The 108830-nt window shown below is 59.8% G+C and carries 120 protein-coding genes and 25 tRNA genes (1 of these 145 running past the window's edge); 76 read left to right on the top strand and 69 right to left on the bottom strand.

Annotated elements, in window-relative coordinates; translation table 11 throughout:
• Positions 1-1399: 1399 nt before the first annotated feature.
• The 13 genes from FHT76_RS06150 to FHT76_RS06090 all read right to left on the bottom strand — a co-directional run bounded on the left by FHT76_RS06150 (position 1400) and on the right by FHT76_RS06090 (position 9382).
• Positions 1400-1711 (bottom strand): hypothetical protein, encoded by a 312-nt coding sequence (locus tag FHT76_RS06150; RefSeq protein ID WP_259184894.1) that lies wholly within the window; start codon positions 1709-1711, stop codon positions 1400-1402.
• A 14-nt stretch (positions 1712-1725) separates the two neighbouring features.
• On the bottom strand, positions 1726-1869 hold the full coding sequence (locus FHT76_RS06145; protein WP_259184893.1) for a hypothetical protein: 144 nt from the start codon (positions 1867-1869) through the stop codon (positions 1726-1728).
• A gap of 111 nt (positions 1870-1980) precedes the next feature.
• The gene (locus FHT76_RS06140; RefSeq protein ID WP_259184892.1) at positions 1981-2367 is read right to left on the bottom strand and encodes a hypothetical protein; all 387 of its coding nucleotides are present in this window, start codon (positions 2365-2367) and stop codon (positions 1981-1983) included.
• A gap of 44 nt (positions 2368-2411) precedes the next feature.
• A complete protein-coding gene (locus FHT76_RS06135; protein WP_259184891.1) occupies positions 2412-2825 on the bottom strand; it encodes a DUF433 domain-containing protein in 414 nt (137 codons plus the stop codon).
• 10 nt (positions 2826-2835) lie between these two features.
• The gene (locus FHT76_RS06130) at positions 2836-3015 is read right to left on the bottom strand and encodes a hypothetical protein (RefSeq protein WP_259184890.1); all 180 of its coding nucleotides are present in this window, start codon (positions 3013-3015) and stop codon (positions 2836-2838) included.
• 160 nt (positions 3016-3175) lie between these two features.
• A complete protein-coding gene (locus FHT76_RS06125; RefSeq protein ID WP_259184889.1) occupies positions 3176-4210 on the bottom strand; it encodes a hypothetical protein in 1035 nt (344 codons plus the stop codon).
• Between the two features lie 60 nt (positions 4211-4270).
• Positions 4271-5377 carry an aKG-HExxH-type peptide beta-hydroxylase gene (locus FHT76_RS06120; protein ID WP_259184888.1) on the bottom strand — a complete coding sequence of 369 codons (1107 nt, stop codon included), beginning with the start codon at positions 5375-5377 and terminating at the stop codon, positions 4271-4273.
• Positions 5378-5398: 21 nt separating this feature from the next.
• On the bottom strand, positions 5399-5521 hold the full coding sequence (locus FHT76_RS06115) for a hypothetical protein (RefSeq protein WP_259184887.1): 123 nt from the start codon (positions 5519-5521) through the stop codon (positions 5399-5401).
• A 139-nt stretch (positions 5522-5660) separates the two neighbouring features.
• Entirely contained in the window at positions 5661-6686 is a 1026-nt protein-coding gene (locus FHT76_RS06110) for a hypothetical protein (RefSeq protein WP_259184886.1), read from the bottom strand.
• A gap of 72 nt (positions 6687-6758) precedes the next feature.
• Positions 6759-7457: a M15 family metallopeptidase gene (locus FHT76_RS06105; protein WP_259184885.1), complete on the bottom strand. Its 699-nt coding sequence runs from the start codon at positions 7455-7457 to the stop codon at positions 6759-6761.
• A gap of 1 nt (position 7458) precedes the next feature.
• Positions 7459-8070 carry an SH3 domain-containing protein gene (locus tag FHT76_RS06100; RefSeq protein WP_259184884.1) on the bottom strand — a complete coding sequence of 204 codons (612 nt, stop codon included), beginning with the start codon at positions 8068-8070 and terminating at the stop codon, positions 7459-7461.
• Between the two features lie 94 nt (positions 8071-8164).
• Positions 8165-8872, bottom strand: coding sequence for a hypothetical protein (locus tag FHT76_RS06095; protein WP_259184883.1), 708 nt, complete (start codon positions 8870-8872; stop codon positions 8165-8167).
• A 99-nt stretch (positions 8873-8971) separates the two neighbouring features.
• Positions 8972-9382 (bottom strand): hypothetical protein, encoded by a 411-nt coding sequence (locus tag FHT76_RS06090; protein WP_259184882.1) that lies wholly within the window; start codon positions 9380-9382, stop codon positions 8972-8974.
• A 117-nt stretch (positions 9383-9499) separates the two neighbouring features.
• Between FHT76_RS06090 and FHT76_RS06085 the strand changes: the two genes are divergently transcribed.
• The 3 genes from FHT76_RS06085 to FHT76_RS06075 all read left to right on the top strand — a co-directional run bounded on the left by FHT76_RS06085 (position 9500) and on the right by FHT76_RS06075 (position 11265).
• Entirely contained in the window at positions 9500-9694 is a 195-nt protein-coding gene (locus FHT76_RS06085; protein WP_259184881.1) for a hypothetical protein, read from the top strand.
• A gap of 131 nt (positions 9695-9825) precedes the next feature.
• A complete protein-coding gene (locus FHT76_RS06080) occupies positions 9826-10809 on the top strand; it encodes a hypothetical protein (RefSeq protein ID WP_259184880.1) in 984 nt (327 codons plus the stop codon).
• 99 nt (positions 10810-10908) lie between these two features.
• Positions 10909-11265, top strand: a complete 357-nt coding sequence (locus FHT76_RS06075; protein WP_259184879.1) for a hypothetical protein — start codon at positions 10909-10911, stop codon at positions 11263-11265.
• On the opposite strand, the gene FHT76_RS06070 is transcribed toward FHT76_RS06075, so the two are convergent.
• Genes FHT76_RS06070 through FHT76_RS06050 form a run of 5 tightly spaced genes read right to left on the bottom strand, consistent with a single transcriptional unit; the run spans position 11266 to position 16268 of the window.
• Positions 11266-12420: a hypothetical protein gene (locus FHT76_RS06070; RefSeq protein WP_259184878.1), complete on the bottom strand. Its 1155-nt coding sequence runs from the start codon at positions 12418-12420 to the stop codon at positions 11266-11268.
• Positions 12417-13559, bottom strand: a complete 1143-nt coding sequence (locus FHT76_RS06065; RefSeq protein WP_259184877.1) for a hypothetical protein — start codon at positions 13557-13559, stop codon at positions 12417-12419. Before FHT76_RS06065 ends, FHT76_RS06070 begins: the two co-directional genes overlap by 4 nt.
• The gene (locus tag FHT76_RS06060) at positions 13556-14677 is read right to left on the bottom strand and encodes a hypothetical protein (RefSeq protein ID WP_259184876.1); all 1122 of its coding nucleotides are present in this window, start codon (positions 14675-14677) and stop codon (positions 13556-13558) included. The genes FHT76_RS06065 and FHT76_RS06060 overlap by 4 nt, the downstream gene beginning before the upstream one ends.
• A complete protein-coding gene (locus tag FHT76_RS06055) occupies positions 14674-15732 on the bottom strand; it encodes a hypothetical protein (RefSeq protein WP_259184874.1) in 1059 nt (352 codons plus the stop codon). Before FHT76_RS06055 ends, FHT76_RS06060 begins: the two co-directional genes overlap by 4 nt.
• A gap of 2 nt (positions 15733-15734) precedes the next feature.
• A complete protein-coding gene (locus FHT76_RS06050) occupies positions 15735-16268 on the bottom strand; it encodes a hypothetical protein (RefSeq protein ID WP_259184872.1) in 534 nt (177 codons plus the stop codon).
• 121 nt (positions 16269-16389) lie between these two features.
• Between FHT76_RS06050 and FHT76_RS06045 the strand changes: the two genes are divergently transcribed.
• The 6 genes from FHT76_RS06045 (at position 16390) to FHT76_RS06020 (ending at position 22235) form a co-directional block, all read left to right on the top strand.
• A complete protein-coding gene (locus tag FHT76_RS06045) occupies positions 16390-17586 on the top strand; it encodes a hypothetical protein (protein ID WP_259184871.1) in 1197 nt (398 codons plus the stop codon).
• Positions 17583-18785, top strand: a complete 1203-nt coding sequence (locus tag FHT76_RS06040; protein ID WP_259184869.1) for a hypothetical protein — start codon at positions 17583-17585, stop codon at positions 18783-18785. Before FHT76_RS06045 ends, FHT76_RS06040 begins: the two co-directional genes overlap by 4 nt.
• A gap of 63 nt (positions 18786-18848) precedes the next feature.
• Positions 18849-19298 carry a hypothetical protein gene (locus FHT76_RS06035; protein WP_259184868.1) on the top strand — a complete coding sequence of 150 codons (450 nt, stop codon included), beginning with the start codon at positions 18849-18851 and terminating at the stop codon, positions 19296-19298.
• Positions 19299-19303: 5 nt separating this feature from the next.
• A complete protein-coding gene (locus FHT76_RS06030) occupies positions 19304-19927 on the top strand; it encodes a GIY-YIG nuclease family protein (protein WP_259184866.1) in 624 nt (207 codons plus the stop codon).
• 44 nt (positions 19928-19971) lie between these two features.
• Positions 19972-21663, top strand: a complete 1692-nt coding sequence (locus FHT76_RS06025) for a pentapeptide repeat-containing protein (RefSeq protein ID WP_259184864.1) — start codon at positions 19972-19974, stop codon at positions 21661-21663.
• Between the two features lie 176 nt (positions 21664-21839).
• The gene (locus FHT76_RS06020) at positions 21840-22235 is read left to right on the top strand and encodes a hypothetical protein (protein ID WP_259184862.1); all 396 of its coding nucleotides are present in this window, start codon (positions 21840-21842) and stop codon (positions 22233-22235) included.
• 3 nt (positions 22236-22238) lie between these two features.
• Here FHT76_RS06020 and FHT76_RS06015 read toward each other — a convergent pair whose 3' ends face one another.
• The 3 genes from FHT76_RS06015 to FHT76_RS06005 all read right to left on the bottom strand — a co-directional run bounded on the left by FHT76_RS06015 (position 22239) and on the right by FHT76_RS06005 (position 24138).
• A complete protein-coding gene (locus FHT76_RS06015) occupies positions 22239-22637 on the bottom strand; it encodes a hypothetical protein (protein ID WP_259184860.1) in 399 nt (132 codons plus the stop codon).
• 52 nt (positions 22638-22689) lie between these two features.
• Positions 22690-23334 (bottom strand): hypothetical protein, encoded by a 645-nt coding sequence (locus FHT76_RS06010; RefSeq protein WP_259184859.1) that lies wholly within the window; start codon positions 23332-23334, stop codon positions 22690-22692.
• A gap of 105 nt (positions 23335-23439) precedes the next feature.
• Positions 23440-24138: a Bax inhibitor-1/YccA family protein gene (locus FHT76_RS06005; RefSeq protein ID WP_259184858.1), complete on the bottom strand. Its 699-nt coding sequence runs from the start codon at positions 24136-24138 to the stop codon at positions 23440-23442.
• Positions 24139-24416: 278 nt separating this feature from the next.
• Here FHT76_RS06005 and FHT76_RS06000 point away from each other — a divergent pair, with 278 nt between their 5' ends.
• Positions 24417-25112: a hypothetical protein gene (locus tag FHT76_RS06000; RefSeq protein ID WP_259184857.1), complete on the top strand. Its 696-nt coding sequence runs from the start codon at positions 24417-24419 to the stop codon at positions 25110-25112.
• On the opposite strand, the gene FHT76_RS05995 is transcribed toward FHT76_RS06000, so the two are convergent.
• Positions 25109-26044 (bottom strand): DnaJ C-terminal domain-containing protein, encoded by a 936-nt coding sequence (locus FHT76_RS05995; protein WP_259184856.1) that lies wholly within the window; start codon positions 26042-26044, stop codon positions 25109-25111. The two genes, FHT76_RS06000 and FHT76_RS05995, sit on opposite strands and share 4 nt — an antisense overlap.
• Positions 26045-26123: 79 nt before the next feature.
• Between FHT76_RS05995 and FHT76_RS05990 the strand changes: the two genes are divergently transcribed.
• Positions 26124-26834: a thioredoxin domain-containing protein gene (locus FHT76_RS05990; protein WP_259184855.1), complete on the top strand. Its 711-nt coding sequence runs from the start codon at positions 26124-26126 to the stop codon at positions 26832-26834.
• Between the two features lie 130 nt (positions 26835-26964).
• On the opposite strand, the gene FHT76_RS05985 is transcribed toward FHT76_RS05990, so the two are convergent.
• A complete protein-coding gene (locus FHT76_RS05985) occupies positions 26965-27987 on the bottom strand; it encodes a DUF3329 domain-containing protein (protein ID WP_259184853.1) in 1023 nt (340 codons plus the stop codon).
• Between the two features lie 209 nt (positions 27988-28196).
• Between FHT76_RS05985 and FHT76_RS05980 the strand changes: the two genes are divergently transcribed.
• Positions 28197-30584 carry an AAA family ATPase gene (locus tag FHT76_RS05980; protein ID WP_259184851.1) on the top strand — a complete coding sequence of 796 codons (2388 nt, stop codon included), beginning with the start codon at positions 28197-28199 and terminating at the stop codon, positions 30582-30584.
• Positions 30585-30669: 85 nt separating this feature from the next.
• Here the strand turns inward: FHT76_RS05980 and FHT76_RS05975 are convergent, their stop codons facing one another.
• Positions 30670-31464 (bottom strand): hypothetical protein, encoded by a 795-nt coding sequence (locus tag FHT76_RS05975; RefSeq protein ID WP_259184850.1) that lies wholly within the window; start codon positions 31462-31464, stop codon positions 30670-30672.
• A gap of 79 nt (positions 31465-31543) precedes the next feature.
• On the opposite strand from FHT76_RS05975, the gene FHT76_RS05970 reads away from it, so the two are divergent.
• Positions 31544-32320 (top strand): metallophosphoesterase, encoded by a 777-nt coding sequence (locus FHT76_RS05970; RefSeq protein ID WP_259184849.1) that lies wholly within the window; start codon positions 31544-31546, stop codon positions 32318-32320.
• Here FHT76_RS05970 and FHT76_RS05965 read toward each other — a convergent pair.
• On the bottom strand, positions 32283-33056 hold the full coding sequence (locus FHT76_RS05965; protein ID WP_259184848.1) for a hypothetical protein: 774 nt from the start codon (positions 33054-33056) through the stop codon (positions 32283-32285). The genes FHT76_RS05970 and FHT76_RS05965 overlap by 38 nt on opposite strands.
• Positions 33057-33216: 160 nt before the next feature.
• Here FHT76_RS05965 and FHT76_RS05960 point away from each other — a divergent pair, with 160 nt between their 5' ends.
• Positions 33217-34152, top strand: a complete 936-nt coding sequence (locus tag FHT76_RS05960; protein ID WP_259184847.1) for a 5'-nucleotidase — start codon at positions 33217-33219, stop codon at positions 34150-34152.
• 78 nt (positions 34153-34230) lie between these two features.
• Here the strand turns inward: FHT76_RS05960 and FHT76_RS05955 are convergent, their stop codons facing one another.
• Positions 34231-35337: a hypothetical protein gene (locus FHT76_RS05955; RefSeq protein WP_259184846.1), complete on the bottom strand. Its 1107-nt coding sequence runs from the start codon at positions 35335-35337 to the stop codon at positions 34231-34233.
• Between the two features lie 161 nt (positions 35338-35498).
• Between FHT76_RS05955 and FHT76_RS05950 the strand changes: the two genes are divergently transcribed.
• Genes FHT76_RS05950 through FHT76_RS05940 form a run of 3 tightly spaced genes read left to right on the top strand, consistent with a single transcriptional unit; the run spans position 35499 to position 36833 of the window.
• Complete coding sequence (locus FHT76_RS05950) at positions 35499-35969, top strand: invasion associated locus B family protein (RefSeq protein WP_259184845.1); 471 nt, start codon at positions 35499-35501, stop codon at positions 35967-35969.
• A gap of 3 nt (positions 35970-35972) precedes the next feature.
• The gene (locus tag FHT76_RS05945) at positions 35973-36446 is read left to right on the top strand and encodes a SprT-like domain-containing protein (protein ID WP_259184843.1); all 474 of its coding nucleotides are present in this window, start codon (positions 35973-35975) and stop codon (positions 36444-36446) included.
• A gap of 42 nt (positions 36447-36488) precedes the next feature.
• A complete protein-coding gene (locus tag FHT76_RS05940; RefSeq protein WP_259184841.1) occupies positions 36489-36833 on the top strand; it encodes an SLOG family protein in 345 nt (114 codons plus the stop codon).
• 1 nt (position 36834) lies between these two features.
• Here the strand turns inward: FHT76_RS05940 and FHT76_RS05935 are convergent, their stop codons facing one another.
• From FHT76_RS05935 to FHT76_RS05905, 7 genes are all read right to left on the bottom strand, one after another.
• Entirely contained in the window at positions 36835-37905 is a 1071-nt protein-coding gene (locus FHT76_RS05935; RefSeq protein ID WP_259184840.1) for a hypothetical protein, read from the bottom strand.
• Between the two features lie 306 nt (positions 37906-38211).
• Positions 38212-38895, bottom strand: a complete 684-nt coding sequence (locus FHT76_RS05930; RefSeq protein WP_259184839.1) for a DsbA family protein — start codon at positions 38893-38895, stop codon at positions 38212-38214.
• Between the two features lie 418 nt (positions 38896-39313).
• Positions 39314-40132 (bottom strand): RNA ligase family protein, encoded by an 819-nt coding sequence (locus tag FHT76_RS05925; protein WP_259184838.1) that lies wholly within the window; start codon positions 40130-40132, stop codon positions 39314-39316.
• A gap of 6 nt (positions 40133-40138) precedes the next feature.
• Positions 40139-40573, bottom strand: coding sequence for an RNase H family protein (locus tag FHT76_RS05920; RefSeq protein ID WP_259184837.1), 435 nt, complete (start codon positions 40571-40573; stop codon positions 40139-40141).
• On the bottom strand, positions 40566-41618 hold the full coding sequence (recA, locus tag FHT76_RS05915; protein WP_259185554.1) for a recombinase RecA: 1053 nt from the start codon (positions 41616-41618) through the stop codon (positions 40566-40568). The genes FHT76_RS05920 and recA overlap by 8 nt, the downstream gene beginning before the upstream one ends.
• 141 nt (positions 41619-41759) lie before the next feature.
• Positions 41760-43037, bottom strand: a complete 1278-nt coding sequence (locus FHT76_RS05910; protein ID WP_259184836.1) for a hypothetical protein — start codon at positions 43035-43037, stop codon at positions 41760-41762.
• 48 nt (positions 43038-43085) lie between these two features.
• Complete coding sequence (locus FHT76_RS05905) at positions 43086-43448, bottom strand: hypothetical protein (protein WP_259184835.1); 363 nt, start codon at positions 43446-43448, stop codon at positions 43086-43088.
• Positions 43449-43608: 160 nt separating this feature from the next.
• On the opposite strand from FHT76_RS05905, the gene FHT76_RS05900 reads away from it, so the two are divergent.
• The 3 genes from FHT76_RS05900 to FHT76_RS05890 all read left to right on the top strand — a co-directional run bounded on the left by FHT76_RS05900 (position 43609) and on the right by FHT76_RS05890 (position 45852).
• Positions 43609-44646 (top strand): hypothetical protein, encoded by a 1038-nt coding sequence (locus tag FHT76_RS05900; RefSeq protein WP_259184834.1) that lies wholly within the window; start codon positions 43609-43611, stop codon positions 44644-44646.
• Positions 44647-44797: 151 nt separating this feature from the next.
• Positions 44798-44923 (top strand): hypothetical protein, encoded by a 126-nt coding sequence (locus tag FHT76_RS05895; protein WP_259184833.1) that lies wholly within the window; start codon positions 44798-44800, stop codon positions 44921-44923.
• A 65-nt stretch (positions 44924-44988) separates the two neighbouring features.
• A complete protein-coding gene (locus FHT76_RS05890; protein ID WP_259184832.1) occupies positions 44989-45852 on the top strand; it encodes a hypothetical protein in 864 nt (287 codons plus the stop codon).
• Here the strand turns inward: FHT76_RS05890 and FHT76_RS05885 are convergent.
• Complete coding sequence (locus FHT76_RS05885; RefSeq protein ID WP_259184831.1) at positions 45849-46619, bottom strand: hypothetical protein; 771 nt, start codon at positions 46617-46619, stop codon at positions 45849-45851. The genes FHT76_RS05890 and FHT76_RS05885 overlap by 4 nt on opposite strands.
• Positions 46620-46770: 151 nt before the next feature.
• Between FHT76_RS05885 and FHT76_RS05880 the strand changes: the two genes are divergently transcribed.
• Both FHT76_RS05880 and FHT76_RS05875 read left to right on the top strand, forming a co-directional pair.
• Entirely contained in the window at positions 46771-47718 is a 948-nt protein-coding gene (locus FHT76_RS05880) for a tRNA(His) guanylyltransferase Thg1 family protein (protein ID WP_259184830.1), read from the top strand.
• 13 nt (positions 47719-47731) lie between these two features.
• Positions 47732-49777, top strand: a complete 2046-nt coding sequence (locus FHT76_RS05875) for an ATP-dependent helicase (protein ID WP_259184829.1) — start codon at positions 47732-47734, stop codon at positions 49775-49777.
• Between the two features lie 76 nt (positions 49778-49853).
• Here FHT76_RS05875 and FHT76_RS05870 read toward each other — a convergent pair whose 3' ends face one another.
• From FHT76_RS05870 to FHT76_RS05855, 4 genes are all read right to left on the bottom strand, one after another.
• The gene (locus FHT76_RS05870) at positions 49854-50840 is read right to left on the bottom strand and encodes a hypothetical protein (RefSeq protein ID WP_259184828.1); all 987 of its coding nucleotides are present in this window, start codon (positions 50838-50840) and stop codon (positions 49854-49856) included.
• A gap of 146 nt (positions 50841-50986) precedes the next feature.
• On the bottom strand, positions 50987-51247 hold the full coding sequence (locus FHT76_RS05865) for a DUF4236 domain-containing protein (protein WP_259184827.1): 261 nt from the start codon (positions 51245-51247) through the stop codon (positions 50987-50989).
• Between the two features lie 72 nt (positions 51248-51319).
• On the bottom strand, positions 51320-52099 hold the full coding sequence (locus tag FHT76_RS05860; protein ID WP_259184826.1) for a hypothetical protein: 780 nt from the start codon (positions 52097-52099) through the stop codon (positions 51320-51322).
• Positions 52086-52427, bottom strand: a complete 342-nt coding sequence (locus FHT76_RS05855; RefSeq protein WP_259184825.1) for an ADP-ribosylation/crystallin J1 — start codon at positions 52425-52427, stop codon at positions 52086-52088. Before FHT76_RS05855 ends, FHT76_RS05860 begins: the two co-directional genes overlap by 14 nt.
• A gap of 172 nt (positions 52428-52599) precedes the next feature.
• Here FHT76_RS05855 and acpP point away from each other — a divergent pair, with 172 nt between their 5' ends.
• From acpP to FHT76_RS05830, 5 genes are all read left to right on the top strand, one after another.
• The gene (gene acpP, locus FHT76_RS05850) at positions 52600-52836 is read left to right on the top strand and encodes an acyl carrier protein (protein ID WP_259184824.1); all 237 of its coding nucleotides are present in this window, start codon (positions 52600-52602) and stop codon (positions 52834-52836) included.
• Positions 52837-52974: 138 nt separating this feature from the next.
• Complete coding sequence (locus FHT76_RS05845) at positions 52975-53403, top strand: winged helix DNA-binding protein (RefSeq protein WP_259184823.1); 429 nt, start codon at positions 52975-52977, stop codon at positions 53401-53403.
• Between the two features lie 2 nt (positions 53404-53405).
• Complete coding sequence (gene mutL / locus FHT76_RS05840) at positions 53406-55043, top strand: DNA mismatch repair endonuclease MutL (protein ID WP_259184822.1); 1638 nt, start codon at positions 53406-53408, stop codon at positions 55041-55043.
• 99 nt (positions 55044-55142) lie between these two features.
• Complete coding sequence (locus tag FHT76_RS05835) at positions 55143-56180, top strand: hypothetical protein (protein ID WP_259184821.1); 1038 nt, start codon at positions 55143-55145, stop codon at positions 56178-56180.
• A 189-nt stretch (positions 56181-56369) separates the two neighbouring features.
• The gene (locus FHT76_RS05830) at positions 56370-57434 is read left to right on the top strand and encodes a hypothetical protein (RefSeq protein ID WP_259184819.1); all 1065 of its coding nucleotides are present in this window, start codon (positions 56370-56372) and stop codon (positions 57432-57434) included.
• A gap of 10 nt (positions 57435-57444) precedes the next feature.
• Here the strand turns inward: FHT76_RS05830 and FHT76_RS05825 are convergent, their stop codons facing one another.
• The 5 genes from FHT76_RS05825 to FHT76_RS05805 all read right to left on the bottom strand — a co-directional run bounded on the left by FHT76_RS05825 (position 57445) and on the right by FHT76_RS05805 (position 61307).
• On the bottom strand, positions 57445-58587 hold the full coding sequence (locus FHT76_RS05825) for a hypothetical protein (protein ID WP_259184818.1): 1143 nt from the start codon (positions 58585-58587) through the stop codon (positions 57445-57447).
• 100 nt (positions 58588-58687) lie between these two features.
• Positions 58688-59416: a hypothetical protein gene (locus FHT76_RS05820; RefSeq protein WP_259184817.1), complete on the bottom strand. Its 729-nt coding sequence runs from the start codon at positions 59414-59416 to the stop codon at positions 58688-58690.
• Between the two features lie 71 nt (positions 59417-59487).
• Complete coding sequence (locus tag FHT76_RS05815; protein WP_259184816.1) at positions 59488-59769, bottom strand: hypothetical protein; 282 nt, start codon at positions 59767-59769, stop codon at positions 59488-59490.
• Positions 59770-59891: 122 nt separating this feature from the next.
• A complete protein-coding gene (locus FHT76_RS05810; RefSeq protein WP_259184815.1) occupies positions 59892-60437 on the bottom strand; it encodes a ProQ/FinO family protein in 546 nt (181 codons plus the stop codon).
• Between the two features lie 360 nt (positions 60438-60797).
• On the bottom strand, positions 60798-61307 hold the full coding sequence (locus FHT76_RS05805; protein ID WP_259184814.1) for a hypothetical protein: 510 nt from the start codon (positions 61305-61307) through the stop codon (positions 60798-60800).
• A 203-nt stretch (positions 61308-61510) separates the two neighbouring features.
• On the opposite strand from FHT76_RS05805, the gene FHT76_RS05800 reads away from it, so the two are divergent.
• Positions 61511-61750, top strand: a complete 240-nt coding sequence (locus tag FHT76_RS05800) for a hypothetical protein (RefSeq protein WP_259184813.1) — start codon at positions 61511-61513, stop codon at positions 61748-61750.
• An 18-nt stretch (positions 61751-61768) separates the two neighbouring features.
• Here the strand turns inward: FHT76_RS05800 and FHT76_RS05795 are convergent, their stop codons facing one another.
• Positions 61769-62392 (bottom strand): hypothetical protein, encoded by a 624-nt coding sequence (locus FHT76_RS05795; protein ID WP_259184812.1) that lies wholly within the window; start codon positions 62390-62392, stop codon positions 61769-61771.
• A 133-nt stretch (positions 62393-62525) separates the two neighbouring features.
• On the opposite strand from FHT76_RS05795, the gene FHT76_RS05790 reads away from it, so the two are divergent.
• From FHT76_RS05790 to FHT76_RS05770, 5 genes are all read left to right on the top strand, one after another.
• A complete protein-coding gene (locus FHT76_RS05790; protein WP_259184811.1) occupies positions 62526-63086 on the top strand; it encodes a hypothetical protein in 561 nt (186 codons plus the stop codon).
• A gap of 173 nt (positions 63087-63259) precedes the next feature.
• Entirely contained in the window at positions 63260-63832 is a 573-nt protein-coding gene (locus FHT76_RS05785) for a hypothetical protein (protein ID WP_259184810.1), read from the top strand.
• A gap of 179 nt (positions 63833-64011) precedes the next feature.
• A complete protein-coding gene (locus FHT76_RS05780; RefSeq protein ID WP_259184809.1) occupies positions 64012-64530 on the top strand; it encodes a hypothetical protein in 519 nt (172 codons plus the stop codon).
• On the top strand, positions 64523-65101 hold the full coding sequence (locus tag FHT76_RS05775) for a hypothetical protein (protein ID WP_259184808.1): 579 nt from the start codon (positions 64523-64525) through the stop codon (positions 65099-65101). The genes FHT76_RS05780 and FHT76_RS05775 overlap by 8 nt, the downstream gene beginning before the upstream one ends.
• Before the next feature lie 29 nt (positions 65102-65130).
• Entirely contained in the window at positions 65131-65403 is a 273-nt protein-coding gene (locus tag FHT76_RS05770) for a hypothetical protein (RefSeq protein ID WP_405049495.1), read from the top strand.
• Positions 65404-65580: 177 nt separating this feature from the next.
• Here the strand turns inward: FHT76_RS05770 and FHT76_RS05765 are convergent.
• The 4 genes from FHT76_RS05765 to FHT76_RS05750 form a co-directional block, all read right to left on the bottom strand.
• Positions 65581-65656: transfer RNA gene (locus tag FHT76_RS05765), tRNA-Lys, on the bottom strand.
• Between the two features lie 5 nt (positions 65657-65661).
• Positions 65662-65737, bottom strand: a tRNA-Lys gene (locus FHT76_RS05760).
• Between the two features lie 6 nt (positions 65738-65743).
• A tRNA-Lys gene (locus FHT76_RS05755) sits at positions 65744-65819 on the bottom strand.
• A 299-nt stretch (positions 65820-66118) separates the two neighbouring features.
• Entirely contained in the window at positions 66119-66658 is a 540-nt protein-coding gene (locus tag FHT76_RS05750) for an RNA polymerase sigma factor (RefSeq protein WP_259184807.1), read from the bottom strand.
• Positions 66659-66971: 313 nt separating this feature from the next.
• Here FHT76_RS05750 and FHT76_RS05745 point away from each other — a divergent pair, with 313 nt between their 5' ends.
• From FHT76_RS05745 to FHT76_RS05725, 5 genes are all read left to right on the top strand, one after another.
• Positions 66972-67541 carry a hypothetical protein gene (locus tag FHT76_RS05745; protein WP_259184805.1) on the top strand — a complete coding sequence of 190 codons (570 nt, stop codon included), beginning with the start codon at positions 66972-66974 and terminating at the stop codon, positions 67539-67541.
• A 16-nt stretch (positions 67542-67557) separates the two neighbouring features.
• Positions 67558-69756, top strand: a complete 2199-nt coding sequence (locus tag FHT76_RS05740) for a penicillin-binding protein 1A (RefSeq protein WP_259184804.1) — start codon at positions 67558-67560, stop codon at positions 69754-69756.
• Complete coding sequence (locus FHT76_RS05735) at positions 69746-70027, top strand: hypothetical protein (RefSeq protein ID WP_259184802.1); 282 nt, start codon at positions 69746-69748, stop codon at positions 70025-70027. Before FHT76_RS05740 ends, FHT76_RS05735 begins: the two co-directional genes overlap by 11 nt.
• A gap of 111 nt (positions 70028-70138) precedes the next feature.
• Positions 70139-70894 carry a sigma-70 family RNA polymerase sigma factor gene (locus FHT76_RS05730; RefSeq protein WP_259184801.1) on the top strand — a complete coding sequence of 252 codons (756 nt, stop codon included), beginning with the start codon at positions 70139-70141 and terminating at the stop codon, positions 70892-70894.
• Positions 70895-70958: 64 nt separating this feature from the next.
• The gene (locus FHT76_RS05725) at positions 70959-71366 is read left to right on the top strand and encodes a hypothetical protein (protein ID WP_259184800.1); all 408 of its coding nucleotides are present in this window, start codon (positions 70959-70961) and stop codon (positions 71364-71366) included.
• A 22-nt stretch (positions 71367-71388) separates the two neighbouring features.
• On the opposite strand, the gene FHT76_RS05720 is transcribed toward FHT76_RS05725, so the two are convergent.
• Genes FHT76_RS05720 through thyA form a run of 5 tightly spaced genes read right to left on the bottom strand, consistent with a single transcriptional unit; the run spans position 71389 to position 74200 of the window.
• On the bottom strand, positions 71389-71796 hold the full coding sequence (locus tag FHT76_RS05720) for a hypothetical protein (RefSeq protein WP_259184799.1): 408 nt from the start codon (positions 71794-71796) through the stop codon (positions 71389-71391).
• Positions 71793-72248, bottom strand: coding sequence for a hypothetical protein (locus tag FHT76_RS05715; protein ID WP_259184798.1), 456 nt, complete (start codon positions 72246-72248; stop codon positions 71793-71795). Before FHT76_RS05715 ends, FHT76_RS05720 begins: the two co-directional genes overlap by 4 nt.
• A 7-nt stretch (positions 72249-72255) precedes the next feature.
• The gene (dut, locus tag FHT76_RS05710; protein ID WP_259184797.1) at positions 72256-72777 is read right to left on the bottom strand and encodes a dUTP diphosphatase; all 522 of its coding nucleotides are present in this window, start codon (positions 72775-72777) and stop codon (positions 72256-72258) included.
• Positions 72774-73229 carry a dihydrofolate reductase gene (locus FHT76_RS05705; protein WP_259184796.1) on the bottom strand — a complete coding sequence of 152 codons (456 nt, stop codon included), beginning with the start codon at positions 73227-73229 and terminating at the stop codon, positions 72774-72776. The genes dut and FHT76_RS05705 overlap by 4 nt, the downstream gene beginning before the upstream one ends.
• Entirely contained in the window at positions 73226-74200 is a 975-nt protein-coding gene (gene thyA / locus FHT76_RS05700) for a thymidylate synthase (RefSeq protein ID WP_405049501.1), read from the bottom strand. Before thyA ends, FHT76_RS05705 begins: the two co-directional genes overlap by 4 nt.
• 228 nt (positions 74201-74428) lie before the next feature.
• Here thyA and FHT76_RS05695 point away from each other — a divergent pair, with 228 nt between their 5' ends.
• The 3 genes from FHT76_RS05695 to FHT76_RS05685 all read left to right on the top strand — a co-directional run bounded on the left by FHT76_RS05695 (position 74429) and on the right by FHT76_RS05685 (position 80396).
• Positions 74429-76810: an RNA ligase gene (locus tag FHT76_RS05695; protein WP_259184795.1), complete on the top strand. Its 2382-nt coding sequence runs from the start codon at positions 74429-74431 to the stop codon at positions 76808-76810.
• Between the two features lie 141 nt (positions 76811-76951).
• On the top strand, positions 76952-78349 hold the full coding sequence (locus FHT76_RS05690; RefSeq protein WP_259184794.1) for a hypothetical protein: 1398 nt from the start codon (positions 76952-76954) through the stop codon (positions 78347-78349).
• Between the two features lie 64 nt (positions 78350-78413).
• Positions 78414-80396: a DUF4139 domain-containing protein gene (locus FHT76_RS05685; protein WP_259184791.1), complete on the top strand. Its 1983-nt coding sequence runs from the start codon at positions 78414-78416 to the stop codon at positions 80394-80396.
• A gap of 45 nt (positions 80397-80441) precedes the next feature.
• On the opposite strand, the gene FHT76_RS05680 is transcribed toward FHT76_RS05685, so the two are convergent.
• The 8 genes from FHT76_RS05680 to FHT76_RS05645 all read right to left on the bottom strand — a co-directional run bounded on the left by FHT76_RS05680 (position 80442) and on the right by FHT76_RS05645 (position 86073).
• Positions 80442-80942 (bottom strand): hypothetical protein, encoded by a 501-nt coding sequence (locus tag FHT76_RS05680; protein ID WP_259184790.1) that lies wholly within the window; start codon positions 80940-80942, stop codon positions 80442-80444.
• Between the two features lie 46 nt (positions 80943-80988).
• The gene (locus tag FHT76_RS05675; RefSeq protein ID WP_259184789.1) at positions 80989-81300 is read right to left on the bottom strand and encodes a hypothetical protein; all 312 of its coding nucleotides are present in this window, start codon (positions 81298-81300) and stop codon (positions 80989-80991) included.
• Between the two features lie 118 nt (positions 81301-81418).
• Complete coding sequence (locus tag FHT76_RS05670; protein ID WP_259184788.1) at positions 81419-83101, bottom strand: hypothetical protein; 1683 nt, start codon at positions 83099-83101, stop codon at positions 81419-81421.
• Positions 83102-83328: 227 nt separating this feature from the next.
• Positions 83329-83622 (bottom strand): hypothetical protein, encoded by a 294-nt coding sequence (locus FHT76_RS05665; protein WP_259184787.1) that lies wholly within the window; start codon positions 83620-83622, stop codon positions 83329-83331.
• The gene (locus FHT76_RS05660; protein ID WP_259184786.1) at positions 83619-84146 is read right to left on the bottom strand and encodes a hypothetical protein; all 528 of its coding nucleotides are present in this window, start codon (positions 84144-84146) and stop codon (positions 83619-83621) included. The genes FHT76_RS05665 and FHT76_RS05660 overlap by 4 nt, the downstream gene beginning before the upstream one ends.
• Before the next feature lie 76 nt (positions 84147-84222).
• Positions 84223-84573 (bottom strand): hypothetical protein, encoded by a 351-nt coding sequence (locus FHT76_RS05655; RefSeq protein WP_259184785.1) that lies wholly within the window; start codon positions 84571-84573, stop codon positions 84223-84225.
• A gap of 16 nt (positions 84574-84589) precedes the next feature.
• A complete protein-coding gene (locus FHT76_RS05650) occupies positions 84590-84862 on the bottom strand; it encodes a hypothetical protein (RefSeq protein WP_259184783.1) in 273 nt (90 codons plus the stop codon).
• The gene (locus FHT76_RS05645) at positions 84859-86073 is read right to left on the bottom strand and encodes a CCA tRNA nucleotidyltransferase (RefSeq protein ID WP_259184782.1); all 1215 of its coding nucleotides are present in this window, start codon (positions 86071-86073) and stop codon (positions 84859-84861) included. The genes FHT76_RS05650 and FHT76_RS05645 overlap by 4 nt, the downstream gene beginning before the upstream one ends.
• 325 nt (positions 86074-86398) lie before the next feature.
• On the opposite strand from FHT76_RS05645, the gene FHT76_RS05640 reads away from it, so the two are divergent.
• The gene (locus FHT76_RS05640) at positions 86399-86524 is read left to right on the top strand and encodes a hypothetical protein (RefSeq protein WP_259184780.1); all 126 of its coding nucleotides are present in this window, start codon (positions 86399-86401) and stop codon (positions 86522-86524) included.
• Here FHT76_RS05640 and FHT76_RS05635 read toward each other — a convergent pair.
• Complete coding sequence (locus FHT76_RS05635; RefSeq protein WP_259184778.1) at positions 86521-86682, bottom strand: hypothetical protein; 162 nt, start codon at positions 86680-86682, stop codon at positions 86521-86523. The two genes, FHT76_RS05640 and FHT76_RS05635, sit on opposite strands and share 4 nt — an antisense overlap.
• On the opposite strand from FHT76_RS05635, the gene FHT76_RS05630 reads away from it, so the two are divergent.
• The 6 genes from FHT76_RS05630 to FHT76_RS05605 all read left to right on the top strand — a co-directional run bounded on the left by FHT76_RS05630 (position 86683) and on the right by FHT76_RS05605 (position 87840).
• A tRNA-Glu gene (locus FHT76_RS05630) sits at positions 86683-86757 on the top strand.
• 5 nt (positions 86758-86762) lie between these two features.
• Positions 86763-86837: transfer RNA gene (locus FHT76_RS05625), tRNA-Asn, on the top strand.
• Between the two features lie 47 nt (positions 86838-86884).
• A tRNA-Asp gene (locus tag FHT76_RS05620) sits at positions 86885-86961 on the top strand.
• Between the two features lie 18 nt (positions 86962-86979).
• A tRNA-Glu gene (locus FHT76_RS05615) sits at positions 86980-87054 on the top strand.
• 26 nt (positions 87055-87080) lie between these two features.
• Positions 87081-87156, top strand: a tRNA-Asp gene (locus FHT76_RS05610).
• A 93-nt stretch (positions 87157-87249) separates the two neighbouring features.
• Positions 87250-87840: a hypothetical protein gene (locus FHT76_RS05605; protein ID WP_259184777.1), complete on the top strand. Its 591-nt coding sequence runs from the start codon at positions 87250-87252 to the stop codon at positions 87838-87840.
• 43 nt (positions 87841-87883) lie between these two features.
• Here FHT76_RS05605 and FHT76_RS05600 read toward each other — a convergent pair whose 3' ends face one another.
• Entirely contained in the window at positions 87884-88156 is a 273-nt protein-coding gene (locus FHT76_RS05600; protein ID WP_259184776.1) for a hypothetical protein, read from the bottom strand.
• Positions 88157-88205: 49 nt separating this feature from the next.
• On the opposite strand from FHT76_RS05600, the gene FHT76_RS05595 reads away from it, so the two are divergent.
• The 5 genes from FHT76_RS05595 (at position 88206) to FHT76_RS05575 (ending at position 94188) form a co-directional block, all read left to right on the top strand.
• The gene (locus FHT76_RS05595) at positions 88206-90500 is read left to right on the top strand and encodes a DotA/TraY family protein (RefSeq protein ID WP_259184775.1); all 2295 of its coding nucleotides are present in this window, start codon (positions 88206-88208) and stop codon (positions 90498-90500) included.
• A gap of 141 nt (positions 90501-90641) precedes the next feature.
• Positions 90642-90944 (top strand): hypothetical protein, encoded by a 303-nt coding sequence (locus FHT76_RS05590; RefSeq protein ID WP_259184774.1) that lies wholly within the window; start codon positions 90642-90644, stop codon positions 90942-90944.
• A gap of 4 nt (positions 90945-90948) precedes the next feature.
• Complete coding sequence (locus tag FHT76_RS05585; protein WP_259184773.1) at positions 90949-92919, top strand: AAA family ATPase; 1971 nt, start codon at positions 90949-90951, stop codon at positions 92917-92919.
• On the top strand, positions 92912-93940 hold the full coding sequence (locus tag FHT76_RS05580; RefSeq protein ID WP_259184772.1) for a metallophosphoesterase: 1029 nt from the start codon (positions 92912-92914) through the stop codon (positions 93938-93940). Before FHT76_RS05585 ends, FHT76_RS05580 begins: the two co-directional genes overlap by 8 nt.
• A complete protein-coding gene (locus tag FHT76_RS05575; RefSeq protein ID WP_259184771.1) occupies positions 93937-94188 on the top strand; it encodes a hypothetical protein in 252 nt (83 codons plus the stop codon). Before FHT76_RS05580 ends, FHT76_RS05575 begins: the two co-directional genes overlap by 4 nt.
• 12 nt (positions 94189-94200) lie before the next feature.
• Here FHT76_RS05575 and FHT76_RS05570 read toward each other — a convergent pair whose 3' ends face one another.
• Together FHT76_RS05570 and FHT76_RS05565 are read right to left on the bottom strand one after the other, a co-directional pair.
• Complete coding sequence (locus FHT76_RS05570; RefSeq protein ID WP_259184770.1) at positions 94201-94500, bottom strand: hypothetical protein; 300 nt, start codon at positions 94498-94500, stop codon at positions 94201-94203.
• A gap of 105 nt (positions 94501-94605) precedes the next feature.
• The gene (locus FHT76_RS05565; protein WP_259184768.1) at positions 94606-95391 is read right to left on the bottom strand and encodes an N-acyl amino acid synthase FeeM domain-containing protein; all 786 of its coding nucleotides are present in this window, start codon (positions 95389-95391) and stop codon (positions 94606-94608) included.
• Between the two features lie 729 nt (positions 95392-96120).
• Between FHT76_RS05565 and FHT76_RS05560 the strand changes: the two genes are divergently transcribed.
• The 17 genes from FHT76_RS05560 to FHT76_RS05480 all read left to right on the top strand — a co-directional run bounded on the left by FHT76_RS05560 (position 96121) and on the right by FHT76_RS05480 (position 100658).
• Positions 96121-96196: transfer RNA gene (locus FHT76_RS05560), tRNA-Ala, on the top strand.
• A gap of 23 nt (positions 96197-96219) precedes the next feature.
• Positions 96220-96296: transfer RNA gene (locus FHT76_RS05555), tRNA-Asn, on the top strand.
• A gap of 121 nt (positions 96297-96417) precedes the next feature.
• Positions 96418-96492: transfer RNA gene (locus FHT76_RS05550), tRNA-Asn, on the top strand.
• 137 nt (positions 96493-96629) lie between these two features.
• Positions 96630-96704 (top strand) — tRNA-Val (locus FHT76_RS05545).
• 28 nt (positions 96705-96732) lie between these two features.
• Positions 96733-96808 (top strand) — tRNA-Ala (locus FHT76_RS05540).
• A gap of 360 nt (positions 96809-97168) precedes the next feature.
• Positions 97169-97243 (top strand) — tRNA-Gly (locus tag FHT76_RS05535).
• A gap of 279 nt (positions 97244-97522) precedes the next feature.
• Positions 97523-97598: transfer RNA gene (locus FHT76_RS05530), tRNA-Gly, on the top strand.
• Positions 97599-97782: 184 nt separating this feature from the next.
• A tRNA-Met gene (locus FHT76_RS05525) sits at positions 97783-97855 on the top strand.
• A 464-nt stretch (positions 97856-98319) separates the two neighbouring features.
• Positions 98320-98392 (top strand) — tRNA-Ala (locus FHT76_RS05520).
• Between the two features lie 204 nt (positions 98393-98596).
• Positions 98597-98673 (top strand) — tRNA-Met (locus tag FHT76_RS05515).
• Positions 98674-99235: 562 nt separating this feature from the next.
• Positions 99236-99306, top strand: a tRNA-Thr gene (locus FHT76_RS05510).
• A gap of 346 nt (positions 99307-99652) precedes the next feature.
• A tRNA-Ala gene (locus FHT76_RS05505) sits at positions 99653-99728 on the top strand.
• Between the two features lie 255 nt (positions 99729-99983).
• A tRNA-Ile gene (locus FHT76_RS05500) sits at positions 99984-100058 on the top strand.
• 41 nt (positions 100059-100099) lie between these two features.
• A tRNA-Val gene (locus tag FHT76_RS05495) sits at positions 100100-100174 on the top strand.
• A 46-nt stretch (positions 100175-100220) separates the two neighbouring features.
• A tRNA-Ile gene (locus FHT76_RS05490) sits at positions 100221-100296 on the top strand.
• A 173-nt stretch (positions 100297-100469) separates the two neighbouring features.
• Positions 100470-100546 (top strand) — tRNA-Met (locus FHT76_RS05485).
• Between the two features lie 37 nt (positions 100547-100583).
• Positions 100584-100658 (top strand) — tRNA-Thr (locus FHT76_RS05480).
• A gap of 149 nt (positions 100659-100807) precedes the next feature.
• Here FHT76_RS05480 and FHT76_RS05475 read toward each other — a convergent pair.
• Both FHT76_RS05475 and FHT76_RS05470 read right to left on the bottom strand, forming a co-directional pair.
• Positions 100808-102202 carry a hypothetical protein gene (locus FHT76_RS05475; protein WP_259184767.1) on the bottom strand — a complete coding sequence of 465 codons (1395 nt, stop codon included), beginning with the start codon at positions 102200-102202 and terminating at the stop codon, positions 100808-100810.
• A 104-nt stretch (positions 102203-102306) separates the two neighbouring features.
• Entirely contained in the window at positions 102307-102474 is a 168-nt protein-coding gene (locus tag FHT76_RS05470) for a hypothetical protein (protein WP_259184766.1), read from the bottom strand.
• A gap of 139 nt (positions 102475-102613) precedes the next feature.
• Between FHT76_RS05470 and FHT76_RS05465 the strand changes: the two genes are divergently transcribed.
• From FHT76_RS05465 to FHT76_RS05450, 4 genes are all read left to right on the top strand, one after another.
• Positions 102614-103114, top strand: coding sequence for a hypothetical protein (locus FHT76_RS05465; protein WP_259184765.1), 501 nt, complete (start codon positions 102614-102616; stop codon positions 103112-103114).
• A gap of 96 nt (positions 103115-103210) precedes the next feature.
• Positions 103211-103768: a hypothetical protein gene (locus FHT76_RS05460; protein WP_259184764.1), complete on the top strand. Its 558-nt coding sequence runs from the start codon at positions 103211-103213 to the stop codon at positions 103766-103768.
• A gap of 4 nt (positions 103769-103772) precedes the next feature.
• A complete protein-coding gene (locus FHT76_RS05455) occupies positions 103773-104099 on the top strand; it encodes a hypothetical protein (RefSeq protein WP_259184762.1) in 327 nt (108 codons plus the stop codon).
• A gap of 190 nt (positions 104100-104289) precedes the next feature.
• Positions 104290-104961 carry a hypothetical protein gene (locus FHT76_RS05450; protein ID WP_259184761.1) on the top strand — a complete coding sequence of 224 codons (672 nt, stop codon included), beginning with the start codon at positions 104290-104292 and terminating at the stop codon, positions 104959-104961.
• A 42-nt stretch (positions 104962-105003) separates the two neighbouring features.
• Here FHT76_RS05450 and FHT76_RS05445 read toward each other — a convergent pair whose 3' ends face one another.
• Entirely contained in the window at positions 105004-105939 is a 936-nt protein-coding gene (locus FHT76_RS05445) for an HD-GYP domain-containing protein (protein ID WP_259184760.1), read from the bottom strand.
• 74 nt (positions 105940-106013) lie between these two features.
• Entirely contained in the window at positions 106014-106808 is a 795-nt protein-coding gene (locus FHT76_RS05440; RefSeq protein WP_259184759.1) for a MucR family transcriptional regulator, read from the bottom strand.
• Between the two features lie 146 nt (positions 106809-106954).
• Between FHT76_RS05440 and FHT76_RS05435 the strand changes: the two genes are divergently transcribed.
• Together FHT76_RS05435 and FHT76_RS05430 are read left to right on the top strand one after the other, a co-directional pair.
• Positions 106955-107962, top strand: coding sequence for an ATPase, T2SS/T4P/T4SS family (locus FHT76_RS05435; RefSeq protein WP_259184758.1), 1008 nt, complete (start codon positions 106955-106957; stop codon positions 107960-107962).
• Between the two features lie 334 nt (positions 107963-108296).
• Positions 108297-108830, top strand: partial view of an HNH endonuclease gene (locus FHT76_RS05430; protein WP_259184757.1) — the 5' portion only. The gene runs 42 nt beyond the window's last position; the window shows 534 of its 576 coding nt (coding positions 1-534); the start codon lies at positions 108297-108299; its stop codon lies off the right edge, out of view.

The following is a 108830-nucleotide window of genomic DNA, read 5'->3' as shown; positions in this document are numbered from 1 at the left end:
CAGCTTCTCACATTTGGCGGGCGAGCTCCTCACATTTGCTCGAGCCGCTCCTCACATTTCATCGAGATAAACGAGCCAAATCAGCCCACTAGCTCAGTAATGCTTCGGATGGAGCCTTCTCTGGTGCTCCTCACATTTGAACGACGAGCTACGCACATTTCATCAGGAAACGTTACCTCGACACCAGGTTAGAGGTCTTTTGGATGGGATGGTCTCTCTCGCGCCCGCAGCACCCATTCCGGACGGATGTGAAGTTTGTGGCACCCAATCCGCATTGATGTGAAGTCTATTCCGGATGGAAATCGACTGCTGGTGAAAATTTGCGAAGAAAATCAACGCGAGTCATTCCGGGCAGATTTGACGCTCAATAATTTCTCCAGCGCCACATACGTTTGGACAATCTCCAGGATTTTTGGACTCTACGCCTCATTTGACTGGATTCAGCCGCGATAGATGACGAATCTCAATGCATGGCTGGGTTATGACACGATACTGTCACCGCATACGGTATCGCCATGTCCAGGCACTTGTGTCCAGAATCGGCCTCTGCGTTGACAATGTCGGCAGATAGATCAACTCTTTTCAGAGCGGGCAAGATTCCCCTCGCTCTCAAAACATAAAGTGGGAACTGCGCATGCACCCGTCGTGGTCTTCCTTTAAGCGGAGAATAGCGGCTGACCGTAGAGCAGGCGGTCCTTCCAATTTAGCGCTTCGTCCTTGCTGTTAGGCTAGTCGAGGTAAATCAGCGCCTACGGACCTCGTCTGGCGACGGGTAGGTCGCGATCCCCTCGACATTCTAAAACGGGGCCATTCTGTGAAAGCGCCGAGTGGTTTTCCCGGGATGTGCGGTCATGAACATCTTGATCCTCCAATTTTCTTCGAAGACACCGGACGTCCGTAGCCGGCGTTACATCGCCGTTACATTTTAATAACTGCCAGAATCGATTAGAGTCCTCGCAGATACTCGGTAGGTTTTGCGAGGATGTAATCGCACTGCGAGAGGTCGTTCTTCGAAGTTTCCTCGAAGATGTTTCCCGTTTTAAGGTAATTGTCGTCCCCCAGACGTATGAGGTGATCCGGCCTTGAGGTGCGAAGTTATGAGGCACGGAGTCGAAGTTTGAGGGGGTCGGCGGTCGAAAGTCAAAAACGGAAACAGTGCTTGTTAATCCAGAGGTATCTGGCGAGGCTCAATCGAATTTTGCAGACAATGTCTGCAAAATCTTCTGCAAGTAGCCTATGAGGGCTCGAGGCGTCGTGGGGACACACGCTGTCCTAAGTATGCATCCCCAGACTGTTTAGACTCTTCCGGCGTCTCGCAACCGAGCTTCGCTTCATCGCAATGTCGCCACCGGCCGAGTAATGTCGATGGTAAGGGAATAATTGTCTTCCCGTCCAGCGACTAAGGCCCCTGCTTCCCGTATTCGGCCGACAGAATTGCCTCGATGTCTTCGTCGTCCAGCTCGGAAATATGGGCTGCCTGTCTGACCGAGATGAGATTAGCGCGATCCGGGAGAAAAGGCAGTATTTCCCCGGCAACGGTCGCTCCTCGCTCGAATTTGGGGTCGCTGTGTTCGACCTGAACGGAAAGCACGCCGACTCGGTCGGTTTCAACGACAGCGCCGGCAAAGCCAGCCTCCACAATGGCATCGGACAACGTGGCGGCGTCCCAAGAACCGGGAGAGACGTCGAATGCCAGTTCGAAGAGTGCCATCGAAAGGGTTCCTCCTATTCGGCGATCCATCGGGCGAGGCGATCACGGGCCGTCTGGTCAACCTCGGTGGCAATGCCTTCTTCAACGAGGAAGGCCTCAAACGACGAGCCAATAGGGGATTTCGAGGCCTTTTTTTCGGTGGTTTTCTTCGAACTCATCGGTGTCATCCTGTTCTTTTGTGTAAGGAACGCTTTTTGTCTCGCGGACCGCAAGGATAATCTGGGCATGGCAATAAGGGGCGGCAAACCGTCAAAGCACGCGGCGCGAATTCACCATGCGGCTTCACCAGCGGGAACAAGATCGTCGGGGATCGGGCCGAACCGTTCCTCGACATCCTTCCTAATCGCCTGCTTCCATGCATCGAGGTTGTCGGTATCGTCGGGGACACCCACCGAGGGCGATGCGGCTACCGCCTGCAGGTGGTTGCGGACCGCGAGCTCTCTGTGGATTTCGCCGTCTTCTCCCGTATAAGCCATTTCGCATGCTGTGCATTCCGTCACGGCGACGATCGCGCTCAGGATCACGCCGTCCTGACCGTAGGAGAACTTTTGTAGATCGAACCGTTCATGGGCGGCATGCGCTCCGCAGATTTCGCAGACTACGGTCTTGCTTGCGTCCAATGTCTCGTCGCCACGTGTGGTGATGCCGGTGTTCATGTCGTTGTTGTCCTCAACAGATTGGGTCGGCGGTCAGCCGTTGACTATCTGGAATTCGTCCAGTGGCCAAAAGCTTCCTCTAAAAGCGCATCGAGAGTTTCGAAGTAGTGCGGGTCGTAATCTGGCCCGAGCTTTTCGGCGCGTTGCCGATCGACCGGGATGAAGTCCTCGTCGGCCGCTGTCAGAACGTCGTCGAACACGCCCATTGATACGAGATCGCCCAACGCCCGCTTCATGGAGCGGTTCGGATAGCTGCCATCGGCGGCCGCGAGAGGAGCGGCCGAGATGGCATCCTCGACCTGCTGCCTTGTGAGCGAAGGATAATCTTCGAGGATGTCTTCGACGGACATCGAAGGAGAGAGCGCCGCGATCTGGTGCAGGGGTGTCGATGTGCCTGGAATCAGTAGCCGGTCGCTCATATGGTCGGGTAGTGCTCCGCCTGTCGGATTTGTGAGCATCCAGACGTCTTCATACGTAGACGTAGACGTTCTTCTCGTCGTCCCACTTTCGGGTTGGAGACCCTTCGACATCGACACGCTCTGCATTGCCGTTGTCGGCACGGGAACGATCACGCAACGAAGGAAGACCATGCTCGCCGTAGGCGGTCATCTGTCGAGTCGTCTTGAGGATCGCTTCGAGTGTCAGCATGTCGAGACTAGATGCGCGTCTGAATCGAGACGGGAGAGGGAAGGTTTGGCTTTTTCGGAAAAATGGGCCGCATATCAATGCTCCTTGAGTTTGCTTCAGCAGAATGATGGGCTCCACCTCCGACATGCGCAAGATGCCGGCTGGCGCTCTAAGAGAACGATCATGGTGTCAACCTAGATCGAGCGACCGACTGCGCGGCGAGATCGACGCTGATCGGCACGTCGTCGAGATATTCGATGGCACGGTGCAGGGAGACGGTCGACAACCCTGTTTTGGCCCACTCGCCGAGCCGATCCGTGACGAATTCGAGCTTCTGGTCGATATCGCGCATAGCAAGGTAAGCTTCCAGGAAGTCTCGGTCGTGTGTCGAGTAGAAAGCACGGGCATTGTCGGTGAGGAAAGCCAGGACGTGAAAATCGGCTGCGACCCGTAGACTATCTGTCGCCGAAATGGATTCCGGTAGATGGATCGTGGGTTCTGCGCCGTGTGCCACATTTACATCCGCCATGGTCGGGCTAAGAGAGGCCAGATCGTCCTGCATGCCCAGTGGAATAGGCTTGGTGCGTACGGTAACGTGCATTTTCTGGTCACGGTTTTCGAACGCATCAACTACGAGGCCCCTGGAAATCGGTTTGTTTCCATCCGCATCGCCACGCTCAATGATCAACTTGAAGACTGGTTGGTCGCAACGCTGATAAAGCAGCCCGCCGACGGAAATGAAATCGAGGCCAAGGGCGGTGCGCTTGGCATCCTTTCGATGAGAGCAGTCGATATCCGGAAATTGTTTCTCAGGGTCGCCTTCTACGACAGTAAACCGTCGTTTGCTTCCGGTTGGGGGTGAAAAGCCAAGAAGCCGGTTGAATTCGCCGGACGGCGCTTTTGCCAGGAAATCGTCGGTCAGCAGCTGAGGCGAAGGGTCGCCCTTCGTCCAGTCGAGCACTGTTACCCAGTGCCGACCCTCGTGGTAGACGGTGTGTTGCCCGCCTGCCTCGTCTCTGGCCCACATGGCTTGACGGCCGTTGTAGCCGAATTCGTCAGGGACTTTCCAACTAACGGCGATCGGCGCGAATTGCGGATCGACCTCGACGATCGAGATTTCAGTCATTTCCGCCAGCGTATAGCTAAGACGATTGGTTCTGCCTGGCATGGTGCCGTAGGCAGAGTAGCTAACCGGGAATAGAACTGTTCTGACCATCTGAGCACCTCGTCGATGCCAGACGATATGGGATGGTGTAGCGTTAGACAAACGGCAGAACTAGGAAGTAGTGTCTGGGAGAAAGCAGACCGAACATGCCAGCCAATCCGACACAGACGTCAAGAAGCGGCATGTTCGGTCGTTGCCCCTACTCGGCGGCGGAAAGCTCACGGACGGAAGCAGAACGGAGAACAGGAGCGATGTAGTCCAGAAGTATTTCCCTGCCGTCGACGTGATGAAGGGCAGTTCAGACATCGGCCCGACGGTTTTGAGCGCTCTTGCGGTCAGGCCGTCGACATATTCCCTCTTGCCAGGGCCAAGGTGGCCAGACCTCTCAAGGGTTTCGTAGAACTGCTTGATCCTGGCCACAACGAACAGCGCATGAAAAACGCCGAAAGCCGGCCGCAGGTCCTTGCGGATCGGCGCTTCGAACATCGGCTTGAGTGCCAGCTCGTCGTTGTCGAACAGCTTGTCCTCGAAAGCAACGCATTCCAGGACCTGATGAGATGCCTCGTGAATCAACTCTTCGGCCCAGTCGATCTCGGTCCAGGACCGTTCCGGACAGAAATAAACCATTCCGTAGTGGTAGGTGCTGGACGACCCCCTGAACGACGCGTCGCGCGTCAGAGAGATGTATCGGACGAAATTGACGATATCGTTGTAGTGACCGGGGCATGTCTGCTTGACGACTTCCAGGCCGCGCGCGATTTGGTCGGCGTAGTATGCGAAATCTGGGTCGGTATCCAGGAGGAGGGTCGCCGAAAGGCAGTCCTCACGCCTCGATCCTTTGCCCTTGATCCGCAATCCGCGCAACACGAGGTCGGTATTGGGTTCCGTCTTTACCAGTCTAATCGGAGTCCCAGAGATTTCGGCACAGCGCTGATCGAAATCGGCGATGGCTCCGATCGTGCGTTCCCGGATGCTGGCTGCGATCTCATGTTTGAAGTCGTCTGAATTTACTTCGCACAGGTATGCCAGAACGAAAGGGTGGGTGTATGCGTCGACCCATGCATCGAGGTCGAGGTTGTCGAATTCGGCGGCCAACTCGGCAATCCTTGCCGAAGAGGTGTCTTGCTTCAGGAGGGCGGCGCACGAGGACGCCATATCCGCTCGCCAAGCGAGCGGATCGACAAAGCCCCCGTCTTCGAAACTTCCGAACGGGTCCATCTATGAAATCTCCTGGGTAGATCAGGAACTCATGATGGGGAGGCCAGTGCAGCTTTTACGCTTGATGGCCGTGTTCTTGACGTTGACTTCCTTGACTTCCTTGCGCTTCGCGAAGGTTTCAAGGGCGCTCTTTGTCTTCTTCATCCAAATTCCCTCCAGGTTGGTATCCGAATCAAACGGAAACTTGGTTTGGTTTCCGCGCTCGCAAGTTGTAAAGTATAAGTATGATCTATGCCAGCCGAGTTGAAGTAACATTTTTGGTGTAATTCGGATGTCGTAGACTCTACCAGGGGGCTGGACCAGACGAAGCTTGCTGCGGCGACAGCGTGATCGATATGCCTTCCAATGCCTCTATCGCACGCCGGATCGGTGACGCCGAACTGCCCATGTAGGCCCACTCCCGATCACCGCGCAGCAGGTGATCCAATTTGTCTTCCGGGGTTTTGTTGTGGAAATAGAACTCCAGATAAGCGTGATTCCTGTAGTTGGCCTGGAATTCCTGGATCAGGTAGTCTGCTTCCAGCTCGAGGTCGTAATCCGTCGACATGCTGTCGAGAAGGTGAACCAAGGGCCATTCTACGTCTCCGCCTGCTCCAACGGCCGAAAATGGATCGGTGGAGCCACAGCGTCGTATCACCTCCTCGCGCATCGATAGCGGAAGCGGAGTGATGCGTGTCTTATCGAGAGGTCGTCTTTCGCCGTTCCAAACGGTATCAACGACTGGAATGTGCCTTATCCGGCCGGAGGAAACCTCGACAGGGACAAGCTTGAAGCAAGGCTGCTCGCAACGGACATAAAGGACATCGTCAACCGATATGAATTCCAGGCCTTTGGCCCTTGGGATGGCATACCACCTGCCGCTTTCGTCGATGTCGTCAAAGCGGTCGCGCGGTTCGGCCGTAACGAGTTCGATTTTGCGCTGTTTTGTCTCCACGACAAATCCAAGGCTGCCGTTGAAGCGGCCTGTATGGGCGCTGGCGGCAAATTCGGAGGCCGAAATCGGAACAACGGGAGCGTCGATGTAACGCTGTTCGGAGAGAACCCGTAGCCAATGACGGCCGTCAAAAAACCGCGTGTGTTGCTGTCTCTCGGTGTCGAACGCCCACATGTGGCTCTGTTCCCACGGCGTGATCCTGCTGTCTTTGACCACCGGAACCTTCCAGCTCACGGCGACGGGCGCATCCTCAGGGGAGACATCGGTGATGGAGGCCTCCACCGCTTCCGCGAAAAGATAGGTCCGCGCCTGCTGGCGGCCGTGCAGGCGACCCGAGATTCTGTAGGTAACCGGGAAAAGGATGGTGCGGGTCATTTGGCTTGTTCCTGATCGATGTCCAACGCTACTGGCAGGCGGTGCCACCGACAAATTTCCAGGCGCTCCGATCTACCGAACGTCCTTGTAGAAGTGCTGATAATCTTTCATCGACGACCAGTCGCCGCCCCATTTCCATCCGCGCTTGGCAAAAGCCCTCGTGACCCCATCGTCAGCGACGATCAAACCGGGCATGCGGTTCGATCGCTCGCTCTCCCCGTCGAAACGGGTTCCAGCCGGAGGTCGGACGGTGCCGCGCCAGATGAACGGGTTCAGGATGGGATTGACGTCCACCGCCAGACCTCTTGAGTGCATGGAGAAGGCCGAGCTTTCGGGAACGACGCGACAATTGAATGCGCTGGTGTTATTGGCCGCCATCGAGGCATCGTCATCTCCGCCGAAGTCCTCGATCAGCCTGATACTGTTGATCGGGTACTTCTGCCTGTGGAGGTCTTCGAAAATCGCCACCACCTCATTCGCGACATCGCGATGGACGACCATCCGGCCAGATTTTTCCTTCGCGTCGAAGCCGATATACGGGATTGTCAACAACACTAGCTCGGAGCGAGCGGGACACTTGCAGCGCCCGCGGCGGCAACCAGGTAAATCGGCATGCCAGGAAACTCCCTGCATCGACTTCCATAGATCGTCTGGTATCGGTGACACTTGCGAGGGACGCAGGACGTCGTCGGCGTGCAAAACTGGGGGCAGAGACACGAGTGTGGTGACGATGACCGCCATGATCGGCTTGAGCATTCGAGCGGGCGTCACGTCAGCACCGGAGAAATTTTCTGAAAACCCACCCTTCGGCATCGCCGTAGACCTTCGCCCACGGTCGGCCACGGCTATCGCGGTCGATACGCGAGATCACGACGGAAGCCCCATCGTTCAGTGTGGTCAGTATGTTGCCGTTCGGCCCGTCTCGCACGTTCGTCGGCGTGTCCGTGGGGTCGGCGACGATACACCTGGTCACGGTCGGCTTTGGGGGCTGCACTGGCGGAAGTCTCGCGACCGATGGGGCCGGTGGCTGTGCTGGCGTCTGCGCGGCCGGCATGTTGACCGGGTTCCTAAACCCGGTGATCAACACCCGGCTACCAGCGACCATTTTGGTTTTGGATTGCCTCGCGGATGTCACGCTCGCGAAGATGCGGCACATGTTCTCGCTTACCGAATGGTCGAACCCCACGCAGCCGGAACGGGACGAGCAGATGCTGCGGCACTCCTCGGCCGACTTTGGAAGCTGGGCTGCGACCACGCCTGAAAGCTCGGCGTCGGGATAGAGATACAGGCCGCTTTGGCTCGAGACGTCCTCTGCGACCGCGGTGCCGATAGATAGGACTAAAACCGCGAGGCCCGTGGCCATCGCGCCGCGGAAGATTTTCAATATACCTTCGACCACGTTCACACCTTCGAGACACGGCAATCGCCGGGATAATGCAGATTGTTCCCCGACGATGTCAAACGGAGCGATTTCCGGTTTACGCTTCGAGGAGATCGCGGAAAGACACCAGTTTTTTCGAAGCGGCGGCCCGCAGTCCGATAACGCGCCCGTTTGCGGTCTTCACAGCCTTGGTATCCATCGTGACGTGGTCCAAATGATACAGAGCCGTTTCGATTCCTTTGCCGCGCTTTACCCCGACCACAGCGTTTCTCTTCGATCCTGTGGCGACGACGAAGCCCTCGGCAGCCCTATACGCGGCCACCTGGATGTTCAGAAGCTTTCCGTCGAGTATGGCGTGTAGGTCGACGCCGTCCGCCAAAGCGCGGGTGTCGCCTTCCCTGCGATAGGCGGTGACACCGCCTTCCATCTCGATAAGGCTTGCGATGAGCTTCACCGCCGAAGGGAGTTCAGCCGCATGATCCCCTTCTGGTCCGCGACAATCGGCGCGTGGAACGCTCGATAGCGGACTAGGGCCACGGCCGGTGAGCATCCAGTAGGCGTCGACCCCGAGGATTTGGCAAAGGCAATTGACTGCATCTCGACGTGGCATCGAAGACCCGTTCAACCAACGCCTGACCGTCTCCAGGGAGGCGGTCAGGCCTCTCGCAGCCAGCTTCTCGGCAAACCATCTGAGACGGCCTTCGTTGGGAAGAGGAACCTGCGGGTTGGAATCGGCGGCGGAGAGAAGACGTTTGGCGAAGGCGGCGTTCGGGGCGCATTCGTAAGTCTTGAACGGGGTGGCCATGTCGCGTCTCCTGTTTGAATGGGCGAGAACATAGGCATACCGAAAATCAGTTCGCAAGCGCCGTCAGAAGCCTGGGACGCATCGGGACGTATAAGAGCGTTAGAAAGGCTTGGGACCGGTAGGGGCGGCTGTCTCAGGAGCGATTTTCGGCTTTGGTCCGAAGGCTTCAAGCATGTTTACCACGATGTCCTTGAACGTCCTGCCGTGTATGTTGCCGTATCCATATGACCCGTTCGGGTTGACGCGGATGTCCTTTCGCTGCTGATTGCCGATCAGGATGTAGATTTCGTCGTACTTCACATGGAGATCGGCGCTCGACATGGGCCGGCCCTGTGTCAGCGAGCGGATGTGCGCGCGCATAAGGTCATTGCCGCCCGCGCGACGTTGGCCGGAGTGCACGTAAAGCTCAAACGGGACCCCGTCGTCCGTCTCGCCAGAATACGTTCCGCGCATCCGTTCATGGGTGTTGGGAAGCGTGTCGATGGTGATTGGTTGTCCGCGGTGGCGCATGGTCGGGTCCTTTTGCAGTCGAGAGACAATGCGGGAGTTGGGCGCGAGGATCAAGCCTGGCATTTGCGTCGGGGTTCGCCGGCGACGACAATCGGCCGATGGAGAGGAAGGCTAGTCATGGAAACCGAACACAAAGCGAGCGGTGGCGACATCCAGCCGATAGAAGATGAGTTCACGATATCGCAACTCAGTTGGTTGCGCCCGAGCGGATGGGGCAACTTCATCCCTATCGAAGAACTGACAGACGACGAACTAGCCGAGAGTGCGGCTAGCCTTCGGAAGCCGAAAGAGCGGTCCGAGCCTATGACATGACCTACGCTTGTCCTGGCGCTGACGGAAACGAAGTCATTAATTGTGTTCATGATGCCTTGCGGACGGACAAAATCTGAAGACATCATGTTGCCATTGGCCGTAATTCCGGCCGGTTTCACTATGGATCGAACATGGCAACAATCGCTGATCTCGCGACCCTGTCCACGACGGGCGTGCAATGCGCGGAGCTGACGACACTTCAGGTCGCCGCCGGCTTCGTGACCTGGCTTAACGTGCTGAAGGTATTCGCGCTCGTTCTTGGCGCGACCTGCTTCATGTTCCTCTTCGGCCGCTTCGCGAAGTACTTCATCGCTCTCTTCACGATCGTACCCGCCGCCGCCTACGAAGTCCTCGGCTTCGCACTGGCTGTCGGCCTGCTCGGCGGCGCGCATTTCGCCGATCCGTCGCTCACCACCTGGATGATCGTCCCCGGCGGTCTCCTCTTCGGCGGCATGATCCTCCTGTCGGCGAAACTTCGCGAAATCGAAGGCAGCAAGACCAACTTCATGCTGACCCTGACGGCCGTTTGGGGCGCTGCCGCCGTCTTCTACGGCAATGAAGTCGCGGGCTTCGGTACCGTCATGGCGTTCATGGGATTCATGGGCTTCAGCGTTTTCGTGACACCGCTCGCCTACTGCATCGGCTTCGACGACGATAAAGCGATCAACCGCGCTGGCGGCGCTGGCCTTTTCATCTGCGGCATCCTCGTTCTCGAGCGCTGGTTCACGCCGGGCGTGGCACAGCTCGACGTGTTCCGCACGGGCATGCAGTGGCTTGGTCCTTTCGTCTTCGCGCTGTCACTGCTCGTGGGGTCGAACCGGTGGCTCATCGACGTCAAGAAGCAGAGCTATATCGGCATGCAGGTGATGACGGCCGCGGCCCTCTTCGCGATGTTGTCGGCAGGATCGGTCCTTCAGATCGACGCCATGCTGAACGTCGGAACGGCCTTCCTGATCCTTTTCATCATCGAAAAGCCGATGGAAGTCCGTCACAGCAGCCTGACGCACCTCGCGTTCACCGGGCTGGTGATGTCCCTCATCGTCGGCTACGGGGTCTACTTCGCCCAGACCAATCCGCAGATCGCCGCGGAATGGCTGCCGATCCTCGCACGGTAAAAACGCTGGGGATTACGGCGGGCCGATTCGGCCCGCCGTCGAAAAACTCGGGCGATTCCGGTAGAATCAGTGCTTCGCGTGTTTATTGGAATTCATGCAATGGCAGTCAGGCTTTCCGAAAAAGACATGGTGGCTCTCGAGCGGATGTTCGTTGATGCCAAAGGCAGGGGCTTCAAGCCAGCCAGTATGAGAGCGGCGCTGATAGCGCGCGCCTTGAAGGCCGGATGGCTACGCAAGGCGGACGGTGATTTCTTCTATCACCGCGAGCGGGCAAGCCACCTGATTTTCACCGACAACGGCAAGATCAACCTTCTAAAGCGGATGGCCGAGCGCCATTCGATGGATATGGACGACGCCCATCACCTCGTCCGTACAGGCAACTTCCACATGGCGGAGACCGCCGTCAGAAGCCCGCGCAAGGGCGAGCCTGACGGCGGTGTGCAGACGGGCTTCTGATCAGCCGAACTTTCGCGGCTTTGGCGCGACGGACGCCGAGATCGGGCGGTTCTCCCACATGCCTCGTGCGTAGTCGATGTCCTCGTCCGAGACGTAGACCTCGTGGTCCACCTTTGGAATGCAAGGAACGCAGGCGACCATCGCCTCGAACTTTTCTTCCAGTTCCGCCGGAACACCGTCAACCAGCGGATCAACGGATTGGACGAGGTCGCGGAGGTCGGCGTAGGCGTTGAGGGTCGTTTTGTTCGCCTTCGAAAACGTCTCGCGCTTGCCGAGCCAGATTTCCACGTTGGCGACGAGTTTGCACGCGATCCGGTGATATTCCATCTCCTCCAGCGGGAAGCGGATTTCGCCTTCGTCCACGACCTCGATCAGGCTAAGGTTCGGAGCTGGGCGGCCGACGGACTGTCGAACGTCATCCACGCGATTGGCGGGAAAGAAGCGGGCATGAGCGTCGACATACGAGCTCGGCCTGCTGCTGCCGGTCCAAAGCGCCGAATCCCAAGCCCGGACATCGACGTGTCGCTCGCTCGGCTTGTGAAGGTAGAGCGGTTCCCCGCAACCGGTGTGGACGCGCCCGTCCACGAACAGGACATCCGAGAGCCCATCACGGAAACGGCGCTTGGCTTCTTCGATCTGCTCGAGTCCTTCATCCGTGTGCTTCACGGCATGGGCGTCTTTGAGAAAGGCTTTCGTTTTTTGAATGCCGTCGAGAAAGTGGAGCCGATTCTTCCGCGCGTGTTCGTAGAGGTGGTCGGGCCACACCATTCGCGCGCTTCGCGTTTGAACGGCCGTCAGCATCTCCTCTCTAAAAACACTCGACCGTCCAGGTCGGAAGAACGGATCGGTCTGCATCCTCTTCACGAGTTCCTTCGCGTCGAGAACGACGTCCTGATAGAACGAGTCACCATGGATCAGGATATTCTGTCGCCCGGACGCTGGATCGCCATACCGCTCAAAGAACCCGGCATTGCTGCCTTCTGTCGCTTTAGGGATAGTGAACGCCACCGAGGTATCAGAGCTGCCAACGGATTTGAACGAAACGTCGCAGTCGACGATTGACAGGCACATCTTCTTGAAGCGGCTTCCCGGTGGAACGCCCTCGGCAAGCACCAGAAGCGGGACCGTTGCGGTGAAATGGCTAACCTTGGTCATAGCGAATTTCTCGTGGTCACGGCGATCTCGTCGCCGATGTCGATGTTCCTGTTTTCCAGGACTTCAACGAGCTCGTCTGCGAAACGAAGCAGGTTGTGCTGGTTGTTGTGCGGGTTCGACAGGTCCTTCTGGATTCGGAGGGCCGCTTCCTCGTAGCGGGCGAGGCCGGTCGCCGTCTTGAGTTCCAGAAGACCCTCATCGAGGTCGACGAAACAGCGCAGGGTCGACCGCGCCGTTTGTCCGATCTCAACACGCAGGAAACCGTCCACGAGCCGCGAATGGAGCTGGTGGATTCGACCGCGAAGATGAGCCGCCTCGTCGAACGCCATGATGTGCGTTATGACAGGCCTCGCGTTCTTGTTGCGCGCGTCTGCGGCAGGGGCATTGTACCGGAATTTGTTGAATTCGGCGGCATGGGACAAAGCCACGTCGATTTCGTTGAGACCGAAGGCTTTTCTTCCGTTCCAGTCGATCCTGCGATGGTGCTGTTCGTGCTCGTGGTCGGTCGTCACGCGAACCAAGGCGACATGGTAGCTTTCCCCGGCCGTTGTGCGATTCGCGTTGACCGTACCCTTCATGATCCAGAGCCTTGGCTCAAGGCACTTCCGGTAAAGACGGTCACCGACGACGATCAACGGCGAGGCCTTCTTGATCAGCTGGCGAAGTTTGTAGTCCCTGTTCGATTTTTTGATGTCGTCGAACATGTAATGGCCGTCGTTGCGACATGCCTCGACTTGCTTCTTCGCCTTGGAATCGAAGCCATAAGGACCCAAAACGGGACACTCGCCATGCGTCTCGATGCGGCGGATGAGATCATCGAACTTCAGGGGTCCATAAGCTCCGAAGGGCGCAGCCCAACGGTTCTCGGCCTCGTTAAGAGCCACCCAATGGCTGTTCTCGAAGTGGACGGTGTGAGCGGAGCCGTCGACACTATGAGACCCCCACTCGGCCGCCGCATATTGGTCGATGCGTAGAAAATCGGGGAGCCGGTCATCCCAGGAAACCGCCACAGGGGCATCTTCCGGCGAGACGACACGCAGGTCCATTTCGGCAATTTCCCATACGTCGTATGTGCCGTTGCGTTGGCGGCCTTCGCGCCTGCCCTCGACTTCGTATTTGAACGGAACGTTGACGATCATGGATTGGGACCTCTCGAAACCTGCGGCATGAAGAGAGGACGCTCGTCTAGCGATGCCATGACCTTCTCCGTATGCCTATCCATCCATGTTCCATTCCAGGCTGCGTGTAACAAGGGGACGAGGTCTTCGACGCGCCCGAACGCATCGACATCGCCCTTGTCGTGGTCGGCGATGGCGGCTTTCAATTGGGCGTGGAGACGAGCGCATTCGAGATTGTGGTCGAGGCGCTCGGTCCGTTCGCATTCCTCGACGAAAAGACGCATGTCGTTGAGCGCCTGGAACGATCGGTAATCCAGATGCGTCAGGAGGTCGGGTCTGAAAATGCTCGGCCGGCGAACCTCGTTGAAGGCGACCCCGGTGGTCTTGTCCACGCCGAAAGACGCTTCGAACCCGGCCTCGGGCGCGGCAGCCATGGCCTCGTCGAAATCCGACAGCGGGAACAGGCGGTGCGGCGTATGCTCCGTCCGCCACTGGATTTCCTTGGGATCGGTGATGACGCGGATGAGAAGGGAGCACTTCGCTTCCTTGTCGAGAACCGCGCAGTCCGAAAGCTCGAGCATCGGCTCGGCGCAGCGGATGTAGACCGTGTCGTCGACGATGAGGACGTTGTTCGGGATGCCGCGCTGAAGCTTGGAAACGATCGACTGATAGGTCTTGTGTTCTTCGCTCCAGCTTTGGAGCAGGTCGATGTAATCCTCGAGGTTCTGTACCACAGGCTTTCCCTTGCCGACGGTGGGCAGCGGAGCGGACGACAGAAGAAGATTGTGTGTCGGACGCTCGAACATCTCGGCGAACGTCCCCGCATCGTAGACACGGGAGGCCGGTTCTCCTTCGACGACGTCGACATGCATCGCCTGTCGCCAGAAAGCGCCGTCATAGTGGCGGACGTTCTGCTGGCCGTCGGCGGGATAGGTTCCCCAGTCCTTGCGGCTCGTCCTGAGCGAAAGCCGTTCGTCGAAGGCAGCGTCCCAGGCGGCGACCAGTGGAGCGTCTTCCGACGTCACGTCCCTCAGGCGCAGGTTGAATTCCTGCCAGAACACATGGCGGCGGACGCCGGGGTTCTGAGCGCCGACGCGCCTGCCGTTGATGGCGACGGGAATGGTGGCACCGATGATCATGGGCGCGGCGGTCCTGAAGAAGCCGGGGCGAACGGCACTTCTAGTCGACGGGAGGCAATGGAGTCCGCGAGTTGCGTCAGCGACTCGTGGTCTTCGTATGAATGTCCCCAAGCTTCGACGCACTGTCTGAGCGCCATTTCGAGCTGCTCGAGGCGTTCCTCGCCATGGGGAAGCGCCACCGCTCGGCGGACCGCGACGTAGGATTCGAGCTGGTCGAGTGTCGGGTTCCCGAGACGAAGCTCCTTGACGGACTGCACGAAGTTCATGACCTTGGTGTCGGCGGCCTCGTGAAGGAGCGCGTCCTCGTTGACGCTGTCCCACAGATGGATTTCCGGGCGGCGCGTGGCGTCGATCGCGGTGACCGCGGGCAGCGAGAACAGGTGCTTGGCCGTCATCGCCTCGTCGAAGGCGGAAACCGGATAGACGTCGTCAGGGGTGCGGGCGAATGCGCGGATGATCTGCGGCTGGCTTGTGACGATCCTGATGAACTTGGGAATCCTCGAGCCGGATTCTGTTTGACAAGGCACTATCGTCGGCTCGGCACATCTGACATAGACTTCGTCGCCGACGATTAGAAGCCGCTCGAGTCCTTCCCTCGCTGCCCTGATCACGGAACCGCGCTGTGTGCTGATGAGGGTGCCGAACCGATCTTCCGGTTCACCGACCGGGGGCTTTTTCGGGATGGCCGGAGAATGGCCGTAGTGATTTCCGAGAAACGAGTGATAAGGGTTCTGGGACGAAGCGAGACCGCATAGTTTCTCGACGTTCACCGCCGGACTTCCCCCTGGCGATCCATCCAGTTCGCCGTCGAGAAGCGGCCTCCAGTGCGAACCTGCGTGCCAGCGCGTATGGGCATCCGCACCTGTTTGATAGGCTCCCCAGAAAGCGGCCTGCGAGGGGTCAGGCGTGTCGTTCCAGCTGATTGCGACCGGTGCGTCCGCTTCGCTCGCTTCCGCTACCTCGAGGTCGACGATCTCGTGGACGCGGGTCTTCTGCCGCCGTCCGCCTGCGGTGATATGTTCGAGCCCGTATTCGATGAGGACCGGGATTTCCATGATCAAGGCCTCGGGATGACGGGATTCGCGTGGGCAGCGTACTCGGCCTCGTACTTTCGGCGGTCGGCTTTGACCAACTCGATCGCGGATGCTTCGACGGTCATGTTGTTAAGGATCGTGACGCCCGGGTGCTGCGAGCGGATGCGTTCGAACAGAGCTTCGTCTGGGAGCCTGCCGTTATAGCCACTTGTATAGACCTCGTTGCCGTCGATGAACGTCGCCTTCGTCTTGATCATCCGCTTGATGATCGCGGCCGCCTCGTGCAAGGAAAGCAGCGTGTTGACCGCCGTGTCGAACATCTCGAGCTCGGAATCGACCAGGAACACGTCGGCGGCCATCTCCGCCTCGACCCTCGCGATGTCGACATTGTTGTATGGCGGGTAGGGATGAACGCGGTGGCATCCTCCTCGGCCGTCGTTCGATACAAACGCGAATTTCTTGCCATCGACGTAAAGGTCAAGCGAGAAGTTGGTCGTCTCTTCGGACATCCGATCGTTCACCGACACCTTCTTGATTTCGTACTTTCCATACTTCACGACGGCTCTCCTATTATGTTCCCGGTAGCTAAAGCCGGTCAGCCGCATGTGTCAAAGCCGGAGGATGGTTTGATGCGGCGAAAGAGGTCATGTTGCAAAGATGACAGCGGCAGGAAGCACCATGAAAATCACCATCCCCGTCCCGGTTACCTTCACGACCGACGCCCCGAGATACGGGACGAGAACGGCGTTGACCTTCGTGCCGACGGATTTCGACATCGCGGAGGCGACGCAAGACGATGCACCCGTTGCCGCCACCCGCTTCCGACAGCTAGACACGATGCACAGTTCATACCGCGTTCATGAAGGAAGTTTGTACGGCACGCTCCTTCGGAACGACGGCCACCGTTTCGCTGCCGATATCGAATACGAGATCACCAGGCACGTCGCCAAGCGGACAATTGGCGAAATGGCGGACCTGCGGATCGACGATCTCCACCCCAAGGACGCGAAGGAACTGATGGCGCGCGTCGGTTCGAGCAGCCTCAATCCCAGGGATGACTATGAGGACTATCGGCGCATCGTGGACGAGCGGATGAAGAGCAGTCGGATGGCCGCACTCGCTGTCCAGAGCCCCGACTTCGAAGCCAGGCGCGAGCAGGCGGTCGCGTTCGCGTCTGACGAGGCTTCCAGGCTGTTGATGGTAGACGGCGTGCGTTACACGAAAAACCGCGGCATCGCGATCGCGGTGAACACCGACTACAACAGGCAGGTCAAGGTTTCGGAAACAGAAATGTGGAACGGGTGGATGTGGACGCAGAGGCCCGAGGACGCCAACTGGACGACGGAGGACATGAGGACCCACTACTTTGCCTACGGCGACCGCGACGAGGCGCTCGCCTTCGCGCAGGAGATCGGTTCGAAGCTAGGCCGCAGGGTGCATGTAGACAGCGACAGCGACATTGCTGCCTTCATCCCTGCCGAGGCATTTCCAAAGCAGAACATGCGATGGGCGGAGTTGGTTCGGTCGGCGACTATGGTGGCGCATTACACAGGCGTCGAGGTGGCAAGACGCATCCGAAATCAGGAAAGCTCCATCTTCACAGACGACCGCTCGCTGCGCTACGCCTTCGACAAGCTGATGGAGGCGCTGGACGATACCGACGCCTTCGGAGAGCCGCATGATCGGTTGGAGGTCTCCGCCCGCGCCCTGCTCGACCTCGTTAGGAAGGACGCCCGAGCGATAAACGACAAATACCGCAATCTCGTCGAGAAACGGGAGGCTGTCTTTGACCATCTCGATGTCTCCCTTGCGAGATGGGACGACAGGCCGCTTGAAATCGAGGTCTCCTACAGGCAACCGGGGATGATCCGATGAAAATCATCGTACCCGTGATCTTCCACGCACCAGTGACCGTTTCGAGCGGACCGAGGTCGATCCTTACTTTTGTCGAAGTGGCGATACCGTTCAGGCGGCTATCGGAAGAGGATGCACCGTTGGCGATCTCGCGGACTGTCAACCACGATGTCGTGCGAAACTTCCGCGTTTACGACGGGACGCTGTACGCGGCAACCACCAGATTGAGTGAGTTTCGATCCGAGAGTGACCAAATTCTGGAGTCCGTCTCCTCGATAGAGCGGAACTTGGCAAGGGAAGCGGCGGCGGAACTTCAAAAAGTGGGTCTCGCCAAAGTGTTCCCACGAGACGCCATCGACATGCTACAGCGCGCATCAAGAATCAATGGCTACCCGGAGCGAGTGCAAGATCGACGGGTAGCTTACAGGAAGGCCGCGACAGAGAAGTCAGAGAACACCAGAATGAGAAACCTAGTCTCCGCGAGTTCGGATTTCGACGCTATGTGCTCTGCTTGGATAGACAAGGCGCAAGAATTCGCCAGCGATCACATCCTTGTGGGTGGCACGGTTTTCGATAGTTCGACGGGTTTGATCATCCGTGTCGAGCGCGACGACGATCACGTCGAGGTTGGGGAGTGGGACCTCCACAGGCATGAGTGGACAGCACCTCTCGGAAAGCTGGACTTTCCGATAATCCGCCCCAGAACGCATTATTTCGCCGCCGAGGCATGGGTCGAGGCCATGGAATTCGCTCAGGACATCGCCGAGAAGGCGGGTGTCTCTGTCGAGATGAGGAATCCTGCCGAATATCTGCTCCCGCACGACAGGCTGCCGGGGGTAGACATGCGCTATCCGGAACTTGTAAGGGCCGCGAAAAATGTCGCGTTCGCGGTTGGCACCGAAATCACGAGACGACTGAAGAACCAGGAGCTAGCCGTCTTCGACGACGACTCGACCATTCGGTACGCCTTCGACCGCCTCCACGATGTCATCCGCACGGTTGATCCGTTTGGCGCGCCCGATAGCAGAGTGGAAACGGCGCTCGTCGAGCTGCTCGAGGCCCTGCGCGACGATCCCGCCAAAACCAAAGCCGTCTATCGAAACATGCTGGACCACCACTCGGAGATTCTCGACCACGCCGACACCGTATTGCGGCTCTGGGACGAGCGGCCGATGGATATCGATATCACCAAAGCGCAGGCACCGGGGATGCGCCAATAGGTGAACGCCTTGTCACATGCCGAATGCGACGCTTACATCGATAGAACGAACGGAGTGACTGAAATGGCCGAGACCTACGACTGGACGAGAAGCTGCACGGGAAGCCGAGAAGACAAGAACCTGTTCCACAAGGTCGCCAAGAACCGCCTCAAGGCGCTGGCAAAGGACCTGGGCCTGGCCGCCGGAAGCTTCGAAATCCGCTCCAACATGGGTGGCAATGCCGTGAGCGGAGAAATCAGCCTGCAGCATGAGGACTTCCGCATCGAGGCGTCGTCGCCAGGTCCCCGTCAGGAGCGCGGCCTGATGATGCATACCTGCGCCAACAGACAGAACGAATCCCGCTTTGCCGGCCAGAACCATTTCGCTCCCTTGACGTGGCTGGACGAAAAGGACCGGCCCAAGCTCAAGAAGCTGGTCACTCAGGTCATGGAACAGAAGCTCGGCTTCAATGCCGACCTCAATCCCGATCCAGGCTACAACCCGCACCTGTCCACGCCGCGCTTTTCGAAGTAACCACCGTGAGACCTGCAAACGGACAAGCTGGCTTCGTCTACCTCCTCAGCAATCCATCCATGCCGGGCATGGTGAAAATCGGCAGGACGTCGCGCGATCCCGTGCGACGCGCCAGCGAGTTGACGGCGGCAAGCGGCGTTCCGACGCCATTCACGATCGAAGGCTATGTCAGGTCGCCGGACGCGGCCCGCACCGAAGCCGCCGTCCACCGCCTGATCGGCGAAAACAGGGTGAATTCCCGACGGGAATTCTTCAGGATCGAGCCTGCAAGGGCGCTGTCCATCATCCGCCGGGTCGCCATCAACGAGCGCCTTGTCCTGCGCAAACCCAAGAGAAAGCGCGGATCGTTGCTGTCGATTGCCCATCTTTTCGCGGTCTTCGTCTATTTCAACGTCGCCCTTGTGATCGGGGGCTTCGACCACTCCATCCTCTGGAAAACCGCCGCCGCCAACGCGTGCATGGCGCTCCTCGTTCCGTCGAAGCTCTGGAACAGGTTGATGGCGTCGTTCCACCGCCGTCCTATGGCGAGCCACGTCGCCGTTTCCACTACGGTCTTCCTGCTCGTCGGTCTCGCACAACATGTCGTCGCCCCGTTTGCCGCGCACATCGCGGGAACTGCCGGCCTGTAGACTTGCGTGGCGTTGGGGCACAATCGGGTCATGGAGAAAAAATCATGACACCGAGAAAAGCAGCCAATCTGAAGCAGATTTTCGATATCGACGGAAAACTGCTTTACGAAGGCCGGGCATCGTCGATCAAGGCACTCGTCGAGCAATGCGCGAAGGCCGGGAAAAGCCTCAAGAGGGCGAACCTCAAGCACCTGGACCTCATGCACCTCAACCTGTCGCGAGCCGATTTTTCAGGCGCGTGCCTCGACGGCGCGAAGCTGCGCGGCAGCAGGTTGGAACACACGATCTTCACGGGAGCTTCCATGCGCGGCGTGGCCGCTTCGGGCACGGACGCGATTTCGGCCGTGTTCGCGGACGTGGACTTTTCGCCATATGAGGTGCAGAGGGCATATGACGACGGCCGGGTGAACACGGACGGCTCGCCGCAGTATCGCACCGTCACCATGACCTCCGATTTCGTCGGCGCTCAGATGACCTGCGCGCGTTTCGACGGCGCTAAAATCCACGAAGTGGATTTCAAGGACGCCGCCATTTCTTCGAGCAGCTATGTCGGCGCGAACATCCGTAAAAGCAGCTTCAAGGACACCTATCTGCACAACGCCGATTGGGCGGACGCCAAGATCGTCGGCAACTCCTTCGACGGCGCGAACATGACACCGCGCATGAACGTCGATGCGGAACATCTGCCGGACCGGACACGCAACGCGACCATCGTCGGGAATTCCTATACGGGAACCGAGTTCGGCAGCTGCAACCGCGGCTTCGTGCGCGACGCCTTCGCCGTCGGAAAGATCAGGCTCGCGACGCTGGGTCTGGTGACGAGCGGGCTGTTCGTCGCCACCGCCGCCATCCCGTTCGACCTCGAAAGCACGATGAACGCGACGCTCGGCAAGACCGCGACGTTCATCCTGGCGGCATCCGCGCTCACCTGGATCAAGACTCCCGTCGAGGACTGGTTCAAAGAAAAAGCCATCGACATCATCGCGGGGACATCCGTGAAGGTCCGATCCACGATCTCGGAAATGTGGAAGCGCGGCAAATCGATCGGCAGCCTCGCCGTCGCCCTGATGAGCCGCGGACACGCCGACCATGTCGAGCTGATCCTCAAGAAGCGGCATGGGGGCTTCTTCGAGCGGTTCTCCGCCGCCGCCAAGGGAGAGTACGACGTGGTCGTCTGCGACCGGGAACACCTCGCCGAGGCGCTCTCGCGTATCTCGGAAATGATGAACGGCCGCACGGGCCACAAGCACTCGGTGATCCTCGTCCGCATGGGCGACGGAGGAACCGACGTCCCGCGCGCTCTGGTCGTCAACGGCGACGGCGGTCTTGAGGCGTTGTGGGACGAGAACGGCGACGGCGTCATCGTCCACAAGGCGTGGGACGACGCCAAAATCCCGCTGGGCGAACCGGGACTGGTCGGTCCGCAGCGGTTCCTCGGGCCATTCAACACCCACATCTCCGTGGTCAACAAGTTCATGACGGCGATCCTCGCCGAGCATGGGCTTGCCGACTTCAAGGTCAGGCACGAAACGCACCTCATCCGCCAGGGCCTCGACGGATCGATCGTCGTCACCAGGCAGAAGGACGGACGGCTGGACAACCTCGGCGCGCCGACGGTGATCGCGCCCGACAACACGAAGCTCTATTTCAGGAACTCGGTCGCCAACGACGCGAGCGGACAACGCATCCGCAGGGAAGAGCCGCAACCCGCAGGCGCTCCGTTCGCTCCTCGGTGAATGCGCGCGGGCCGAAGTCGCAAATTAAAGAGTTGACGACCTCGGCTACCGATTTCCAAGTCCAGCATTATGTCGTCAACATTTGACTTCCGAAGTCTTGTGTTCTATATCTGACCCACATTGAAATCTTGTGCGGAGCGGCTCCGGAAACTCTCGGAGACGCAAGGATGTTAGTGATGACAATAGCCCCAGAGCCGAAGATCGCACCGAGCCGGAAAAACAAGACGCAACTCGCGGCGCATCTCGAGCCAAGTATAGTCGAACGAATGAAGATTTTCGCGAGGAAACGGCAACTCTCCATCACGGAAGTCATTGCCATGTCGGTCAACGAAGCGGTCTCCGTCCATGGCGTGGGTCCTTTGCTCCAGGTGTCGCGCGAGCGTCTCGTCCACCGGGTAAGATCGCCGTCCCAAGTCAGGACGGATGGACCGGAATGCAGGGCCGGGACAAAGCGCGTAGCGGCTTTTTTCAACAAGGCCGAAGTCGAGCGCTTGCGGGCTTTCTCCAAGGAAAAGGCAATTCCGCAAGAGCATTTGATAGCCGACGGCCTGGCGCGTTTGTTGGCTGCCTGACCGTCAGATCGACGGGGCCGGAGAAGCGCTCTCGGTTTTCGGCTTGGGATGCTCGAGATGAGGGTTGCCAACGGCGATGAGAGCGCTGAGCGGCTCGTATCCGTACTTCGCCTTGATGTCCCCGATTTGGACGACTTCCCAGCCCTTTCCAAGCGGATGCGGCCTCAGTTCGTCCTGAGACTTCAGGAAAGCGTCAGCGTCTTCCTCTGAATGGAAGAATTCGGAGCAATCGGGCCATGGCGTCGTCAGCGCGAATTCGCCGATGGCCGGGCGACGTGTCCCGAGAAACGCGATGTGCTGGCGGCCGCTATTGTCCGGCTTGATACCGTTCCAGTGCGCGCAGACGTAGTATTGCGAGAATTCTTCGTAGAACGGGTCTACCTCGGGCGGCCATTTCGTCATTGTCATCTCCGTGTTCGTTCTAAGGTTGGTGGCGAACACGGCATGCGACAAACTATCCGCACACTTTTCCGAGACGCGCGTAGTTCTCGGGCGTGTCGAGCGCGAGGTTCTTGAAGCGGGCCGTCGCATAAAGGCCGCCCGTGATCTTGTTGACGATCTCCTTGATGCCGGCGTCAATCACCGCGTTGGCGGAATCGGCCGTCGGACCGATCGCGCCGCCCTGTGTGAGTTGCTGCTTCAGAGCCGTGCCGATCCACTTGCGGCCGGCCTCCAACGTGTCCTGTGCGATCCTAAGATGCTGGTATTCGTGCTTCCTCACCTCGTTGTACATGCAGCTGCCTTCCGGCAGAGAACGGGCCAGGTAAATCGTCGGCGGTGCGAGGAAGCCGAACTTGACCGTCACGGAGTCGACCGTCGAACACCAGCTGCCGTCCTCGCGTTTTTGCGACAGGTATTCGGTGGAGTACGAGGCCGTGTAGTCGACCTTGGTCAGGCCCTGCGTCACATAGCCGGGGAGCGACCGATCCGACAGCATGGCGCTTAATGCCCTGGTATCGCGGGAATGGTCGAGGACTTCGCGGGGCGCGTCGATGTCGATTTTGAGATGGAAGGGACGGGACGGGCAATCCTCAGCCGCAAGCGAGGCCATGGGAGCGATGGAGAGAAGCATCGCGGCGAGGATGATGGGCTTGGGCATTGGACTTCCTGTCGGTTCCTGAAAAGGATGACAGCGATTGCGGCCGGCCGAAACGGAAGAGGGCGGCACAGTGGCCGCCCTCACTGTCCTGTGTCTCGCCAGGCCTTAGTCGCGGCCGAAGGAGACGAAGAAGTTGAAGAGGTTGACGATGTTCAGGTACAGGCCGAGAGCCGACGAGTACCTCGCGTATTCGAGGTCGTCCTTGCCGAGGCCGGCGTAGTACATGTCCTTGAGCTTCTGGGTGTCGTAGGCGGTGAAGCCGGAAAAGACGAGGACGCCGATCACGGAGATCGCGAAATCAAGGGCCGCGGAGCCGAGGAACAGGTTGACGACCATGGCGATGATGACACCGATCAGACCCATGAGCAGGAAGTTGCCCCAGCCGGACAGGCTACGCTTGGTCGTGTAACCCCAAAGCGACATGGCACCGAAGGTGAAGCCGGTGATGGCCAGTGCCTGGACGATGGTGTGCGCAGGAAGGCTAATGGCGACAAGGGAGAGGCCGAAGCCCTGAAGGGCGACGAACGCCCAGTAGATGCCGCGCATTGCACCGACGCTGGTCACGCGGAGGAAGGCGGTGCCGAGAAGAAGAACCAGCGGGGCCCAGAGGCCGATGTGGCCGAGGGTCGTCAGGCCTTCGTCGCCGACGACGAGCGAGCGCAACGAGGTGAAGCCTATGATCCAGGCCGTCAGGGCCGAAACGGCGAGGCCGCCGGCGATGAGACCGTAGGTCTTCGTCATGTGGTCGCGTAGACCCGTGTCGAATTCCTGCTGGCCGTAGGTCGAATTCAAATTCTGCTGCATCCCGTCCACTCCTTGTTGGGCGTTTGGATAGTTCCAATATAGCGACGGTTGCAACAAGTTTCCAGAAGTGGGGTTTAGATTTCCTTAATCGGGGTCTTGGTTTTTACCGATGATGCCGCCCCAGCCTTCGCGTGCGGTACGCAATTCTTTTGCCATTCTAAACCTCGTAGCGTTATTTTCCTCTATTGTAAGACGCCGGCCGTGTTTTTGGTAGCCGTCGCTTGTCGCCTGCTGCGTGCCGCGTGATCATGGAGCCACAGAAAACATTGGCGATTTTCATGACGACAGCTTTTGACCGCTTTTCCCTCAAATGGTCCCCCTACATGATCAAGGTCTCGGTCGGCCTCAGCGCGGTGGTAATGGGGGCGGCGTCGCTCAACTACGCCTTCGACAAAGCGATCGAGTTGACTTCGCCGGAGATCGTGCAGGACCGCGCCTATTTCGAACCGGGCGACGCAGACGTAGCCCAAAACGTGTTTACGAGGACGACCCACCTGGAAGTGGGAATAGCAGCCATAGAACGGAAGATGCTGGCCGCTTCCGACGAAGGAAAGCTGGAGTTGGCAAACGAGATCGACACCTGGTTTGAGGCATGGGTGCTGGCCGAAGGATGGAACACCGAGCATCGCTATGACCGGACCGTATTGCGGGCATCCGGAGGACCGGGTCCTCTGTCGGCCGTGATCGCCCAGGTGAACGGGAAGAAAGAGCACCTCATGAAGGCGGCCCTCGATCTCAAGTCCCTGACTGTCGCGTTCGCGCTGCAAGATGGCGAACTGGCGAAAAAGGCGCTCGACTCGATGAGGGAGCGGGATTCCCTCGACCAGACCGGAACAGAAGCGCGCGCCAACCAGGACCGGGAACTGGACCGCCGTATCGCCGAGTTCGCCGAGACGGCGCAAGAAAATCTCTCCGAGAAGGCGACATGGATCGGACAGAAGAAGCTGAGCGGCCTCTCGCGGGTCCTGCCTTAAACGCCGGCTGAAGCGGCATGCTTCAACGCCAGCATCGCTTCCCGCACTCCCGGGTTCGATAGCTTCAGGGGTCTTGTCTTGACGATGACGACGAGGTCGCCTTTCGCTTCGGTGTAGTGCAATCCACGGCCTTTTACCCGGAAGCGCCCGCCGTGCGGTGTTTCGGGCGGAACCGCCAGGCGCAAAACCTCTCCGGACGGCAATGGCACGTCGACGGTGGTGCCGAGAACGGCGTCATAGATGTCCACCGCCACCGACGTCTCGACGTCGTCGCCCGCTATCCTGAAATTGGGGTCCTTCACCACTACGGTGATCTCGACGTCTCCGACGACGTTCTCGCGTCTGTTGTTCGCGCCGCCTGGAATGACCAGATGCTCGCCCGAACGGGTGCCTGGAGGGATGTCGACGGCGCACTCGTCCATGTGGACGGTGCCGAAGCCTGCGCATTCATGGCAGATGAACCAAGTCACCCTTCCGGTGCCGGCGCAGTCCGAGCATTCGACCTTGAGGCGGATCAGCGCGGAATTGCGGTTGTGCCTGACCCCTGTCCCGAGACAGGCGGTGCATTCCACGGGACCTGGAGACGGAACGCGACCTGAACCGGAACAGCAGGAGCAAGGTCCCGATATGCCCTCGACGGACTTTCGGCATCCCGTCATCGCCTCGTGCACGGTCAGGAACACGTTCCGCCGCAACGTGATGACGGTCGGCGCGCTCGCCCGTTGCATGGGCCGCTTCCTCGGCTGAGCGGCGGCGTCCAGATCGTCCAGAAGCTGCTTGTGCGCTTCGCTCAGTACATGGAAGCGCGCGGCCGCGTCCGGGTCATTCGGGTTGAGGTCGGGGTGGCACTTCTTGGCAAGCTGGCGGTAGGCCGCCGTGACTTCGTCTTTCGTTGCGTTGAAGGGGACGCCGAGGACAGTGAATGGGTTCATGCTGGTGTCCGGGAGATTGACATGGATTGCATCGGATGCATTAAGTGAAGTCTTCAATTAAGCAAACAAGGAAACGGCAGTGAAGGCTGTATCAAAGGCGCTGATCCTCGCAACGATGTTAATCCCGTCGGCCGTATGCGCGCAACAGCCGAGGCTGTCGGACGAAGACCGCAAGGCGGTCGTGGACGAGGTCATCGAACACTTCAGGAAGAACCCGGGAGAACTGCTCGGTGCCGTCGCGGCGCAAAAGGCCCAGGCTCCCGCCGCGCCCTCCGTCGAGGCCTTCGCCGGTTCCGCGGTCGACCCCTGGTACGGCCGCGCCGACGCGGCGATCTCGATCATGGTCTTCTCGGATTACGGTTGCTCGACCTGCAACGAGGTCGAGAAGATGCTCGACAATATCGCCGCGACCCGCGGCGACGTGAAGATCGTCCACCGCGACTACCCCGTCAGCGGCGAGGACGCGGTGGCGGCTTCCCTCGACGTCATCCAGGCCTTCAACAGCAAGCCTCAGGGAGACTGGATGAAGCTCCGCCAGCAGCTTATGTCTAAAGGCGTCGCGCCCGAATACCGCATCGAGGCGTTGCGCGCCGCTGGCATCGAGCAGAGCGGCGAGACGAGCGCCGGCGTGAAGCTGACGCTCCTGAAGAACCGCGAGCTCGCCAGGCGGGCCGGGGTCAAGACGCTTCCGGCCGTCATCGTGATGAAGGGCGACGGCGTCGTGCCGATCTCCGGCGACGTGACGGTCGAGGGCGTCAACGAGGCGATCCGGCTCCTGTCTTCGAATTGATGGCCGGAGGCCAGTCCCTCCGGCATTCTCGGTAGAGACTGGCGGAAGCGTCGGATCGGCAGTTGGCCAACAAAAAGCCCGCCGCGGATGGAAATCCACGGCGGGCTTTTTGTATTCTAGCGGACGGCTGCTATTCGGTCGCGCCGAACGGATGGCTCCACGAAATGAAGCCGAGAACGGAGACCAGGAGGAGTGAGAGGCCGACCGCGCCGACCGAGATCGGATCGAGCGTCCAGCCGATCAGGGACGAGGCCAGCAGCGAACCGCCCGTGACGGCTCCGGTGATGAGGGCGAAGACGGAGGCTTTCTGCGCGAGAAGCAGAGACGCGACCGCCGCGGCGAAGCAGGTCGTCAGCATCAAAAGCGCGTCGGTGTACTTGAGGAGCGCCAGCCCGTTCAGGAAAACCGAGTGCTGCTGGATGATCAGGCCGAGCGACATCACGGCCATGGAGCCGAGGACGATCTTGGTGCTTGTCGACGGAGGGTCGAGACGGCTGTAGTGGCGCAGCGAGTAGTAAAGCAGGCCGATGACGAGGAGCGGGGCGAGCCAGCCGACCGCCAGACCGAGAAGCCCGGCCGGAGCGGTGTTCTCGCGCTCGAACGACGTGGTCAGGACGAAGGGCGCGGCGGAGGTGCGCAGGTCGGCGATGGCCGTCGCCATTTCCTTCCAGCGCGTCATGAGATTCGGGCTGTCGGGCGCGATGTAGGATGCCTTGACCAGGCAGTTCTCGGCGAGCCGGATGAACATGTGGCCTTCAAGCGATTTGCCGACGTTCGGGAGCGTGGTGGATTCGACGATGCGCCATGCGAGCGGCTCGTAGGGGAAGAAGGATGTCTCGACGGTTCGATGCTCGTTCTGCGCGACGACGGCCTGCGCGCCGAGTTCCTTCTCGTACTGGGCCATGTATTCAGTCTTGGAGAGGCCGACCGAAGGTGCTGGCGTGTCCACGGCGAAGTTGGCGATGATCCTCGGATCGTCCTTGTGGCGCAACGTGATCGAGCTTGGGGTCTTCTCGTAGACGTCGAGCGAACCAGTCAGGTACGGCGATGTCTGGATGATGCGGTCGAGCGGAACGTTGCAGGCGGGTACGGCGCTGGCGATGCCAGGCGAGATGAAGGTTAGCATGGCGGCCACCGCCAGGATTGCGCGCATCAAAATTCCTCCGAATGGCGTTTGAAAATGATAGACCCGAAAATTTCCCCAAGTCGAGGCTTGCATACGAGTTCTTGAATTAAAGAGTTGAAGATTGAATTAAGGTCAGGCATTTTGTTCCGCGTCCGGGTGGTCTGGAGCGAAATTCCGGGGCACGATAGCAGTTGAGTTCTTCAATTAAATCCAAACTTCATGGAGCAGCAGCCGGGATGTCCGACACGCTTTCGCCAACCAAAAATCCGCCAGCATCCATGGACCTGTTCGCCGGAATGAACGATCTGGGCAAGGCGGCGCTCGAGCCGGATTTCCTTCAGGGCCTCGAAGGCCCACCGCCGGCCGTGCAGCAGGAGCCGAAGGTTCCCGCGGTCGAAACCGACACGGAAGAGGTTTCCGCCAAGATCACCCACCGTATCTTCCCCAAGCAGTTCGTGGGCGACGACGATTTCGCTGTCTACGCGGTCGAGTTCGACACCGCGAAGCTGTCGGGCGACTCCCGCCTCAAGGCCCGGTTCTCGGGCAAGATCACTTTCGCCGGGCATTACCGTCCGGAGAAGGGCGAGAAGGTCGTCGCCCAGGGCAAATGGGTCACCTACAAGGGCGAGTCGTCCTTCAAGGCGCTGATCATGTATCCAGAAATCCCGAAGGGCGCGGAAGGTGCCGTGACCTACCTCAAGATCGCCAAGATCGAGGGTGTCGGCAAAGCCACGATCGAAAAGCTGCTCAAGAAGTACGGGGACCGGTTGCCGGAGGTCATGGAAGACGCCGACGAGATGGCGACGACCATCAAGCGCGTGCTCGCCGACCGTATCGCCGCGGCCTTCACCAGCCTGATCGGCCAGCCGAAACTGGTGACCTTCCTCGCCGAGTTCGGCCTGCGCGAGTCCCTGATCCAGAAGATCATCAAGCGCTTCGGTGCGGCCTCGATGAAAATCGTCGACGAGAATCCGTGGCGGCTTGCCGAATCCATCGACGGCATCGGATTCAACAAGTCGGACATGATCGGCCGCAAGGCCGGTCTCGACCCCAAGTGCGAGCCGCGCCTCAAGGCCGGCATCCGCTACACGTTGAACCTCAAGACCAACCAGCAGGGTCACTGCGGCCTGACGCGCGAGTTCCTCGTCAAGGAATCCGACGAAGTCCTTCAGGTAGGAGCCGAGACCATCGCGCCGATGATCGACGCCGTTATCGCGGACCGCGACGCGATTTTCGACGAGGACGTGGGCCTCATCTATCCGTCCGGTCTGCACAAGGCGGAGCGTTCGCTCGCCGACCGGCTGCGCACGATCATGGCCAAGGGCGACATCACGCCCGAGGGTGCCGCCAGGGATGCCGTGGAGGCGGCGATCGAGCTCTTGGGCGTCAAGCGGGACGAGAGCCAGGTGGAAGCCGCTCTCATGGCGGTCATGAACCCGATCGCGATCATCACGGGTGGCCCGGGCACCGGCAAGTCGACGACGCAGCGCATCATCGTCGCCGCCCTCGAGAAGCTCGGAAAGTCCGTGGTTCTCGCGGCACCCACCGGCCGCGCCGCGAAACGCCTCGCCGAAGTCACGGGCAAGGAAGCTTCGACCTGCCACCGCCTGCTGAGCTTCTCAGCCGAGAAGGGCGACTTCCTGTTCGACCGCACCAATCCGTTTCCCCAGAACCGCTTCATCGTCGACGAGTTCTCGATGATCGACGTCCGCCTCGGCTCGTCCTTCCTCGACGCCATCAAGGACAGGGCCGGCATCACCATCGTCGGCGACGTCGACCAGCTCCCGTCGGTCGGCGCTGGACAGGTCCTAAAGGACATGATCGACAGCGGCGCGATCCCCGTGGCGCGTCTGCGCACCATCCACCGTCAGTCGGGAGACAGCGGGATCGTCGTCGCCGCCCAGCGCATCAACACCGGAAACCTTCCGATCGAGCAGGGCGAGAAGCTCGACGGCTTCTACATGAAGGGCGGCTTCTCGCAGTTCGACGACGATGACGACATGGTCCGCGACGTCGTGGATTTCATGTCGCGCAGACTTCCGAACTCCGGCTTCAATCCGGTGGACGACATCCAGGTGCTGGCAAGCCAGAAGAAGGGCCCGACCGGGGTCGAGAACCTCAACGCCATGCTGAAGGCCGCCCTCAATCCGGGAACGCCTGCGAACACCGTCGTGTTCAAGAGCGGCGGCGGCGAAGTTCGCTATTCGGTCGGCGACCGCATCATGCACACCCGCAACGACTACGTGAAGAAAGTCTACAACGGCGAAGTCGGGATCGTCGTCGACACGGGCGTGCGCCAGCGCGAGGACGGCAAGCAGGAAGCCTACATCAAGGCGGACTACTCGGGCCATTTCGCCTACTACGCTCAGGACGATTCCGGCGACATCACCATGGCGTGGGCCTCGACCGTTCATAAGTCGCAGGGCTGCGAATTCCCTGTCGTGATCTTCGTCTGCCCGTCGGCGCACCGCCGGATGCTGAACAGGAACCTGTTCTACACTGCCGTCACCCGCGCCAAGAAGGTCTGCATCGTCATCGGCAACGACAGCGCCGTCCAGCACGCCGTGAAAACAGAAGACCTCGACAAGCGAGGCACGGGCCTGGCGAAGCGTCTAGCGGCCTGACGGCTGGTTCTCGCAACATCGAAGTCCAATGAAAAAGGGAGGGCCGCAAAAGCCCTCCCTTTCGTCTGGCCGATGCCGCAAGTGGTCAGAGATACCACGAGGAAACGATCTTCCCGAGCCTGATAGACACGCGGGTTGCCGCTGCCTCGGCCAGCCGGAACGTTTCCTGCGCCGCCGCCCTCTCGCCGTCGGTCGCGTCGTCGCCGGGGACGAGGGTCGCGCCGATGTGGGTGTAGACGGCCTTGACCCCGTCCTCGATGCGGCTGAGGTCCTCGCCGATCAGGCCGTCGTCGTCGAAGCTGTGGGAATACGACTGCGCCTCGAGATAGCACTTTCGCATCTCCTCGACGTTGGCGGCCGCCTGCAAGGCCCTCCAGCGCGTCCATGCGAAGTCTTTCATCTTGTCTCGGTTTCCCGCGAACTGGGTGCGGACGTCGTGGGACATCATTGAAACGGCGAGCGAGGCCTGATTGTCCATGCATCCGGCAAGCGTGACCGAAACGGGAGGTTCTTCGGTCGCCTTGTTCCAGGCGGCCATGCCGACAACCGTGATCGCGCAGGCGACGACTGCGGAGCCCACGAACGTTCGCAGCGCGCTCCAGACGCGCTGACTGCGGGTAGGGCCGTCGATCAGCGCCCATAGCTCGGCAGGCTGCCGTTTGGTCATTTCCGCCACCTTCTCCACTGTCCGCTCGCAGACCTCGTGCCAGTCGTCCCACCTCGTGGCGTCGACCGGAATGCACATTTGCCTGCGCGGGTATTCGGGGTGGGTGAAAAGAAGCTCGCCACGGGTTTCCTCGATCCGGCGATCGATAACCCATCCTTCCGAAACGAGGAATTCCCGTAGCCGGGCGGGGCGCGAAGTGTTAATGACAGACAATGGAAGCTCCTTGGAAGACCCGGTGTGACGCGGCGAAACCCATCATAGTTTCCGGACAATGACATTGAAAGCGCGACGCATGAGAATTCTGGACTTCAAGGAAAGCCCCGACACGATCGAATACGCCATCGGCGACGTTCACGGATACCGCGAGCATCTCGAGACGGCGCTTCGTTGGATCGCGATGGACAGTGCCGAGCGCGGCATGCGGGCGCGTGTCCATCTGCTGGGCGACTACGTCGACCGAGGGCCAGATTCCAGGGGCGTCATCGAATTGCTGATGGACGGTCCTTCCGACGACCATGTCGAATGGCTGCCGCTCAGGGGCAACCACGACCACGTATTCGCCTCCGTCTGCCGCGACCCTAAGCACGAACTGGCAAGGGAGTGGTGGGAGCATGGCGGCCAGCAGACGTTGATGTCGTATGGATGGCATCCGTTGCACGATGGCATGCCCAAGGACATCGGCAGCTGGGTACCCAAGGTCCATGCCGATTTCCTGCTGTCGTTGCCGGTCGGACATGTCGTCGGCAACCGTCTGTACGCGCACGCGGGCGTACGGCCGGGGAGGGAGCTGATCGACCAGACCGACCGCGACCTTATGTGGATCAGGAACGAGTTCCTCAAGCACAAGGGCGACTACGGCTTCGTCGTCGTGCACGGGCATTCGCCGGAAGCGGAGAACCCGATGGATCACGGAAACCGGATCGCGATGGACGGCGGCTGCTTCTATACAGGGAACCTCGCCACTGCTGCCTTCGACCCAGGCGTCAATACGCCCAGGTTCCATATCAGCAAAGGCATGTCGGTCTTGCCGCTCACAGTCCTGGCTTCGGGCCCGCTGCCGTCGCCGTGAACTGGCGGCGAGGCGGATCGCAGATGCGACGTAGCGCCGCTCGGGCCATTGATCCTGCTCTGGTGTAGGCGGCGTCACGGTCGTCGGATAGCCTGGTGGCAGCCTTCTTCAGCCCCAGATTGGTCGCCGACCACGTCTTGGCCTCGGCGATGACTTGCGGAGAAATCTTCACGCCTGCGGCATGCGCCGCCTCGATATGCTTTGCCGCGTTTGCCAGCGGCCTGGCGGCCTCCACCTGGACCATGAGGTCGAGCGTCGCCTTCCTGAATTCAAGGTAGGAATGCAAAGCCGTCCAGTAGTCCCTCAGAAAAGACGCGGTGATCGGCTGGACCGTCGATTCCGGGACGACGTAGCAACGCGCGTGTTCCACGATGATCTCGCCGATGGCCGCGGCAATCTGCTCGTGCGCGTCATGATCGGTTGTGGCGATAACGACGCCTTCCCAGGGAAGAAGGGTCGGACCTCTCACGACCACGGCCGATCTGTCGATGCTTCGGATGAGGTCAAGGTCAAGCAAGGTTTCCAGGTCGTCGGTCCTCCAAGCCGCTTCTTCGTCGAGTCTCGCGCCAGAAATCCAGAGATAGACCGCATAACAATCCAATGGAATGTCCGTCACCTCGCGATCGGACCGAAAAATCATATCCACGACCCCCTGTTCGCGCGCCTCTTGCAGGATGTCCAGGCGAAGTCGCTTGAGCGATTGAGTCTCGTCGGCTCTGGAAGTGTCGGCGGACATGTGGGGTATCCTTTTTTTAGCTGGGTCGTGACCGTTTAACCACAAGGCTTGTCAATCGACAACTATTTAAAGACGTCGATTGCGCTTGGCGCGCTATTTTGTTGACGCGAAGTCCATCATTAAATAGAGTTTGCGCGAATTCGAAACGCAAGTGGTGTCCATGAAAACCCTCACAGTCGCCGTATCGGCAAGAGCCTTGTTCGATCTCGAGGAAGCAAACGCCCTTTTTCTCGAAAAGGGACCGGAAGCGTTCGTGGCCCACATGCGCGAGACGCAGGACATCCCGCTCGCGCCGGGCGTCGCGTTTCCGCTCATCAAGGGCCTGCTGAACCTCAACACGCTGTCCGACCGCAGGGAACCGTTGATCGATGTCGTCATGGTGACGAGCTTCTCCAACTCGGCCGGCATCCGCATCCTGCGGTCCATCAATCACCATCAGCTGCCGACGCTGAGATCGAGCTTCATCACTGGCAACAAGCCGACAGTGGAATACCTCGACGCGCTCGGTGTCGACCTTCTTCTGTCGAAGTCTCCAGACGACGCGCAGGCAGCTATCCGCAGCGGGATCGCCGCGGCCGTCATGTACGACCTGCCGAAATCGGAGGATTTCGACGGCGATTTCCAGATCAGGATCGCTTTCGACGGCGATGCCGTTCTTTTCTCCGACGAGTCCGAGCGCATCTACAAGGCTCGGAAGCTGCCGGGGTTCCTGGAGAACGAAAAGGTCAACGCGAACATCCCGCTTGCCGACGGCCCGTTCGCCAAGGTGTTCAGGATCATCAACGACCTGCAGCAGTGCCTGATCAACGGCCGCAAGCCGTTCCGTATCGCGCTGGTCACGGCGCGGGGCGGCGACGCCCGCGAACGGGTCATCCGGACATTCGATTCATGGGGGATCGACGTGGACGAGGCCCACTATCTCTCGGGCTGGCCAAAGGCGGGCATCCTCAAGGCGTTCCGCCCTCACATCTTCTTCGACGACCAGGACGCCCACGTCGGGCCGGCATCGGAAGTCGTTCCCTCAGGCCTCGTCCCGTGGGCCAATCCGCTTGAGGAAGACGCAACCGTTGCGGTCGCCGAGGCGGCCGTTCATTGATCGTCTCCGAAGACGGAGATAGCCAGACGCGAAAACGGGGCCAATTGGCCCCGTTTTAATTTTCCGGATGTCGAGCGCTTAGAAGCGCGGCGCGCGCGGCGCAAGGAAGGACGGGACCGAGGCCTGCGGAGGAGCCGAAAGTTCTTCCTGCGACGGAACCGGGCGGGCGACCGGCTGCGGTGCCTGGCGGACAGGTTCGGGACGCGAGAACGGCTTCGAAGTGGCTGCCTGCTGCTGGAGCGGCGGGCGGTTGGCGAACGGCGTCGCCGTCTGGAATGCCGGACCCTTCTGCTGGGGAGCGGAAGACTGGAGAACAGGTTCGACCGGGGTGTCGTCGAGCACGTCGTCTGCCGGGGCGGCGTCGATCATGATCGCGTCTTCCTCGGCGACGTTTTCGGACGCTTCCGCTGCAGCGGATGTCGGGCCGAGAACCTCGTCGTCGGCACCGAAGTCCGCCGTCGGCTCTTCAGCCGATTCCGGCGCGCCGAAGCCTGCCGTTTCTTCCGGGGTTGCCTCGACCGTCTCGGTGTGTTCCTCGGGATTGCTCTGAGCGACTTCGGACGCTTCCGGGGATTCCGGGGCGTCCCTCAGCCGGTCCTCGCGGGCGAAGTGCGCGGCGGCCAGAGCTTCCGGATCGGCGTCGACGTGCGCGCTCGAGCCGAATTCCTTGTCGTCGGCTTCGTTGTCGGCCAGAAACGACTCGAGGTCGAGCGGAACGCCGGCGTAGTTGGCGACGAATTGCGCGACGGCCTCGTAGGCGAGCGCGAGCTGTCCGCTGTTGCGAAGCTTCTCTGCCTTGCGGAGCGCCTGGGTTGCGTCGTTGCGAAGGCGGGCGGCCTCGAGAGCGATGCCATCCAGGATGTTGAATGCGGAGGCGTGTTCGGTCTCCTTGGCGACGAAGCTGCGCTGCTTTTCTTCCTTGCCGTCCTTGACGAAGGTCCGGGTCTGCCATTCGCCGTTGAGGGTGACGACAAACCGTTTGGAGGAAACAACCTCGTTCTCCGAGAGCATCGCGGCGATCTTGGCGTTGAAGGCGAGTGCGACGCTGCCGTAGAACCTGGCGCGCGCGTAACGTCCGTTGGTGTCGTTGCCCCAGATGGTCGTGTGCGCCACCTGTTCGTTCGGGCGCTGCGAGTGCGGCGAAAAGCCCGTATGGTGTCCCTGAATCTCCATGGTCAGTTTCATGGCGACGTTTCCCGTTAATTTAAAGATTTCCTGTCTTCAAGATACAGCCGACCAAGCAAGACACCAACGATGTCTCTAATTTACGGTTCCACTTGCGCCGCCGAAGTCCTCGCTTTAGCCTTTAACTTAGGAATTTCCGTGGATAACAGGACAAGAGAAACATGAGGAACCACATTCTCGCGGCTGCCGTCGCGCTGGTCGCGCTGCCGGGTCTCGCAAACGCCGCCGAAGTCTTCGACAACTGGACCGTAGAGAACGCCAACGGCCGTTGTACCGCATGGACGAAGCCGGTCAACGTCGACGGTGAACAGCGCGACGGCGCTTACCTTTCGATCGTCAATGTTCCGGGTGAAGGCGTCAAGAATTCGGTGGCCTTCGTTTACGGGAAGACCGGTGCCGGCAAGGCGCAGGCGTCCGCCACTGTCGACAGCAAGACATTCGAGCTTCTCACCTTCGACACGGCGGCGTTCGCAGCCAGCGGCAGCCCGGAAGCAGAGCTGATCGCGGCGATGCGCCGTGGCTCCGATGCGGCGGTGAACTGGACCGAGGCCGACGGCTCGATCTCGAAGGACAGCTACTCGCTCAAGGGGTTCACGTCGGCGCGTGCCAAGATCGAAGCGGATTGCCGCTAACCGATGGCCGATCAAGCCGCACGCCGACTGTACCACTGGGAAGAGGCGTTCGTCGAACCCAGGCAGTCGGCTGCGGACAGGTTGCTGACCAGTGACCAGTGCCGGGACTACGTGTTCCGTGCCTGCGCAGCGACCGGAACCAGACTGCCCACGATCAAATTCTCCAAGGCCAGCCATTCGCCCTGCAAGGCCGACATGGCCAATTGGCAGATCATCATCGCCGAGTGGGGGTATTCCGCCGTCACGGTACTCCACGAAGCGGCCCACCTCGCGACTTACGAAGCCGTCAGTCGCGGGGAAAACGGTCACGGTCCGTCATTCGCCAGGATGGCCATCGAGTTCTACTCGGGATTCCTCGGCATGAGCCGTGACTACCTCCTGCAGAGCGCTGCCAGATGCGGCGTCCTCGTCGGACCTCCGGTCTCCACCATTTCCCTTCCCTCAAACGCCAGCCCTTTTTCGGACCTCGAGTTTTAGCGTGCCGTCGGTGTGACCCGGTCGCGCGACCAGAGACATGCCATGACCGCGAAACTGAAGATCGCCGTTATCGGAAGCCGAACCTTCCGCGACGACAAACTGTTGGCCAAGACACTGACCGAACGCGATCCGGGTGCGGTGATCAGCGGCGGTGCAAAAGGTGCCGACCACCTGGCCGAGCGCTGGGCGAGGCGCAACGGGGTGGAGACGCTTATCTTCCACCCCGACCGCAAGAAATACCGACACCCGTACCATCATCGGAACCGTCTGATCGTGGAAGCCTGCGACATGCTGATCGCTTTCTGGGACGGTCGCTCTTCGGGAACCAAGTACACGATCGAGTACGCCCGTCGCATGGGCAAGCCTGTGACGGTCGTCCGCTTCTGATTCAGCCCTCGCCGGAATCCCACGGGACATCGATACCGATCGCCTCGACCTTCCAGATGTCGCGCTTGGCCATCTGGCGGAGCAGGTCTTCCAGACCGCTGCGGTCGCGGCCGACCCTGAGACGCAATCCTTCGCTGCGGACAAGTCTGTCGCCTTCGGATTCCTGGTACCAGAAAGACGACTTGCCGTCGGTGGTCGCGAAGGAGAGCATCGACCCCTTGGCGTAGACCGCGAATCGGTTGAAGGGCGTCTTGCTGATGAAATCGTCGACCTTCTGCCACAGTCCACGGTGGGCAAACATCATATGCGTGAGGATTTCGGCCTGGCAGTCGGAATGGTACGGGAACTCGACCGCGTCTTCGAGGTCACCCTCGAGCCACGCGATCATCGCGCGCCACATCGCGGACAAGACGAGAAGGTGGGCTTCCTCCTCCATGAAGTAGGCTTCCTTCGTCATTCCCGGCACGAACGGAGAGCCGCTCAGCTTCACGATGTCCTGGAACTGCATGAACGTCCCGACGGACAGATAAGCTCTCGCCGCTCCCTGTGCCACGCTCTCGGGAAGGCGACGCGGCGCGACGGCCTCGGTTTCGGCGTCTAGCCGATGCCATGTCGTCCAATAGGTCGAGAACGGCTCCGATTTGTAGCGCGCGTGTGCCTTGTGCTCGTCGGTACAGGCCGCCTTGTCTTTCGGCCAGCCGCCTGGCGGGCAGCGGTCTGGAAGGTAGTAGAGGAGGTCGTCGGCGCTCCTGGGATTCCGGGCGCGCATGGTGAGCATGGAATCGACGCCATCGAGCATCTCGCCCCATAGATCGGCGAGGCATGCCATCACGAAGGCTTTCTGTACGCCATAGCGCTCGATGAGGCCGGCATCGACATGGATGCCTTCGAGATCGCGTTCCTGCTCGTAGCTGTCGAACCACTGCCACAGGCGGTCTCCTTCGAAGAAAACGTCGGTGGCGTCGGCGGCAGCTGCGATCATGCCCAAAGACGGGATGACCGGAACATGGAGGAACTGGCTTGTCGGAGATTTGAGCGCGCGCTCGCGCAGGGACTGGTAGTCGGTTGGCATGGGATGGTCCTTGTTGCTGTTTCCTGAAGGGCGGAAGGGCAATGAGGACTGGCGGACCGCGCTGGCGGTGGTCCGTGATATTTGAACTGAAGCTATCGGCGACTGCCGAACGGACGGCCCGTATGGCAGGGCTAGATCATGAAGGTTTCGAACGGGTCCATCTGGCTTCTCCTGTGACTTGATAAGTGTGCCTCTCGGCGCGCTGTAGGTAAATCCGCAAAACGCGGAATGGCCGGAAATAGATTGGGGCGGCCGCCGCCTTTCGGAATGTGGACCGCCCCTTCAACGCCTGTGGGGGCGCAGGCGTTATTTGGAGGTCTTGGAGTCCAGGTGCTTCTGGATGATCTCGCCCATCTTCTCGGCCGTGTTGGCACCACGGACATGTTCGCCGTCGATGATGAAGTACGGCGTGGAGTTGACGCCGTTCTGGCTGGCGTCGAGCATCGCCTTGAGGGACTTCTGGGCGAACTCCTTGCGGTTCATGCATTCGATCAGGCTGTCCTTGGCGTCCTTGCCTTCCGCGAAGGTGAAGTCCTTGCCGTACTTGTCCTGGAGGACAGTCACCAGGCCTTCCGGGTTCTGCGCCCACTTGTCGACGTTCTTGAAGAACAGCTTTACGCTGTCGTAGCGCTTGTCGGCCGGCATGCACTGCACGGTGAGAGCGGCAGCCAGAGCGGACTGGTCAAGCGGGAAGTGGCGGTAGACGAGCTTGGCCTTGCCGGTGTCGATCCAGTTCTTCTGGACGGCGTCGGCCGCCAGCTCCTGGTAGGCCTTGCAGTGGGGGCAGGTCAGCGAAGCGTATTCGTAGATGGTGATCGGAGCCTTGGGGTCGCCGACGACGATGTCGTAGCTCTCGCCCGTGTCCGCGTCGGTGTAGGCGGTCGGCGGGTTCCACGTGTTCGGAGCGGCGGCATCCTCGGCGAAGGACGGCGCGGTGGCGGCGAGAAGGAGGGCGGCTGCGGCGAGCGCCGTCTTGAATTTCGTGATCATGGGAGGTCCATAAAGTTGACGATGACTCAAGCGTCACCCGAATCCTCAGACGCGGCAAGACCCGGAGAAAATTATTGACGTCACGACACCGTGAAGTGCTAAATTTGGCCTTGGCCCAGGAGTTCGGCATGTCGATTTTGAAAGACCTCGCTCGCGTGTTTCGTCGCAACGAAACAAAGAAATGCGCTCGACCTCCGGCGGGGGAAGCGTACGAAAGGTTACGGGCGAAATCCAAAAGCCCCAAGGCCGCGCAAACACTCGTGAAAGAAGTGCTCGCCGACGCTCACGCGCTCATAGCTGCAAGAAAGAGGTCCGAGGACGATTTCAACGATGTCGTGGCAAGGATCAGGGTGCGCGACCTCGCGCGCAAAATCAGCAAGGATTTCAAGAACAGGACCATTTAGTCGGTGTCATCGGGCTACGGAATGAAGGTCGAGACGCTCGGAACAGGCTCCGATGCCCGATCCTGGACGACGTTCGGGACGAGCGGCATGTCCTTCCAATGACGGCCACCGTCGACGATCGCGCTCACGAAATCCGGCCGCACCCATTTGAACCGGAGTACGACCTCGCCGTTCTCCTCGACCTTGCCGTAGACGCCTTCCGCCAAATCCGTTCCATCAAGACGGCCAAGAAACGCATCAGGAGACTGGCCGACCCGAGAAGCGGCAAGGCCTGCCGACTGACGCCATGTCGGCGACTTGAACGCCGAGGGGCCGACAAGTTTCGAGGGATGCTGGATCGCTCCAGCCGATCCAGCGGCGATCACTCGGACGCTATGGATAGCCTGGACGGCCGACAGAAGCTCCTGACGGGAAGTCGTGTCGAGGAAACGGCCATCCCGCATGTCTAGGATATCGAATTCGAGAAAGTGGCAGGGCAGGATGTCGTAGAAAATCCGGTGCGCCGCGAACAGCCATTCTCCGTAGACGCGGTATCTGGTCTCGAAGCGGTCGAAGAACGCGTCGGCGTTCATCTCGAACCAGTCCTTGAACTTGTCGAACTGCTTCTCGGCCCCACCCCGCGAGGAGAGATCGAGCGGTGATCCGCGATACCGCAGAACGGGTTCCAGATCGTCGTCGAATTCGAAGCTCCTCTCCGAACCGTCCATCTTTTCCTCGAGAACCACATGCCGATGCGAAAGGTCGGACCATGCCAACCGCTCGCGCGACGAGGACGAGGTTCCGAGTCCGGAGCCATCGAGATGCATGGTGCGGGGATATCGGACGTCGGGCATGGGAGATCAGGCTATGCCAGCGGCTTCGGCCTGAGCGAGCATCGACGCACGTGCTTGATGCGGGACGTCGTCGCCAGCGGCGACTTCCTGCCACGAGACGAAGCGCTTGCCGCATTCCTCAACGAGGCGCGACCATAGTTCTTCATGCTCTCCACCGCCGGGATTCCATCCTTCCGAGAGGATGCCGACCAGATCGAGAACGAATTTGGAATCGGTGAAGACCGTTGCCGTCACATCGCGTGGAACGCGCGTCAGTCCCATGAAGACGGCGGTCAGCTCCATGGCGTGATCGGTGGAGAGGTCGTCTCCGCCCGACACGATGGCATGCTCGAGGCCGGTCGATCCGTGGATCACGACCGAAGCCCAGCCTCCCGGGCCGGGAGAACGGTTGCCCGCGCTCCCCGCCCAGACGGCGTATTGCGACCGGTGAGGGTCATTCATCCGGCGAACTCGCGTCGGCGTCGGACTCAGGCGAACCTGCGAGAAGAGTTTCGCTGATCACGCCTGCTTCGGCCCGCAGCTTGCCTTCGATCACGTTGGCGATCTCTGGGTTTTCGCGCAGAAACTCCTTCGCCTTTTCGCGGCCCTGACCAAGGCGCTGGCTGTCGTACGAGAACCAGGCACCGGACTTTTCTACGATGCCGGCCTTGACGCCGAGATCGACGAGCTCGCCGACCTTGGAAACGCCTTCGCCATACAGGATGTCGAACTCGGTCTGCTTGAAGGGGGGAGCCATCTTGTTCTTGACGACCTTGACGCGTGTCTGGTTGCCGATGACTTCTTCCTTCTCCTTCAGCGCGCCGATACGGCGGATGTCGAGGCGAACGGATGCGTAGAACTTGAGAGCGTTGCCGCCCGTCGTCGTTTCCGGATTGCCGAACATCACGCCGATCTTCATGCGAAGCTGGTTGATGAAGATCACCATGCAGTTGGTGCGGCTGATGTTGCCGGTCAGCTTGCGGAGTGCCTGGCTCATCAGACGTGCCTGGAGACCCGGCAGGCTGTCGCCCATCTCGCCTTCGATTTCAGCCTTGGGCGTCAACGCCGCGACCGAGTCGACCACAAGAACGTCGATGGCACCGGAGCGGACCAGAGTGTCGGTGATTTCGAGAGCCTGTTCACCTGTGTCTGGCTGCGAGATCAGCAGCTCGGGGAGGTTGACGCCGAGCTTACGGGCGTAGACCGGGTCCAGGGCGTGCTCCGCATCAACGAACGCACAGGTGCCGCCCTTCTTCTGGCATTCTGCGATGACCTGGAGCGCAAGCGTTGTTTTGCCAGAACTCTCGGGTCCGTAGATTTCGACGATACGACCATGAGGAAGACCACCGATGCCAAGCGCGATGTCGAGGCCAAGAGAGCCTGTGGAGGTCGTGTCCACTTCGAGCTTCGTATCTTCGCCGAGGCGCATGACGGAACCCTTGCCATGTGCGCGTTCGATCTGCGAGAGGGCGGCTTCGAGAGCCTTGAGCTTGTCGCTGCCGCCAATCTTGGCGTCTGTTGCTACTGCGGGTTTGGCCACGTTGGGTATTGCCTCCGGAGGTTAATTCATGACTTCAATGAGAGGGAAATAATGTTGACATCGCAAGAAGTCAATCATCATTCCCATCATTGTGTCATGAATTTCGCCTTAGGCAAATCCAAACGACGGGTTCTGGCCAAATTCCTGTTCCAGAGTCTTGGTACGCGGAATTTCGCGGGGAATTTCGCGATGATCCTTGTCGTAGTGATTTACATGACCCCGGTCACCGACCGTGGTGTAGCCGACCAGCTTGCCGTCCGCCCCGAAACGCTCGTACTCGCCGTAGGGCAGGCAGTTGATGGCCGACAGGGCTTCGGTGTTCGCCGCCCTGTCCCATGCGATCATCTGGCCGCTGCGGTTCATCTTGATGACGATGTCGAGATCGGCTTCCGCGCCACCGAAGCCGAAGGAGCTGTCGGCAACCGGGGCGATGTCCTTTTCGGCACGCAGGAACAGCCTGTTGAAGTCCTCGCGGGAAACCCGCTCGGCAGCGACGGCCGCCGTCCTCGGGCTGGCCGCGCGGGCCGCGAGTTCCGTGTAGTGTTCGATCAGGCCGCCGCCGAACTTTTCCGACAGTTTCGCGTGGTCGAGGCTAGGATGGACGTCTTCGGCCTTCAGGGACTTCGATCGTGCCAGGATGGGCATGCCGATCACGGGCTTGCCTGTTCCGTCGTTGCTCTTGGGAACGATCAGGTCGATGCCGCGGTTCTTGAGTTCGGCGAAGAGTCGGAAGTTCTCCTGCTCGTCGTCCGAGACGATGCCGACCACGCGGCCGAAGTAGCCCTGGTTCTTCTCGACCGTGTAGCCGAACTTGCTCTGCATGCTGTCGCGGGTCCAGGCCATGCCGCCCCAGGAGCCGTAAGCGTTGACGGGCGTGTCCTTGCCGATCTGCTCGCGCAGCCGGCCGGCGAGTTCCAGTTTGAGGACGTTGCGGTGCGACAGCGAAGGGTCCACCTGCGCCGCCGGCATCGACGCCCTGGTGGAGCGGTCGACGAGGAAATTCGTGACTTCGCCCGAAAGCTTGTTGATACGGCTTTCGAGGTCGAAGGAGTGTTCGCGCAGATAGGAAAACAGTTCCTGCACGCCGCCCGGGATGAACGAGCCGTTGACCAGGGACGACAGGCGTTCGCGGGCTTCTTCGATGGCGTAGTTGACGGTCTCGAGAAGCATGTCGCCGAGAGAAGGCGGCTTGCGGGTACTCTGCAACGCCTTGATGACGCCGAAGTTCGGGCGCGACAGGAAACTCGGAAGCTGCGCGAGGCCTGTGGAGTCCTTGAGCCAGTTGCCGAAGCGGTGGCCGCTGGCGATATCCAGACGGCGGGCAACACCTTCCATCAGGTTCTGGAAAACCCCTGGTGTCTGATTGATGGCCATTGCTGCCGCCATGTGTCGATCTCCCGTCGTACTGCCGCTTTATCCCGCAGATATTGAGGGTCAGCGTTGCAACCGACCAGCGGATTCGATCACCACGGAATCGAGCGAGGCGTCGATCTTCGTGACAGCGATGTGAAGGGCCAGTTTGCGGGCGAGCAGCATGTCGTCCTCGAGCGCGACGGTGAACAGCTGGTGCGTCACCTCGTTTTCGAAGGCGTCGTCCAGCCTCATGACGGAATAGGTGCTTTCTGCCTTCCAGACGCGCTTTCCGTTCTCGAGGGCCGGGGCGATCGTGACCCCGCAGAGCGGAACCTCGATCTTGTTGCCGGTGAATTTGATTTCCGTCTCTTTGACGCCGATCGCCGCGAGCGACGAGGTGATGGCCCTCTTCAAGAGTGCCGCGTTTCCTGTCTTGCTTCTCATTCGGAGTCTCCCTTTTCAGAAAGTCTAGCTGTCGGCCGAATGCGCAGAAAGGGTCGAGTTGATCCTCGTTGCTGCCGTCATGGAAGCACCGAACAACCGTCGGCTATTTTGACGCAGGCGTGGACGGGAGATACCGTTCAGCACGAACCGGAGAACGACCATGCACATTCGCGTGCCCATCGGCTACACCATCAGGGGAACCATCGGAAGAACCACGAGGACGTGGAAGTTCCAGGAGCGGGTGACCATAGACATACCCGATGTGACGGCCGAAGAGGCTCCGGTGGCAGTCAGCTGGGCTGCTCATTCAGACATGCACGGATACGATCCCCTCAAATACGCATTCCTCGGGCACGCAGGGGAGGACGGCCGACAGTTTACGCGCTGGTACGACGGCCGTCATTGGCTGCGGCTGACCGAACGCCACACGGAACAGTACGGCAAGCCGGGAAGAGCTCCCGAGTTGACCGCGGCCGGATTCGAGAACGCCCTTCCGATCGGCGGCGGCTACAACATCCTCGGCTTGAACGCGCTTTCTCCTGGCCAAGATCACCGAAAGGTCGAGGTCGATCCGACCGACAGGTTCTCGACAGTGAACAGGAACGGCCGTAATCTTGCTCTGGCCCAGCTGGGGGCGGTGACAGGCAAGCTGCTTTCCGTCGATGGCGTGCTTCATGCCGCTTGCGCGCAGCCGGCAATCTGCTTGGCCAAGGGGAAAGACGACAGCCTCGAAGGATACGTCCTGCACGTCGACACCAGATCAAACGTCGTCGACGGAAAGGACTACATCGTCGACCAGGTACTCGTCTTCGGCCTCGACGAATGGGAAGAGATGTCTCACACAGCTATTAGAGCAAGCGGAGACCAACAAAGAGCGGCAGCGAGATTGTCGGCGCTGGAGCCGACGGTACATCTGCCGGAGTCCATCGATCCCGATATCCTGACCGTCAGGACGGCCGATACGTTCGTCAAACGCTTCTTCCTGGACACGTACCCCCGCGTCGTCGGCTTGCACAAGTATTTCGACCACTCAGACCCAGTCGCGAAGGAAGAGTTTCTTCGAGGGTTTCTGGCCGAGTACAGGAACGAGTGGGAACTTGCCGGCCTGCCCGTTCAGCTGCTCGATCTCGCGGACGAAACCTTCGCCGACGCGAGGGTCGATCTCGGCGCGGAACTAACGCTGCCGAAACCGTTCTGAGGCCCGCGGAAACACCCGGAAATCTTCCGCCGGAATAACATAGCCTACGTCAGTGTTCTCCAGACAATGTCAGCCTTCGCAATGCGAATGGCGATGCCAGGGACGTCTCCAGTGTGGACAATGGGTCATCGTTCCCAACGAAAGGAAGCAGATGTTCCAGCTGAACGCCGCTACAATCGCACTCGCCCTCGAAACCACCATCGGGATGGCCACGCTCATCATCGGCGGTGCCATGTACCAAAACGCCATCGACGCGCTCGCCCGCACCTTCGGCTGAATGCGAGCTTGCGCGCATTCGATACCCGGGCGACCATTTCCTGAAACCAGGACAGGAAATATCAGATGCCGAAATTCAAGATGCCGAAGCCGTGGGTAGCGACCGGCAAAGGGAGTTATTCGAGGCCGTTGCCGCGCGGCGTGATGGTTTACAATCCGGAGGAGGAGTGTTTCTTCCTCTCGGTCAACCGCGGAACGAGCAAGGTGGTCGGTGATCGCTGGGGGCCGTGGCGCGGCGTTCTCGAAGACGAGGCGCGGATCGCCGAGGAGATGGACCGACTGTACGAACAGCTCGAAGCATCGGGCTGGACCACGATGGCATACCGTGATCCCGAAGGATACGGCAGAACCCACGAGGCCAACAAGCCGAACATGGTGAAGGCGCTTGCGAAAATCCCCCGCTCTCCGCTGATCCCGTGGATTTTGCGCGACATGCTGGACTCGGACCGTGCGTCCAGAGGGAAAGCCGTGTCGGGCGGAGTTCTGAGGGCGGCCGGTCACGACTTCCACGTCGAATATTTTGGCAGGATGTGGGATGGTGCTCCCGCGGACCACATCTGGTTGACCTTGCAAAACCCAGGTCAATCCAAGAGGACGGAGGGCGGAAAACGCCTGCAGATGGACCTGCATCAGGTCGATGCGATGCTCGACTTCCTTATCGGTGTCAGAGAAAATCTTGCTCCAAAGGAGACAGCCGACGCAATCACGCACGAATTCAGGGTCGGCCAACCGGGTGAAGACAACGCCACAAGGCTCCTGCGAATGCGCCAACATGCGCAGGGAATGAACGCCGTCCTCGAGGAACTGAAGGAATCGTCACCGGAGCAGTTGGCGACGATCTTGGCGATGACAAGGATGATCAACGCGGGCGACATGACCGTGGAACTGGTCTACGGCCCTGAGGACGAAGCGGGAGCCAACGTCCACTAGGGCCTCAGCGCCGCGGGGGCTGCGGTCATGCCGCGCCTGGCGAATTCGGCTTCCACATAGTCGTGGATGCGCGCCTCGTGCATCGGATGCGCCGACAGGGCGCGGGGTGCCTGATATCTGACATGCTCGATGCCAGTGCCAGCTTCCTCCCATTTGTCGAGCAAGGCGTTGAGACGTTCGGCTGCCTCCGGGGTGAAGTCGCCGTCCTTGTCGAAGAGCGCGCTGGACCTGGCATGCCAACCGAAGAACGTGGTCAAGTCGTGGACGCGGTAGCGGCCTGATCGCGAATCCAGGACTTCTTCGTAGAGCGCGCGGTCGTACTGCGGGTGTGCTTCGGCGAAGGCGGACAACTGAAACCGGCGAAAGACGATGTCGTCGTGCGCGACCTCGTCGTTGCGCATCATGGCTTCGATTTCCTCCTCGTCGAGGTCGAAATGCCTGTCGAGCTTGCCGTACTGGGCGGCAAAGGTAGCGACCTCCCTGATCGGCATCGCGAGAGGTTCGAGCAGCCGGGTGAAAAGCGGCAGCGTAACGTGCGCCTCGAGGACTTCGGCCAGTTCGACGAACTCTTGCGACGATGGAGCAAGCGTGACGGTTTTTTCGCTGGTTGCGAGGGAAAGCTCGGTGATGACGGGTACGTATTCGTCCACCATCGCGCCGAGGTAATGGGACCTGTTCTCCTTGAACCTTAGTTCCCTCGTTCCTCTGACCGTGACAGAGTCTCTGTCCCAACTCTTTTTAGCCAGCAGCGCGCGTAGTTTTTCCATTGCATTCTCCGATCTGTAAAACCCAATGTGGCCCAACGCCATGCCAGCCACAAAAGCCATTGCGGGCCGGACGAGCTTTCCAAACTGGTTGACGTTTGCTACAGCCTGATGCCAGAATTGAAAATCAAGACGCCGAATACGAGAGACCGATATGTCAGCGAAATACGAAGACGCTATGGGCGACATGCTCAAGGCGCACGAGGCCAAGGAAACGGAACGGCGCGTGGCCCCCGGGGAATGCGCGATGATCCGCCTCGACGGCATGTCGTTCTCGAAATTCACGGGTTCGATGGTCAAGCCGTTCGACAGGTTGATGGCTGACGCCATGCGTGCGACGGCCATGCGGGCGCTCGAAGTCTTCGGACCAAACTTCGTCTACACCCAGTCTGACGAGATCACGATGGTGTTCTCCCCGGAACGCATGCCGTTTGACGGCCGTCTGCAGAAAATGGCAGGCGGTTATGCGGGAAAAATTTCGACGTTCTTCATGGCGGAAGCGATGAAGAGGTTCGCTAACGGCGTTGATCAGTTGCGGATGGATGTCGATGTCGCCCGTGACAACGGCTATGATCACGATGCGGCTGTCGAACTCGCAGACCATGTCCGCGGTTTCATCGACCTTTTCGACAGGCTTGCGCGCGCAGCTCCGGCTTTCGATGGACGAGCCATTGGCGTGGACCACGAGATGGCCGCGCAGTTCGTCGTCTGGCGCGAAGTGGACGCGCGTCGTAACGCGGCGTTGGGCGCAGGCAGGGCGGAGTTCACCCAATCGCAGCTCGGCGGCAAGTCGCCCGGCGACATCAAGGACATGCTGACCGCTCTCGGGATCGACTACTACGACAGATATCCGAACCAGTTCCGCCGCGGCATTTTCATGCGCAAGCGCGAAGTGGCCATGTCGCTCACCGAAGAAGAGCTGGCGCGCATTCCGGAACACGTCCGTGAAAGCAAGCGCGGGACGACGTTCTTGCGGTCGAAGGCTGTCGAAGTGGAAGAACGCGGTCCGTTCTACGAAATGGACAACATCGTCGAGGTGCTATTCGAAGATGCCGATCCGGTCGTCGTCGAGAAGCCGTTCGCCCGCCACATCGTACCCTGAGCCAGAGGCCCCCATGGATAGCTACTACGACGACGACTTTTACGAGCCGGGTTTCGACGATCCGGCTCCGCCGCCGCCGATGCCGCCGTCGGCCTCGATCGAGGAATTGCTGGAAGGCATGAATCCCGATCAGGTCGAAGCGATCCTGCATCGCGATGGGCCGGCCCTCGTGATCGCGGGTGCCGGATCGGGCAAAACGACGGTCATGGTGAAGCGCGTGGCTGCGCTTATCGCCAACGGCGTCGCTCCCGACAGCATCATGCTCTTGACCTTCACCAACAAGGCCGCGTTGAACATGGTGGAGCGCGCGCGGCGCTACACGCCGTTCGCCGACAGGGTGATCGCCGGAACCTTCCATTCCATCGGCCGCCGCCTGCTGATGGAAAACCTGCACCTCTTCAACTTGCCGACCAAGCCGACGATCCTTCCTTCCGACGACAGCGAAAGCGTCATGAAGGGAATCGTGAAACGGCTCGGCACGAAAGACGAGAACCAGCCGAACGGCGAGACGATCCACGGAATCTACTCCTTCGCGGTCAATACGATGCGGACCGTCGAAGACGTGGTCTACGACAAGCACGAAGACCTCGCGCCTTTCCTCAAGTTCATCGAAGACTGCATCGCCGAGTACAAGGTCTACAAGCGCGAGCGCGCGCTGTTCGACTTCGACGACCTGCTCCTCCTGTGGAACAGGATGCTGGACAATCCGCAGCTCGCCGCCGCGATCCGCGCTCGCTTCCCCTACATTCTCGTGGACGAGCATCAGGATTCGAACGCCCTGCAGTGCGCCATCATCGAGAAGATGGCAGGCAGCCATCCGAACGTCATGGTGGTCGGCGATCCGGCGCAGGCGATCTACGCCTTCCGCGGCTCCGCGCCGCGCACCATGTTTGCGTTTATGGAAATCTGGCCAGAAGCCAAGGTCATCTACCTGAACACCAATTACCGTTCGACCGAGGAAGTCCTCTCCATCGGCAACGCCGTCGACGCGTCCATGACGGAACGCTTCGAACGCCAGCTTGCAGCCGCCCCCGGCGCTCGCGGCACCCTTCCCGAACTGGTCACCGTTCCATCGAACAGCCAGGAAGCGATTTATATCGCCGACCGGGTCCTCGCCAACAAGGACAACGAGATCGGTTTCGGTGAGCAGGCCGTCGTCGTGCGTTCCCTGCATACCGCGCGCCACATCGAATTCGAGTTCGCCCGCCGCAAAATCCCTTACGTCGTCTACGGCGGCATCAAGGTGTCGAAATCACGGCACATCAGGACGTTCTTCTCGGTGCTTCGCTGCGCCGTCAACCCGTTGGACGAGCCTGCATGGGTTCAGGCGCTTGGCATCGTGAAGGGCGTCGGCCCCGCGATGGGCGAGAAGGTCTTCAAGATGATCTCCGGCGCGCCGCTCGCGATGGGCGATCCGACGGACATGGTCGTCAAGAAGGTCAACAAGCCGGGCATCGACAAGGTCATGGCCGCCTATAACGTGTTGGCATCCCGCAAGGATCGGCCGACGGTGGCGCTCGACAAGGCGTTGGTCATCCTCAACGACCTTCTGGCCGTCAAGTTCAAGGACAACTGGACCAAGTCGGCCCGTCGGGAAATCGAGGCCCTGATCGGCATGGCCGAGCAATACGAAGACCTCGAGTCCTATCTGGCGACGATGACGCTCGACAACAGCGCCGAAAAGGAATCGGCAGATGCCACGCCCGGCGAGACGCCGATCACCATCACCACCGTCCACTCAGCCAAGGGTCTCGAGTGGGATGCCGTCTTCATTCCGAGTTTCGTGCGCGGCCACATGCCGTCGGCGTTCGCGCGCGACCACGAGACCATGGAAGAGGAGAAGCGCGTTCTCTACGTCGCCGTGACCCGTCCGCGCAAGCAACTGGTCATCTCCGTGCCGACACTCGATTTCGACGGAAACCGCAACAGGGCGTCCGATTTCGAGGACAATATCCGGGAGTATTGCGCGATCAAGCGCTGGGGCCATCAGTCGATGGTCCAGCGCGGCTTCGGAATGGCCGACGACATGGGGTTTTCGATCGACATCAACGACCTGTAATTATCATGGCCGACACCTCGAACGAGGCTCCTCGGCATGGCTTGCGGCTGTGCAGCGGCGGCGCGCACGGCTGAAGTCAGGCGGCCCGCCTTGCGAAAGCCTCGCGCAGCCCGGTGTCGATCCCCTCCATTTCCGCGAGAATGGATTGAGGGATATCGGTGTCCTCGATCACGGGAGGAAGAAGGCGCTGCCCTCGGGCGTTGGCCAAGAAGTGATCCTGGTACCGCTTCTTGAGGAAAGTCATCGACAGGCTTATCCGGGGTCGGCGGAGCCACACGAAGTGGCGTATTATCGCTCTTGCTCCTGTGGCGAAAAAGGCGAGCGCGCACAGGCCGAAAACCCAGTTGTTTTCCACGTGGCGACTGAGTAGCGAGACGACCGTACCCATCATAACGGCGAAAACGACAAGATCGAGATACATCCACGCGAAGCACTTGGGCAAGCCTCGCCTCACGTAGTCGAGAAACAGCGACGTGCCGACCGCCGCCCTGATTTCGTGGATCGATGAGTCGTGGTTCGCCAACGTCGTCTTGGCGACGCCGATATCGGAACGGAGTTCGGCCAGTGCCTGGTTGAGGGCGTTGTGCTTGGCACCCGCGACGTCGATCCCCGGGTCGACCCAAGTGATCCTTTTGGCGTTTTTCCGGGCCGCCTTGATATCGGAAGTCATCTTGCGCCGATTGCGGCGGCACAGGGCCTCCTGCTGCTTGGCTTCGCCTAACGCCGTTTTCCTTTTCTGCTTGTCGATGCGCCTCAGTTCGGCGGCCCGCGCCTTGCGCGCCTCCTCCCTTTCATGATCGATCATGTGGTCGCGCAGAAGAGGCACCACCCTGTTGGAGAACTGGTTCAGTCCGAAGCCGTTGGATTCCATGATGCCGAGGGCAACCTCGGCCCACCCCTCGTCGATACCTTCGCCGCGTAGTTTGGTCCGGATCAAAAAGAGGCGCTCGTTGCGTTCGGCTCTTGTTCTTTGTGCCCTATGGTCGTCGACGCTCGCGTTATGCAGCCACACCCAAAGCCACTTGTCGCCTGCCCCTTTGTAAGACCTCTTGCGTGGTGCCATTACCCATCCCCCGAAGCACAAAATTCGCCGCGCGGTTGAAACACCCAAACGAAAAAAACGCAAGGGAGGGTGCTGACCGAGCGGCGACCAAGCCCGGTCCAAGAAAGAATTCGATGGAAAGTAGACTAGTGGCCGACGCCGGGTCGTTAGGTCAGCACTTTGTAGATGACGTATCCGATCACCGCGATGACGATCCATCCGACGATCGGATTTCCTTTCGGGGTGGCAGAGGGTTGCCCGTCCGAGTTACTCGTCAGGTCCTGGCGTTCGGAAGACCCCATGTCGGCGTAACGCTTGGTTTTCGAGTACCGCGCTCCGCCGAAGCCGACGCTATTGGTGATGCCACGATGGGTGAAAGTCGTGCGGAACGGTCCGACGCCGAAAGACTTGCGAAAGCTGAATCCCATTTGCCCCTCCAGGTTGCGAGAATCTTCTAGCATCGCGTCCGCCAGCCTGTCGAGCGGCATTCCGCGTTTTCCTTAATTGGCGGTCATTCCCCACGGACCGCCGTCTGCGCGAGCCTTACGGTCATTCGACAGTCGGGTCGCCATATCACCGAACTCCCGCTTTAGGTCGAAGGGCGCTCGCTTCTTAAGATGCTCGAGCGATGCCGCGAGTTCGTCGGCGCACCGATCCGTCAGTAGGGAGGCGCTTTCCACTCGGCCTGCCATGTGTTGGACGACGGCGGCCCATACCTGATCGCCCGAAATCTCCCGGCCGATGACTTCGCCTCGAAAGACCCGACGCCATAGCGCAGGTTTGATCAGATCGAGATCGATGCCGCCCTTGGCTTTCGGCTTGGGGAGGTAGACGAAGCCCATGCCTGCAGGGACGGCCTCGACAAACTTGCTGAACAGGCTCGCGGTGAGTTCGAGATCGCCGCTGTCGATGGCTTTCAGGGGTGGCAGGGCATCGGCCATCAAAGCGGCCGTCATGCAGTCGAACATCTTGAAGTCGGTGTCCGGCTTGAGGGTGTGGGACTTGCCCCGTGAATCGAGATACGCCTGCATGTGGCGGACCAAAAGCTGGCGGTCCAACACGACGGTCGTCGGTCCGAGGACACGAGATAAACCTTGAACGCCGCTTCCGAATCCCCCGCATGCGTTGAGGCCGTGCTTGATGCCTTTGAAGAGGTTGAATTTCTCGAAATAATAGAACGACAGGGCTAGGTGTTCCAACCACATATGGCCGTGGATTCGACGCAGCTCTAAATCGTCCTCGCCGGCGATCAGGCGGGAGTGGAATTCAACTGAAGACATGGGTGACTTCGATGACGCCGGAGATCGCTCTGTTGAAAGCGGGGAGGTCTTCGGCGGGAATCCAGTATTCGCGGTGCGCCTGGCCGCCAGCTTCTTCGACGCGATAGCGGGACAGGAAGGAATTCTCGACCTCGAACTTCGTGACGTATCCGGAACCGCTGCGGGCGACGTTCCAGTCCCTGGCGATCTTGAGCGCGTAGTCCTCGGTGGTGACCGGATAGAAGATCGGCTGGTCGGGCAGACGCGGCGGGAAAGCCTTCATTCCTGTTTGCTCGATGAGCGCGAGTTCCTCCGGCCCGACGGGACGCCAAAGCGTGGTGGTGTTCATGTGTTTCCTCCGAAGCGATGTCAAAGATAGTGCGCCCAATCCGCACCGGCGGTTAGACCGGAACGGCCCGCGTCTTCGCATTGCTCGCTGCGCCGGCGTTTTTTGCAATGATCGTACTCATGTCGAAACATCGCCTGTGAGCAGTAATTTGTTTCCGATGTGGGAGTAAGGCATGAATGAAATTGCAGACCGCGTAAGACGGATCATAACGAAGGTTCTCTCGGCGAGTGAGGCAAACGTGGCTCCCGCGGCCCAGTTGGTGAAAGACCTCGGGGCGGACTCGCTCGACGGCATAGAGCTTCTTCTTTGCCTTGAGGAAGAATTCGCGGTTCGGCTTACCGACGACCAGGTCGACGCTATCCATACTGTCGGAGACACGGTCGCCGTGATCGAGGCGGTGTCCGCCTGAAGTGGAATGGATCGGACCACGGCTGACTTTCAGGGACATCGGCCCGATCCGTTCCAAAACCAGTGGCCGGCTGTTGATCTCGCCCGCCGACCGACTGAAACTGGATGGATTAGTTCGTTCCGAAAGCCGCGCGCGCCGATGACACAACGTACCCGAAGCAAGGACTGGTCAAAGTTCCTGGTTGTCGTCGACCGTATCATGAGGGTCTACAGCGAGTTCAACGCCTCCATTCTCGTCAAGCACGAGGCCGAGGACATCTCGCTCGGAAACATCCTGTTCCTCATCTCGATAGGCGAGGGCGAACACAAGGTCAGCGATATCGTTCGCCGCGGCCGTTATGTCGGTTCCAACGCCACCTATTCCATCAAGGCGCTCGTGGCGGCCGGGTTGATCAATAGGCGTCAGGACGCCAACGACCGCCGCAACGCCCTCATTTCCTGGACGCCAGCGGGTGCCGCTCTCGTCAAGGACATCGAGCTCAGCTCCACCGATACGACAGGCTACTGCCGCGACAGCTGGGAAGCCCTCGAGGCCCTTGAAAACCACTTCGCTCGTCGGGCTGGATGACCATGCCCATCCGCATCCTGCCTCCCGGTGTCGCCGCCATGATCGCGGCCGGCGAGGTCGTCGACCGCCCGGCCTCCGCCGTCCGTGAATTGCTGGACAACGCCATCGACGCAGGCGCGACCTCGATCGAGGTATCCGTGCGTGGCCAGAAGCTCCAGGAGATCACCGTTTCGGACAACGGTGCCGGCATGGGAACCGACGACCTCGAACTCTGCCTCCAGCATCACGCGACGTCGAAGCTCAGAGGCGATTCCGTCAGCGCCATTTCGACCCTTGGCTTCAGGGGAGAAGCGCTGGCGTCGATCGCGGCTGTCTCAACGATCACGGTGGTCTCGCGACCCAGAGGTCAGGACGTGGCGTTCCAGGTGGCAAAAAATGCCTCCGAGGATGTCGGCAAGCTCCGTCCGGTGGCCGGTGGCTACGGAACCCGCATCACGGTCGGGGACCTGTTCTTCAATCATCCCGCCCGCCTCAAGTTCCTCAAGTCTGACCGAACAGAGAAGGCATGGGTCGTCGAGGTGGTCGAACGGGCAGCCCTTGCCCATCCCGCGATCGAGTTCATCGTCTCCATGGGCGGCGAGCGACGTCGCTACGCCACAGGCGATTTCGAGCGCAGAATGAAAGACGTCCTGTCGAAGGACTTCGCGGCCGACTCCGTCACGGTCGACCACTCGGACGGGCCGATCAGTGTGGTCGGGCTGGTGCCATTGCCGGGTGCCGTCACGCCGTCAGGCGCGCGGCAGGTCTTCGTCGTCAACGGCAGGACGGTTTCCGACAGGATGCTGTCGGGGGTGGTCTCGTCGGTATACCGCAGCCTCATCGGAACGAAGGACACGCCGTCGGCCGTGCTGCATCTTTCGGTGCCCTTCGACGAGGTGGATGTCAACGTTCATCCGCAGAAGTCGGAAGTCCGCTTCCTCAATCCGGAACGGGTCGCCGCCTTCGTCCGCGCCGCGGTCGAGCGGGCGCTCGACGACGCCGGAATGCGGACACCTGCGGCTGTCTTCGACCTCGCGCGCAAACTGACCGGGCAGGGTGCCGACAGCGACATATCCGACCGCAAGCGCCTCCCCCTTGGTCGCTATCTCGGACAGGCAGGTTCGATGTGGCTTGTCTCCGAGACCGCGGACGGCCTTGCCGTCGTCGACCAGCACGCGGCCCATGAACGCGTCATCCTCGAGAGGCTGAAAGCGGCCCTGCACGGCGGCGACAACGATATGGTCACCGTCAATCCGCCCGTGCGCCGCGACCTCAACAACATCCAGTCCGCGATGATCTCCCAGCGACTGGACGACATGCGCGACATGGGGTTCTCGATCCGCATGGCGGGAGACGCAGTGATCCTCGACGGCTACCCGTCGGTCCTGTCGGGCTGCATCCCGTCGGAACTATTGGACGAAATGATCCGCGCCTGCGTTGGGGGCTTTGTAGACGGCATCGTTGACGAGGCAGTCTGGGAAACGCTTGCAACGGCGGCGTGCAAGGCGGCCATCAAGGCGGGAGACAAGCTCGATCCTGACAGGGCGGACCGCCTTCTGCGCGAAATCGAGGCCACCCCGAATGCGGCTCAATGCAATCACGGCCGGCCGACGATGATATTCCTCAAGCACGAGGACATCGCCAGGCTGTTCGGGCGGTAGTCCAAGCGCGGCCGAAGTAACTCGCCACAAACCAGGCTGCGGATTGTAACGTGCTTGGAAAACGTCGATCCTTCGGGGATATTGCGAAGCGGTGTTTCGATGAAAGTCATCCTCCCTGTCATCTACCTGGATCGGCTCGAAACCGATGGCCTTGGTCTCCAGACGGGCGAGCTAATCGAGCGCGACGTCCCTGAAATATCCAGCTGCGATGCCCCTGTGATCGTCTCCGCACGGTCTTCGTTTACCATGGAGGACCATATACGATGGCGTTCGATCGACCTGAGGCTTCACAAGGGGAAAATACTCCGTAGCGCGAATTATTTCGCCGACTCGCAACACTGCATTGGAACCGATGCCTTGCCCGCGCGCGTAAGGGGCAAGGTCGACTGGAAGTACGGCGAGTTCATTCAGCTTTTGCCTGGATCGAGAGACCGATACCTGCACAATGCGGCAGTTTCCCTCCAGAATGGAAACTCTGGATTTATCCGCATAAGGGCCGCGCTTGACGACGATCTCATGATCGAATGGGCGCAAGCGCGGATGCGGGAAATGACGCAACGCGCTTTGGACCGTCTGGTCATTGTGGATGGTCAAGTGTGGAAGGAAACCAACTGGCCAAGGATCAGGCTTGCCGGCGAAAGATCGCTGATGGCACAGCTTACCTTCGACGAGGAAAACGAGTCCGTGCGACCGCACTACGGGCGTCTGGCCTACGATCACAGAATGCTCCTGCTGTCACAGGCACACAAAATTAGGCAGCTTGCCGAGGAGGCCGGGATTCCTTTGGACGATGACCACCGGGTGGAGGTTGATCGCATCGATACTGGAGCCATGCCATTCCTGAGCGAACGACTGAACGAGGCGTGGAGGATAGCCGACACAGTTGAGCGCCGGGTCTCCTCCATCGTCGGCGAACAGTCGGACGAAGCCGTCGCAAGCTGGCTTGCGTTGCGAGACGCGCTCAGCAGGCGTGATCCGGAGGCGGAGGTGGAAGACGTTGTAGAACTCGTGATGGCCATGAAGAACGTCCTCGGGCGAGAACACGCCGACATCGTCGCCGAGACTAAGAGGATGCTTTCGGTTCTGGACATTGAGGAAGCGCCCGGACGCAGGACCAAGGGACCGGGTTACCGATGAAAATCGCGGCTCCGCTTCCATACGCGGATCGATCGAAGACGAACGTTGGGAACCACGGCCTACGAGGTCCTTGCGATGATCGAAGCGTTGACGTCAAGCTTGGTGATGGCGGCGAGGGATGGCATCGGGAAGGATTGTGACTTCCGCTGAGATCGGCGATGGTTTGGCGTTATCGCCAAGGAGATCACCATGCGGATCGTCGTTCCGCTTACTTATACCGTTCGTTACGTTCCGCGCCGGGGAACAGGCGTGCGCAGTGCGCCGTTCCTCGAGCTGATGGAATGGGACGTTCCGGAGATTTCGATGGCGGACACGTCGGACGGAATCTGGATCAGGACACCGATCGTTCGCGCCAACGGCACCATCGCCTGGGCCGCCCAGCAGTGGCGGATATTCGAGGGAGAGTTGATCAGAGAGGCGGGACGCAGACCCGGCGGAGTCTCGCACATCCACGCCGACCATCTTCCGCATTACGAAAACGGCAGGATCAGGTCGAATTTCATCTTCCAGTTTCTTAATGAGGTCCTCCACCTTCGCAACAGTCACGAGCATTACAATTTGGCCCACAGGACCATGGTCGACATGGCAACGCCAGGGGCGAGGTTGGACGTGGCGCTGCCTCCTGCGCGCGAAGTCGTCGGCGACGACCGGGAAAGCAACCTCGCGGTCGTCGAACGGATACTGGGACGGCTGGTTCTCGTTGACAGCGTCCTCTGGAAGCGGACCCTTGAACCGCTGCTGAAGGTTTCGAACTCCTACCTCCAGCTGGATTGCACAATCGACTACAACGACGATGACGAGAAGCGGTCCGTTGTCGAGCCATTGCGACCCGGGGAATTCACGATACCGCTTGTCGACTGGCAAAGGGTGGCCACTATCGAACAAAGGAAAGGGCTGCCGTCGCACGTCCATGGCGTGGTCGACAGCGTTTCGCCGGAATCACCTGTCACCAGAGACACTGACCTTTGGCTCGCAAAGCGTGCTGCCGAATTCCTGCTCGAAAGCACGGCAGGTCTTCTTGGCGAACGGATGGCAGAGGAAGTTCGACTCTGGATCGATCTTAGGGATTTGGTCGCAGAGGGAGATGGGGCCGCGCTCAGAGACTTGCTCGATGGGATTGAATCCCTCAGGAGCGCGATGTCAGACAGATGGGAACTGTTCGCGGAGCGCCTGCACGACCTGCTCGATCCAATCGAACCGGGAATGGCAAAAGCGCCGCAGCTGCCATTCCTTCAGGCCAGGCCGCGACGCTAGTTCGGTCGTCCTAGAACGTGAAAGGCATGTTGTTGGCTGTCGGGTTGTTTGACTGATTGTTCCCGCTGTCGTAGCCGGACGCCATGTCGGCGCGCGAATACGAGCTTTCCGAACGCTTGTTTTCCGGCTCGGGCGGACGACGTTCGGCGCGTTCGGCCGCCATCCTGTCCATCGTGGCCTCGGAGTACAGGCCTGAGACGTCCATGACGTTCTTGTGGTGGATGCGGCTCGGAAGGGAGCGCGATTCAACCACCGGGCCTCGATCAAGCGGCTGGATGCCTGCTGCCACGCGGTGGACCTTGCCCGTCTTGCCGCCGAACGCCCATTCGTCCTCGTCGCAGAGGATGATCGCGGACTTGCGGAATCCAGGATACGGCCCCTTGTCGGGCATGAACTGTTTCCCGACCTTGCCGACCGCTTTCTTGACGTCCTGACGAACGTCGACGTCACGGGCGACCTGGTCGCGGCCGACAGCGAACTTGCGGACGGGAATGAGTTCGATCCATCGCTGTCCCTTCAGGTGTTCCTGAGCGATCACCTCCTCGATGAAGGCATCCAGAGGGTTTTCGCGGTTGACATGATATTCGAACGTGCGGCCGTTGCCTGTGCGGGCGATGAACCCGCCGGAACCCGCCGTCCATGGCATCTCGCAGACCCTCCTGTAGACGGCGCGGATGTCGTCGGCGTCGTCGGCACGGAACGACTGCGAGCCATCTGCGACGGTCAGGAACTGTTGCGCTCCTCGCTTGCTCACCGTGGTGGCCGATGCGCGGGCCATGCCCATCAGGAACTGGACCCGGCCCTTCATGCCGTCATGGGTGCGAGCGGTCAGGTTCGCGGTCATCGCGTCGCCGCCCTCGATGTAGACGCGGTCGAAGGCGACGATGTCGCCCTTGCGCAGGGCGGGGAAATAGTCGTTCCCCTGGATGTGGCGCGTAAGGCTGTCGATGTGCGAGTGCGTGCGAACCTGCCTGACGTGAACCTTGGTGTCCGGAGGAGCGCCGAAGGCTCCGAGAACCAGCACGCCGCTCACCGTGTCCGCGGAAACGATCTCGTCGATTTCGAGGAACAGGGGCTGTCCTTTGAGGAGCCGCTCCTGGACGTCGGCCCGCTCGGAGTCGTCGATGCGGTTTTTGGCGAATGAAAGGTCCATGTCTCTCGGTCCATGCTTGGTCTATGGCCTAAGATTATAAGGGCCGCCGCGCATCAGACAAAGTCGAGAGCTTTCGATGTCTTCGGATTTCGGCAGATTTTCAGAAGCCGAAAAGTGCCGGAGCCGTCGAGGGTGTCGCATGCGACACGTTGGGTAGGTCGATGACGGTCCGCCGAGGCGCGCACATCCTCTCCACCGCATCGAGGTCAAGGAAACCGGGGATCGGCTGATCCACCTGCCGGGCTTCGTCCATTCTTCCGGCCACGACCAGTTGCGTCGCGCGGTATTCGGAGCCGTGAAAACGGTAGTTGAGGATAGAGATGACGGGGTCGTGAAACGAGACCCACCACGGGCCTTCCGCTGCCGAATATCGAATGATGTTCGTGATCGCCGAGAGTGGGATCGCTCCTTCGTGGGTACAGTTGCCGAGCAACTCCATGGACTTCTCGTAGCCGATGCCGGATTCCGCCATGGGACGGAGAACACGGGAGAAGTGCATGGCCTGTTCGTTCTTGTCGATCATCGCGGACGGCGGCATGAAACGCTCGTCCAGAGCGCCGTGCTGATAAATGAACCAGACGGCGTCCTCGTCGGCGTGAAGCGCATCCTGATCGGTGAGCAGATCGGTGTCGATCTCCACGATGACGAGGTCTTCGCCCACTTCCTTGCGCGCCGACTGGGCGAAATACAGGCCGTAGGCATCCGTCAGGTATACCCTGTCGTTCGCCGACGCAGCCGCCCAGTTCGACGGACGATCACCGCGCGGGACGAGTCCGTGCTTGAGGATGGCATCCAGATGCTTCGACGACGTTCCGTGGTATAGGCGCATGTCTTCTCCGATTTAGCCCGTCGGGCCTTGCGGCCGACCATAGCGCGGCCGGCCGCGGGCAAGCAACGCCCTCAGGAGGGCTTCGGCGCGAACCGAAGCTTTTTGCGCTTGGGAACCGCAAGGCCGCCTTCGCGGATCACGTGATCCGGAAGGCGGCCGGGCACCAGATCGACCTCGATCGAAAGCCGGGCCGAGATCGCGAAGACCCGACCGTCATGCTCGAACGAGGCGAACTCGATGCCGGACGGAAGCAGATAGGTCTCCGCGAGGGCGGTGGCCTTTTGCGCGACCTTGTCGCGGTTGACGATATGGTTGGGAACGCTGTTACCCAGCGAAACGGAAACTTTAGACATGAGACATCTCCTGTTTTTGGACAAACTCCGACCGTCGATTGGAACGGTTCCGGTAGTTGTCGACAGGGGATGGGTCAGGTCATGTCAGTCTCCGGTGGCATTGATCGGCCACGAGTTCGAAGCTATCGCAGTTTTTCGGTCGGCGGAAGCCGGTTCCCCCAATGAAATCGACCGCAGTCTTCGCATTGGTATCCTTTGGCCATGGCAAGGTCCCCTCCGGTTCGGAAAATCGCTGCCCGGCCGTATCCAGCCGCCTCGGCTACGCTGTCGTATCCGACTTTTCCGGTCGCCGAACAATAGCCTTGTTCAGGGCTGCCTTCGTTGCGTGCCGAGAGCCTACCGAGTTGCTGCCGCGCGTTCCTTGCGTGATCGGCATTGACGACCGAGACGGCGTTTCCATGCAGGTCGACACGGGCTGCCCCGACCATCGTTCCGCGACGTCGGTAGGTCTCGGAGCCTGTGTAGGCGGAAAGAAACGTCTTGATGACGCGGTTGGGTACGTCGGGGAAGACTGCCTTGAGATCGCGGTCGATGCCTACCTTGAGGGGCGACATCCCCTTGCCACGGAAGCGGGGGTGGACGAAGGCTTCGGGGAAACGCTCATAAAGAATGGCGGCAAACGCCTTGGCATCGGTCCTGTCCTGATCGGTTTCCGGTCTTCTCTTCAACGCGTCCGCTCCTGTGTTCCACAGGCAGAAAACAGGAAAAGCCGTATGTTTTCAACCGCTCGGTCCTGAGAAACTCCATTCGAGTTAGAAGACCGGTCGATAGCGAGGAATTTTGCGCGGATAGCTAGGTTTTCCGCGCGCTTCGGTCGGGAAGGCTGACTGCAAGCCATGCAGAGTACCGAGGTTTTCCGCGCGTTTGGCCGCCTGATGGGTGTCCGGCCGCATTGATCTGCCGATTTTTGGCTCGGCGATAGGTGTCAATCCGACACCAAAACCCGTGCTGAGGTTTTTCGCGCGTTTCGACATCCCCCGCGGGAGACTATCGAGGTTTTTCGCGCGTTTGCGCTTTGACACGCCGCATCAACTGCGGGAGAACGCGAAGCCAATACGGTCGCGGTCGATATCGGGGTCCATGAAGACGATCGAGTTGAGGTCGGAAGCTATGAGGCCGTCGCGGTCAAAGATCGCCTCGATGCGGGCGCGGTCGCCCTTCACGACGCCGAGGTAGTAACGATCGCCATCAGTCCAGACGCGATAGATGTCCAGGTCATAGCAATTCGGCGCGGTCGCGGGGGTAGCGCCATCGACGATCCGTCCCGCTCGGGAGCAATACTGAACGAACTCTCTTTCCTGCACAGGCATCAGCGCCGCGCGCGTCTCCATGAAGGAGTTCCGCTGGTAGTCCAGATGGAGGAAGACGAAGAACGTGACGCCGACCGTCATCAAGCCGATCGCTCCGCAACCCACGACGAGAGGGCCGGTATGCGTGTTGACACGCACGACGCCGAAGACGAGCGCGATGACCGAGATGAGCGTGAAAAATCCCAGCAGTCCCGTGGGCGAGTTTGGAAGGAAAGCGTCGATCATCATTGGTCACTCCGGCAATTGATGCATTCGAGTGTTCTTCCGATTGCTTTTGCCGTCAACTTAATTTAAGACCCCGAGCGAGCAACCGGTGTGGCTGTGGAGCGCGTTAAGAAAAAAGAAATGATGACCCCGATTTAAGCTTCACATTCACGGTTTGTTCCTATACGAAGACGCCAATCGATGACCCCAAGCGAAGGAGCGCAGAAATGACGTCTTGCCAAAAACGGATGAGGGAACTTTCCAAGGTCATCGGATCGGTAACGATGGACCACGAGATCAGCATCTCGAAGGGCAATCACATTCAGGTCGTCATTCGTTGCGGCGAAGAACAGCGGAAGCTGTTCAGCGGCAAGACTCCGAGCGACCACCGATCCCTCATGAATTTCAAATCGACCGTCAAGCGCGCCTATCAGGAAATGGGCGGCGCGAAAGAACCGCGCTTCTGATCGCCTTGCGAGGCTCCCTTAGGCTTCGAGGACCTTGGGAGCCTTGATTTCACGCAGTGCGGGGGTCTTCGGAAGCTCCCGCATCCAGGCCTGGAGCCACCAACGTGCCTGAGACCTGACCATCTCGCGCTCCTCGCCTTCCAGAAGCCCGAAATCGTGGCGGTAGCTCATGCAGGCGGAGTTGATCTGCGCCTCTGTCGGCTGCCAGTTGTTTTCGGGAATGAACTCGCCGGGAGTAGCGCCCGGAAGCGGCGAATGGCGCGGCTTGTTGGCCTGTTTCTCGCGGATGGCGTCGACTTTCGTCCAGATGCGCGCCAGCTCGGCTTCGCCAGCCTCGTGCATGTCCAGCTTGCTGACGATGCAGAGAGCCGCGAGCGTCGTCATGACACCGCCGACTTCCTGCCTGACCTCTCCTGCCGGGCGCGAGTACACGTACTTGGCAACGGAGATCAGTTCCTCGAAGCTGCGGCCCTTGGCCTGGAACAGCTCGATGGCCTCTTCGATGAAACGGGCTTCACGTGCGTGTTCCTCGGTGTCGAAGTCTTCCGTGAAGGCGGCGACGAGCCACGGGCGGACACGCGCCTGGAAGGATGCCGGAGGTGTTATCGCGTCGCGAATGCGTTGAATGAGCGTGCCGATCATCGGTGGGTCTCCAGAAGCGATGGAAGTGCGAGATCATCAATTATCCCGATCCGGCGGGCGGAAAGTCAACCGGCGGCGTTCCTTGCCTGAATTCACACTATGCTTGTTGGAACGGATCAATAGGAAGACGCCAATGATCGAGTTTCTGGACCGCAATGAAGTCGCCACGCCTGAGCGCCTGGCAAACAGGTACGCTTTCGGGGTCCTGACCATGAGCGATTACAACACCGTTTTCGTCGGTTCGCCGTCGCGCGTCCTCGCCGCCAACACGGTGGCGCTCAAGGGCCATCCGATCCGCTTCACGATGGCGGAAAACGACCAGTGTTCGGAAGCCATGGTCGTCGAAACCGAAACCCACAGGCGCGAAACGGGTCACATCAGGATCATCTGCGACACGCTCGACGAGGTCATGGCGCTGGTGAACACGCGAAAAGCGGTCCACGAGATCAGGAAGAAGAACGACGGCTATGTCGACACCCAGGAGACCGGCCGGCAGATCAACGCGATCTACCGTGAGGTAGCAACTCGCTTCAACGCGCCGCGACAGACAGCCGAGGACCGTCCGTCGGCGGGTGAAAGCATGATGGCACGGGTTGGCGCGCGCCTTGAGCGTCTGCAGCCTGAGACACCGCCGATGCCGTCCCATCTCGAGCGCGTCTCCAGTCGGCCGGCGGTCTTCGGTCGCCGGATGTAATCCACACTTGATCGACAGGAATTCGACATGGCGGCCGACGGCCGCCATGTTTGTTTTTGGGAGAACCACTCCCCCTGAAAGGCATACGCGAATTACCCCAAGAGATAAGCGCCAAGGCCGTGCGCAAGGAGTATGATCGCGTCCACTTGGTGTGACGGACGGGAGGGCGATCCGTGAGTGCCTACACAAACGACGATCTCAAGCGGAAGGCGATGTCGACGCTGGATATAGGCCTCGCCGCTGTGTTTCTCTGGACCTGTTACTCGGCTTGGATCGCCTACGCCGGACCGCCGATCGTTTCAAAGTCGATCCTCCAGAGGGAGGCAGGCTGGTCGCGCGACACGCTGACGCTCACCGAAGAGATCATGATCGGCAAGTTCCTCTTTTACACGTTGGCATTCCACACGGCGATCTGGGCGGCCTATTGGGTCGCGAGACGTCTCAGGAAGTCCGCGCCGAATGTTTCCGACGTGGTGTCGATCATACTCGGGGGTATGCTGACAATTTGCTACCTCCCGGCATTCATGGCGGGGCTGGTACTGGACTCCACGATGGTCGACTTCCTATGGCCGCACACCCTTGCCACCCTTTGCTCGCATCTCGCCTACCTCGACGCAGCGGACCGCCCGTTCGTGTACGGATCGGCAGCGCTCAAGGTGACAGCGATCCTCATCCCGGTGCTGATGTATGCAAACGCCTGCATCACTCGGGTCGCTGCTGAACCTGGGCCTAGAACGGAGACATGAGACAGCACCTTCACGGGCCGCGCCGACTGAAAGACTTTTCGACACCGAAGAAATGAAAAGGCAGCGATGATCCGCCTTTCCGTTTTAAACCGGAAACAATTTGAAGTCTTCGAAACGTTGACAGGATGTTCGAATGCCTCAACCTTTGTATGCAGAACAAGCAACAAAGAGGCGACAGGTTGAAAATCGAAGACAAGAGATACCTTCTCATCGAGAACCGGGAAACCGTCCAGGAAACAGAGGCAGCAGCGATGTATTGCGAATTCAATAAAGGCGACCGCATCCTCGTGTTGCCGGCCGACCTTTCCGAAATCAACCGCATCAGGGCCTTGGAGATAGCTAAACGCCGGTTCGTCCGCGGGAATAAAGAACTGAAGGCAATGGGAGCGGAACTTCATGCCGCGTGTTCCGACGCGATGGAGATGGTCGATCTGGCTGTCCGTTGGGGCAGGAGAGGTTTGGTGTTCGGCGCGCTTGCGGCGTTGTTTTTCCCGCTCGCTCTTGCGCCGTATCTCCACTATGCCGCCCCGACTGGCGCGAAGGGCCGAGCCATCCTCGACGCGGACCGCTCATATCTGAATTATGTCCGCGAAACCAAACACGGCAGGGACAAAACCCCGGTGATCGACAAGGAAAGAACAAAGGCCGACCTGGCTGAGTTCAAAGCTTGGCAGGAAAAGGAGGAGACCCATGACTGACATTCGTGCAGCGTTCAGGGTGCGTATCATGACGGCGCTTGACTGGGGTTTCGCGGCGGTGTCCATGTGGACGATCATTTGCGCCTCATTTGCCTTGCAGGGCGTCAGCTTGCTTTTCAGGCCTGCCATTCTCGAAGATATCGGTTGGTACGGGAAGTACACCGCGATCTACGAGTCCAACGAGGTTACCGCCCTCGTTATTTACGTGCTGACGTCCCATCTCCTGCTTGGTGCGCTTTACTTCGGTGCGAGGAAGGCAAGAGGACTTGTTCCCGCTGTTTCCGATGCGGCCGCTTTCGCCGTCGCCGCTTTGATCGGCTTGGTTTATCTACCGAGCTTTTTGGGAGTGTGGGCAATCGCAGGCGTACACCCTGAGGCACTCGACCCACGTTGGTTTGCCCGATTGGCAGCCAACTATGCCGATCCTGGCAGCGCCGATCCTGGTCACGCCGACGGTCTTACGAACGCTATTATCATGACAAAAGTCTGGCTCCTCGGTCTTCCCGCCCTCGGATACCTCTACAGCGTGTTCCGGCCGATCAAGCCGTACAAGCTGATCCGGATGGTCTAGTACGCCTAGCACCATCGGATAGCTGTCCGATGGTGATTCGTTGTGGGACAATCCTTCCTGTCGTGACGAACGCGAAGGAGGTGAGAAAAGTGAAGCTTGCCTATACCGCATCGATTTTGGCTCTGGCGACCGCGCTGTGCCTGCCGGCGGTCCATTATGTGTCGTTGCCAGGCTATGCGTTCAAGACCGATCCAAAGTGCCAGAGGACGGTGGCGAAGACTCAGTTCGACCGGAAATGCGACTGGCCGCGCCTCGGCATCAAGGACTTGACAGCGCCGCCGCCGATTACCTTCGGAATCTAGCGGCGTCTCTGCGAAACAAAAAGGCGACCACTCTCGAGAGGGTCGCCTTTTTGTTGGTCGCGTCCGGGTAACGAATGGTCCGGCACCCCCGACATGCATTGATGGTGCCTCACTGAAGCACTGCCAGCAAGCGCCGGCGCTGCGCACGGTGCAATTGAAGTCTTGTTTTGAGAGGAATGGTGGGATGTCAGGGGCTCGAACCCTGGACCTGATGATTAAGAGTCAACTGCTCTACCAGCTGAGCTAACATCCCGAATTTGGTGGATGGAGGGAGGCTCGAACTCCCGACGCCCTGATTAAGAGTCAGGCACTCTACCTACTGAGTTATCCATCCATATCGTGGTGGGTGCTGTCGGACTCGAACCGACGACCAGACGGTTAAAAGCCGACTGCTCTACCAACTGAGCTAAGCACCCTTTCGATGATTTGAATATGCCGGACATCAAAATCGGCGTCAATAGCAAAAAGAAAGAAAAGTCAATAAAATCAATCACTTAGTCTTAAGCTCGAACGACATCGTGGCTAGCTTTGCGCCGCGATGTCACGTCTTCCAATTTCGTTTTGGTTGACCGCACCGGGCATGCAAAAGGCCGGGATTTCTCCCGGCCTTCGAAGTCTTACGAAAGGACGCAGAAATCCGAACCTAGCACCCCCGGTGCCGGGTTTTTCGTTTCTGCATGGCGTTCCGCGAACAGGCGCGCATCGTCTCGTCCTTTTACATCCTCGGGGCAGCGGCGGCCAGCTGACGTTGCGGTTCGGGTTCGTGAACCATCTCGATCAGGGCAGACCTTGCCCGTGCAATCCTACTTTTAACAGTTCCTTCGCTGCAGGCAAGCTTTTCCGCAGTCTTCTGGTAGCTGAGACCTTCGAATACCACGCAGTAGAGCGCCTGCTTCTGCTCTCGGGGAAGTTTCTCGATGAGCTCTTCCGCCTGCGTGTAAAGCAGGTAGTCGTCCTGGTTCGCCGGCATGGGATAGGCCTCGGCCGCATCCGGGTCGAAGGTTTCCCGCGTGCGACGACGCACCGCCTGCTTGATCATGGATCGGTGGGCATTGAACTGAAGCGAGAAGAGCCAGGAACGGATGTCCGTTCCCTCCCTATATTGCGACCTCATGTCGAGCGCCTTGCGCATCGTTTCCTGCACGATCTCTTCCGCATCGGCTAATTTGCCGCTGAGACTGAGAGCGTATCTTTTGAGATCAGGCATATACCTGACCAGTTCGTCACCGAATTTATCGTCGCCTATAACACGCATACTTGGCTTCCCCACCACAGAATTAGAGGTTGTATTAGCGGGTAGTGTTGTCAATTCAGCCGGCGGGTTTCGTACGCAATCAAACATCGACATGAGTCGGGAAATCCCGGCGGACGGTAGGCGTAGGTTTGGGTGATCCATCGGTGGGACGGGCTGGAAATGCCCATATCAACACTCATGGAAAGGCTACCGTCGCGCGACAAGCCGGTGCAATGAGGCTGGAGCTTTCGCGGTCCCACTTCAGCCGGCGACTTTCTTACATTGATTTCGCCTGCCAGAATAAACCCCGTACACCCGGGAGCCGGCAGTCAACATGTTCGAATTCGCCTTCGTCAAGGAGCGCAAGGCCGAGGCGCTACTCGCCAACGCCGCCGCCAACATCATGGATTTCGTCCAGCAGCTCTCCCAGACGGAACGCGCGGCAGCCCTTGCATGGGCGAACGCCGCCCTTATCGCAGGCAAGGAAGAGTACGGCCGCGAACTGGCGCACGCCCCGAAAAAGATGAAGCCCGAGCTCGCCGTGAAGGCGGTCCTGCACTTCGGCGCATACCGCAGGCAGATCGAGGACGCCATAGATAGCGTCGACGGCAGGCCGTCACATGATCCGGCGATCGCCGCGTTCAAGTGGGAGCTGCTTGGCGCGCAGGTGGTCATGGTGACTGCGGGTGCCGCATTGACGAAGGACGCCAGGAACGCAGCGAAGGCCATCTTCGGGGTTCTCGAGGAGGCGATCCCCTATGCGGAGGAAGCGGTACGCGCGATGACAATCTACGGCAAGACCTACGACGTCGAAGTTATCCCGGCGGTGCCGAACAAAAAAGGTGACAAGGCTTTTCTCCTGGCGTTAGCATCTTCATTGCCGCCCATGTTCAGGGCCTCCTAACCGCAGAGTGGACTTCATGAATTTCGCCCGCACGTTCCTTGCGGGGACATCCGTCCTGACCCTTCTGGTCGGCCTCGCCGCCGTCGGAACCGGGATCGCCTATGTCCGCAAGATCGAACCGACGCTTCCGGACATCCAGACGGTTGTCGACTGGAAGCCCAAGGAAGGGACGACGATCCTCGCGGTGGACGGGACCGTGCTTGGCGTCCATGCGAGCGAATTCCGCAAATACGTTCCCTACGCCGACATTCCGCCTCTCGTGGTCAACGCCTTCGTATCGGCGGAGGACGGCAAGTTCTGGACCCACAACGGCGTCAATCCCGTAGCCATGGCGCGCGCGCTGCTCGCCAGCCTCAAGGGCAGCAAAGGACGCATGGGGGGCGCTTCCACGATCTCCCAGCAGGTGGTCAAGAACCTGCTGCTCTCGCCGGAACGCACGCTCGATCGAAAGATCAGGGAGGCCCTGCTGGCCATCAAGATCGACAAGGCGCTCGGCAAGCAGCGGATCGTCGAAATCTACCTCAACGAAAGCTATCTCGGCGAGGGCGCGTACGGCGTCGCGGCGGCCGCGAAGACCTACTTCGGAAAGGAAGTCTCCGAACTGACGGTTTCGGAGGCGGCGGTCCTCGCATCGCTCCCGCAGGCTCCGAGCGTCGTGAACCCGGTCAAGAACATGTCAAGGACCGTCGAGCGTCGGAACTACGTGCTCGGCCGGATGCTCGCAGAGGGCTACATCGACAAGGACACCTACGACAGATCGATGGCGGAACCGGTCGTGCTTGTCCGGGGCGGCAAGGAAGCGGCACAGGAAACCGAATATGCCTTCCGCTCTCCTGAGGAAGCGGTGCGGCGTGCGCTGGTCTCCTCGCTTGGCAGTGACCGCGTCTACAAGGACGGCGGCACGGTGAAGACGACGGTCGACCCCGATCTCCAACGCACGGCGCACCGCGAGTTGCGGATCGGCCTCGTGCGCGAAGATCGACGCAGCGGCTGGCAGGGCCCGTTCGCGAGCGGTATCTCCTTCCCGGTCGACTGGACCGACGAGGCGTTGGAAGCGCCGGCCGGTGCCGAGGACTGGAAGGTCGGTGTCGTCGTCGAGGCAGGCCGTGACGCCGTCGTGGAGACCAAGGAAGGCGAGGTGACGATTACCGCCGCTTCGCTTGCCTGGACCTCGCGCAAGAAGGCCTCGTCGCTTCTCAAGGCAGGCGACGCCGTTCTGATCGGCGACCTCGGAAACGGACCGGAGATCGTCTCCGTCCCCAAGGTGCAGGGTGCCGTCGTCGTCCTCGATCCTTCCTCCGGCGCGATCCGCGCGCTGGACGGCGGCTTCAGCGCCGAGGAGAGCGAGTTCAACAGGGCGACCCAGGCAAAGCGGCAGATGGGATCGGTCTTCAAGTCGTTCGCATACCTGTCGGCGCTCGAGATGGGTTTCGACGCGATGTCGCCGATCCTAGACCGACCGATCGCGATCGAACAGGGGCCGGGTCTTGCGGATTGGCGGCCGACGAGCCACGACGGCGGGCTTGGCCTGATCACACTGCGTCGCTCTCTGGAACTGTCCCGTAACGAATCCACCGTCCGCCTCGTCTATGACCTCGGCCTCGATCAGGTGGCGGAGACGGCAAAGCGCGCCGGCATCAAAATCCCCGAGAAGCTGACCTACTCGATGGCGCTCGGCACGGCCGAGACATCGCCTCTCAACGTCGCCGAGGCCTACGCGACGCTTGCAAACGGCGGCCACCATATCCAGCCGACCTTCGTTCCCTCCGAAGGCCCGGTATCGCTCGCTGGCCGTGCGCCGGAATTCGATCCGATCGCCGTTGCCCAGTTGTCGTCGATCCTCGAAGGCGTGACCTATGCCGGAACGGCGCGCAATGCCTTCGCGGGCTTCGACAAGCCGATCTCCGCGAAGACCGGGACAACCGACCAGTCGAAGGACGCATGGTTCGCCTCCTACGGTCCGCGCTTCGTCCTGGTGGTCTGGGTCGGCCGGGACGACTCCAAGCCGCTCGCCAAAGGTGCCGCCGGCGGAGACACCGCTGGACGCATTGCCCGTGGTATTCTGGATCACGCGGCGTCCGACTTCCAGTTCGACCCGTTCGAGTTGCCCGACGGCGCGGAAACCGTGGTCGCCGACAGGGCGACCGGCATGCCTGACGAAAAGGGCGACGTCGTCGAGATCGTCCGAACCGAGGAAAAGACAGATGGAAATTGAAGACGAAAACCCGCTGCACGACATCCACTCCGAGATCGCTTACGGAGACCTCGAGGAAATCGACCTCGAACCATACTTCGGAGCGCCTGACGAGGAGATCGAAAACCATATCCGATCCCTGGCGAGCCGTGCCTCGATCGGTCAGCTCCGCCAAGCCTTGTCAATTCCGTTGGACGGGGAAGACAGGGAACGCGAGGTTCTCATCGAGATGTTCGTAGAGCGGAGGATGGCGGTAGTATCCAAAATCAGGTTGGCAATACAGAGTATTTAAGCAGAAACATAACATTCGCTTTCGCCACTATTTAGCCAATAACGCCTTGACTAAAACCTAGCCGGCATTCCCACTATTACTAAGGGAAATCCCGGCGAAGGGCAGGTAACAGTGGTTCTCACCAGGGGAGCGGCGCTCAGGCAACCGATTCTGGCCCCTGATGTTGAGCTGAGGCTCATTCGGGCCTACAAGGAAACGAAGGACGAAAAGGCGCTGGATGCCATTTCGCGGTCGTATGCCCGCCTTTGCTATTCCATCGCCTCCCATTTCACCAACGACGAAAACCGTATCGAAGACCTAGCACAGGAGGGGTCTTTCGGTATCCGCAAGGCCGTCGAGAAGTACGACCCCGAGAAGGGAACGAAGTTCTCGACCTATTCCCGGCTGTGGATTCAGAACTACGTCGCCATGGCGGCCGCCTCGGTCCTGAACGACATCACCGTTCCGGCGCGCGCGTTCATCGACGCCAGGATGGGGCGCATACAGCCGGGGCGCAACGACAGCGCCGTCTTCGCCGCCATGCCGTTCATCATGCTGGACGCCCCCGTCGGCGACGAGAACGTCACCTCGCAGATGGACCTCCATGTCATGGACGAGGTGACGCCTGAGACCATCCTCGCCGAAGAAGACCAGCAGAACGCCATGCGGCGGGTGATCGCGGCGGCCCTCGCGACGCTCACCGAGCGCGAAGCGACGGTCATCATGCGGCGTAAGCTTCAGGATACTCCCGACACCCTCGAAGAGATATCGGAAGACTTCGGCGTCACGCGCGAGCGCATCCGTCAGATCGAGGCGTTGGCAATGGACAAGCTCAAGGCCGCCTTGGTCGCCAACGGCGTGTGCGCCGATCTGTTTTTCGATCGCTGACCGCTTGCGACGTCTTTAATTATCTGCCATGTTCCGCGTCGACAATTTTAGACGCGAGGATATCATGATCAAACGTGCGGTGGAATTCGGACAGGAATTCAAAGCCTGGTGGGCGGCGGCTGGTTTCAGCGCCCGGGCGAATGTCGCGGCCATGGGCGCGCTCATGGCGGTGTTCGGTGGGTTGGTCGTGGCGTTTTGCTGGCTCCAGTACCGCAGTACCGTTCGATATGCGGAGGAAACCGGGACGAACTCTCTCTGGCTTTTCGCGTCATACGCCCTGATCACGGCCGTCGCCGTGGGATTTGGATGGGCGGTTGTCCGCGCCCAACTGAGGCAGGCCCGCGAGGAGGAGCGTGAAACCGACGAATTCCACGCTAGGATGAACGCCAGAATCGACAGCATGCACCGCAGCCTGGATGCCATCGAGATTTCGCGCGCGCCTTATGGCGGTGGCAAGATCACACTGCACTAACCTTTCGTCTTCTCCGAGAGGACTAGGGGTGCGACGCTTGCGCCAGCGCGCGGATTTCCCGTTCCGTGAAAACCGCGCGGCCGGTCGCAAGGCCGAATTCGACATTGTCACGGCTCGAGTCCTTCAGCGACCCAACTGCTCCGTCCGGCAGGGACCATCGGCCCTTGCCGAGCAGTGTCCTGACCGCGGCACGACGGCCCTTATCGTTGAATGCGATGAAGGCGTTGCCGACGCAGATCGCCCCAAACAGCGAGCCGATTGACCAGTTGAACATCAGGTCGTTTTCGTAGAAGGCGGCTGTGACAAATCCTGCCACCACAGATGCGACGAGCGTGTAGGTCGCGATAGTGAGGGCCTTGCGGTCATGGCGGTCGTAGATCGAGACCATTTCGTTCCAAGGCGCAGGGTTCGACGGAATGTTGTCGTTCATGCGTTTCCCTTTCCAAGCTGCGTTTTTGCCGAAAGGTCCGCCTTGAGAGCCTCGTCACGGACTGTCTTGTAGGAAATCGAGACTTTGCCGGGGTCCATGTCGAAGCGAAGGCTGCGAGCCTCGGCCTTGATGAAACGCGCCGTCGCGCCGGTCGGCAGACGCCAAACGGCATCCACCGGAAGCAGCGCGCGGACGGACTTGACGAAACTCGCCAGTTCCATCGTGTCGATGAACATGGAGGCGAGCCAAAGCGCCCCGATCATCAGCCGGAACATGGCCAGCTGCTGAGGCGGCATCTGGACGAACATCAGGCCAACAGCGGCGGCGAACAGCGCCGTCAGGAGGACGTTCAGGAAGCCGAGGTGCCTGTCGCGCCTCGATAGAGCCTTCTCGACCGCCTGCCATGGAATGTCGCGGATCGCCTGGTCATTGATGATCTGTCCGGATGCCATCGCGACCTCAGTTCTTGCCGGTGGAGCCGAAGCCGCCGACGCCGCGCTTGCTCGTCGCGGAGAACTCGTCGACCCAGTTGCGGTCGACGCGGATCACGGGAACGAACACCAGCTGGAACAGGCGGTCGCCGCGCGTCACGACGATCGGATCGGTGCCTTCAGGATTGGTGTTGATGGCGGTCAGGAACAGTTCGCCCTGATAGTCGCTGTCGATGAGGCCGATCGTGTTCTTGAGGTTGAGGCCCTTCACGCCCGATCCGGAGCGCGGAAGGATGTGGGCGGCGATGAACGGGTTGTTGATGTGGAAGCCGAAGCCGGCGCGGAACTTGAAGCTGTGGCCGGGAGCGATCGAGACTTGTTCCTCGTCCATGAACACACGGACATCGAGCGCGGCCGCTTCCTCGGACTCGTAGCGCGGTAGCGGAAATTCGCCCTGCGAGGCATCCGGCTCCGCCTTGAGCCACGGTGTATTGGTGCTGAAGAGCTTGAACTCGACAGATTGCGGGTGGGTGATGGTGAAGGTTTTCATGTGCGTCTCCATTCTTCGAGGTCTGAGACTTCCGAGAGCGGCTCGCTGCGAACGAGCGTCCAGCCGTGTTCGGAAAGGTTGAGAAGGCGGGTGTCGCAGTCGTGGACGGCCTTCACCCGGGTGATTTCGGCTTTGGCGCAGTAAGGAAGCAGCGCCCGGTAGACCTCGCCTCCGCCGGCGACGATGACTTCGTCGGGCTCCGAGGCGAGGTGAAGGAGCAGGCTCCCGAGGTCATGCGACCCGAACCCGATGGGATTGCGGGTCAGCGTCAGGATGCGGCGGCCAGGCAGGGTCGACGGCAGGGTTTCCACGGTCTTGCGGCCCATGACGACCGCTTTGCCCATCGTGCGCGCCTTGAACCGCTTGAGGTCCTCCGGAACAAGCCACGGCAGCTTGCCGTCGATGCCGATCCCCCATTCGAGATCGGCCGCGGCCATTAGGGTTAGGTTCATACGGCCACTTCCGCCTTGATGAAGGGGTGGTGGTCGTAGCCGACGACTTCGAAGTCCTCGAATTTGTACGAGAAGATGTCATCTGGCTTGCGCTTGAAGGCGATCCTGGGGAATTCGCCCTTGGGTTCGCGGGCAAGCTGTGTCGCGACGGCGTCGTGATGGTTGTCGTAGACGTGGGTGTCGGCGCTCTGCCAGACGAACTCGCCGACGTCCATGTCCGCCTGATGGGCCATCATATGCAAAAGAAACGAAGACGTCGTCCAATTGAATGGCACACCCAAGATTGTATCGCTTGAGCGCTGAACCATCAGGAGGTGCAGGCGCTTGCGGCCCTTCAGGTGGGCGTTGTGCTCGCCACCGTATTCTCCGTTCGCGCCATAGCGTTCCTCCGACGGGGTGACGAAGAACTGGTAGCTCTTGTGGCACGGGGTCAACGCCATCTGGGAAAGTTCCGCGACGTTCCAGCCTTCGATGATGATGCGGCGGGAATATGGGTCATGGCCGATGAGGTTGAGTGCGCCGGCAACCTGGTCGATCTCGCCGCCCTCGTAGTCGCGCCAGCGACGCCACTGCTTGCCGTACACCGGGCCGAGATCGCCCCATTCGGACGCGAAGGCTTCGTCTTCGACGACCCGCGCTTCGAAGTCCTTCTGTGCGATGTCATGACCGGTTGCCTTCCTGTACTTGGCGAGCGGCCAGTCGGTCCAGATGGTGACGCCTTCCTGGAGGAGAGGACGGATGTTCGTCTCGCCCTTGAGGAACCAGAGCAGTTCCTTGAGGGCGGCCTGCCAGAGGACCTTCTTGGTCGTGAGGATCGGGAGCTCGCCGTCCGAAAGGTCGAAACGGCATTGCACGCCGAAGAGCGCGCGCGTGCCAACCTTCGTCCGGTCCGTGCGCGGAGAGCCGTTCTTCACGATGTTGTCGATCAGACGGAGATACTGCCTTTCCGGATGATTGATGACAGAGAGGATTGACCGCGCCAAATCGAGGTCTTCTTGATCTTCGTTGTTCAAATGTGGTCTCCGAATGGGATTTGGTTACATGAAGTCTTCATCGGATAGCCGAGATTGGCAACACGGAAAAACAAGACGCCAAGCGGCAAATGAAGTCGGAAAACTTCGAAAACGAAGACGCGAGGGTTGAATTTTGCCCACGATGATGGGTAGATGCGCCAACTATTGAAAAAGAAAGAATTCGAAATGAGAAAGCTCGTCGTCTTCCGCGGACCGCAGGGTTCGGGAAAAAGCTACACCATCGACAAACTCGGCCTCAACGAGTGGACGCTGTCTTCGGACGCGATCCGCAGCGTCGTCGCCTCGCCCATGCTGACGAGCCATGGCACGATGATCATCAACCAGGATGTCAACCAGAAGGTATTCGGCATGCTGCACGACCTCGCCGACCAGCGCATGCGCCGAGGCGAGACGCTTGTGATCGACACGACCGGGATGCAGATATCCGATTTCGCCGAATGGCGTCGGATGGCGAAGGAGCATCGTTACAAGATCGCATTCGTCGACCTGACCGATGTCTCGCTGGAGACGGCGCTGGCACGTCAGGAAGGCCGTCACGAGCTTCGCAAGGTCCCACGCCAGTCGCTCGAGCGCTTCGTCAAGATCATGAAGGACAACCCACTCACCGTGGAAGACCCGTCCCGCGAGACGCTGATCAAGGGCGACGAGGCGGGATCGCACATCGACGTCCTTCGCACCTGGCTTCAGGAGCCTGTCCTAGACCTGTCCGCCTACAAGGAAGTCGTCCATATCGGCGACGTCCAGGGGTGTTACTCAGTTCTCGCAGGCAAGGACGGTCCGCTGGCCAATGGCTTCCGCGACGACACGTTCTACGTTTTCGTCGGTGACCTGCTCGACCGCGGCATCGAGAACGGCAAGGTGCTGCGCTGGTTCGTCGACAACGCAGTCGGTCGCGACAACGTCGCCCTGATGCACGGCAACCACGAGGACCATCTTCACCGCTGGAGCCGCGGTTACGACCCGGTCAGCAACGAGTTCGCCTATCGCACGCTGCCGCAGCTCGAGGCCGAGGGCCTGACACCAGCAGACGCCGACAAGGTCTGCGACATGGCGCGCGAATTCCTGATCTACACGCACGGCGGCCGCACGGTCTTCGTGAACCACGCGGGACTGTCGACGCTTCCAGGCGATCCGTGGAGGGTTTCGCTGGAGCAGTATTCGCGCGGAACAGGCAACTGGAGCGACGACGTCGACAGCCAGTATGCGGCCAACGTCCATGGCGTGTTCCAGGTCCACGGTCACCGCAACGAAAAGGGCGTGGCGATCCGGGCGACCTCGCTGTCGTTCAACCTCGAGGATTCCGTCGAGTTCGGCGGTCACCTGCGCACATGCACGCTCACCGAGGACGGCTGGCAGACCAAGGGCTACAAGAACCGCGTGTTCCGTCCGCTGGCGGTTCGCCTCGCGCTGGAAACCATCAACAATCCGGCCGACAACCGGACCAAGGTTCGCAAGCGCTATCCGGACTGGATCATCAAGCAGGAGCCGACGCAGAAGTTCTTCGATCCCGACCTTCTCGAACAGATGAAGCGGCATACGGGTGTCAGGGAGAAGAACAGCGAAACGTTCCCGCACGTCTACTCTCTGAACTTCACGAAAGACGTCTTTTTCGACAAGGCGTGGGACGACGTGGTCGTGAAGGCCCGAGGTCTTTTCCTCGACGGCGAGACGTCGGAAATCGTCGCGCGCGGCTACGACAAGTTCTTCAACATAGGCGAAATCGCGTCGACCCAGGTGGACGTGCTTGCGGAAACGCTTCAGTTCCCGGTCACCCTTTATGCGAAGGAAAACGGCTATCTCGGCAACCTCGGGTACGACGCGCGCCGCGATGTCCCGATGGTGGCTTCCAAGTCGACCGCAGACGGGCCGTTCGCGGGTTGGTTCCGGGACATCCTCGCCGAGAAGGTCTCGGCTCCGAACTTCGAGCGACTTCGTCGTTATCTGCGCGACACGGAGTCTTCGATGACCTTCGAAGTCATCGATCCGGTCAACGACCCGCATATCATCGAGTACGACGAGCCGAACATCGTGCTGCTGGATATCGTCCGCCGCGCGACCGACTTCCGCAAGGCCTCCTATGACACCGTCAAGGAAGTGGGTCAGTACTTCGGTCTCGATGTAAAGCAGCGCGCGATGCGTTTCGAGAACAAAATCCAGTTCCTCGCCTGGTACCGGAAGGCCGAGAAAGAGGGCCTCGCGCACACGTTCGGCCGCAAGCCTGTCGAAGGGTTCGTTCTCGAGGACGCATCCGGCTTCCAGACGAAATGGAAGTCCCCGTACTATCGGTTCTGGAAGCAGATGCGCAGCCAGCACCACCGGGTCGGCAGAATGCTCGAGAACTCGCAGATGCCGAAGGACGCGGCCTCCAATATCCGCGGGATGAACTGGATGACCGAGGAAATGATCGAGAAGGCCATCGAATTCAACGGATGGATGCTTGAACAGACACCGGAGACCATCGGCAAGGACATCATCCAGGCTCGCAACCTCTTCGCGGAGGACAGGAAGCCGAGCCAAAACCTGTCCAGATCGAACACGATGGCCTGACGAGGTCTTACTATAAACAAGTCGCCGGGGGTAACATCTGCCGGCGGCTTGTTTTCTCGCGTCTTTCCAAATGCTACTGTCAGGGGAAACGCCGATGCGGGAAAACAAAGACTTGCACGGAATAACAAAGGACAGGGACGCATGAAACTCAAAGGCGCAGTAACTCTGCTGTTGGCATTGGCCTCGTCATCGACGCTGGCTCTCGCCGCGGACAGCCACAAAGGCTTCACCTATCGCTATACGAAGACAATCTTCGTCGACGGCGGTGGTACTGTGACCCCTCCCGATCCGACCGATCCCACCGACCCGGAAGACCCCGAAGAGCCGGAAACGCCGCCTCCGGCCTGCGGGACCTTCGCCGTAGACAACGGCTTCTCCGCTTCCAGCCAGACGCTCGACGCCAACGGCAACTGCGTCTTCGCATCGCCCAAGGTCGGCACCCGCGCCATCGGCTTCGACTATACGACCGCCGAAGCGTTCTGCTCATCGACCATGAATGGCGGTGGCCGCATCGCGAAGATCGGCAAGGACAACAGCCCCGCGACGCGCGCGATCCGCGGAACCGGCACGCAAAACATCTCCAGCTCGTTCCAGATGCCGGGTATTTCGGAGATCACCTGCTCGACAGCGCCGTCGCCCTGCACGAACAGCGAATTCCAGGACGGCGCGTCCTGCCTGCCAAAGACTAACCTTTCCTGCGGCCGGCTCAAGAACGACTCCCTGCATTACCTTCCGGCCGGGCCCGAAGTCGAAATGGCGAGCATCGGCGTCTGCACGTTCCAGGTCCCGCAGGTCACGATTTCGGACAACGGCGTTTCGCTGATGGGCGAAGGCCAGACGATGCAGAAGTGGGTCAGTACCCTCAAGTCGGCAGGCTACAACGATTTCGATGCCTTCATCAGTGCCTATTCGCTGTCGGCGGCGACCGGCATCGACTACGCTCACTGGAAGGCCAACTCGAACATTCCGACGATCCCGCGCATCGCGTACAAGGATGTCGACTTCATCACCATCGCCGACACGGGCTACGGGTCACCAGCTACCCTGCCAGGCAATCTCGTCGCCACGGAAATCCCGTCTGGCGGTTCCGATATGCCGCTGACCTCGACGATCACCATCAAGTTCACTCCAGAAGCATCCGCCAACGGCGAGTCTCAGATCGCGGACATCGACCTGTTCGACATCGCCGGCAACCAGATCGATGTCATCTCGTCGACATTGAAGTCCGATCAGGGGAATACGGCGAGCACGTCGCTGATCGACTTCAACGGTAGCACGACAGAGACATTCACGACGGCGGACAACGAGTTCGCGCCCAAGTCGGTAACGTTGGTGTTCTCGGCAGCCAACAGGATCGGATCGATCGCGTTCAGGGCCGCTGCTTCGAACGCCAAGTTCCCGTATAGCTTCGGTGTCTACGCTACGAACAACGCGAACGACAACACTCCGCTCTTCTATGCCGGAACCAGGCAGTACACCCAGTCCGTCAAGGTGCAGGGCGGACAGTGGACGAAAATCCTGAACCCCGTCTACAACTGAGGAACGGGCCAATGAATCGGGGGAGGCTCAACGGCCTCCCCCTTTGCTTTTGAAAGGAATTGATATGACCAGAAAAATCCTGCTTTCAACCGTGGCAGCGATCGCCATGCTTCAGCCTCTCTCCGCATTGGCGGAAGGCGTCACGAACTCCCCGGTCAAATCCGTCACCCTGTCGTCCGGCGGTCTCGCCGAGATCAGGCGCACAGCGACGCTGGACGGAAACGGCGAGATCAGGATCGAAGTCCCGCTGGACCAGGTCAACGACATCCTCAAGAGCCTCGTGGTCTTCGATCCAAAGGGAACGGTGAAAGACCTGTCGCTGGCCGGCCCAAACCCGCTCGACGAAACCTTCAAGAACCTTCCGTTCACGCCGGACGACCTGACTGCGCTTCCAAAGCTCCTGACTTCGCTCAAGGGTTCGAAGGTAACGGTCGAGGGCCGCAACAATGGAGCTGGAACCGTCCTCGGCGTGGAGACCGAGAAGCGGTCTGAAGGTGCCGAGGCGACTTATCTCAATCTGATGGGCGATGACGGCCTGATCTCCCGCTACGAGCTCGATGGCGCGTCGACGGTCAAGTTCGACGATCCGGCCGTACGCGCCAAGATCGCGGCGGCCGTCGCCGTCGTCGGGAACAACGTCACCGACACGGCGCGCAACGTCGTCGTCAAGATCGACGGCAAGGGCAAGCGCGCGGTCGATTTCTCGTACGTCGTCGCCGCTCCCATCTGGAAGACCTCCTACCGTGTCGTCGTCGGCGCAGGTGGCAAGGCGCGGCTGCAGGCGTGGGCCGTACTCGAGAATGCCACCGGCGAAGACTGGAACGACGTCGGGATCGTGCTGAACTCCAGCTCTCCTGTCACGCTGACGCAGCGCTTGCACGACAGGTTCTGGAAGCAGCGGAACGAGCTTCCGATCGCCGTGGACAACGTCGGCATCCCCGAGGCCGACAAGGGCGCGGTGCGAAACCTGCTGGCGAAAGCGGACCTCGGTGGCGCTCGGGCGCAACGGGCGGTTCCCGCCATGGCGGCTCCGTTGGCCATGGCCGATGGGGTGGTCGCCGAATCGCCGGAGATGTCCTATGCCCAGTCGGCCGCGGCCTCCGAGGGAGACATTTCGGCCACGTTCAAGCTCGACGGCACCTACGACATCCACAACGGCGACACGGTCTCGGTTCCGATCGTCGACAAGGAGGTCGCCGCCGAACTGGTGTCGCTCTTCCGTCCCGACCGTGGCGACAGCCACCCTATCTCGGCGGTGTCGCTGGAAAACAGCACGGGTGTCAGCCTCCCCGGCGGCATCCTGACGGTCTACGACAGCAACGGGGCCTATATCGGCGACTCCAGCCTGCTCGGCCTGCCGAACGGCGATACCCGCATGTCGAGCTTCGCACTCGACAAAAAGGTCAACGTCGAGACGAAGACGGACAGCGGCATCAAGACCGTCGAGATCAAGGTCGTGGACGGCGTGCTGGTCACCAAGAACGTCATGCGCGAAGAGACGACCTACGTTGTTCACGGGGCCGCCGATGCAGAACGCACGGTCCTGATCGAGCATCCCAAGCGCGATGGGTGGGAATTCTCTTCGACCGACCTCAAGAGCGAGAGCGCCTCGGACTACAGGCTCAAGGTCAAGGTCGCCAAGGGCGAGACCCGCGAAGTCAAGGCTGTGCTGACCCGGCCGGGCGGCGAATCCTACCAGTTGGCCGACCTCAACGCCGCCGATCTGGCCCAGTGGTCGTCGACGTCGCTCGATCCCGTCATCAAGGACAAGCTCAGCGAGCTGTCGAGGGCGAAGAAGGACGAGTTCGAAACCAGACGTCAGCTGGAGCGCGCGTCCGAGGAGCACAACGCCCTCCAGGCAAGCCAGGAACGGACCCGCGAGAACCTCAAGGTCATGCCGGCGGGCAGCGACCAGCAGAAGGAATATGTCGAGAAACTCTCCGAGTTCGAGAAGCGGATCGACCAAAACGAAGCGGCACAGGCGCAGATGCGCGAGACGCTGTCCAAGTTCACGTCGAGGGTAGAAGATATCATTCGCACGTTCTAGGGCGGCGTAACCAAACGGGCGGCCTAGCCGCCCGTCCGCTCCGCATCATAGCGACCTGACGTACTTCACGAGTTCTAGCGCGTCTTTGAGGACCAGAAGGTCCGTCGTGTCGTCATCAAAACGATCATAAGGCCAAACAACGATCCGACTGACGAGCTTCTTTCCCTTCAGCATCTGCGCAATCAGCCCGCCCCCGAAGCAGCCGTCTTCACGCGTCTCGACCGCCTTGTTCTTGTCCACCCTCAGGAAAGCCGTCCGACCCGGGAAATCATGGCCAGGAAGACAGATTTCGGTCGGCCGATCTGTCGTACCGAAGCTGACTACGACCCGTTCGAAGACATCGTGCGTTCCACAGTTCTTGTCGTCGTTTATCGGATCGATCTTGCAGCTGACGACCCAGATAACGCCATCCTTCGCGACGGTGGCGCTCTTGTCGGGCATAATCCTGTATTCGGCCCCGCTCGGCGTGGTCCCTGTGCGGATGCCCATTTCGACGGGGTGTTCGTTCGGGTACCACCCGCCTGCCGCCGCACCGTGAGCGGCCAAGAGGAGGCATCCGAGAAGGGGAAGGGGTTTGATCACAGCCGAGACCTCAGAGGCTGCATTCGGCGAGGCTGGAGCCGTTGGCGGGCGAAACGATTCTAAGTGTCCAGCCTGGCTCGAAATGGGCTCCGACCTGATGCATCTGGCTGACGGCTCCAGAGCAGAAGGTCCGCGCCTCGCTTGCGACCATGTTGATTGTCATCGTTACGGTATGGCTGGTGCTGGAAACGGTGCAGATCGCTGGAAGGCCCGTGTTCTCCATAGCGGAACACATGCGGTAGGCGTGGTCTGTGCTTTGATCGGCGAACGCCGCAGCCGGAAGGGAAATGGCGGCAGCAAGAAATAGAGAAATGACCTTCAAGAAAACCCCCAGAAGAGAACACGTGTCTTCTGAGGGTTATGCAGAATTCCGCGAGGGTTTGCCAACTCCAATTTCGGCGAGTTGTACCGAAATTCCCGGAAAAGTCAGAGGTTTACCATCAGTCCACCGTCGGGCGAGCCATCGGCACCGGGATGTTGCTTGCCGAAGCGGTCTCCAACTCCATTTCAGGCTTGCCTTCCGGAACGGGTATGACGGAGGCGGTTTCCTCGTTTGAGACCGCAGGAGCGATCGACGCCAGCGCAAGCTCAGAATGACGCGGCGCAGGCAGGTAGCTGCCTATGATCTGCCAAGGACCGTTGGCCGCCATGGTGTCGCCTATGAGGAACAGGCCGGGCTGAAGGCTTATGGCACCCGTTACGACACGGCCGTAGACACCCGCGTCCCACTTCGCAAGAACGTTGTCGAGTTCGGTCGGGATCGCAGGGCGCATGCCTATGATCGCCAGAACGAGGGCGGCGGCTGCGAATACGTGACGGGAAGGCTTGGACGCCAGTATCTTCGAACGGAGTGCCGTGCCGAATATCAGCATGAGGTAGCCCGAAAACTTGTGTATGTGGAACAGAGCGCCTGTCAGCGACAGCAGCAGTGCGGTCGTCGGGAGCGTCGCCGCCTTGAAAGCTGCCTCACCCGTTTCGCGGCTGGCGTTCGACGTGAACCCACGAGCGTACATGCCAGCCGTTTCGGCGATCTGCGCCGTGGCCTTCTGGACAAGTGCGGGGTAGACGCCGTCGCGGAAATCGGCGGTCTTGATGTCGGGAGTGACTATGATCCCCGGTGCTATCTTCATGTTCAGGCGGTCGCGAACGAGGCGCTGGACGGCAGGATCGGCGTAAAAGGTCGCGGCATCAGCGCCCGGAAGCAGCTTCGACCCCTTGCCGATATTGTTGTCTATGCCCTTGGCGAACGCGGTCGCGGCTTCGCGTATGATCTTCTTGCCGACCATGGTCTTGAAGGTCGCCTTGTCGTCGAGACGATAGCCGGACGATACCTGAAGGCCGTCTTCCCGCATCTTGCGTATGACCCGCGCGTGATAGTCGGTGCCAGGACGGGGTATGGAGGTGCCGAAGTGCGAGCGAAGCTCACGGCGGAAGTCGTCCCACTCGTATTCGGCCATGTTGTCGCGGTCACGGACGGTGCCGAGGTACTGGCGGGACGCCTGGTCGAACTCCTTGTAGGCTGAGGCCATCTGCGTTTCCAGATCGGCGGCAAAGGCGTCGCGGGCCGCATCGACATCGCCGAGCGAGCGTATGGCCTCGCGACGAGCCAGCTCGTCGATGGACTTCCCGCTCATCGATACGAGGGTCTCGGAAGGAAGAAGGGCAGGCAGGCCCGATACTGCCGCCAGCCAGCTCGGAGAAAGCGACGGAGATATGCCGTTCAAGCCGTCCTCGGCGATTGAACGCTTGGCGAGGTTGGATATGAACGCTTCCTTACGCGCCTCGCCGCTCGAGAACATGCCGCGGACCTCGCCGTAGAAATGAAGGCCGACGAAGGTGAGCGCGACAATCGGGAGGGCGCGGAATATGGCAGCGCGCGCGGAGGCGGCGAACGTGAAGCCCCAACGATGGTAGCGAGGGAAAGTGCGTATGCCGACGTAGGCGAGCGCGATGGCGATGCCGGTCAGGAGACGGCCGAACTTCTCGACGGTGTCGATGTCGGCCTGCGTCGCGGAGCCGCCGAGGACACGGACAAGGTAGATCGAGAAGGGTATTTCGACGGTGAGGTACAGGCCGGTAACTACCAGCATCACCATCATGTATTTCGGCACGTTGAGCGTCATATACCGTCCTCGCATCATCTTCCCTCTGCGCGTATCGGGCACGCGCGTAAAGGGCAAGGCCTTCGATGATAAAAACGAAGACCCCAAGCGATTTTCGCCGCGCGTCCCTAAGCAAGCGTTAACGGGTTAATTAATGACTTCGGGAGATCGTCACGGGATTGGCAAGACGAGACGCCAACCTTGCAATCGCGGAGTTGGATTCCGAATTTGCGAGCTTGCGGATGCGGTTAGAGGTTGTCGGCCTGGCAAAAGCTGACGCTGGCGGGATTGAACCGCGGAACAGGGACCGACTTGGGCTGGTATCGAGACGGCGAGGATACCTCTCGAGCGCCGATAACCTCGTATGCGGGGCGAGGACGGTCAGGTGTCACGGCGATGCCCGGAGGGGGAGCCATTTCCACCTTTGTGACGCCGCCGACAGGAATGGGCGCGATAGGCGCGATCTTCTGAAGGGTGAGATCGACAGCCCCGGCCAACGTCGGCAGAGTGCAAATCGCCATTGCTACCAAGAGAGTCCTCATGCGCGGATAATTCCCTGTTGCTCGAGGTCGTCGACGACCGCCTGGAGGTGCATGACCCCGTGAATGGCGACACCGTCAGGAGGGTGGGTCTCGCGCTTGGCCTCGAAGGAGGCGAAGGCTTCCTGCGCCGTCACGCCCATGCCGCCGATCAATGGGCCGACGCTCTTGATGGCGTATTCGCGGCGGACACCAGCGGCCGAAAAGACCATGTCGGTCCATTCCGTGTCCCGTTCGGCGGAATCGCAATAAACGGTCTCCCCGCGAAGTCGATCGTTGAGGATGCGGGCGACCTGTCGGACATCCTTTCCGTGGCGGCGCAGGTAGTGGAGCGACATCCCGTGGATCGACTGGGCGACTTCGTCCCATCTGTCCTCTCGCCACGTATCTGCCGGCTTGATGAGGACAGAAAATGTGGAGCCGTGCATGGACCAGCCGATGTTGACGGGAAAGGCCCCGCGCATAAGGCCGCTCGCCTCGACGTCATAGAATGAATATCGGCTGGAGATGCGGTTCTTGCTGCTCATGTGACTGGCTCCTGACAACATCAATTAGGCGGCTGGAGCCAAGACATGTCAACGGAGCGACCGTGAAAATGGCTGACTACGCGTGCAGATGCTCGGTCTTGTCGCGGACATCGAGGATGTAGTCGATCTCAGCTTCGGTACGACCGCAGAGTTCCTCGACATCACTGAATGACGCGCCTTCGAAAACGTCGTGAAAGGCGTTCACGAAATCCTGGACCTTGATGTCCGGCGCGAGCTGCTGCTCCAACAAATCGCCGTCCCCAGCTAGGGAGGAGATAGACCGTCTAAGCTTTGCCTTCACGTCCTCGGCAGCCTCGATCAGAGACGCGCTCTTGACGCGGCCTGACCAAAAATCGACTGCGACGAGATGGCGGGCGTATTCCTCGGCCAGCTCCATGAAAGCTTCGACCTGCTTTTCGTTTGCCAATTCCTTGACCTCCAATCTACTTGAGCACTTGTCTTTGCGCCGGCGCGTTAACGTCGTCGCCTTCGAGGCTCGCATAAAGCCTGCCGATAGCACCGAGGTCGGTCGTCGGATCGTTGGGAACGCACCACTGAATGAAGTCCAGTAGCGGGATGCGTTCGTCGAGCTTCACCGGGTAGCTGTTTTCCGGAATGACGAAACGTGGCCTCTCGACAGGCATGGGCGGAGGCTGGAAGCGGCTGGCGTCCCGTCCGTTCGGCATTCCCTTGATCATGGAAAAATCGAATTTCACGGACGTGGTCCTCCCGCGATCGGCGCTGGTGTCGGATCGGCGAGTAGCTCGTCTGCATCAAGCGTGTAACGCGACGCCTTCCATGCGTCCTTGAGCTCTCGAAGCTTCAAACCGACCTGCTTGCCTGGCTTCATGCCGCGATCCAACAGGTCCTGCCCCTTGACTGGAAACACCGGAGGGACTGATGGGAGGCGCTCTGCCAGAAACTCGTGTCCCAGGAGATACAGAGCGGTTCTGATATCTTCGATGGGTTCGCCTTCGACCGCTCTGTCGATCCAGAAATGCGGTTCATACATCTCCGTGTCGAGACTGTCCCGTTCGGAAGCCTCCGTCCGGCGGATGTCGAGGACGATTTGGGAGAGTGCCCTCTCGGCTGTGGACAGCCTCCATCGTTCGGACACTGCCTCAAGCGCTTCGGCGTCACGAGCGAGCATGCCGAGGATCGCGGCAGGACGGTTGGCCGCGAACCTGTTCACCATAAGGGCGATCGACACGCGGGGGTCGCCGCCATCGATGGCAAGCCCGCATGAGCGCAAAATGCCACTGTAGTCCAGCTCCCTGACTGTCGGCCATGCATAGGTCGGAACCGTGATGATCCGAGACAGCTCGCTCCAGATGCGCTCGCCGGAGATGCGGGTGAGCCCGTCGCCGTGCTTCCAGACGCCCTCGGAGTAGCCCCTCGGCTCCGAGCCACCGTAGCGGGCGCGGAACCGATAGAACCGGAGAATGCGGAGGTAGTCCTCGGTGATCCGGTCATCCATGTTGCCAACAAACATCGTGCGGCCGGCGGCCAAGTCGTCCACGCCGCCAAAATAGTCGTGGACGGTCCCGTCGAGATCGGCGGACATCGCGTTGAACGTGAAGTCGCGGCGGGCGGCGTCGGTCTCGAAGTCGTTCACGAAGGCTACCGTGGCGTGGCGGCCGTCCGTTTCCACGTCGGCGCGCAGGGTGGTGATCTCGTAACCCTCGCCGTCGATGACCACCGTGACGGTTCCGTGCTGAAGACCGGTGGGAATGACGCGATAGCCGGCGGCCTCGGCGGCCTCGAGAACGACTTCAGGACGGGCGGGGGAGGCGAGGTCGATATCCTTGACGGCGTTGTTTTTGAGGGTGTCGCGCACGCACCCGCCGACAAAGCGAACGGGTTGGCCAATATCGGCAAAGAGCCGGCCGAGTTCGGCGGTGTGGCGGCAGGGTACGTCGATCTTCATCTTGGCTCCGGTGGACAGCGTCCTCATATCCTCAAACCTTTGCATTCGTTGGGGCAACTGGCAAGCGAGTTTGACTTACGCGCGCGCCTCCGGTATCTAAAGACCTGAAGAAAAGGCAAGGAACCGACAATGCGCGCATTGTTCAACATGACCGCACGCGAAGAACGTCTGGAGGACGATACCACCAGGCGGTGACCGCGCATGCGGTGGCCGCTCCTGAGGGCGGCCACTCTTTGTCTAGGACGGAAGTCCATCCAAAAGGGGTCGCTCATCGAGCGGCCCCTTTTCTTTTTCGATTAACCCCCAGACCAGAACGGAGAACGGAATGCCTGACGAAGACGATTGCGACGAAAGCGACGACGGCGACGAACACGACGCCGAGGACCCACATTGCCAGCATTTGCGAACACGCCGGGAGTGCGTGAACGACAACTCGTATTCATCAACTTAAGCCATTGAAATAATTACATAATTTGTATTTTTGTCGTTGACGCCGGAAATTGGGTGTGGCATAAATGAAATCACGATCAGGGAGGCCGAGAGCTTCCACGGTTCTTCGGAACCCGCAGTTTGATACCTGGCCAGGGCGGCCTTCCTGATCGTGCGCATGCCAGTATCGTCTATCGGTTAGGACGCTGCGTTCTCAGCGCGGAAAGAGGGGTTCGATTCCCCTTACTGGTGCCATTACGGTTCCCGTAGCTCAGCGGGAGAGCGACCGGTAGTTCACCGGTAGGTCGCAGGTTCGAAGCCTGTCGGGACCGCCAAATGGAAGCGCTGCATGCCCTTGTCGGTGACACGGTGAGGTTCGGATGGTGATGTAGCTCAGTTGGTTAGAGCGCCGGCCTGTCACGCCGGAGGTCGCGGGTTCGAGCCCCGTCATCGCCGCCATAAACGAAGACTTCATATGCACCCATCGTCTATCGGTGAGGATACCAGACTTTCACTCTGGGGAGACGGGTTCGATTCCCGTTGGGTGTACCATCAGTTTCCCGGGAGACCGGGCGAGTGGTTGCGTAGCTCAGTGATTAGAGCGTCCGACTGTCGATCGGAAGGCCGCGGGTTTGATCCCCGTCGCAATCGCCATTTTCTTCTCGCCTCAACATCAGGAAAGTCCACGACGTCTTGATTAAGACGGGAATTCGGGACACCATTGTCTTAGTATGTAAGGGATTTGCTATGCTCGGATTGTGGAAATCGAAAAAGCGCAAGGCTGAAGAAGAAAAGAACGAATTCAAAGCCATCGTTACTGAGGACCTGCTGGGCGCTTCCGACTGGAAAGAGAGCAAAATCGGCTATCTGACCGGCTTGTCCTCGATCGGTGGTATCGCCGGCAACGTCATCACGGGTGTCGCTCAGTCGTTCGGCCGTCTCGGACTCATGTTCAAGCTGCTCACTAAGGACGATAAGCTTGATGCCCTGCCGGAGGTGGAAACGCAGAACTATGACGGCAAGCTGAGGTTCCGGGCCGCGATGCAGCTCCATGGGGTCAAGGAAAGCGGCATTGGCAGGGCTCTTATCAATACCCGGAGGTCAGCGTACTTCTATGCCGCCCTTACCGTAGCTGCAGCGTCTTGGCTCGCGTTGGACCTGCTTCTAAAAGATCGCATGGCGATAACCACGCTCGTCCTTCATATCGCGCCGATCCCGGTGGGCGCGGCGTTCACGTTCAAAGCCGCGTTCACCAACTGGATGTTCAGGCATCAAAGGCTTGAATCTCCCAACGTTTTCTTAGCCTCCTTCGACTGGATACCAAAGGTTACACAATAGCAAAAAAGGCGGCTGTGAAGCCGCCTTTTAAATTTTGGCCGTCTTAAAGACGATCTATGTAGCCGTCACACCAGCCTATGTAGCTGAGGTTCTGGTCGAACCAGCGATCCCACGTGGAAGCCGCCTTATATTCCGGGCACACCCGCTGGAAGTTGCGCTCGTAGTAGGCAGCCTTCATGGAGCTGTTGTAGTCACGAGACCATAACACACCGCCTGCAACGCTGGTAACGATCGGGTTCGTTACTATGAGCGCGCCGAAGGCTATGAGCACTATGAGGGCTATGAAGCCACGTATGAGGTTCTGAGTCTGTGCCATCGGCGAAGTCCTTCCTTTGTCGTTCCTACCAGCGTATTTAAGACACGAAATGATCGATGTCAACATTTTAATTCAAGATACCGTTTGCGTCTCTCAAAGCCGCAAAACATACTTTAAGCAAAGTATCCCGGAGTCGTTAAAAATGATAGACCTGCTAGCGCTACCTGATTGCCATGACATTGCATGGGGCTGGATTCAGACGCTCTTCGGCACTAATGGCAAATGCACGAACATCGTTGGTGCGGCAGATGTAAATACGCCTTATGCCAACGCATTCGCTGTTCTGACGGCATCGCTCGCCTTCTTCGGCGGTTTGTTCATGGCCTACCATACGGTGGCAGGCATCGTCCATTCAGCTTACTCAGGAAAGGTTTTGGGTGAACGCTGGCACCAGATTTGGGCACCGCTAAGAGTGGTCTTCGGGTTCGGTCTGCTCATTCCAGTCGGCGACGGGTTCAGTTCAGTACATTATATACTGCGTGATGGCGTTGGCGTCGCGGCGATTAACCTCGCCAACAATCTTATCGGGGCCTATCTGGGGACCGCCTTAAAGGACGGCGTTTCATCGACGAACTCGAAGGTGAGTTCGTTGTCAGGTCGGGACTATGCTCAGAAGTTCTTCGAAAAGGAAGTATGTGCAGGCGTGATCGGTGCCATGCCATCAGGAATGTTTACTTGGTACCACTACAATGCCGCGAGTCCAGAAAAGCCCGCGAGCTCCTGGGTCTGGGATTCAATGACCAAGAATGGACAGATTTGGGATTACGGATCGTGCGGCAGGCTCAGCCTTGAAGCGTACGAACCTGGCGCAAACGACGGTATCTTTTCGACCGGGTCGGCTAGAGAAGCTATCGCGGAATTCAACAAGGCCCGCGCGGAGGCGACTGAAGAGCTAAGGCAGACCATTCGGGCAGAAGGATTCATGGACTATGCCGGAACCGGAAAGTTCATCAACGAAAACGGCGACTCGATCAAAGCGGGTGATGACGCTGTGATCGCTGATCTGCGCTCGAAGGCCACCGTTCCCCCGGCGATCCAAGTCAAACTTAATGAGGCCTCAGACGCATGGGATAAAAAAATAAGCCAAGCCGCCACCCAAATCTTCTTGGACCTCACGAAAGACAAGCGATCCAACTTGGTCGAGCAAGTCAAATACAGCGGCTTTATGGCTGCTGGTGCAATGGAACGTTCGCTGTCAGCTATTTCGGGTACCGTTTCGGGACTCGCGAATGATCAAATGGCATCGACATCCCCTGCTGTTGATCCGGCGACCAAAAAGAAGCTGGAATTCGCACAGTCGCTCATTACCGCATCGAAGGCGGTCGACACAAAGGACGCTGACGCTGGCGGAGCAGATGACACGTCAAATTTGATCAATTCAGCAGTGTCTTCTTTGATGCCGAAGAATATCGACAACATGTTCACTGGCAAGGCATCGGCCGACCCAATCGGGGACATGATCATGTTTGGAAACAACGTTCTAACCGCAGCGAGTTACGCATTGCTTCTGATGTGGGGTGCCAAAGCGGTCGCGGACGGGTTCGGGAACAGTCTTGCTGGCCTTTTCGGCGGAGGGGCAGCCTCGTCGATCGCAGACAGTATCTCCAGGTGGTTCTCTTGGTTCATCATGATCATGATCATCGTAGGGTTGATGCACTCGTTTGTTCTACCGCTTCTACCAATGATCATGGTCTTCACCATGGGCGTGCAGTGGCTCATCATGTTCCTTGAGGGTTCTATTGCCGCCGTGCTTTGGGCGTTTGTGTTCATTCGTATGGATGGGACGGAATTCTTCGACCAGAAGCAATCTCCAGGCGCTGGGCTGCTATTCAACTTGCTACTTCGCCCGGCTCTGGGAATGCTGGCATTCTGCGGGATGCTCCTGTTGCTTCCAGCTCTACTGAACACCCTCAACCTCGTTTGGTCTGGTGCCTTCTATATGTCGACTGGGGAACATCTTGAAGCGGGTACGACTATGGGGGTTGTCAAGAACGGTTTGGGCCTCGTCTGGCTTTGGCAGTGGCTGGCAAGCATGGTCATGTTCTGCTGGATGCAGTGGACAATGACCCTCCGCATCACTGGACTGATCCCCTCAATCGCCGACCGTGTCGGCCACTGGATGGGCATCAGCTCGACAGCAGGTTATGGAGACTCGGCGGAAACCCACCAGAACGTGGCAGCCCTTATCGCTTCCACGCAGGCACTGCACAAGATGCCCATCATGGGAGGTGGCCAGCAGCAGGGAGGTGGTCAAGGAGGACGAGGAAGTTCTCCTAAGCCGCCCGTCAAACCGACCGCCGCTCAGGGGCTTGGCAATAACGGGATGCCGAAAAAGAAGAAGTAATGAAATCGGGGCCGAAAGGCCCCGATCCCTTTTCAGTACCACGTCACCAAGGTATAATTGAAGACATCAGCGGCCTTGTGTTGACAATGAAGACTCCGCATTCTATGTGTGTTCCCACGTTAATGAAAGGTTCCGGCTGACATGAGCAACCCCACCGCCGTTCGCAAAGATTCCGAAAACCTCGCGATCATCGACCGCCTCAAGCCCAAGCACGCCGCCGAACTGAACAAGATGATCCGCCTCGACGCCGAACTCGAGCGCGGCGAACGCGACCTCGAGGAACTGCTGGCGCAGCTGGAAACCGGCTGGGGCACCCGCGACCTCGACAAGGTGCGCGACATCATCAAGCAGAACTACGCCACGAACACCGAGATCGTCGACCGTTTCGCGGAAGGCCTCCAGTCGGTCACGGACGCTCTCGCGGCCCTCGATGCCCGGGCGTAACGTCATGGACGTCTCGGCAGAACAGCGTATGCGCAGGGAACTCGACGACGCGATCCGTCGCGTGGCGCTGGCGCGCGGCGAGTTCAACGCTCTCGCGTCCCGCAAGGCGGAACTGGAATCTTCCGTCGGCTACGCCAAGGGTCGTCTGGATAAAAAGAAAGACGTCGAGCAGTTTATCGAAGACTTGCAGGCCGACATCTACCGCAAGCGCGTCGCCGATCTCGAGAAGCTGCTCTCGGCGCTGGTCTATGAGGTCATCGAGACCGCCAAGCCTATCGGCCTCGAACTGGAGATCGAGCGTGGCCTGCCTTCGCTCGACATCGTCTCCCGTATTTCGGCCGATCTCAGCGAAGACATCTTCGAAGACGAGGGCGGTGCCAAGACCAACGTCGTGGTTCTCGGCCTGCGTCTGCTGGCCATCGTCTGCTCGCGCATGCGGCGCTTCATCGTACTCGACGAGGGCGACTGCTGGATCAAGGACGACCGCGTTCCCAGTTTCTATTCCGTCATCAAGGACGCCGGACGCAAGCTCGGCATGCAGTGCTTCGCGATCTCGCACCACAACATGAACAAGTTCGCCGAAGGAATTTCGGTCGCCAGCGTATCCGGCCATCCGGAAGCCGTCGAAGGCGTGCGTATCGAGAACAACCCGAAGGCCCACAAGTGGACCGACGAAGAAGAGGGCTTCCGTTATATCCGTCTGATGAATTTCCAGGGGTATATCGACGAGACACTTCGTCTTCACCCCGGCGTCAATGCGCTGATCGGCGACAACAATATCGGCAAGAGCTGCTTCGTGCGTGCCTTGCGCGCGGTATTCTACGGGGAGTCGAGAGACACGCTGATCCGCCGCGGCGAGACGTCCTGCTCGGTCGAGATCGGTCTTCGCGAAGGCTATATCCTTCAGTGGACCCGCCATCTCAAGAAAAACCCGACGTGGCGTCTGCTTGCGCCGAACCGGGCAACCTTCTCGGATGACTACGACACCACCCCCAAGACCAAGGGCGCGGTCCCTGATTGGGTGCTCAAGGATATCGGCATCGGTCCGATCGCCGGACTCGATCCGCACATCATCAAGCAGAAGGAACCGATCTTCCTGCTGAACAAGACGGGTGCGGTTCGCGCCAACGTCCTGTCCATCGGCCAGGAGTCAGGCCACATCCGTGAAATGGTCGCGACCTACAAGAAGATGTGCGAAGAGGACAACGCCACCGTCAAGGCCGGCGAAGCGGAGATGGGGCGTATCATGCAGCGGGAGGTCCAGCTCGAGAAGGTGCTGGCGGCGGAGCCGTCGCTCGACGGCCTCAAGGCACTCGTCGCCGAGATCGAGCGCCTGCGCGCGGAGACGTCGAAGGCGGAGGGCCTGGTCGACAGCATCGGTCGGATTTCCGCTGCCAACGTGCGCCTGCGGGAGGTGTCCTCCATTCTCTCGCGGCTTCCGGGTCAGGAAGAACTCATCAAGCTTGAACGCGATGTCCGTCGCTCCTCCGAACTGGCATCCATCGTCGATCGTTTCGACCGCACCTCGAACGATCTCGTCCAGAACCGCAAGCGCCGCGACGTCCTCGAGGCCATGCCGCGCGAGCTACCGGTGCTGACGCCGAGCGACGAGCTGATCCGTGTCGGCAAGGCGATCAAGGACACGATCATCCTCAACGAGGCCATCAGGGCCAAGCTGGCGGTCCTGTCTTCGCTGCCACGCGATCTTCCCGAGCTGGAAGACGGCAGTCAGGCCGAGAAATTGCTCGCCGATATCGAACGGGTCGCCGGGATGATCGCTGAAAGCAAGCGCCGCAAGGCAGCCGCCAAGGCCGAGGCCGATCGCATCGAGGCCGAAATGCTGGAGCTGGCGAAGGAACTGGCCGAAGAACTCGGCCATGCCTGCCCGACCTGCGGCAGCCATGTCGACGACGCTTCGGTGTTCGTCCACGGCGCTCATGTCCACACCCATCACCACGAGGCCGCCCATGTCTGATGTCGCTCCGCTCGAAATGACGATGCGCGAATGCGAAGGCCTCGCCTTCATCGGCGACCCGCATGTCTGCTCGCTCAAGCCGGGATACCGCTTCGGCCGACGTACGGACGACGACTACCCGGAGACGATCCTCGGCAAGCTCAAGTTCGTCATCGACCACTGCAACGAGAACCGTCTCGTTCCGGTGTTCCTCGGCGACATGTACGACAAGCCGGCCGAGCCGAGCAAGGCGATCGAGACCCGTCTTCTGCGTCTGCTCAAGACGTGCTGGACGCAGCCGATCACCAATGTCGGCAACCACGACATCACGAACCAAATCCTGACCGACGGAGACTCCCTCAAGTATCTCGAGGAAGCGGGCGTTATCCGTGTCGCCGTCTATTCGGGCGCTCTGGACACCTTCGTGATCGGCGGCAAGACCGTCGCCGTCGGCGCGACGCCGTATGGGCAGGAAATTCCGACCGACGCCAAGCATTACTTCCCCAAGGCCGACACCATCATCTGGCTTACCCATCACGACCTCGCTTTCGAAGGCTCGTATCCGGGCGCTCAGGAGCTGCACGCGATCAAGGGATGCCGTCTGGCGATCAACGGCCACATGCACATCGCCAAGGAACTGCGCCCCGTTGGCGGCACAACCTGGTTCAACCCTGGAAACATCGTCAGGCAGGCGGTCGATGCCATCGAGCACGTTCCGGCCATTACCGTTCTGACCGCCGAAGGCCGCCTCAAGAAGGTCGTGATTCCGCACGAGAAGTCGGTGTTCGATTTGACGGGCAAGCTCATCGACAGCATTTCACCCGGCGAAATCCCCAAGGAAGTGTCTGGAGACGACAAGGTCGACAGCGCCTTCGTCAGCCTCCTGCAGGCGGACTCCTCTATGGAAATGGGCCAGACACAGGATGGCTCGATCCTCATGGAAGACATCCAGGCCAAATTCAAGCGCGACAACACGGACGATTTCGTGAAGAGCATCGTCCTGAACGTTCTCCAGAAATCCGTGGAACGGAAAGCGGCGTGATCCGGCGCAGCTCAAAAGAGAGACGGAAGGGTAGGGCGAAAGACGTCCGGATCGAAAGACTGGAGGAGGTCCTGCTGGAGATCGCCCTGATCGCCGATGGCCACAAGTCTTCCAGGCTCTACATCGGCGACGAAAACGCCGCACTGGTCAACGTCCGCAATATGGCGGCAATGGCGGTCGGCCTCGGCGACCGTCTGAAGGAGACGGGGACCGTGTTCCGCACCGGAACGATCAGACAAAGCGACTGATCCCCCGACGCCTCAGATGCAGCCTGGCAAGACCTTCGGCGTGTCCACGAAAACCGTCTGGCATTCCGTGACATCGACTTTCGTGGTTTCCGGCTGGCAGGAGCGGCTGACGAAGTCGTTCTTGCGGACCGGCGTACAGACGATCCGACCCGTCGTGACTTCCTTCGAAACGATAGCGCAGCGCTGGGCGGCCACCGGAACCTTGAAGGTCCTGGTTTTAGCGCAGTTTGGCGCTACGGTTTCCGCGAACGAGACATCGGAGACGGAAACTACGGCGAGGAAGCCGACAAGGACGAGAAGATTGGGCTTCATGACAAGGATGCCGAGTTGGATAATGGCATCATCTCTGCCGGCCGCTCGCGAAACAAGCATGAAGCTTGTGTGACAGCTAGAGTCGTCCGAAGGCTTTGGGTCCGTTCAAGCCTGCTCGACCTTTTCGGGGACGATGTCGTTCGCCTTTCGAGGCGGCATCGTATAGGCCAGATCGTCTCCTCGAATGAAACGCGCCGTCGGCACCACCGTGCTGTAGCGTTCCGAGCCCGCGCCCTTCGAGAACATGACTTTGCGCTCGCTTCCCGTCGTTTTGAAAAAAGGAAAGCGCGTGACGAGTTTCGCGCCCGTAAGGCGAACGTCTGTTGCCAGAAGGGTGAGGTCGCAGCCGTAGATCGGTGCGTGACGGCAGTCGACGATGGACTCGGCGCTAAATACGCGACGGTAGAAGGCGGCGTGTTGCGTTTGCACATGCTGAAGGACGCGATCGGCTTCGAAGTAGACGGCAGCGGCGATCGCAGGGCGAAGTGTCATGTAGGGAAGCCAGCTATAAACGCCAGCGATGTCTGGATCGGCCGCGAAGCGCGCAGGATCGATCAGTGAGAGGCCGCGATCAAGCATCGCGGTGATTTCCGGGCCGAAATCTTCAGACGACTGTGTTTTCGGGTGTTCCTGCGTCACGTGGTGAAGGCGGACCGTACTGATGAGATCGCCGTCGAAGTAGAGGGAGAACACGTGGGCGTGGAAATCGACATCGGAGTCGTCGAGCATTTCGGGGGAGGTCGCCGAGACGATGTTGTTGGCCTTGAAGGCGCGGTACCTAAGGCGCGCGACCTCCTCGAGGTCCTCGGTGCATTCGACACGACGGTATTCCAGACGCGCAAGGATATCCATCATCTTGCGCGGAAAAGAAGAGAGGTCCCCACCACTCATGATAAAGCGAGCTCAAATTGGATATATCGAGTATTCGGGAGAAAGGCGGCCGGCGGAAACGAGACCGCGGGTCAAAATTGGGTCGATCCGGATCGCGCCTAAGCGCCCGCGGCCACAAGCGGCCTAGATCGCGGGGGCATCACGGAACTTGATCGATCCCATTCCGGATTTAAATCGGCGTCTTCAAAAGCAGACGGTTGACACTTGGGGACGAGCCGGCATATATCTGGGAGGAACACAGATTGGAGTCTAAACTTTCACATGGCCCGTTTCGTCGCCAAGATCGCAACCATTAACACCGCCGCCGCAGCGAATGTGGCCGGGGGCGTTAATGGCATGTGCCTTGTCGTCGAAGGGGATGGTGGGATGAAGGGAAAATAAGCTTCCTGGACTCGGTAAATCATCAAGGCCCCCTTCGGCGACGAAGGGGGCCTTTTTGTTTTGCCTTCAGGACGGATCGAAAAATGGACGACGACGGTAACGCCATGCCGACAACGGTCGGCGCAGGGACCACATCGACGGAGAAATACGGGCACCCGGAAACGGGTGGTCGGCAACCTATTGCCTAGCATCTAAGTCATTGAAATAATTGTCTTTTTTTGAATTTAGGTGTTGACGCAGGAATTTCGGGGTGCTAACTTCGAAACATGGAAGACGGAAACGACTTCCTCGGCCCTCTCTCGGGAGGTACGGTTTTTTGACATCGTGAGAACGTGTTTATGCGTGGTTGGGGGTGTAGCTCAGCTGGGAGAGCAATTGCTTTGCAAGCAATAGGTCAGCGGTTCGATCCCGCTCACCTCCACCAAATCAAACGCAAACACTTGTTGATGGGTTGTAGCTCAGTTCGGTAGAGCGGCTGATTGTTAATCAGAAGGTCCCTGGTTCGAATCCAGGCTATCCAGCCAACTTTCGGCACGGCAGTGCCGGCAACTTCGCGGTCCTGGATTGGTTTGCGAATACCCGCGGACGAATACGGTCGCGGCGGGTGGAGATTTTCGCAGAAGTCTTCCTAATGGAAGACGCTGTTCTCTGGTAGCTCAGCGGTAGAGCGTCCGACTGTTAATCGGGTGGTCGCCGGTTCGAATCCGGCCTGGAGAGCCATATTGCACGATACTTCAGCGCCTTAGGGTGTGCTGAAAGCCCGCGGACGAACGTCGCGGCGGGAGAGAAATTCGGACCTTGTCGTCCTTATATATACGAGGGCCTTTCACGGCACTCGCCGCACCGAGAGTGCGGATGCTTCGGTAACTCAGTGGTAGAGTGCCTCGTTCACATCGAGGAAGTCGGCGGTTCAAGCCCGTCCCGAAGCACCACGAATACGGCCCGCAAGGGTTAGGGAATGGGGTTGTAGCTCAGTTGGGAGAGCGCCTGCTTCGCATGCAGGAGGCCGAGAGTTCAAATCTCTCCGATTCCACCAAAATTCAAGACTTCCGGGGCTGCACGCCCGCGCTGGAATCGCCTTACAGAAAGGGCAATGCGGGCGGAGGACATAGGTTAGCGGCGATTGAACGGGGTTCGATTCCCCGCATGCTCCACCAGGAATTTTCCGTAGCTTAAAAGGTATTCCGGCCCCGAACGCGCGCTAACGGAAGAGCCGAAAGTACCTTCCCGCCAGGAGGGGCATGCAGGTAGAACTCCTGCCGGAAACTAGAGATAGGGGTGTCCCAGGACATTCCTTTGACGCCGAAAGATCGTGACCACGGATGTACTGGCACGATATGGAAGGTGCGGTCAGGCTGGAAGGCTTGGCGAACAGGTGGTCCACGCCACCTCGGATGCAGGCGTAGCTCAGCGGTAGAGTGTCACGTTGCCAACGTGAATGTCGAGGGTTCGAACCCCTTCGCCTGCTCCAAAATTATTGTCACCGACGTCTTCAATTTCGGTTGACACGACCTCGGATACGAGGTCACATAGGATCATCGAGAGCGCGACATCGCAAGACGGCGCAGCGTATCGGTGGTAAGCTGGATACCCTCTCCAAGGGTCCAGGTGGCTGGCTGCGGAAACAGCGCGAGACAGGGGGAGATCGGGCTTCGGATCGCGATCTCCACGGATCATGGCGGAAAGGCCGGGGCAAATAAGGGGCAAGATCGTGCCGCCTTCCCGGACGAGGGTTGGGCCTGGTTCACATGCGGACGTAGCTCAGTTGGTAGAGCACTCGCCTTCCAAGCAAGATGTCGCCGGTTCGAACCCGGTCGTCCGCTCCACATTCCTCCGACAGGAGACACCAATTCGTCGGTCGAGCGACGCCTTCTTAGTCGAGGCATTCCGCTCCCGGCGATTTTTATGACAGGACGTCGAGACAATACTCGATGTCTGGAAATTCAGTCATCGGGCAACCGAGACGGCGCGGTTTTCGCAGCCGGTCTTGTCGAGGCTTCCGATGCGCAGGCGGAGTGGAGCAGCCCGGTAGCTCGTCGGCCTCATAAGCCGAAGGTCGTTGGTTCAAATCCAACCTCTCGCAACCAATTCAATGACTTAGGTCATTTCGATTTCGAAATACGAAGGCATCGGCCTCTTTCGAAGTCTGCTAATACGTTGTCCTAGACGACGGGCAGTTCGACAGCGATGTCGGACGTTTCAGGGTTCCGAAAGGAATTCCGCGATGACCCTTTGATAGGGACGGACAGGGAGTTGGCCCAGTAAGCCGACGATGAGGGGTCCGGACCGAATGCGCTTTCGCAGGGCGAAGCAAACGGGTCTCCTCGGCGGCTGTACCGCCAGACTTAGGACGTTGTGAGAAACGTCCACCAGGTTTAGCCCTCACAGGGCAACGTGCTGAGGCAGACTTGGGGTGAAAGAACGTACTCGGTTCGGCTTTGTCCTACGAGGTGTATCGGCAACCCCTCGCTCACCAGGGCGCTAAAGGCAAGCCGCTGGCCCAGGGTCGTTGAAAGTCGACCAGACCTATACCGTTGTGGGGCCGCGTGCCGTGTAGCTCAGTAGGGGGAGCGTCAGGCGAGCAGCCTGAAGGTCGGTGGTTCAAGTCCTCCCACGGGACGTAGCCCCGCAACGGGAGCTAACAACGTCATCGGTGTCGATGGCAGCTCCAACGGGGAGTCCCGCTCGATCAGCCCCTTATAAGGGCGGTGCGCGAATGCATCGGGACAGTTTTCAGAACTCGTCGACGACGTCGGCGTTCCAGAGCGATCCCCTTGGGTTGATTGCTCAGACTTTGAGCGTTGAGAGGAACGCTCACCATTATCGCGGGGTAGAGCAGCCAGGTAGCTCATTGCGCTCATAACGCAAAGGTCGTGTGTTCAAATCACACCCCCGCAACCATTTCGAAGACTCCGGTCTTTGGAAGCACGGCATGGGAAACCATGTCGCAAAGGCGGGGTCGGCGGACCAGAAAAGCGCACAGCCAACCTGTTCAGGGGTCCATGGTATGGAACAGGCCAGTGTATTCACCACGGTTAAGCCGGGTGGCTGAAAGGATCGAAGGCGGGCGTCCTGCGGGGCGACCCGCGCCGCCAAAAATGCCGGTAGTAGTTCAATGGCAGAACGCCGCGATCGCGGAAATGGACAAGGGTCTGCGCAGGCCCGGTTTCGAGACCCCCGCCGGCTCCAGTTTTACAAGCTTGGGATGAGGGCCTGATGAGCGCGAACATCGCGATCTGGGAATCCCGCATAGAAGGGACGGTCGTGGCTTAGGTCATAGCCAATGCCCTGTGGCAGAGGTCGGCGGACCAGAAAAACGCACAGCCAATCAGCGCGCGTCCATGGTCAGGCGCTGACCGTGCTATCACCTCGCCAAGGGTGGCGGAAAGGACATAAATGTTCGGGAGGCTATGCTTCTCGGCATGCTGCCACGAAATCCCCGAGAGGGGCCGAACCACAAAGGAATAGCCATAGCTTAGCGGTCAGAGCCCCTCGATGGTACGGGGGAGACGCAGGTTCGAATCCTGCTGGCAAGCCAGTACAAGAGATCGGGACATCCTGAGGGGGGCGGACACGCCGCAGCCGTCGGGAGGAGGGTCGCGAGGCCTGCGGACACACCGCGGGCGTCGCTTTGCCTCTGGTCCTGCGGTGAACGCGACGTCTCCGGGACGACGCCCTTCGAAGGAAGGCCACCGCGAAACACGACCCCCAAGGGACCGCGTTAGGCTTCGGCGGTGCGGATAGCCAAGGGTCACCGGACGGTGCGCCGCCCCGGGGTCGTAACCATTAGTCGCGATTGCGGCACACACAATTGGTCCAAAGACGGATAACCCTCGAGAGAGGCGAAGGGCTGGCCTCAGGTCGGACACCAGGCAATATTGGGGTTGTAGCTCAGTTGGGAGAGCGCTTGCATGGCATGCAAGAGGCGGTCGGTTCGATCCCGATCAACTCCACCAAAATCGGTACAGGTCAACAGACTTGACTTCTTGTCGCCGGTAACGCATTGCTCACCTCAGGGTTGCCAATGGCAACCACGATCACCGTCCACAGCGACCACGGATGTACTGGCGCGGAAGCGGTGATTGATCGGCCTCCGGGTCGGTCCTGCCGCGGCCAGCCCCTCTTCTCAACACCGGAAGACGGGACCGCCGCGGCCAGGGCGGGGAGCTTGATTGCTCCCACATCAATTTCTTCGAAACGAAGACTTCAATGGACGTCTAGCTCAGGGGTAGAGCACTCGCTTGATAAGCGAGCGGCCGATGGTTCGATCCCATCGACGTCCACCATTTTCCCCGACGTCGGGCGGCATCTGCCGAAGGCGTCACCCGCGTCCATAGCTCAGTGGGAGAGCGTTGCGTTGACATCGCAAAGGTCGGAGGTTCGAAACCTCCTGGACGCACCATTATTTAAGACGCCGAAGGCTTTGTAGTCTCCGTCAAAATCACGATGCCCGTGTAGCTCAGCTGGTAGAGCGCTCGACCGATAATCGAGAGGCCGTTGGTTCAAGTCCAACCGCAGGCACCACCTATCGACGTTGTTGCGACGTCTTCGAAAAATGGCAGAACCCTGGCGTACCCCGGGTAACATTCGCCGGAGCTGGCGTACTGGTCAAAGATCACGGGCCGATCATCCGCTGAGACCAAGTGCCTGTTCTGCCACCAATTTCGCCAGACAATGGCGACTGAATTCCAAGAATTGGCCGTGTAGCTCAGATGGTTAGAGCGCATCACTCATAATGATGAGGTCGTCGGTTCGAGCCCGACCATTGCCACCAAAATACACATAAACACGTTCGAGCGATGTCTTCAGATGCTACCGTGGCTCAGAGGTAGAGCACCCCCTTGGTAAGGGGGAGGCCGCGGGTTCAAATCCCGCCGGTAGCACCACAATTTCCCACAAGACGCAGGCCATGTCGGCTAGTTTTTTTTGTCGCGATTGCTGCGAGCCTTAGGATTGTCTCTGTGGGGTTACCTTTGTTTTTGCTGAGCCAAAGGTTTTGGCTCCAGAACCTCTCGATTCCGGAGCTTTCGCCGTCCTACATGCGGGGAGTTCGTTGCGGCCGCACGCTCTGACCAATGGGGACACCAGCCTTCTTGTGAAGGCCCTCGATCTCAGACAGGTCAAGATGGCCGACCTCGAAAGAACCGTCACTCGAGGTGCATTCCACGGAGGTGATCGCGTTCGTGTCAGCGTTCATTTCGACCCTGAACACGCCGATCTCCGGGATTGCCGCATATGCGGGTCCGAACTTGTCGGTGTTGGGTACCCAGAATCGGATTTTACGCACTGCGCTGATGCGACCGTCTTCCTCGCGGAAGGTGAACGGATCGGTTGCGAATGCTTCAACACCGTCTTCAAACGACATCCGCTTCCATGCGACGATCGCGAGCCGTTCAGCGCTTTCCTCCGCTGTCTCCGGCGGCAGGTCCGCGAGCAGTCGATTGGTCATCCTGAACTCCGCAATTGACTGGTCAGGATAGAATTCGGACATAACCTGGCCCCTGGCGTCGAGCCAATGATTTTTCCAGGTTGCGGAACTGTCGCCGACGCGCACCCAAAAGGTGCCGCGCTTTACCTGTCCGTTTTCCGAATACTGGAACTTCCTTGCGAATTCGAAGTCGACGCCGCTGTCCTTCACTTCGAACTCCCGCTCTGCGTTCACGATGTCCAGTCCAGGCGGCAAGGCGAATTCACGCCAAACGGATTCGGCCCGCCCTTCGCAAGCATGTTTGACTCGTTCCCTCAGGCGGCGAGACTTCGAAGGGTTGGGATTTTTAAGACCGGCTTCCGCATATACCTCGTTAAGCTCGGTGTCGCGGATGGCGCGATACGGCGTGCCGTCGGCGCAGAGGCACTGGGCTCGGGTGATCTCGTATGTCTTCTCGTTGAACGACAGCTCGAAGGTGCCGAGGTTCGGAAGGACATCCTGTTCGGCCGCGAAGAACTTGATCGGCATCGTGGCCGAGATAACGTCGCCATCGCGCTTCATCGCGACCGGAGGCTTCATGTCGGCTTGGTACCAAGCGTCGAACGGGTAGCTGTTCTTGACCCAATAGCCGAGATGCACTGCTTTCTCTACGAGACTGGTGCTCCGGTCGAACGGCGACATGCCAGAATTCAGCCGATGCATCGCTCTGGGCATGTCGAAATTCTGGCGGATGACTTGCCCGTTGGCTGCGACCAGGTAACGATCATTGGAGTGATGCATTCCCTTGTCGTCGACGACGAAAGCGCCCTTCTGGGATTTGCCGCCCGGAGTCGTCAAATAAGTGATTTCGCGAGTGGCTCGATAGCCGCCATCTATGGCCTTGTAGTCGCACGGACCGACAGCGGTGACGACCATGTTGTCGGGCAATCTAAAGGAGCGCCACAGGTCGTGGGAGGTTGCCTTTGCGCGGGCGAGCAATTGTTCCTGCGATGCGTTGGTCATCGACGTTCTCCATTGTTTCCCAGAACGTCACGCCAAGACGAGCATACGACAACCGATAACCTCGCTCGAAACGGCCATCAGACCACACTGCCATTCACCTTGTGTCATTTGAGATGTCCAAATGACCGGCGGTCGAGAAACCGTTTGATAGCGTTCTCGCCCAGCGGGTGGTCTTGTTCGGTCCGCTTGGCCTTCTGGCCGCCACGACCCCTCAGGAAGACGGTTACAGCCGGGTGGACGAGCGTTTCGTCGGGTTCTGCGGTCTCGGACATTGCTCACCTCGCATTGGCTTAACAAAGTCTGACACAAGGGCCGTCACGGTCAAGCCTCGGGAGAACGACGGACTTATCGGGGTTATGACACTTGCTCACCCTTGCCCTATCGTTTTTTGGTGAACAGGAGTAGCGTGACATGGCCAACCCCAATCACCCGATCGACGCGATGGTCGGGGAAATCCGCAGGATGCGCGACAAAGTCGCCGCCTTGGCACGGAACGAAACGGACGGCCTGTCATACCGTGCCTACCTCCTACAAGCCCGCAGTCTGCTTTCGATCGAGGAAGCCGCAGCAAGCCTGCACGCAGACGCATCCGTCAAGGCCATGCGCGAAGACGAGAACGACGACGCATACATCGAGCGTCAATGGCTCGGGATGGTGGCCGATTGGCTCGCGGAACACGAGAAGGCGTTCCGTGCCGGCCTCGAAGGCGGCTCGACCGAAAAGCTCTCCTTCCTGCTCTCTTCGGCCGACAAGGAAAGCGTCCGCAAAATACACGCTTCACGTCATCACGCCATGATCGAGGCCTTCTGCCAGACCCATGTAGCCGTCCTTCGGGAGCGGTGCGAAGAACTAGATGCTGATATGATCGCCTTTCGAAACCTGCAGAACCTGTCGACAGTTCGCCGAATGTAGCGGATGCTCGACGAGAGATGACGAAGTCTGAATTTCTTTGCAGGGGCGTTCAATAAATGCCACAGTGAAGTCCACAATTTAGTACGGACGACACACATGGCTCTCGACCTTAATCGACTGCGGGAAATCGGCTTTGCCGAGTGGGACCCCATTGGACTCATGCGCAACCGTGAGACCTGGGTCGGAACCAGGTTCCAGAACGAATACGACCATTACCTCATTCGCGTCGCAGACCGCCTTGTCGCGGGCGACGACGAAGCCGAGTTGGTGGCATATCTGGTCGGCGTCGAATGCGTGGACATGGAAGTCGCAACGGCGGAGAAGTCCGCACCGAGGGCCAGGGCTACCGTCGCGGCGATCAAGGCGCATGTGACCGAAACGCTAACGGAGCAGCCGTACGACATCAAGAAGCTCGTCGAGAGCCGTTTCCCCGGATGGCAAGTCGTCGAAAGAGAGAGTCTGGAAAGCGGCGGCAAGGCGATTCCCACGGAGCAGGTCAAGTTCGCGAGGTGGGGCCTCCAGGTTCCAAGTCCCGAAGAGATCGAGCGCGAGAAGATGACCGGCCAGGTCGTCATCGAACCCAAAAACGGCGGCGGGCCAGGTCCGAAAACCGTCATCGTCAGAAACGGCAAGATCATCGGAGCGCAGGGGTAGGATCATGGAAGACGTCGATATCATGGAAAACGTCCACATCGACTGGCTGTGGGGCTATTGTCCTGTCCAAGCCGAGGGGACGATCGATGGCGAGAAGTTCTATTTCCGCGCCAGGGGCATCCACTGGCGGATCGGGATCGGCGGCGATGTCGTCACGAACCCCACATGGGGATACGGCGAGAGCTACGGGAGCGGTCCGTTCGCCGCCGGTTGGATGCGGGAGGACGAGGCCAAGGAGTTCATTGTGAAGGCCGTGAACCTCTACCGCTCTGGTCACCCCTCGGTGTCATTCGAGGAAGTCTGGACCTACGAACAAAAGACGGCTGGGTAAAGCAGCGACGATCACTTGCGCGCTCCGTGTTTCCAGGTGACCATTGGCGTAGGTCCCGGGAAAACCTCGCTCCTCCGCCTTGCCAGGCACGCCAAACCCCGCTTTTTATCTTGTGCAAGATCGTTCCTGACGAGCGCACGGGAGAACGGAGGAATCCTGACAGAAGCGTTTCGTCACACGGAGCTTTTGCATGCCTGAACTACAACTGACACACGCCTTCGTCCGCAGTCTGACGAAGGGCATACGCGAAGCCTACGGCCGAGACGAGCTTAGACAGAGCGACGTCCTCAAGATCGTCGCGAAGGCAGCCGGCCGCGAGCCGGGACCCATGATGCACGCGCTCAAAACCGCTGCAAAAGCGGAGATCGCCGAGGTCGACGAAACGCCGAAAAACCAGTTCTGCTCTTTCGGGCTGACGGTCAAGCTTCTGGGGGCATGCCAGTCGAACAGCATGCGCCAAATCCAGATGATCGCGGACATGCTTGCGCCCGACACGGCGTTCGCCAAGTTGGCGCTCGCGTTGGCGAACTACCGCAAATCAGATCACTGGGCAGCCGAATTTTTCCTGGTCGAAGCCCTGATGGAAGACAGGATGTGGCTGGAATTGGTCGCGTCGGAAATCGGCGCGTGTAAATATCCTGCCGCGGAGCTGCACGCCTTCGGCAGCGAGCAGTACGGCGAAACGTGGTCGGCGGAGCTTCTGGGAGGATCGATCATACCCAGCGACTTCCGCGTTTGGGCTGCCCACGCGGCGATCTACGCCGGGCTGCTAAGGTTTGTTGGCGATCGGGCGGTGTTCCCCCAAGCAGACACGTCGGAAGACAGCCACATCGACAAGCTGCGCAAGCGCATGATGAAGTAGAGCCGAAAAGGCAAGGGCGGCTCCATGGCCGCCCCTGCTCGTTTAGAACCTCGGCCCGCGTGGTCCAGAGCTGGCGTTATCCGCCGCCTCGACGTCATGGACATCCACCGCCTTCGGCTCGGGCAGGCGGAAGGTTACAGCACCCATGGCGTCGCGCGTCTCCAGGAAAACACCGTCATCGAGTGCCGTCTTGCGGCGTTGGCCACCGGACGCGATCTCCCAGCCTTCGAAGACCGACGGATCGGCCACTCCCTTGAGATCGTCGTTGGGATGGCTTTCGACGAATTTCGAGAACTTCTCCGCCATCTCCGGAGAGATTTTCCGATCGTGGTCGGCGGCAACCCGCATCTCGACGAAACGACGCAAGAGATACGGATCGAACATCACGCCCTCCTTCTGCGACGAGACCATGATGTCGAGGACGCGTTCCTCAGGCAGGTCCGGTTTGTAGGACCGTTTGGAACTCAACGCGTCGTAGACGTCGGCGATCTGGACCAGACGGGCCTCGAAGGGGATGTTTTCCCCGACGAGGTTGTTATAGCCGTTCCCGTCGTAGCGCTCGTGGTGAAACCGCGCGATGTTGACGACGAACTCGGGTGCGCTCGCGCCGAGGAGATCGCCGCCATGGCGCGCGTGCTCCTTGATGATGAGGAATTCCTCGTTGGTCGCTCGACCTGGCTTCTCCAGGATGTGCTTGGGCATGAACAGCTTGCCGACGTCGTGAAGCCGGGTGGCGTTGTAGAGACGGTTCGCGTAGCCCTCGTCGAAGCCGCAGTGAAGGGAAAGTTCACGCGCCCGCTCGGCGACGCGGATAGCATGCTCGCGGACGTGAATCTGGTCGAAGCGCTCTTCGGCTTCCTCGAGGATGTCGATGCGCTCGGAGTAGGTCGTCACACGCTGGAGCCGCGACAGCAGGTCCAAGCCGAGGTCGTACTGCCTCGTCTGCGCCAAGGCGGTCGCGTGGGTCTGTGAAAGCATAGGCCATACTCCGGAAACTCGTTCCTAAAGTATGGCCCCGGATTTTCGAATGAATCAAAGCCGGCTGGATAGGATCAGCGCGTCTTGACCATGCGCCTGGTGATCGGGTCGTATTCGTATTCCGCGCCGCGCTTGAGGACGGCGCTCGGAGCCATCATCGGGTAGTGCTCCGAGAGCTTCCACTTGCGCCTGTATTCCTCGGGCGTCATGCCGAGCGTTTCGAGGTGCTTGCCGAGGTCGGTGACCCGCTTGCCGTCTTCGAGGCAGACGACCACGTCCATCTTCACAGCGTCCTCGATCCGCGAAAGGCGGCCCGGGAACTTTACCTTCTTGGCCTTGTCGGCGCGGCGGCGCTTCGGAGCCGCCTTCGCCTTGACCGTGGTTTTCGTCTTGGCCTTGGCGGGAGCCGCGATCTCGAGCGGCAACGCTTCCTGCACGGGAGCGCTGACGGCGGGAGCCTTTGCCCGTGGCGCTGGCTTCGTCTCGACGCGCTTGGCCTCCGCCTTTTTGCGGGGCTGCACCGGCCGCTGGAGCGGAAGTTCGAGAATCTGGGCCGACGGCCGCGCTAAAACCGGAGCTGCGGGCGCGACAGGGGCCGAGACGACGACATCGGGTTCCGCTTCGGCTGCGGCCGGAACGGCACGAAGCGAAGGGGCGAGGGCTGTCCCGGTCATGCCGTTGGCGAGGAGCTTGGCCGCGATCCCGAGGAGGGAGACATGGGCGCTTTCGATGCGCTCGGGGATGGTCGCGCTATCGATGTCCTCGGGATCGATGGTGCTGAACACCAGCTCGATCGCGCTTTCCATGATCGCCGCGGCGTCGATCGACGCTCTGCCGGATTCATTCACATAGAGGACGGCTTGGGACATGGATTAGCGTTCCCTAAAGGTTTCAGGTTTCGCTTTGTGCCAGAGTCTACGAAAAACTGCAACATCTCCGCCGGCGTTTGGCACCGATAAAATAAGAGTCCACCCTAGAACGGTTAACGCTTTCCGGCTGCGGTAGGACCCCACACATGCAAGATTCAAATCTCGAGGAACGCAACGGCGAGGTCTTCCTCACCAACTTCCCGTTCACGGACCTCTATATCCGCCTTGATGTCGAGGGTAGTCCGTCACGCTTCAGGCCTGATATCACGAGAATCCCGCGTGAACGCTACCAGGAGGGGATTTTCGAGGTTCCGCCCAGATACGAAGAGCACATGAACGCCATCCGCGAACTCGTGAACGAGATGGGCGGCGACGAGGGAACGGTCACGTATCAGGGCATGCGCCTGCGCTACGCGAGCTTCGAATCCGACGGCGAGCCTTGGTCGGCGCTACGAGGCACGCCGCTGGAAATCCGCAAATTCGACGAGCTCGGCCTTCACCCGCAGTTTGTCCAGAAGATGAAGTCGATGGCCAAAAAGAAAGGCCTCATCATCGTCGGCGGCAAGACCGGAGACGGCAAGACGACGACCTGCGTGTCCCTCCTCAAATACTTCCTCGACAAGCACGGGGGTCTTCTATTTACAGCGGAAGACCCGCCGGAATTCGCTATAAGCGGAGCGGTCAACGAGAGGGCCTTCTGCCTGCAGTACAAGGTGAGGGACAACGACGACTGGGCAAGGGCCGCAAAAGCCGCCATGCGTTCCCGCCCCGACTACATTCTCTTCGGTGAAATCAGGACTCCGGAAGCGGCCGAGAACCTTTTGAAGACCCTGACCAGTGGACACTTGGTTGTTGCGACCATTCACGCGGGCCAGGTCTCCGACACGATCGCCGCCCTCATGCAGCTTGCCGAACACAAGCTCGGCAAGGTAGCGCGCGACAGCCTCGCCGACCGCCTGCTCGCAGCCGTCCACCAGACGATGACGGCCGACGGCCCGGAGATCAAATGCATCGTCCCTGGCAGCGGTTCGCTGAACGAGACGGAGCGGGCCCAGATGATCGAGACGATCAAGAGCGGAAACCTGGACAACCTCGGAAAGGCCGTCGAGTTCTTTCCGGCCGCCAGAAGCGCCGCCGCGCAGAGGAAGCGGTGAACCCGCGTCTGTCTTTTCGGCAACACATCAGCGTCGCGCATGACTGGCATCATCAGAATTCATACGTGACGCCTTGAAATATTCACCACCCCTGGTTATCAATGGGGCGTAATCGCAGAAAGGCGAGGGAAATGTCGCAACCGAAGTCGAACATGTGGACAGGCGAATGCCTCCGCGCAACGGATAGTCTCCGTGCGACGGGCGTCGCATATCCCCTGTTTGCAATCGGGGCGCATACCACCTGATACGCGATGACGAGTCCGTATCGGTTATCTACCGGACGGGTTCGTAGAAAGGGGATTTGTCCGGCTTACGCAAAGAAGAGGCGCAGGCAATGACGATCCACCTCAACCAGTACCCAGCTCTCGTGTTAAACGCCGACTTCACCCCGAAGTCCGTCTTTCCGTTGTCCACCATCAACTGGCAGGACGCGGCCAAGGGCGTGTTTCTGGGCAAGTACGTGCGCGTGGTGGACTACGACGCCTCCCTCAAGACGAGAACGCAGGAATACGTGTTTCCGAGCGTCATCGCCATGAAGGACTACGTCCAGGTCAAGAACGGAGTGCCCTTCAGCCGGCACAACATCTGGATCAGGGACGAGGGCAAGTGCGCCTACTGCGGCGAGCGGCTCAAGCTCAACGAGTTCACGTTCGACCACGTGAAGGCGCAGACCTTCGGCGGCCTGACCGAGTGGGAGAACATCGTCTGCGCTTGCCAGCCGTGCAACGGAAAGAAGGGTTCCAAGACCCTCAAGCAGGTGGCTAAGGACCACAACATGACGCTGCGTGTCACTCCGCACGTGCCGACCGTCTACGAGATCGCCGCAAAGGCGCGTCGTCTCGGCGGGTTCGGCCCGACACCGGAGCAG

It is taken from the genome of Rhizobium sp. BK176 (assembly GCF_024808055.1).
This window is presented reverse-complemented; position numbering and strand designations above follow the sequence as displayed.

What these genes read in the sequence shown, in the direction of transcription:
- FHT76_RS05835 (WP_259184821.1), top strand. Translation starts at nt 55,143, where the DNA reads ATGAAAGTCATCCTCCCTGTCATCTACCTGGATCGGCTCGAAACCGAT.
- FHT76_RS05685 (WP_259184791.1), top strand. Translation starts at nt 78,414, where the DNA reads ATGACCAGAAAAATCCTGCTTTCAACCGTGGCAGCGATCGCCATGCTT.
- FHT76_RS05985 (WP_259184853.1), bottom strand. Translation starts at nt 27,987, where the DNA reads ATGCGCGCAATCCTGGCGGTGGCCGCCATGCTAACCTTCATCTCGCCT.
- FHT76_RS05705 (WP_259184796.1), bottom strand. Translation starts at nt 73,229, where the DNA reads ATGAACCTAACCCTAATGGCCGCGGCCGATCTCGAATGGGGGATCGGC.
- FHT76_RS05905 (WP_259184835.1), bottom strand. Translation starts at nt 43,448, where the DNA reads ATGAGAAGCAAGACAGGAAACGCGGCACTCTTGAAGAGGGCCATCACC.
- FHT76_RS05470 (WP_259184766.1), bottom strand. Translation starts at nt 102,474, where the DNA reads ATGTCCGAGACCGCAGAACCCGACGAAACGCTCGTCCACCCGGCTGTA.
- FHT76_RS06040 (WP_259184869.1), top strand. Translation starts at nt 17,583, where the DNA reads ATGAAAATCATCGTACCCGTGATCTTCCACGCACCAGTGACCGTTTCG.
- mutL (WP_259184822.1), top strand. Translation starts at nt 53,406, where the DNA reads ATGCCCATCCGCATCCTGCCTCCCGGTGTCGCCGCCATGATCGCGGCC.
- FHT76_RS05715 (WP_259184798.1), bottom strand. Translation starts at nt 72,248, where the DNA reads ATGGCATCCGGACAGATCATCAATGACCAGGCGATCCGCGACATTCCA.
- FHT76_RS05925 (WP_259184838.1), bottom strand. Translation starts at nt 40,132, where the DNA reads ATGCCCGACGTCCGATATCCCCGCACCATGCATCTCGATGGCTCCGGA.
- dut (WP_259184797.1), bottom strand. Translation starts at nt 72,777, where the DNA reads ATGAAAACCTTCACCATCACCCACCCGCAATCTGTCGAGTTCAAGCTC.
- FHT76_RS06135 (WP_259184891.1), bottom strand. Translation starts at nt 2,825, where the DNA reads ATGCTCACAAATCCGACAGGCGGAGCACTACCCGACCATATGAGCGAC.
- FHT76_RS05665 (WP_259184787.1), bottom strand. Translation starts at nt 83,622, where the DNA reads ATGAGGACTCTCTTGGTAGCAATGGCGATTTGCACTCTGCCGACGTTG.
- FHT76_RS06055 (WP_259184874.1), bottom strand. Translation starts at nt 15,732, where the DNA reads ATGGAAATCCCGGTCCTCATCGAATACGGGCTCGAACATATCACCGCA.
- FHT76_RS05455 (WP_259184762.1), top strand. Translation starts at nt 103,773, where the DNA reads ATGGAAGACGTCGATATCATGGAAAACGTCCACATCGACTGGCTGTGG.
- FHT76_RS05865 (WP_259184827.1), bottom strand. Translation starts at nt 51,247, where the DNA reads ATGGGATTCAGCTTTCGCAAGTCTTTCGGCGTCGGACCGTTCCGCACG.
- FHT76_RS05465 (WP_259184765.1), top strand. Translation starts at nt 102,614, where the DNA reads ATGGCCAACCCCAATCACCCGATCGACGCGATGGTCGGGGAAATCCGC.
- FHT76_RS06150 (WP_259184894.1), bottom strand. Translation starts at nt 1,711, where the DNA reads ATGGCACTCTTCGAACTGGCATTCGACGTCTCTCCCGGTTCTTGGGAC.
- FHT76_RS05735 (WP_259184802.1), top strand. Translation starts at nt 69,746, where the DNA reads ATGGAAATTGAAGACGAAAACCCGCTGCACGACATCCACTCCGAGATC.
- FHT76_RS06095 (WP_259184883.1), bottom strand. Translation starts at nt 8,872, where the DNA reads ATGGCCACCCCGTTCAAGACTTACGAATGCGCCCCGAACGCCGCCTTC.
- FHT76_RS05860 (WP_259184826.1), bottom strand. Translation starts at nt 52,099, where the DNA reads ATGTCTTCAGTTGAATTCCACTCCCGCCTGATCGCCGGCGAGGACGAT.
- FHT76_RS05970 (WP_259184849.1), top strand. Translation starts at nt 31,544, where the DNA reads ATGAGAATTCTGGACTTCAAGGAAAGCCCCGACACGATCGAATACGCC.
- FHT76_RS05475 (WP_259184767.1), bottom strand. Translation starts at nt 102,202, where the DNA reads ATGACCAACGCATCGCAGGAACAATTGCTCGCCCGCGCAAAGGCAACC.
- FHT76_RS06075 (WP_259184879.1), top strand. Translation starts at nt 10,909, where the DNA reads ATGGCAGTCAGGCTTTCCGAAAAAGACATGGTGGCTCTCGAGCGGATG.
- FHT76_RS06010 (WP_259184859.1), bottom strand. Translation starts at nt 23,334, where the DNA reads ATGCCCAAGCCCATCATCCTCGCCGCGATGCTTCTCTCCATCGCTCCC.
- FHT76_RS05670 (WP_259184788.1), bottom strand. Translation starts at nt 83,101, where the DNA reads ATGACGCTCAACGTGCCGAAATACATGATGGTGATGCTGGTAGTTACC.
- acpP (WP_259184824.1), top strand. Translation starts at nt 52,600, where the DNA reads ATGAATGAAATTGCAGACCGCGTAAGACGGATCATAACGAAGGTTCTC.
- FHT76_RS06125 (WP_259184889.1), bottom strand. Translation starts at nt 4,210, where the DNA reads ATGGTCAGAACAGTTCTATTCCCGGTTAGCTACTCTGCCTACGGCACC.
- FHT76_RS05910 (WP_259184836.1), bottom strand. Translation starts at nt 43,037, where the DNA reads ATGGCGGCAGCAATGGCCATCAATCAGACACCAGGGGTTTTCCAGAAC.
- FHT76_RS05935 (WP_259184840.1), bottom strand. Translation starts at nt 37,905, where the DNA reads ATGCCAACCGACTACCAGTCCCTGCGCGAGCGCGCGCTCAAATCTCCG.
- FHT76_RS05595 (WP_259184775.1), top strand. Translation starts at nt 88,206, where the DNA reads ATGATCGATGTCAACATTTTAATTCAAGATACCGTTTGCGTCTCTCAA.
- FHT76_RS06015 (WP_259184860.1), bottom strand. Translation starts at nt 22,637, where the DNA reads ATGACGAAATGGCCGCCCGAGGTAGACCCGTTCTACGAAGAATTCTCG.
- FHT76_RS05880 (WP_259184830.1), top strand. Translation starts at nt 46,771, where the DNA reads ATGTCAGCGAAATACGAAGACGCTATGGGCGACATGCTCAAGGCGCAC.
- FHT76_RS05950 (WP_259184845.1), top strand. Translation starts at nt 35,499, where the DNA reads ATGAGGAACCACATTCTCGCGGCTGCCGTCGCGCTGGTCGCGCTGCCG.
- FHT76_RS05775 (WP_259184808.1), top strand. Translation starts at nt 64,523, where the DNA reads ATGACTGACATTCGTGCAGCGTTCAGGGTGCGTATCATGACGGCGCTT.
- FHT76_RS05770 (WP_405049495.1), top strand. Translation starts at nt 65,131, where the DNA reads ATGGTGATTCGTTGTGGGACAATCCTTCCTGTCGTGACGAACGCGAAG.
- FHT76_RS05645 (WP_259184782.1), bottom strand. Translation starts at nt 86,073, where the DNA reads ATGAAGATCGACGTACCCTGCCGCCACACCGCCGAACTCGGCCGGCTC.
- FHT76_RS06120 (WP_259184888.1), bottom strand. Translation starts at nt 5,377, where the DNA reads ATGGACCCGTTCGGAAGTTTCGAAGACGGGGGCTTTGTCGATCCGCTC.
- FHT76_RS06110 (WP_259184886.1), bottom strand. Translation starts at nt 6,686, where the DNA reads ATGACCCGCACCATCCTTTTCCCGGTTACCTACAGAATCTCGGGTCGC.
- FHT76_RS05830 (WP_259184819.1), top strand. Translation starts at nt 56,370, where the DNA reads ATGCGGATCGTCGTTCCGCTTACTTATACCGTTCGTTACGTTCCGCGC.
- FHT76_RS05640 (WP_259184780.1), top strand. Translation starts at nt 86,399, where the DNA reads ATGCCTGACGAAGACGATTGCGACGAAAGCGACGACGGCGACGAACAC.
- FHT76_RS05750 (WP_259184807.1), bottom strand. Translation starts at nt 66,658, where the DNA reads ATGCGTGTTATAGGCGACGATAAATTCGGTGACGAACTGGTCAGGTAT.
- FHT76_RS06065 (WP_259184877.1), bottom strand. Translation starts at nt 13,559, where the DNA reads ATGATCGTCAACGTTCCGTTCAAATACGAAGTCGAGGGCAGGCGCGAA.
- FHT76_RS05450 (WP_259184761.1), top strand. Translation starts at nt 104,290, where the DNA reads ATGCCTGAACTACAACTGACACACGCCTTCGTCCGCAGTCTGACGAAG.
- FHT76_RS05745 (WP_259184805.1), top strand. Translation starts at nt 66,972, where the DNA reads ATGTTCGAATTCGCCTTCGTCAAGGAGCGCAAGGCCGAGGCGCTACTC.
- FHT76_RS06045 (WP_259184871.1), top strand. Translation starts at nt 16,390, where the DNA reads ATGAAAATCACCATCCCCGTCCCGGTTACCTTCACGACCGACGCCCCG.
- FHT76_RS06145 (WP_259184893.1), bottom strand. Translation starts at nt 1,869, where the DNA reads ATGAGTTCGAAGAAAACCACCGAAAAAAAGGCCTCGAAATCCCCTATT.
- FHT76_RS05435 (WP_259184758.1), top strand. Translation starts at nt 106,955, where the DNA reads ATGCAAGATTCAAATCTCGAGGAACGCAACGGCGAGGTCTTCCTCACC.
- FHT76_RS06035 (WP_259184868.1), top strand. Translation starts at nt 18,849, where the DNA reads ATGGCCGAGACCTACGACTGGACGAGAAGCTGCACGGGAAGCCGAGAA.
- FHT76_RS05995 (WP_259184856.1), bottom strand. Translation starts at nt 26,044, where the DNA reads ATGAACCCATTCACTGTCCTCGGCGTCCCCTTCAACGCAACGAAAGAC.
- FHT76_RS05875 (WP_259184829.1), top strand. Translation starts at nt 47,732, where the DNA reads ATGGATAGCTACTACGACGACGACTTTTACGAGCCGGGTTTCGACGAT.
- FHT76_RS05955 (WP_259184846.1), bottom strand. Translation starts at nt 35,337, where the DNA reads ATGAAACTGACCATGGAGATTCAGGGACACCATACGGGCTTTTCGCCG.
- FHT76_RS05980 (WP_259184851.1), top strand. Translation starts at nt 28,197, where the DNA reads ATGTCCGACACGCTTTCGCCAACCAAAAATCCGCCAGCATCCATGGAC.
- FHT76_RS05920 (WP_259184837.1), bottom strand. Translation starts at nt 40,573, where the DNA reads ATGAATGACCCTCACCGGTCGCAATACGCCGTCTGGGCGGGGAGCGCG.
- FHT76_RS05605 (WP_259184777.1), top strand. Translation starts at nt 87,250, where the DNA reads ATGCTCGGATTGTGGAAATCGAAAAAGCGCAAGGCTGAAGAAGAAAAG.
- FHT76_RS05660 (WP_259184786.1), bottom strand. Translation starts at nt 84,146, where the DNA reads ATGAGCAGCAAGAACCGCATCTCCAGCCGATATTCATTCTATGACGTC.
- FHT76_RS05740 (WP_259184804.1), top strand. Translation starts at nt 67,558, where the DNA reads ATGAATTTCGCCCGCACGTTCCTTGCGGGGACATCCGTCCTGACCCTT.
- FHT76_RS05600 (WP_259184776.1), bottom strand. Translation starts at nt 88,156, where the DNA reads ATGGCACAGACTCAGAACCTCATACGTGGCTTCATAGCCCTCATAGTG.
- FHT76_RS05635 (WP_259184778.1), bottom strand. Translation starts at nt 86,682, where the DNA reads ATGCGCACGATCAGGAAGGCCGCCCTGGCCAGGTATCAAACTGCGGGT.
- FHT76_RS05585 (WP_259184773.1), top strand. Translation starts at nt 90,949, where the DNA reads ATGGACGTCTCGGCAGAACAGCGTATGCGCAGGGAACTCGACGACGCG.
- FHT76_RS05930 (WP_259184839.1), bottom strand. Translation starts at nt 38,895, where the DNA reads ATGATCACGAAATTCAAGACGGCGCTCGCCGCAGCCGCCCTCCTTCTC.
- FHT76_RS05820 (WP_259184817.1), bottom strand. Translation starts at nt 59,416, where the DNA reads ATGCGCCTATACCACGGAACGTCGTCGAAGCATCTGGATGCCATCCTC.
- FHT76_RS05870 (WP_259184828.1), bottom strand. Translation starts at nt 50,840, where the DNA reads ATGGCACCACGCAAGAGGTCTTACAAAGGGGCAGGCGACAAGTGGCTT.
- FHT76_RS06025 (WP_259184864.1), top strand. Translation starts at nt 19,972, where the DNA reads ATGACACCGAGAAAAGCAGCCAATCTGAAGCAGATTTTCGATATCGAC.
- FHT76_RS05790 (WP_259184811.1), top strand. Translation starts at nt 62,526, where the DNA reads ATGATCGAGTTTCTGGACCGCAATGAAGTCGCCACGCCTGAGCGCCTG.
- FHT76_RS05445 (WP_259184760.1), bottom strand. Translation starts at nt 105,939, where the DNA reads ATGCTTTCACAGACCCACGCGACCGCCTTGGCGCAGACGAGGCAGTAC.
- FHT76_RS05440 (WP_259184759.1), bottom strand. Translation starts at nt 106,808, where the DNA reads ATGTCCCAAGCCGTCCTCTATGTGAATGAATCCGGCAGAGCGTCGATC.
- FHT76_RS05565 (WP_259184768.1), bottom strand. Translation starts at nt 95,391, where the DNA reads ATGAGTGGTGGGGACCTCTCTTCTTTTCCGCGCAAGATGATGGATATC.
- FHT76_RS05795 (WP_259184812.1), bottom strand. Translation starts at nt 62,392, where the DNA reads ATGATCGGCACGCTCATTCAACGCATTCGCGACGCGATAACACCTCCG.
- FHT76_RS05890 (WP_259184832.1), top strand. Translation starts at nt 44,989, where the DNA reads ATGCCGAAATTCAAGATGCCGAAGCCGTGGGTAGCGACCGGCAAAGGG.
- FHT76_RS05945 (WP_259184843.1), top strand. Translation starts at nt 35,973, where the DNA reads ATGGCCGATCAAGCCGCACGCCGACTGTACCACTGGGAAGAGGCGTTC.
- FHT76_RS06070 (WP_259184878.1), bottom strand. Translation starts at nt 12,420, where the DNA reads ATGACCAAGGTTAGCCATTTCACCGCAACGGTCCCGCTTCTGGTGCTT.
- FHT76_RS05460 (WP_259184764.1), top strand. Translation starts at nt 103,211, where the DNA reads ATGGCTCTCGACCTTAATCGACTGCGGGAAATCGGCTTTGCCGAGTGG.
- FHT76_RS05855 (WP_259184825.1), bottom strand. Translation starts at nt 52,427, where the DNA reads ATGAACACCACCACGCTTTGGCGTCCCGTCGGGCCGGAGGAACTCGCG.
- FHT76_RS05885 (WP_259184831.1), bottom strand. Translation starts at nt 46,619, where the DNA reads ATGGAAAAACTACGCGCGCTGCTGGCTAAAAAGAGTTGGGACAGAGAC.
- FHT76_RS05800 (WP_259184813.1), top strand. Translation starts at nt 61,511, where the DNA reads ATGACGTCTTGCCAAAAACGGATGAGGGAACTTTCCAAGGTCATCGGA.
- FHT76_RS05695 (WP_259184795.1), top strand. Translation starts at nt 74,429, where the DNA reads ATGAGAAAGCTCGTCGTCTTCCGCGGACCGCAGGGTTCGGGAAAAAGC.
- FHT76_RS05580 (WP_259184772.1), top strand. Translation starts at nt 92,912, where the DNA reads ATGTCTGATGTCGCTCCGCTCGAAATGACGATGCGCGAATGCGAAGGC.
- FHT76_RS06080 (WP_259184880.1), top strand. Translation starts at nt 9,826, where the DNA reads ATGGCAACAATCGCTGATCTCGCGACCCTGTCCACGACGGGCGTGCAA.
- FHT76_RS06090 (WP_259184882.1), bottom strand. Translation starts at nt 9,382, where the DNA reads ATGCGCCACCGCGGACAACCAATCACCATCGACACGCTTCCCAACACC.
- FHT76_RS06020 (WP_259184862.1), top strand. Translation starts at nt 21,840, where the DNA reads ATGACAATAGCCCCAGAGCCGAAGATCGCACCGAGCCGGAAAAACAAG.
- FHT76_RS05815 (WP_259184816.1), bottom strand. Translation starts at nt 59,769, where the DNA reads ATGTCTAAAGTTTCCGTTTCGCTGGGTAACAGCGTTCCCAACCATATC.
- FHT76_RS05965 (WP_259184848.1), bottom strand. Translation starts at nt 33,056, where the DNA reads ATGTCCGCCGACACTTCCAGAGCCGACGAGACTCAATCGCTCAAGCGA.
- FHT76_RS06005 (WP_259184858.1), bottom strand. Translation starts at nt 24,138, where the DNA reads ATGCAGCAGAATTTGAATTCGACCTACGGCCAGCAGGAATTCGACACG.
- FHT76_RS06130 (WP_259184890.1), bottom strand. Translation starts at nt 3,015, where the DNA reads ATGCTGACACTCGAAGCGATCCTCAAGACGACTCGACAGATGACCGCC.
- FHT76_RS06085 (WP_259184881.1), top strand. Translation starts at nt 9,500, where the DNA reads ATGGAAACCGAACACAAAGCGAGCGGTGGCGACATCCAGCCGATAGAA.
- FHT76_RS05825 (WP_259184818.1), bottom strand. Translation starts at nt 58,587, where the DNA reads ATGGACCTTTCATTCGCCAAAAACCGCATCGACGACTCCGAGCGGGCC.
- FHT76_RS05900 (WP_259184834.1), top strand. Translation starts at nt 43,609, where the DNA reads ATGCACATTCGCGTGCCCATCGGCTACACCATCAGGGGAACCATCGGA.
- FHT76_RS05590 (WP_259184774.1), top strand. Translation starts at nt 90,642, where the DNA reads ATGAGCAACCCCACCGCCGTTCGCAAAGATTCCGAAAACCTCGCGATC.
- FHT76_RS05690 (WP_259184794.1), top strand. Translation starts at nt 76,952, where the DNA reads ATGAAACTCAAAGGCGCAGTAACTCTGCTGTTGGCATTGGCCTCGTCA.
- FHT76_RS05725 (WP_259184800.1), top strand. Translation starts at nt 70,959, where the DNA reads ATGATCAAACGTGCGGTGGAATTCGGACAGGAATTCAAAGCCTGGTGG.
- FHT76_RS05960 (WP_259184847.1), top strand. Translation starts at nt 33,217, where the DNA reads ATGAAAACCCTCACAGTCGCCGTATCGGCAAGAGCCTTGTTCGATCTC.
- FHT76_RS06060 (WP_259184876.1), bottom strand. Translation starts at nt 14,677, where the DNA reads ATGATCATCGGTGCCACCATTCCCGTCGCCATCAACGGCAGGCGCGTC.
- FHT76_RS05720 (WP_259184799.1), bottom strand. Translation starts at nt 71,796, where the DNA reads ATGAACGACAACATTCCGTCGAACCCTGCGCCTTGGAACGAAATGGTC.
- FHT76_RS05845 (WP_259184823.1), top strand. Translation starts at nt 52,975, where the DNA reads ATGACACAACGTACCCGAAGCAAGGACTGGTCAAAGTTCCTGGTTGTC.
- FHT76_RS05940 (WP_259184841.1), top strand. Translation starts at nt 36,489, where the DNA reads ATGACCGCGAAACTGAAGATCGCCGTTATCGGAAGCCGAACCTTCCGC.
- FHT76_RS05805 (WP_259184814.1), bottom strand. Translation starts at nt 61,307, where the DNA reads ATGATGATCGACGCTTTCCTTCCAAACTCGCCCACGGGACTGCTGGGA.
- FHT76_RS05895 (WP_259184833.1), top strand. Translation starts at nt 44,798, where the DNA reads ATGTTCCAGCTGAACGCCGCTACAATCGCACTCGCCCTCGAAACCACC.
- FHT76_RS06140 (WP_259184892.1), bottom strand. Translation starts at nt 2,367, where the DNA reads ATGAACACCGGCATCACCACACGTGGCGACGAGACATTGGACGCAAGC.
- FHT76_RS06000 (WP_259184857.1), top strand. Translation starts at nt 24,417, where the DNA reads ATGACGACAGCTTTTGACCGCTTTTCCCTCAAATGGTCCCCCTACATG.
- FHT76_RS06115 (WP_259184887.1), bottom strand. Translation starts at nt 5,521, where the DNA reads ATGAAGAAGACAAAGAGCGCCCTTGAAACCTTCGCGAAGCGCAAGGAA.
- FHT76_RS05570 (WP_259184770.1), bottom strand. Translation starts at nt 94,500, where the DNA reads ATGAAGCCCAATCTTCTCGTCCTTGTCGGCTTCCTCGCCGTAGTTTCC.